The following is a 112,943-nucleotide window of genomic DNA, read 5'->3' as shown; positions in this document are numbered from 1 at the left end:
GCGCCGAGCGGAGAGCCCTCCGCTCTCCTCGGCGGCGTCCCCCTCGACGATGTGCCGCGAGAAGCGGCACGCCGCGCGGTCCTCGTCCAGGACAAGGACCCGTCGCTCCTCTCCGGCACCCTCGCCGCGCTCCTCGACGTACCCTCCTCCGGCGCCGTCGAGCCGCACGACGCGCTGCGCGCCGCCGAATGCGCCGACGTACTCACGGCGTTGGTGCGCTCCAGCCCGGAGTGCGGAGGCGACCCGATGGCCGCCCACCTCACCGAACGCGGACGCTCCCTCTCCGGCGGGCAACGCCAACGGCTCGCCCTCGCCCGCTCCCTCCTCACCGACCCGGACGTCCTCGTCCTCGACGAGCCGACCTCGGCCGTCGACGCGCACACGGAGGCCCGCATCGCCGCCGGCATCGAGGGACTGCGCAAGGGACGCACGACCGTCGTGCTCACCACGAGCCCGCTCCTCCTCGACCGGGCAGAGCACGTGGCGCTCCTCGTCGACGGCCGGGTACGAGCCGTGGGCGACCACGCCCAACTGCTGCGTACGGAGCCCGCGTACCGCTCCGTCGTCGCCCGCGGCACCCCGGGCACCGGCAGCCGCACGCCGATTACGCCCGTGCAGGACGACGAGCGCGGGGACGGTCAGGAACAGGAGGCGACGGTATGAGCGGCCGCATCGGCGTCCCACCGCCCGCCTACGACCCGGCGGCGCCCGAGGACGCCACCACTCTCCCCGTGGGGAGCCCGCGCACCGTGCGCACGTACGTGCGGGAGCTGCTCCGCCGGCACCGGCTCGCGTTCGGGCTGCTGATGGCGTTCAACTGCGCGGCCGTGCTCGCCTCGTTGGTGGGGCCGCACCTCCTCGGCGGGCTCGTGGAGCGGCTCGCCGCAGGCGAGCGCGAGCTGCCGCTGGCGCGCACGGTCGCCTTCTTCCTCTGCGCGCTCGCCTTCCAGGCGTTCTTCACCCGGCAGGTCCGGCTGCACGGCGCCGTACTCGGCGAACGCATGCTTGCCGATCTGCGGGAGGACTTCCTCGTCCGCTCGGTGCGGCTGCCTCCCGGAGTCCTGGAGAAGGCGGGGACGGGCGACCTCCTCTCGCGGATCACCACCGACATCGACCGCCTCTCCGACGCCATGCGCGAAGCCGTACCGCAGCTTGCGATCGGCGTCGCCTGGGCGCTGCTGCTCATCGGCGCACTGGCCTTCACCGCACCGGAGTTGGCCGTCTCGCTACTCGTCGCGCTCCCGGTGCTTCTCCTCGGGTGCCGCTGGTATTTCCGCCGGGCGCCGCGCGCCTACCGCTCGGAGGCCGCCGGGTACGCCGCCGTCGCCGCCGCGCTCGCGGAGACGATCGACGCGGGCCGCACCATCGAGGCCCACCGGCTCTCCGCACGGCGAGTGGCGCTGAGCGACCGCCGTGTCGCGCAGTGGACGGGATGGGAGCGGTACACGATGTGGCTCCGGACGATCATCTTCCCGACGATCAACCTCACCGACATGCTCGTCCTCGGCTCCGTGCTGATGCTCGGCGGCGCGTTCGCGCTGGAGGGGTGGATCACCGTGGGGCAGCTCACCACGGGCGCGCTCCTGGCCCAGATGCTCATCGAACCCGTGGGCATGATCCTGCGCTGGTACGACGAACTCCAGGTCGCGCAGGTGTCGTTGGCTCGCCTCGTCGGGGTGCGGGAGATCGATCCGGAGGCGGGGGAACTCGGCTCGGAGCCCTCGGGGCGCAACCTCAGCGCCGAGGACGTCCGCTTCGGCTACCTCGAAGGCGCCGATGTCCTCCACGGGCTCACCCTGCGGGTCAGCACCGGCTCCCGCGTCGCCCTCGTCGGCCCTTCGGGAGCGGGCAAGTCGACGCTGGGGCGGTTGCTCGCCGGCGTCTACCGGCCCCGCGAGGGGCGACTCACTCTCGGCGACGCCGAGTTGGGGACGATGCCGGCCGAAGACGTGCGGCGGCACGTGGCGCTCGTCAACCAGGAGCACCACGTCTTCGTCGGACCGCTCCGCGACAATCTGCGGCTCGCCAGACCGGAGGCGCGCGACACCGAGCTGTGGGCGGCGCTCCGCGCCGTCGGCGCGTCCGAGTGGGCAGCGGCGCTCGAAGGAGGTCTCGACGCGCAGGTCGGCTCGGGCGGAGCGGTCGTGACACCGGCGCAGGCACAGCAGATCGCCCTCGCGCGACTCGTCCTCGCCGACCCGCACACCCTCGTCCTCGACGAGGCGACGTCCCTCCTCGACCCGCGCGCGGCCCGGCAGTTGGAGCGCTCCCTCGCCACGGTGCTGGACGGCCGCACCGTCGTCGCCATCGCCCACCGGCTGCACACGGCGCACGACGCCGACGCCATCGCCGTCGTCGAGGACGGCCGTATCAGCGAGTTCGGCAGCCACACCGAACTCCTCGCCGCGGACGGCGCGTACGCGGCACTGTGGCGGTCGTGGCACGGGTAGGAGCGCGCCCCGTGCCATGCTGCGGCGGTGCGTGTGCGCGTGATGACGAGACACGTGCCGGCGCTCCAGGAACAGCCGTGAACCGGCGGCGGCGCGAGCAACGACGCGCCGCCGCCGGACCGTACTAGGAGGTGCCGGCCCCCGTCGTCTCCCGCTCCCTGCGCTCGGCGCGCAGGCGGCGCACGCGCGAGACGAGCGGGATGAACGCGGCGATCAGGACCAGCGCGTAGAGCGTCAGCGAGATCCCGCTGTCGACGAGGATCGACAGGTCCCCCGCCGAGGCAGCAAGGGCGCGGCGCAGCTCGCTCTCGGCGATCGGCCCGAGGACGACGCCGATGAGCGCCGGCGCGACGGGCACCCCGAAGTGCCGCATGACGAAGGCGAGGAGCGCCACGCCGATCAGCATCACGAGGTGGACGACCGAGGCGTTGATCGCGTAGACGGCGAGCACCGAGAAGAGGGTGATCCCGGCGTAGAGGTAGGGCTTCGGCAGCTTCAGCAGCCTCGCCCACAGCGGCGCGAACGGCAGGTTGATCACCAGCAGCAGGACGCTTCCGATCAGCAGGCTGGCGAGGAGCGTCCAGACGAGGTCGCCGTTGCGCTCGAAGAGCACGGGCCCCGGCTGGAGACCGTACTGCTGAAACGCCGCGAGCATGATCGCCGCCGTCGCCGAGGTCGGGAGGCCGAGGCCGAGCAGGGGGACGAGGCTGCCGGCCGCGCTCCCGTTGTTGGCGGCCTCGGGGCCCGCGACGCCCTCGATGGCGCCCTTGCCGAACTCGCTCTCGCCGCCGCCGCGTTGCTCGCGCCGCTTGGCGAGCCGCCGTTCCGCGCCGAGCGAGAGGAACGTCGGGATCTCGGCCCCGGAGCCCGGGATCGGCCCGAAGGCCGTGCCCAGCGCCGTACCGCGCAGCCACGCCGGCAGGGAGCGGCGCACGTCGCGCCGCTTGAGCCACGGCTTGCCCGCGCGGATGGAGGCGAGGTCGGGGGCGTTCCTGCCGCGTGCGGCGACGTGGAGCACCTCGCCGAGCGCGAGCAGGCCGACGGTGACGATGACGATGTCGATGCCGTCGAGCAGGACGGGCGAGCCGAAGTCGAAGCGGGGCGCGCCGCTCTGCCCGTCGATGCCGACGAGCCCGATCGCGAGGCCGATGAGGAGCGAGGCGACGCCCCGCAGCACCGACCCCGAGACGACCGCTGCGACCGCGACGAAGGAGAAGACCGTGAGCGCGAAGTACTCGCCGGGACCGAACTTCAGCGCGAAGTCGACCATCGTGGGCGCGAAGAGCGCCACGACGAGCGTGCCGATGATGCTCGCCACGAACGAACCGATCACCGCTGTGCCGAGCGCCTGCGGTGCACGCCCGCCGAGCGCCATCCGGTGGCCCTCGTAGGTCGTGGCGATCGAGGACGCCTGCCCCGGGGTGTTGAGCAGGATCGAGGTCGTCGCGCCGCCGAACATGCCGCCGTAGTAGACGCCGGCGAAGAGGATGAACGCGCTCGTCGGGTCCATCTGGAAGGTGACGGGCAGCAGGAGCGCCACCGCCATCGCCGAGCCCATGCCGGGCAGGACGCCGACGGCGGTGCCGAGGAGGACGCCGCAGAAGGCCCACAGCAGGTTGCCGGGCGTCAGCGCCGCCGCGAGGCCGTCGCGGAGGAGGACTATCGCATCCATGGTTACAGCACCAACTCCAGTACGCCACCGGGCAGGTTGAGCCCGAGGCCGAGCGAGAAGCCGACCTGCACGGCCGCCGACATCGACAGGGAGACCACCGCGTCCCGCACCCAGGTCCGCGCACCGAAGGCGTACGCGACGCCCCAGAAGAGGAGCGCTCCGGAGAGCAGCCAGCCCAGCGGCTCCAGCAGCGCGACGTGGACGGCGAGGGTGAGGACGATGATCCCCACGGGCGGCCAGTCGACCCCGGGGGCGCCCGGCGCCTGTGCACCCTCGCGTATGCGCCGCGCCACGCGCAGGTTGACGAAGACCATGCGGGCGGCGACGAGGAGCAGCAGCGCGCCGACGATGCCGGGAACGACCCCGGGACCCGGCGGCGGACTGTGCGGCGGGGCCTCGATGGTGAGGGCGCCCCAGACGGCGACGGCGCCGAAGAGCGCAACGAGCCCGGGGAAGACCCAGGCGGTACGCCCCGTCCACGGCGCGGTCTCCGGGTCGTGGGCCGCCTCGGCGTCCGGGGTCGGGTCGGCGTCGGGCGCCGGGGCGGCGGCCGGCGGCTCGGTGGCGTCCGCGTCGCCTGCGGTGGGCGGGGGTTCGGCGGTCTCGGCGGTCTCGGCGGAGTCGTCCGGTTGCGCGGGGTTCTGTCGGTTCGTCATCACAGCCCCAGCGCCTTCACGGTCTTCCTCGTCTCCGCCGTCTCCTTCTTCAGGAACTCCTCGAACTCGGCGCGGCCCTGGTAGGTGTCGGTCCACCGGTTGCGCTTGAGGGTGTCGGCCCAACTGGGGCTGTTCCTGAGCTTTTCGACGACGCGCTCCAACTTCGCCGTCTCCGCCCGCGTCAGCCCCGGCGGTGCGATGACGCCGCGCCAGTTCGACATCTCCACGTCGTACCCTTCCTCCGCCATCGTCGGCACGTCGACGCCGTCCAGCCGCTCCTTCGAGGAGACGCCGAGGGCGCGGACGGAGCCGGTCTCCAACTGGTCGCTGAAGTCGCCCAGAGTGCCGAAGCCGACGTCGGCCGTGCCGGAGAGGAGCGAGGTGAGGACCTCGCCTCCGCCCGCGTACGGCAGGTAGTTGATCTCCGCAGGGGGTGTGTCCATGCTCTCCGCGACCCGTGCGGCGAAGATCTGGTCGACGCCGCCCATCGATCCGCCCGCCACCGGCAGGTCCTTCGCCTTGCCGGGCCAGTCCTCGGCGAGGTCGTCGAGGGTCTTGTAGGGGGACTTGGCGGGGACGACGACCGTCAGGTACTCGGAGGCGAGTTGGGCGATCGGCGTCGAATCGGCCATGGTGTGCTGCGAGTCGAGGGACTCGACCGCGCCGACCATGCCGAGGCCCGACATGGTGAGCACGTTGTCCTGGCCGTGCCTGTTGGCGTTCTGCGTGAGGCCGATGGTCCCGCCGGCGCCCTCCGCGTTGGCGACCTCGACGTTGTAGCGCAGGTCCTCCTCGCGCAGGCCGCTCTGCATCTCCCGCGCGAGCATGTCCCAGCCGCCGCCGGGCGCCGCGGGCGCGATCAGCATCAGCTTCTCGCCCGGACCGCTGCCCGACGCGGCCTTCTGCCGTACGTCGACGACGGCGGCCCCGACCAGGAGCACGGCAGCGGATACGGCCGCCGTACGTTTCAGGAGCCTGGCAGACTTCATCCCGTCCGTCCTTTCTCTCCTCGGTGCGGTGCCCGGCGCCTGCCGGGCCTTTCGCCAACCGCGGCGCACCGCCTCCCGCGGGAGGCAGGCGCTGCGGGGTGCACCACAGTGTGAGCGCGGTTACAGGCACGTTCGAGATCTGTTAACACTGACGTCATAGTGGTCGTATTGGTCGCGATCCGGCTGCGCCCGCACCGCCCGGCCGGCCCCTGTACCGCCGCCCGCCCGGGCCCGTACCCCGCTTCTTCCTCTCCCCGATGTCTCCTCATGCACCTTCCGCGCCCCCGCCGTCTCTCCCTCACCGGCTCCCTCTTCGTTGGCTGCGTCCTGCTCCTCACCCTCGCGGTGACGGCGACGGGCGGCCTCTGGATCGCCCACCACGACGACGAGTTGGACCGGCAGTACAGCGCACGTGTGCTCACCATCGCCCGCTCGGTCGCCCTCATGCCCCAGGTCCGGGAGGCGCTGCCGCGCCCGGACGGCGCGCGCGTGCTCGACCCCCTCGCCGACGACGTCCAGCGGGCGACGGGTGCGCTGTACGTGGTCGTGGCGACGCCCGACGGCATGCGGATGTCGCACGTGGACGACGAGTTGATCGGCAAGCGCGTCTCCACGCCGCCGGGTCCGGCGGCCAGCGGGCACGAGTGGAGCGGTGAGCAGACCGGCACCCAAGGCCGCAGCGTGCGTGCGAAGGTGCCGGTGCGCTCGGGGAACGAGGTCGTCGGGTACGTCTCGGTCGGTGTGCTCACCTCGGACATCACGAGCGAGGCCACCGCCGCGCTCCCCTGGGTGCTGGGGACCACCGCGACGGTGCTGGTGCTCGGCGCGGCCGGCGCCTTCGTGCTCTCGCGCCGGGGGCGGGCCAAGACGTACGGGCTCGAACCCGCTGATATCACGGCGTTGTTGGAGAGCAGGGAGGCGCTGCTCTACGGCGTCAGGGAGGGCGTACTCGCCGTCGACACGGAGGGCCGCATCGTCCTCGTCAACCCGCCCGCGCGGGAGATGCTCGACCTGCCCCCGGCGAGCGAGGGCCGCATGCTCGAAGACCTCGGACTCGATGCGCGGCTGCGCGACATCGTCTCCGGCGACGACCCCGGCGCCGACCGCATCGTCCTCGCCGGAGCCCGCATCCTCGTCTGCAACCGGATGCCGGTACGGGTGCGGGGCCGCACGGCAGGAGCGGTGGTGACGCTGCGCGACCGCACCGAACTAGACCGGCTCACCGGCGAACTCGACGGCGCCCGCACGGTCACGAGCGGCTTGCGGGCGCAGTCCCACGAGTTCGCCAACCGCATCCACACCGTCGCCGGGATGCTGGAGCTGGGCGCCACGGAAGAGGCCCGCGCCTACCTCGCCGACCTCTCCGCCGCCCACGCACGGGCCAGCGACGAGGTGAGCGAGCGGATCGCCGACCCGGCGGTCGCCGCGCTCGCCCTCGCGAAGTCCGCCCAAGCGACCGAGCGCGGCGCGGAGTTGCTGCTCTCGCCGATGAGCCGTGTGCCCTCGCCGCTGCCGAGCACGCTGCGGTCGGACGTGCTCCTCGTCCTCGGCAACCTCGTCGACAACGCGCTCGACTCCGTCACGGCGGCCGGCGAGGGCTGGTTGGAAGTGCTCGTCCGCGTCCACCCGGCCGACGGCGAGGAGTTGCTGCGCGACCTCGTCGAAGTCCGGGTCATCGACTCCGGTGGCGGGGTCTCGGCCGAACTCGCCGAGGAGATCTTCGACTACGGTTTCACCACCAAAGCCGCGAGGGACAGCGGCGGTCGCGGGCTGGGGCTGGCGCTGGTGCGCCAGGTCTGCGAGAGTCGCGCGGGCAGTGTCCAGGTGGTGCCAGGGGAGGCCGACAGCGAGGAGGGGGCCGTGTTCACCGCGTACCTGCCCGTCGCCGAGGCCGCGCGGGGTGTCGCCGTGACGCGGGCGGTGCCTTCGTGATCAGGGTCCTCGTCGTCGACGACGACGCGCGGGTGGCCCGCAACCACCGCGAACTCGTCGACTCGCTCCCGGGGTTCACCACAGCAGGCATCGTGCACACCGCCGTCGACGCGCTCGACGCGGTGCGGCGGCTGCGGCCCGACCTCGTCCTCCTCGACCTCTACCTCCCCGACGACACGGGGATCTCGGTGCTGCGCACGCTGCGCGCGCCCGAGACCGCGGTCCGGCATCCCGTCGACTTCCTCGTCATCACCGCGGTGCGCGACATCGACCAGGTGCGCGCCGCGCTGCACGGCGGCGCCGTCCACTACCTGCTGAAGCCCTTCCCGCTGACAGCGTTGCGGGACCGGCTGGAGCGGTACGCCGTCGCGCGCAGCAAGATGACCGACGCGGGCGAGGCCGCCTCGCAGCGGGAGGTCGACCGGCTCTTCGCGCTGATGCGCTCCCCCGTCGCGGCCCCGGCGCTCCCCAAGGGGCTGACGTCGACGACGAGCGAACTCGTCGCGGACGTGCTCCGCGGCGCCGAAGGCGACCTGTCGGCCGTCGACGTCAGCGCACGCACCGGCGTTTCACGCGTCACCGCGCGCCGCTATCTGGAACACCTCTGCGCCGACGGCCGCGTCGAACTGCGCATGCGGTACGGCTCGGCCGGACGCCCCGAACACCGCTACCGCTGGCTGCGCGCCGGCGCCACCGACGCGGGGAACTGAGGGGACGGCCGGGGCTGAGTCGCTGAAGTGACCGGGGCGGCCCAGGAGTCGGCGTTGCGGAGGACGACGGGTGGGCTCGCGGCTTTCGGTGACGGCACGGGGCGGGTTCGGTGCCGGACAGTGAAAGAACGGGCTCGGCCCCGCACCGAGGCGCGAAGCCCCGGCGGCCGTACGCGTCGGCGGGCGCCCCGGACCGTTGCCCCGGACGCCCGCACGCATTCCCTTCTACCAGCGGTACCAGCGACCGCGACCTGCTCCGGTGCCGGGGCGCACGACGAAGCCGAGCAGCCACACGACCAGGACGACCAGCGCGATCCACCACAGCGCCTTCACGGCGAAGCCCGCCCCGAAGAGGAGCAGGACAAGCAACAGGACGAGAAGCAAAGGAATCACTCTTCTCACCTCCGGGCGCCGGGTACCCAACACCTCGACGGTCACGCCGGGTTGAGGCACCGGTTTCGGCGACTCTCCGGCCGCGTCCCCGCTCCTCCGGTAGGAAGCAGCCATGGCGACGGGACCCAGCGGGACGACGGGGCACCCCAGGGTGCGCCTTCCAAGCAGCACCCCGACACGAGCCCGTCAGCCGGAGCGTGACGTATCCCCGCACCTCCGTCGCCGCACGAGAAGGCAACTCCCGCGGTGAGACGGCTCGTTCACGCATGCGGAGACGAACCCGATGTACTCCGCCGGCCGTCCCACGCTTCAGCCCCCCCCGGAGGCCGGCGTCCCTGCACGAACCCCTCACGGAGTGCACCGCCGAACAGGTTCGGGACACCGCGGACGGCGGCAACGAGCGGCTCCGGTTCCGTCGCTCCGCCAGCTCCGAGTACCCGTCGAGGAGGCGTGGCCCGAGAAAGGGATCGGCCGCACGCAGACGCCGGGGGAGCCACTTCCCGACGCCGTGCCACGCGCCGCGCTCAGCCGTCAGCAACCGGGCGCTCTCGGTGGAGAGCCGTGCGCCGACGGCGAGTTGCTCGTGCCAGGCCCCACCGGCTCCGGACGGTCGCCTGCCTCAGCCACGGCGCGCCGCCTCCTCGGACCGGCCAAGGCCAACGTGCCGCTCTCCACGGGCGGTTGCCCGGGCGCGGCTCAGACCACTCCGAGCGCGACGAGACTGCCCGCGCCGCCGAGCACCATGAAGGCCGGCATGAGGACCGCGTTCTCCACCCACGCGCCGGCCCTGAAGCGCATGAAGTGGGGCGTGCCCAGCGGATACCAGCGCTTGCCCGCTATCGGTATCGGCCACAGGACCGGGCACCCCGAGACGGTGAGCGCATCCCCGATGTTGTGGACCAGCGCCCCCACGACGATCGGCACCCCGAGCCACAGGTACTCCCGGCCGTCGGCGCCGAAGAGCCAGTCGGCCCCGTTGCCGGGGCGGTCGAGTATCTCCACCAGCATCCAGGCACTCGTGGCGCCGAGCAGCCAGACGAGGACGTCGCTGGAGACCCGCGCCGCACGCCAGAGCAGCCCTTCCACCGCGAGCACCATGTGGATGAAGAGGATCACCAGCACGGCCCAGCGCCCGCCGAAGTACGCGATCGCGGAGAACCCGCCGCCGATGAAGAGCGCCCACGGCCAGGTGTGGGTCAGTGTGCGGTGCCCTCCCGACCGCTGCCTCTCCCCTTTTCCCCGGGTCGCGTTGTAGACGGCGGTGGAGACGGTGTCGATGATTCCGCACAGGGCTCTGGAGAGCGGCCCGAAAGCACGGGAGATGGTGGCCGACTTCTGGTCGAGGTCGGGGGCGAGTGCGGCGCCCGAGCAGATGAGCATGCCCGCCAGGAGCACCGGCCAGGGCATCGGGTTCTCCAGCCAGGCCGCCGCCGCACCCACTCCGAGCCACGCCGCCGCTCCCGACAGCGAATGCGCCGGTCCCATCATCTCTATCCCCGCCCTGTGGTTGTCTCTCGGTCCGCGTGCGCGCGGCTCGCCACGAGCCGCCGGAGCACCGGTGACTGGTCTTCCGGTGCCGTCGGTTCCGATCTGACACCCGGTCGGCGACACAGGGTAGCGTCCGATGATCACCGCGGGCGCACCGGTTCACCGATCGCCCGGGAGGCAAGGCAGTATGGGGGCCGTGACAGCCACCCTTATCGATCAGTTGCCCGCCGACGCCGATCCGGACGCCCTCTTCGAGTCCTTCTCGGACTGGGCGGAAGAGCGGGGTATCTCGCTCTATCCGGCTCAGGAGGAGGCGCTGATCGAGGTGGTGTCCGGGGCCAACGTCATCCTCTCGACGCCCACCGGCTCGGGTAAGAGCCTCGTCGCCGCGGGAGCCCACTTCGCCGCGCTGGCACAGGACAAGGTCACCTTTTACACGGCGCCGATCAAGGCGCTCGTCTCGGAGAAGTTCTTCGACCTCTGCAAGCTCTTCGGCACCGAGAACGTCGGGATGCTCACGGGGGACGCCTCGGTCAACTCCGATGCCCCGGTGATCTGCTGCACCGCAGAGGTCCTCGCCTCCATCGCCCTGCGCGACGGCGCCGACGCGGACATCGGCCAAGTGGTGATGGACGAGTTCCACTTCTACGCGGAGCCGGACCGCGGGTGGGCCTGGCAGATCCCGCTCCTCGAGCTGCCGCAGGCACAGTTCGTCCTCATGTCCGCGACCCTCGGCGACGTCTCGCGCTTCGAGGAGGACCTCAGCCGACGCACGGGCCGCTCGACCGCCGTCGTCAGCTCGGCGACCCGCCCCGTACCGCTGAGCTACGAGTACCGGACGACGCCGCTCACCGAGACCCTCACCGAACTGCTGGAGACGCACCAAGCTCCCGTCTACATCGTCCACTTCACGCAGGCGCAGGCGGTGGAGAGAGCTCAGGCGCTGATGAGCATCAACATGTGCTCGCGCGCCGAGAAGGACGAGATCGCAAAGATCATCGGCAACTTCCGCTTCACCACCGGCTTCGGCCGCAACCTCTCCCGGTTCGTCCGGCACGGAATCGGCGTGCACCACGCGGGGATGCTGCCGAAGTACCGGCGGCTCGTCGAGCGCCTGGCGCAGGCCGGCCTCCTCAAGGTCATCTGCGGCACGGACACGCTGGGGGTCGGTATGAACGTGCCGATCCGTACCGTGCTCTTCACGGCGCTGGCGAAGTACGACGGGAATCGCGTACGCACGCTGCGGGCGCGGGAGTTCCACCAGATCGCGGGGCGTGCCGGGCGGGCAGGCTTCGACACCTCCGGGTTCGTCGTGGCGCAGGCGCCCGAGCACGTGATCGAGAACGAGAAGGCGCTCGCCAAGGCCGGCGACGACCCGAAGAAGCGCCGCAAGGTGGTGCGGAAGAAGGCGCCCGAAGGCTCGGTCAACTGGAGCCAACAGACCTTCGAGAAGCTGATCGCCTCCGACCCGGAGCCCCTCACCTCGCGCTTCCGCGTCACGCACGCGATGCTCCTCGCCGTCATCGCGCGGCCCGGCGACGCCTTCCAGCAGATGCGGAAGCTGCTGGAGGACAACCACGAGGACCGCCGAAGCCAACTGCGGCACATCAGGCGCGCCATCGCGATCTACCGCTCCCTCCTCGACGGCGGCATCGTCGAGCAGCTCGACGAGCCCGACGCGCAAGGCAGGCGGATCAGGCTCACCGTCGACCTCCAGCAGGACTTCGCGCTCAACCAGCCGCTCTCGACGTTCGCGCTCGCCGCCTTCGAGCTCCTCGACCCCGAATCCCCTTCCTACGCGCTGGACATGGTCTCGGTGGTGGAATCGACGCTCGACGATCCGCGCCAGATCCTCGCCGCGCAGACCAACAAGGCGAAGGGCGAAGCCGTCGCCGAGATGAAGGCAGAGGGCATCGAGTACGAGGAGCGGATGGAGCGGCTGATGGACATCACCCATCCGCAGCCGCTCGAGGAGCTCCTCTTCCACGCCTACGGGCTCTACCGCAGGTCGCACCCCTGGGTCGGGGACCACCCGCTCTCCCCGAAGTCGGTGGTGCGGGACATGTACGAACGCGCCATGACCTTCAGCGAGTTCGTCTCCTTCTACGAGCTGGCGAGGACGGAGGGGATCGTCCTGCGCTACCTCGCCGGGGCCTACAAGGCGCTGGAGCACACCGTCCCCGACGACCTGAAGTCGGAGGATTTCCAGGACATCACGGCCTGGCTGGGCGAGCTGGTGCGCCAGGTCGACTCCAGCCTCCTCGACGAGTGGGAGCAGCTCGCCAACCCGGAGGACGAGACCGCCGAGGAGGCCCAGGACCGCGCCGACGAGGTGAAGCCGGTGACCGGCAACCCGCGGGCCTTCCGGGTGCTCGTGCGCAACGCCCTCTTCCGCCGGGTCGAGCTCGCGGCGCTGGACAAGGTCGCCGAACTCGGCGCGCTCGACGCGGAGTCGGGGTGGGACGAGGACGCGTGGGCCGAGGCGATGGACGGCTACTGGGATGAGTACGACGACCTCGGTACGGGGCCGGACGCACGCGGCCCCAAGCTGCTCCGTATCGAGGAGGTGCCCCAGGACGGCCTCTGGCGCGTCCGGCAGACCTTCGACGACCCGCAGGGCGATCATGACTGGGGCATCTCCGCGGAGGTCGACCTCACCGCCTCCGACGCGGAGGGCCGCGCAGTGCTGAAGATCACCGATGTCGGACGGTTGTGACACCCGTCGCGCCGAGTGGGAAGGAGCCGAGGCCGTGACCGACCAGAGCCCGGCCGAGCACCTCGTCGACCTGCTCGACCTGGAGCGCATCGACCTCGACCTCTTCCGCGGACGCAGCCCGCACGAATCCCTCCAACGGGTCTTCGGCGGACAGGTGGCGGGCCAGGCGCTGGTGGCCGCCGGACGCACGACGGAGCCCGAGCGCCCTGTCCACTCGCTCCACGCGTACTTCCTGCGCCCCGGCCGCCCCGGGGTGCCGATCGTGTACCAGGTGGAGCGCGTCAGGGACGGGCGCTCCTTCACCACGCGCCGGGTGGTAGCCGTGCAGGAGGGGCGGACCATCTTCAACCTCACCGCTTCCTTCCATCGGCCGGAGCCGAGCTTCGAGCACCAGATGCCGATGCCGGACGTCCCGCCCCCGGAGGAGCTGCCGCGGCTCGTCGACGAGATCAAGGGGCGCATCGGCAGCCTCCCCGAGCGGCTGGAGCGCATGGCCCGCAGGCAGGCGTTCGACATCCGCTACGTGGAGCGACTGCGTTGGAGCGAGGACGAGTTGGCGGGCGCGGAGCCGCGCAGCGCGGTGTGGATGCGAGCGATCGGCTCGCTGGGGGACGACCCGCTCGTACACACCTGCGCGGTCACCTACGCCAGCGATATGACGCTGCTGGACGCGGTACGCATCCCCGTCGAACCGCTCTGGGGAGAACGCAAACTCGATCTCGCCTCACTCGACCACGCGATGTGGTTCCACCGGCGGTTCAGGGCGGACGACTGGTTCCTGTACCAGCAGGAGTCACCCATCGCCACCGGCGCGAGGGGCCTGGCGCGCGGCCAGATCTTCACGCGGGAGGGCGGGCTCGCCGTCTCCGTCACCCAGGAGGGGCTCTTCCGCCCGCTCCGGGAGACCGGTGACGGCTCGCAGGGCTGAGTCCGCACGCCTGCGGCGTCTACCTGTTCCACCTTCCGCCGGGCACCCACCGGCCCCTGTTGCCGTGTCCGCTGCCGCGCCATGCCGAACCCCCGTTCCGCGCCGTCCCCTTCGGACGACGGCAGCGCCAAAGGTAGCCCGGAGCGAGGCATCGCGCTCGACCCTGTGGACAACTCTCGTCCGGTCACGGACAACAGGAGGGAACGTCCTGCTCAGCGCCTCCGAGGCGCCCAGCGTGCACACCGGTAGCGCTCGGACGCGGACGCCCGGACACGACCCGCGCGTCACTCCTGGCGCGCGCCCACACCGAGGTGCTCACCCACGCGGTTGACGAGGAGGGTCATCTCGTACGCCACGTGCCCGAGATCGGCACCCGGCCCCGTGAGCACGCAGAGGCAACTGCCCTCGCCGGCCGAGGTGACGAAGAGGACGCCCTCCTCGAACTCGATCATCGTCTGGCGCACCCTGCCGGCCTCGAAGTGCCGGCCCGACCCCTTGGCGAGGCTGTGCAGGCCGGAGGAGACGGCGGCGAGGTGCTCGGCGTCCTGCCGTTCCAAGGTCTGGCTGCTGCCTGTCACCAGCCCGTCGTTGGAGAGCACCAGCACATGGCGTACCGAGGAGACCCGCTGCGTCAGATCGTCGAGCAGCCAGTCGAGTCCCGTGTTCAGCGCCATCCCCGAGGCCCCCTTCTCCGCGGCAACTGACGAGCCACCCTTACCCACGAGCGCACTGTGGGCAACCATCGGAGTGCTAGGAGTTCGCTTACTGTCCGCACGGACTTGGACACGGACATATACCAACCGCCCCTGGCGCACACCGAGTTCGTCCGGGAAGATAACGATCATGACGCAGCGCACACGTCCCGACCGGGAGTCGGTCCGCACGTTCTTCGCCGCACGCGCCGCACGCTGGGAGGCGAGGTTTCCCGACGACGGCCCGGCCTATGCCGCAGCCGTAGCCGAACTCGCCCTCACCACCGGCGACTCGACACTCGACGCCGGCTGCGGAACCGGCAGGGCACTGCCGCTGCTGCGCGCCGCCGTCGGTCCCGAGGGCACCGTCGTCGGCGTCGACCTGACGCCCGAGATGCTCACCGTCGCCTCCGACCGCGCCGCACACGGCGCACTGGTGGAGGCCGACGTCTCCCGACTCCCCTCCGCGACGGGACGTTCGACGCCGTCCTCGCGGCCGGGCTCCTCTCGCACCTGCACGCGCCCGAGGACGATCTGCGCGAACTCGCCCGCGTCGCACGCCCGGGAGCGAGGCTCGCCCTCTTCCACCCGGTGGGCCGCGCCGCACTCGCCGCCCGCAAGGGCCACCGGCTCGACGGCGACGACCTCCGCGCCGAGCACCGCCTGCGCCCCCTGCTCGCGGCCGCCGGCTGGCGCCTGCGCTCGTACACGGACGAGGACGACCGCTACCTCGCGCTCGCCGTCCGGGACGGGTGAGCGCACCGCGTCACGCGGCGTCGGCGGCTCCCGGCCCTGCCGCTCCCTCGGCGAAGACGATCCGGAAGTAGCGCACCGTTTCGTCGGCGCCCACGTCGCTCATCCCGGCGCGGAGCATCACGTGCTGCGACGCCACGTTCGCCAGGTCGGCGTCGCCCTCCACGGCCGTCGCGCCGCACCTTTGCGCGAGCGCGATGAGCGCCCGCAGTGCCTCCGTCGCGTAACCGTTGCCGCGGACGGCGGAGACGAGCCCGTAACCGATGGTGACGCGCCCCTGCGCGTCGGGCGGCCGGTGGAAGCCGGCGCCTCCGACGGCCCGCCCGTCCGCGCGCAGGCGGACTTCGTAGGTGCCGAACGGGGCCCAGCGCTCCGGGGGTTCGACATCGAGCAGAAGGCGGCGGGCGGCGATGACGTCCCCCGTCGTGGGGTACTCGGGGTGCCAGAGGGCGGAGGGGACCCCGGCCAATAGCTGCTCCGCCTCGGTGCGGCTGAGGGGATGGAGCTGCAGGCGGTCGGTGAAGAGGTCTTCCATGGCGCAGGCTTAGCACGTCGAGCCGAGCCCGTCACCTGGTTTCCCGACGCGCTGCCCCCGGCGCCGTTACCGGGAGTTCCCGCACTTGGGGCGGGGTCCTCGTGACGCCGGCAGGCTGTCGGCCCAACCGCCTTGCCGCTAAGGTGCCTTGGCGGACGGGCCGCTGCGTGGGGCACGTTCCGTTGATCGACGGCGTGCGGCGGCAGGACGCCGCGGCGCACCGTCCTGAGCCTCGTGCGGAAAGGGAGTGCGGTGGAAGCGACCGAGGAGGAACCCCTCTACGTACTCACTGCGCTGATGCTCACCCCCGCGCAGTTCCCGAGCGTCCTCGGCGACGACTACCCGGCCGCCTGCGGACGCCTGGGGCTCGAACCGTACGCGGAGGGCTACGGCCTCATCCTCGCCCAGGACGGCGACGGAGCGCGCTGGACGGTGGCGACCGAGGACGTGACGGACGTCGCCTGCGCCGTCGCGGCCTGGGACTGCGGCATGGAGTACGACCTCTCACCGCGCGAGGAGGTCGTCACCGCCGTGCTGCCGGGCTGGCCGCTCGACGTCGCCGTCGCGGCCCCCGGCATGCCGGCTCCGCACGACCCCGAGGACGCCGAGGAAGCGCTCGCTCCGCCGGACACCGACACCTGGGGCGCGCCCCAACGCCGGCTGGGCGCCGACGAGATAGCGCTCCGCTGGGCGGAGTGGCGCGAGGAGGTGGAAGACAGCGTGGAGTTCGCCGCCGAGGGCGACGGCCCCGGGGGGCGGCTCGGGGAAGTGCTGGGCGAGGCGCGCGGCTACCTGGAGGCGCCGCCCCCACCCGGTCGCGTCCGCTCGGCGTTCGCCTCCGGCGAGGCACGCACCCTGCGCGCCGACGGCCCGGGCTGGAGCATGGTCGCACGCACCGACGACATCGCGTTCGTCCTCCTCGACGAGGAGCCGGGCGAGGTCCTACCCGTCGGCCGCGGGACGGCCCTGCCCGAGCTGCTCGCCGGCCTGGACGGCCTGGCGCTGCGTCCCGCCCTCTAGGCCGTGGGCGAGAGCCGCTCCTCCTCCGGTCCGGCCGCAGCCGCGCTCTTGATCTGCCGGTAACCCTGCGCGAGCGCTCCGAACCAGAGAAGAGCGACGACCGTCGCCGCGGCGCCGAGGCCCCGCATCCACCACGCCATCTGCCCCTCGGGGTCGAGGAGCGCGAGCACACCGCCGAGGAGGACGGCGAGCCCGAGCATGAGGCGCCAAGGCGTCCAGTCCGCCCACTTGTTGCGGCCGTTGTCGAGAGCGTCCACGGGGAGCGCGGCGTGCGCCAGGCGCACGACGCGCGGCAGGTTCCTGAGCCGCTTACCGGTTGCTTCGCCCTGCTCGCTCCGCACGCCTACCTGCCGAGTTCCTTACGGCTCACTCGCCGCAGCCGCTTGCGCTGCGAGGGATCGAGCGCGAGGTAGGCGACGGCGGGAACGCCGACGATCACCAGCAGCGCGATCCAGAACGAGGTGAGCCACCACAGCAGGAGCCCGACGGCGACGCCGCCGAGGGCGATCTTGCCTCGGTTGGTCATCTTTCTCCCTCCTCAGGGGGCGCACTTCCCCCTGCTCCATTGAACGCGATCCGCCCCCGAAGCGTTCCCTCGAGAAGCGTTGGGCTTCGACTCGTCGATGGGGTACGGTCAGCCGCCCACGCCAGGCTAGTCAAACTTGAGGAGTGGACTACGACAGTGGACCAGCCACCGGCCGCGCCGCACGCCCCTGCTCCTGCCCCTGCTTCCGGACTCCTCGGCTCCTCGCGCCTGCTCGACGCCGCCGCCGTCGTGGTCCCCGCGCCGGAGGGAGACCCTCCGCGCACTGCGCGCATGGCCTTCTGGCACCCCGGCGGCGATCCGGTGGGCCCCGACGCCGCTCCCCTTGCTGTCGCCCTCCCCGACGAGCACGGCACCGTACGCACCACCGCGGTCCCGGCGCTGCTCCTCCCCCTCGACCGCGCGCTTCCCGTCCTCACCCGCGCCCGCGCCGCCGGCGGCACCGCCGGCGCCGGCTTCTGGGGAGCGGCCGCGCTCGTCGCGCTCGAACTCGCCGCGCAGGGAAGGCTGCTGCCGCACGTCGACGCCGCCGGACGGGACGTCTGGCGCTTCGCGCCGCTCCCCACCGCGCGCCTCGACGAACTCACCGCGCTGATGCCGCCGACCGCGCACGCACTCCCCCTTCCCGGCAGCGACCCGCTGCGCGTCACCTCGCCCGAGGAGGCGCTCCGCACCTTCCTCGGCGCCGTCGCCGACACCCTCCCCCGCACCCCGGCCGCCCGGCTCGCCGCCGGCGACCCCGCGTTCACGGCACCCGAGCCACAGCACGTACCGCACCTGCGCGGCTGGGCCGAGTCGGTCGCCGCCGGGCGGGAAGGCGGCGTCGACGTCGTCCTCCGACTGGAAGCGGAGGGACTCGACGACGCCGCGGCCGCGCCACGCCTCCGGTGCACGGTGCGGCTGTGCAGCAGGACGGAACCCGGCGTGGAGGCGGACGCCCCGTCGGTGTGGAAGGGCGACGCCTCGCCCGGCGCGTTCGGACCGGGGACCCGCGAGACGGTGCTGCTGTCGCTGCGTCGGGCCGCGAGGGCCTGGGACGCACTCGGACCGCTCCTGCGAGAGGCTGTCCCGGACTTCGTCGAGCTCGGCGAGGACGAGCTCGTGCAGCTCCTCGACCCGGCGACCGCGCGCGGGCTCGCGGCGGCCGGAGTGCGCGTGGAGTGGCCACGGGAGCTGCCGCACTCGCTGGAGGTGAGCGCCGTCGTCGGCCGCGCGGAAGCGGAGGGTGCGGGCGGTGGCAGCCCGGGAAGCGGGCTGCTGTCGGCCGAGGCGCTGCTCTCCTTCGGGTGGCGGTTCGCCGTGGGCGGGCGGGAGTTGAGCCGAAGCGAGCTGGATCGGCTCGCCGAGGCCGACCGTCCGCTGGTGCGGCTGCGGGACACCTGGGTGCTCGTCGATCCGCAGCGGGCGGAGGAGGCGAGGCGCCGCACGGAGCGCGGCTCCCGTTCCTTCACCCCACCGCAGGCGCTCGGCGCACTGCTCAGCGGCACGGCGGAGGTCGGAGGCGAGGAGTACGCCGTCGAGGCCGCAGGTCCGCTGGAGCGACTGCGGCGCCTGCTCGCCGACCCGGAGCACGGCGACGGCGAAGGCCCTCCCCCTCCCCCGCCCGCACTCGCCGCCACCTTGCGCGACTACCAACTCCGCGGCTACGGCTGGCTTTCCAGGATGACGGGACTCGGTCTCGGCTGCTGCCTCGCCGACGACATGGGGCTCGGCAAGACGATCCAGCTCGTCGCCCTCCACCTGCACCGGCAGCAGGACCCCGCGACCAGCGGCCCCACCCTCGTGGTCTGCCCGGCCTCGCTCCTGGCCAACTGGCAGCGGGAGATCGCCCGTTTCGCCCCCGGTGCACCGGTCCGCCGCCACCACGGCGCCTCGCGGGCGCTCGAGGACGCCGCAGGCTTCGTCCTCACCACCTACGGCACGCTCCTGCGGGACGCCGAGCAACTCGCGGGCGTCGACTGGGGCCTGGTCGTCGCCGACGAGGCGCAGCACATCAAAAACCCGTCCTCCGCCACCGCGAAGGCGATCCGCACCCTCCCCGCACAGGCGCGGGTGGCGCTGACGGGGACACCGGTGGAGAACAACCTCACCGAGCTGTGGGCCATCCTCGACTGGGCCTGCCCCTCGGTACTGGGCCGCCTGGGGACCTTCAGGCGCCGCTTCGCCGACGCCGTGGAGGCGGGCGGCGATCCGGCCGCGGCCGAGCGGTTGGGCCGCCTCGTCGGCCCGTTCCTCCTGCGCCGGCGCAAGACCGACCCGGGGATCGCGCCCGAGCTTCCACCGAAGACGGAGACCGACCGAACCGTCGCGCTCACCGACGAACAGGCGGGCCTCTACGAGGCGGTGGTCCGCGAAGGGCTGGCGCAGGTGGCGGACTCCGGCGGGCTCGCGCGGCGCGGCCACGTCGTCGGGCTGCTGACGTCGCTCAAGCAGGTCTGCAACCATCCGGCGCAGTACCTCAAGCAGGACGACGCCGAACTCGCAGGCCGCTCGGGGAAGCTGGAGCTCCTCGACGAACTCCTCGACACCCTGATCGCCGAAGGGGCGGGCGTCCTCGTCTTCACGCAGTACGTGCAGATGGCGCGGCTCCTCGAACGCCACCTGCACCGGCGGGGCGTACCCAACCGCCTGCTGCACGGCGGTACTTCGGTGCAGCACAGGGAGGAGATGGTGCGCTCGTTCCAGGACGGCGCCTTCCCCGTCTTCCTCCTCTCGCTGAAGGCGGCGGGCACGGGTCTGAACCTGACGCGGGCCGGCCACGTCGTCCATTACGACCGGTGGTGGAACCCCGCCGTCGAGGAGCAGGCGACCGACCGGGCACACCGCATCGGCCAACACCGCACGGTCCAGGTGCACCGGCTCATCGCCGAGGGCACCGTGGAGGACCGCATCGACCGGCTGCTGCGCCGCAAACGCGCGCTCGCGGAGGCCGTGCTCGGCGGAGGCGCCTCGGCCCTCACCGAACTCACCGACGCGGAACTCGCCGAGCTGGTCGCCTTGAGGCAGGAGGAGCGATGACGCACGCAGCATCCGGACGGGGAGACGAAAGCCCCGCAGCAGGGGACGAGTTCGCCGATGCGCCGGAAGGCACCGAGGAGGAGCGCGAGTCCGTCTTCGCCCCGCTGCCGCCGGCGCGTGGTCGCGGGTTCGCCACCACGTGGTGGGGGCTGCGCTGGCTGAAGGCGCTGGAGCAGACGGCGCTCGACACGGAACAGCTCAAGCGAGGCAAGCGGGTCGCCAGGGCCGGCGCGGTGGGGGCGGTCTCGATCCGCTCGGGACGGATCACCGCGGTGGTGCACGGCACCGATCGCTCGGCCCACCGCGCCGACGTCCTGCTGCGCGAGCTCGACACGGCCGAGTGGGACCGGCTCTGCGACGTCCTCACCGCCGAAGGCGGCCACCTCGCCGCACTCCTCGACGGCGAGATGCCGCCCCGCCTCGTGGAGGACGCGGAGAGCGCCGGCGTCGAACTCCTCCCGGGGGTGGGCGATCTCGAGCCGGAGTGCGCCTGCGGCGCCTGGGACCACTGCGCGCACACGGCTGCGCTCAGCTATCAGACGGCGAGGCTCCTCGACCAGGACCCCTTCGCGCTGCTCCTGCTCCGCGGCCGCAGCAGGCGCACGCTCCTGGAGGAACTCCACCGCCGCGCCGCAGCCGCCCCCTCCCCCGCTGCCGCGCCCCAAGGCGTCCCTGCACAGGAGGTGTTCGCGCTCGGCGCTGTGGTGCCGCCGCTCCCCGCTCCGCCTGCGCTCCCCGACGCTCCCGGTGAGGTGCCGCTCCTGGAGGGGGCGCCGGCGCACGAGCTCGACACGGAGGCGCTCGCGGACGTGCTCAACGCGGCGGCGAGGCGTGCACACCAGGCGCTCGCCGCGGCCCTTGCGCCGGGCCACGCCTCGGAGCCCCTCCCGGCCGACCCCACGGCCGACGTCGATGCGGTACGGCTCGCGGCCGCGTGCACGCGCCCGGAGGTCACCCGGCGCCTCGCGGCCGGCAGCGGTCGCACCGCGCGAGAGCTGGCGGCGGCGGTGGCGGCGTGGCGGTCGGGGGGCGCCGCCGGACTCGCCGTACTGGAGCGGCCCTGGCGACCGGACGCCGAGCAACTCGCCTCCGTGCGAGCCCGGTTGGAAGCGGAGGCGACGCCCGAACCCGAATCGGTCGAGGAGAACCGCTGGACATGGACGTCGGTGCAACTGCGGCTCGCGCCGGACGGGCGCTGGTGGCCCTACCGCCGGGCAGACGGGGGCTGGTGGCCCGCGGGGGGACCGGAGCACGAGTGCGCGTCGGCGTACGCGGTCGCCGCCGCGGAGGCGGAGGACGCGGCACGGCTCGGCTGACAGCGGGCTGTCGAACGCAGGGACGCCGCGGGCGCGTTGTGCAACCCACGGCGTCCCGCGTCCCCGTGACCGGCTCCGGTCGCCCCGTGCGCCGATCGGAACCGGAGCGCGCCCGTCAGGCGTGCGCCTCCAGCGCGGGGAGGTAGCCCCCGGACTGGCCGGCGGCCGTCGGGTGGTACGAGTCACCGATCGGCACGGCGACGCTGTGCAGCCACTCGTCTCCCGAACAGATCTCGTGGCCGGTGAAGTTGGGACGCACGTCGCCGTACTGGAAGCCGTGCGCCCCGGCGCGGCCGGAGACGACGTCGCTGAGGTCGTCCGAGGCGTCGTTGACGGCGGCGCGGGACTTCTCACTGATGCCGACGGCGCAGTCCCCGTCGAGCTGGTACATCCGCGGGTAGCCGAGGACGACGACGTCCGCCGAGGGCGCCTTGCTGCTGATGGCGTCGTAGACGGCGTCGAGCTTTTCGGGCAGCGTGCCGTTGATGTAGTCCCTCGCCTCCTGGAGGCGTTCGATGCAGGCGCTCTCGCCGGAGGTCACGCAGGTGGTCATGGCGTCGGCGAAGCCGGCGTCGTTGCCGCCGATGCTGATCGTGACGAGCCCGGTGGAGTCGTCGAGCGGGCCCAGTTGGTCGTTGATGACGTCCGTCGTCACCGCCCCCGAGCAGGCGGTGAAGTCGAACGAGGAGGGCGAGTTGGCCGCGTTCCACAACTGCGGGTAGGCGTTGGCGCTGCGCTTGCAGTCGCCGCTCCCCGAGTCGTAGTCGCCGGCGCCGACCCCTGAGGAGTAGGAGTCGCCGAGGGCGACGTAGCCGGTCGCCGCGGACTGCGCCTGGGCCGAGGCCGCTCCCGCGAGGGAGAGGCCGAGGAGGGCGGCCACCGTGGAGAGGGTGGCGGCCAGTCTGCAGCACTTCATGGGACCTCCGGTGGGGGGTTGGAGGAGGCGGTCTGGTGCCGTGCAGCGCCGACGAAGCGAAGACATGTTCATGCCAATCCGGGGCCGCACGCCGCCGTTGCTGACCCGGCGAGCGCGACGGACCCGACGAACCCGCAGTGCAGTGCCGCCCGTTGGGACGGCGCCCGCGACGGATCACCTCGGAGCGCCTAGCGGGATCGATCCCACGTTTCCAAGATTTCTACACGTGTAGCGTCGGGAGAAAACACCCATGAATGAGCGTCAAAAAAGCCGCGGCACGGGAGGTTTCCCGTGCCGCGGGTACGAATCCCTCTGTCTCGCCGGGGCATCGACGGCTCGGGCCGTCAACGCCCCTAGCGGAGCGGCTCCTTCAGCTTCTTGCCCTCGGCGGCGGTGAGGCTGCACGTGACGTAGTTGATCCCGGAGTCGACGCCGGCCGCCTTCGGGTAGCTCACGAGGGTGCGGCTCACCTTCCCCGGGTCCTGCTTGTTGCCCTTGTCGCGCAGTGGCTTCTCACAGAGCGAGGACGCCTTCTTGCGCACCTCGGAGTCGGTGTCGTAATTCCCTTCGATCTTCACGCGCTTGACGACCTCGCCGTAGTGCGACTCGTCGCACTCGCGCATCAGGACCTTGCCGCCGGTGTCGTCGTCGGGGAGGTCAAAGCAGTCGCCCTCCTGGAGCAGCCACGACGGCAGCGGGACGTTGCTGGGGTCGCTGCTCGGCTCGTCGGACGGCTCGTCCTCGGGGAACTCGGTCGCGGGATCGTCCAACGGGTCGTCGGCCGGGTCGTCCGAGGGAAGCTCCTCGGGCGGGGTGGAGCTCTCCGACACCGTGGGGCTCGGCTTGTCGTCGGCCTTGTCGTCGTCTCCGCCTCCGGAGAGTACGACGACACCTGCGACCACCAGCGCGACGACCACGACAGCCGCCGCCGCGATCGCCGCGACCACCTTGCCCTTGCCGCCCCCTCCGCCGGGCGGCGGGGGCGGCGGCCAGCCGGAGCCGCTCCCGGGTGGTCCGAACCCGCCGGAGCCCGGCGGGCCGAAGCCTCCGCCGGGCGGTCCGGGCGGCGGTGGCCCCGGAGAGCCGTACGCACCCGGTGGCGGGCCCTGCGGACCGGGAGGTCCGGGAGGTGGAGTGGGCGGTGGAGGCGGCATCGTCATGCCACCACTGTGTCATGCGGCCCTCACCACCTGTACGCACACCCTGGGTCAACCCCGGGCGTACGCAAGGCCGTCGGGAAGCCCCGCGCGACGCGGGCTCGGGAGGCACACACCAACTGGTCGGCGCCGCAGGGGAACTCACGGCGTCGCGCACCCAACCTTCCCTGCATCCGGTGCACTTCGCCGCGTGACGAGGAAGTGGCGATTCTGTGACACCCGACGCACACGGGCTGCAAGAGGGCGTGTGTGGTCAGGCCGGACGGACCTCCCGATCGTTCACCTGTGCGGTGCAACTGGCAACATGGGGCGTATGGCACTGCGTTTCCTCCCCACCCGTCGCTCCCGTCGCACCGCACCCCGGGCGCTCGCCACGCTCCCGCACGGCTGCGGTGCGCTGGACCTCTTCGTGCAGGACCCGGTCGGCCTCCCGCTCCCCGGCGCCCGCACCAAGCTGACCGGGTCCGACGGCAGAGAGGCGATGCGCGGGCGGACCGACCCCAACGGCATCTTCACCGCGACGCTGCCACCGGGCTCGTACCAACTCTCCGTAGCGGCGGAAGGGTTCAGACCGCTCCGCACCTCGGTCCGCGTCGAGCAGGACGAGCGAACCACGCTCCCACCCGCCACCATGGACGTCACGCCCGCTCCGCGACTGCCGCAGCCCGGCGAGTGGCGGATCGACCCTGCGCACACCTCTGTGCGCTTCATCGCCCGCCACATCGGGCTCGCCGAGGTGCACGGGCGGTTCAACGCCTTCGAGGGTCGGGTCCTCGTCGGTCCCGACCCGCAGCAGTCGTTCATGGAGGTCGGCATCGAGGCCGCCAGTATCGACACCAACGTCCCCGCGCGCGACAACCACCTGCGCTCGTCGGACTTCCTCGACGCCGCCAATTACCCGTACCTGCACTTCGCCAGCGAGCGGTTCGTGCACCGCGGCGGCGCGCGGTGGACCGTGCAGGGCGTCCTCAACCTCCACGGCGTCAGCCGCAACGTGCAGCTCGACACGCGCTACCTCGGCGTCGGAACCGGCATGGAGGGGGAGTTGCGCACGGCCTGCGCCGCCTCCACCGAGCTGCATCGGGAGGACTTCACGCTCAACTGGCGCAAGATGCTGGAAGCGGGCATCGCCGTCGTCGGCGCCACGATCCGGATCGAGCTGGACGTGCAGTGCGTCCAGGCGGCGGCCGTGCGGTAAACGCAGGCGGCCGAAAGGCCCCGGCGGAGCGGAGGGTTGGCTTCCGCTCCGCCGGACCCGCCCGTTGTCAGTGGTGGGCACCACACTTGTCTCCGACGGTCCGATCGGAAGGCGAAACGATGGCGGAGACGGTGAAGGCAGCGGCGCACGGGACGGCGGCGCGCGAGGAGCTCCTGGAGCAGGCGAGGCCCTTCCGCGGCGAACTCCTCGCGTACTGCTACCGGATGCTCGGTTCGGTCCACGACGCCGAGGACCTCGTCCAGGACACCTACCTCCGTGCATGGCGCGCAGGCGACCGTTTCGAAGGTCGCTCCTCGCTGCGCACCTGGCTCTACCGCATCGCGACCAACGCCTGCCTCACCGCCATAGAACAGCGCGGCAGGCGCCCGATGCCCACGGGCCTCGGCGCCCCCGTCGAGGACCCGGAGCGCCCCGTCGCCGAGTCGGCAGAGGTGCCCTGGCTCGAACCGGCGCCCGACGCCCTCTTCGGGCAGGCGCCCGCGGGCGATCCCGCCTCCGTGGCCGTGGGGCGCGCCAGCATGCGGCTCGCGCTCGTCGCCGCGCTCCAGCACCTTCCGGCGAGGCAGCGCGCCGTGCTGCTCCTCTGCGACGTCCTCAAATGGCGCGCCGGCGAGGTCGCCGAGCTCCTCGCCACCAGCACCGCCGCGGTCAACAGCGCCCTCCAGCGGGCGAGAGCCCAACTCCAGGATGTCGCCCCGGTGGAGGAGGAGCTCTCCGAGCCCACGGACCCGTGCCTGCGCTCACGTCTGGAGCGGTATGCCGCCGCTTTCGAGAAGGCCGACGTCAGGGCGATCGCCGACCTCTTCCAGGAGGAGGTCGTCTGGGAGATGCCGCCGTTCCCCGAGTGGGTGTGCGGGCGGGAGCAGCTCTTCCGGCTCATCGCCGCCCAATGCCCGCTCGGTCCCGACGAGGGCGCGATGGTGCCGACCTCGGCCAACGGCCAGCCGGCCTTCGGCCTCTACCGGCTCCATGCCGACGGTTTCTACCGCCCCTTCCATCTTCAGGTGCTGACCCTCCGTAAGGGGCGAGTGGTACACGTTGCCGCGTTCTTCGACACCCGGCTCTTCTCCAAGTGCGGTCTTCCGGCCGCCCTCGACTCCGCACGCAGCCCGCTCGGCGACGCGCCCCCGCTGCTGGAGGCGCCGTGAGGACGCGGTCCCGGACGGCGCGGGCCACCTCGTCGGCGCGGCCCGTGCCGCCCGGAGCCGGGCGGTCGCCGTGGTGGGGGTCAGACGCCGAGGAGATGGTCCATGGCGAGCTGGTCGAGGCGTTCGAAGGCCATGCCGCGCGCCGCCGCCCGGTCGACGTCGAACTCCTCGTAGGCCGAGCGGTCGGCGAGGAGCGCGGCCGGCGTCTCGCCCTCCGCCAGGGTGGGTTGGGCCAGCTCTTCCAGGCCCGCGGCGTGCAGCGCCTCCCGGACGCGCGCATCGGCGCGGAAGGCCGCAGCGCGCTCCCGCAGGATGAGGTAGTTGCGCATGCACCCGGCGGCGGAGTCCCAGACGCCGTCGTAGTCCTCGGTGCGCGGGGGCTTGAAGTCGAAGTGCCTCGGCCCCTGGTAGCCGCCTCGTTCCAGCAGGTCGACGAGCCAGAAGGCGGACCGCACGTCCCCCGCGCCGAAGCGCAGGTCCTGGTCGTACTTGACGCCTGTCTGCCCGTTGAGGTCGAGGTGGAAGAGTTTGCCGGACCAGAGCGCCTGGGCGATCCCGTGCGGGAAGTTGAGGCCGGCCATCTGCTCGTGGCCCACCTCCGGGTTGACGCCGAAGAGTTCGGGCCGCTCCAGCCGGTCGATGAAGGCGAGGGCGTGGCCCACGGTCGGCAGCAGGATGTCGCCCCGCGGCTCGTTGGGCTTCGGCTCGATCGCGAACCGGAGGTCGTACCCCTGCTCCACGACGTGGTCGGCGAGGAAGTCGAACGCCTCCTTCATGCGGTCGAGCGCGAGACGCACGTCCTTCGCCCCTCCGGACTCGGCGCCCTCCCTGCCGCCCCAGGCGACGTAGGTCTGCGCGCCGAGCTCGGCCGCCAGGTCGATGTTGCGCATCGTCTTGCGGAGCGCGAAGCGGCGCACACCGCGGTCGTTGGAGGTGAATCCGCCGTCCTTGAAGACGGGGTGCCCGAAGAGGTTGGTGGTCGCCATGGGGACGACCATGCCGGTCGCGTCGAGCGCCTGCCTGAATCTCTTGATGCAGCCGTCGCGTTCGGCCTCCGTCGCGCCAAAGGGGATGAGGTCGTCGTCGTGGAAGGTGACGCCCCAGGCCCCGAGGCCGGAGAGCCGCCGTACCGCCTCGGACGGTTCGAGCGGCGTCCTCGTCGCCTCGCCGAAGGGGTCCCGCCCCTGCCATCCCACGGTCCACAGGCCGAAGCTGAACTTGTCCGCCGGCTCTGGCTGGTAGTTCATCGCGTCCTCTCTTGCCGCGGAGCGGCACGGGCTTCCCACTCCGTCGGTGATGCCGTGTCATGAACCCGGTCCGAGCGAGCAGGAGTCCCTACTGGCGTGGCAGGGACCGTAGGTGAACGCTCGCGCCGATTAGTAATACCTTCTAACAAACTAGTATGCGCTCAGCATCTGCAGCCGGGGAAGAGGGAAGAGACCATGACCGCACCGCAGGGGCCGCTCGTCGTGGGGGTCGACAGCTCCACCCAGTCGACCAAGGTGCTCGTCGTCGACGCCGGTACGGGTGATGTCGTCGCCCGTGGCCAGGCGGCGCACACCGTCACAGGAGACCAGCGCAGGGAGAGCGATCCGCAGGAGTGGTGGCAGGCGCTCCGCGAGGCGCTCGCGCAGTGCGGCCCCGCCGCGGCCGAAGCGGCGGCCGTCTCGGTCGCCGGCCAGCAGCACGGGCTCGTCACCCTCGACGCGCAGGGCGCGCCCGTGCGGCCCGCCCTCCTCTGGAACGACGTGCGCTCCGCGCCCCAACGTGACCGCATCGTGGCCGAGTTGGGCGGCCCCGGCGAGTGGGCCGAGCGGATCGGCAGCGTCCCGCTGCCGGCGTACACGGTCACCAAGTGGGCGTGGCTCCGGGAGAATGAGCCGCGCTCCGCGGCCGCCGCTGCCGCCGTCCGCCTCCCGCACGACTTCCTCACCGAGCGACTCACCGGCCGCGCCGTCACCGACCGCGGCGACGCCTCGGGCACCGGCTGGTGGTCCTCGGCGCAGCAGGCCTACGACGAGAAGGTCCTCGAACTCGTCGACCTCGACCCGCAGTTGCTCCCCGAGGTCCTCGCTCCCGGGGAGGCCGCGGGGACGGTCGGCGAGGTGGCGGGGTGGGAGCCGAGCGGCCTGCCCGAGGGCGCCCTCGTGGCCACGGGCACGGGTGACAACATGGCGGCAGCGCTCGGCCTCGGCCTGCGCCCAGGGCGCCCCGTCGTCTCGCTCGGCACCTCGGGCACCGTCTACGCCGTCTCACCGCACCGGCCCACCGACCCGAGCGGCACCGTCTCCGGCTTCGCCGACGCGCGCGCCGACTGGCTCCCGCTCGCCTGCACCCTCAACTGCACGCTCGCCGTGGACAGAGTCGCCGAACTCCTCGGCAGAGACCGCGAGGCGGTCGACCCCGCGGGCGAGACGGTCCTGCTCCCCTTCCTCGACGGCGAGCGCACCCCCGATTTCCCTTACGCCACCGGCCTGTTGACGGGCCTGCGCCACGCCACCTCGGGCGGCCAGCTCCTCCAGGCCGCGTACGACGGCGCGGTCTTCGCCCTCCTCCAGGCGCTCGACCGCGTCCTCGATGCGGGAGGCGCAGCGGACGAGCCGATCCTGCTCATCGGCGGCGGAGCCCGCGGCACCGCCTGGCGCGAGACGGTGCGCAGGCTCTCGGGACGTCCCGTCGTGGTGCCGCAGGCGCAGGAATTGGTCGCGCTCGGTGCCGCGGCCCAGGCGGCGGGCCTTCTCCTCGGCGAGGACGCAGCGTCCGTCGCCCGCCGCTGGCGCACCGACGAGGGCCCTGCGTACGAGCCCGTCCCGGCGGACGAGGAGGCGCTGGCCCGCATCTCCGGCGTCCTGCGGGGCGCCGGCGGCCTGCTCGCCGGGGAGGGGTGAGCTCCGCGCGGCTGCCGTCCGGCCCGTCCGCCGGACGGCAGGCAGGTGCGCGGCGGTCGGCGGCGCCCAACTCGCAGCGTGAGATGCGTCAGCGGAACTTGTCGCGCGTGCTCTACGCCGTCGCCGAAGCCGGGAGGATCTCCCGCGCCTCGGCAGCGACCCGGATCGGCCTCACGCGCGGCGCCGTCTCCACGCTCGTCGAGGAGCTCCTGCGCAGCGGGCTTCTCGACGAGTTGGGCCCAGGGCACTCGAGCGGCGTCGGCAGGCCCGGCAGCGCACTCACCCTGCCCGACCGGGGACCGTGCGGTCTCGGAGCCGAGATCGGCGTCGACCATCTGACCGTCTGCGCCGTCGACCTCCGCGGCGAGACACGCGCACGCGCGGCCGCCGACCTGACGCATCCGCAGCCGGCGTCCGAAGCGGCGGCACGGCTGCGGGTGCTCGTCAGGGAGGTCGCGGACGCGGTGGCGCCGCAGGGGCTGCGTCCCGCCGGGCTGACGGTGGCGGTCCCCGGCACGGTGGAGCGCGGCGGCACGACGGTCGTCCACGCGCCCAACCTCGATTGGCACGGCGTCGACCTCGCGCACCACCTCGGGGACGACCTGCCGCTGACGGTGGAGAACGAGGCCAACCTCGGCGCGCTTGCGGAGCTGTGGATCGGCGAGGGCCGCGCGGCGCACTCGGCGCTGCGGGACTTCGTGCGCGTCTCCGCCGAGGTCGGCGTCGGGGCAGGGCTCGTGCTCGACGGCGAACTGCTGCGCGGCACACGCGGCTTCGCCGGCGAGTTCGGACACGTACCGGTGCGCCCCGAAGGCGCCGAGTGCGCGTGCGGCGGACGCGGTTGCCTGGAGCAGTACGCGGGCGCCGCCGCGGTGCTGCGTACGGCCGACGTCACCGCGACCGAGGGCGGCGAAGCGCGCCGCCTGCTCACGGTGCGGGCCGAGGCGGGCGACACGGCCGCGCTCCACGCGCTCCACGAGGCGGGCACCGCTCTCGGGACGGCGCTCGCCGGCGCGGTGAACCTCCTCGACCCGCGCGCCGTGGTGCTCGGCGGCGCGCTGGCCGACTTCGGCGAGTGGGTTCTTCCCCCTGTCGAGCGGGAGTTGGGACGCCGCACCGCAGCGCGCGGCGCCTCCGTGGAACTGTGTGTCTCGCCGCTCGGCGCCGACGCGGCGCTCCTGGGTGCGGCTCACGCAGAGGTGCGCCGGGTTTTGGACGCACCGCTCTCGCTGTGAGGGCGGGCCGCCGGTTTCCCATCGCTTCGCCCGCCCGGAGCCCCGCGCTCAGCCCGTCACGACCGCCAGCGCGAACCCGTCGTACCCCTTGCCGCCGACGGTCTGCACCGCCGTCGCCGCCAACCTCGGTTCCGCACCGATGAGTTCCAGCGCCTTGCGGCTCCCCACGACCTTCGGGTCCGTCGCGCCCGGGTCGGCGACCGCACCGTCCCGCACGACGTTGTCGACGACGATCACGCTCCCCGGCCGGGAGAGCCGCAGCGCCCACTCCAGGTACACGGGATTGGAGGGCTTGTCCGCGTCGATGAAGAAGAAGTCGAACGGGCCGACGCTCTCCGCCTCCAGCAGCGGCAGCGTCTCCGACGCGGGCCCCGTGCGCACCTCGACCCGGGGAGCGTCCGCGCGGTCCGCGAGGCCGCGCTCCAGGTTGCGGCGCGCGACGTCCGCGTGGTGCGGCTGTGCCTCCAGAGTGACGAGGAGCCCCTCCGGCGGCAGTGCCCGTGCCATCCACAGTGTGCTGTACCCGCCGAGGGTGCCGATCTCCAGCACCTTCGCGGCCCCGTGGATGCGCACCAGCAGCTCCAACAGCCGTCCCTGGCTGGGCGGGACGTCGATCGGCGGCAGGCCGGCCTCCCGGCTCGCCCGCAGGGCGTCCCGTAGGTCCGGCTCTTCGGGCAGTACCTCCCGCTCGATGTACTCGTCGACAGCCTCCCAGCGCTGCTGCGTCATCCGCTCCCTCTCCTCACCGGCGTACGTGCGCTCCCGAGCCGTCGGGCGGCCCCGACCGATGTTACGGCGGGGACGGTGTCCGAACGGGCCCGTCGCGCAAAGGAGTCGGCGTCAGGAGCCGGGGCGCCACTGCCAGTCGGCGACCTCGGGCATGTCCTCCGCGTGTTCCTCGACCCACTCGTGGTGCCGCTGCCGGAAGGCAACCATCCGCTCCCGCAACTCCCCCGCCGCGGCCGACCCCTGCGGCTCCGCACGGTCGAGCACGTCGAGCACGAGGCGGAAGCGGTCCATGTCGTTCCGCACGACCATGTCGAAGGGCGTCGTCGTGGCGCCCGCCTCCTTGTAGCCCCGCACGTGCAGGTCGTCGTGGTACGCGCGTCGATAGGTGAGGCGGTGGATCAGCCACGGGTAGCCGTGGTACGCGAAGACGACGGGACGGTCCCGGGTGAAGACCCCGTCGAACTCCTCGTCGGTGAGGCCGTGCGGATGCTCACCGTGCGGGAGCAGCCGCGCGAGGTCGACGACGTTGACCACACGCACCGCCAGTTCGGGCAGTTCCGCACGCAGGATCGACGCGGCCGCCAGCGCCTCCCGCGTCGGAACGTCCCCGGCGCACGCGAGGACGGCGTCGGGCGCGGAGCCGGGGCGCTCGCTCCCCGCCCACTCCCAGACGCCGAGCCCGCGTCGGCAGTGCTCGCGTGCGGCGGGGAGGTCGAGCCAGTCGGGGCAGTCGTGCTTGGCCGCGACCACCGCATTGACCGTGTCCCGGCTGCGCAGCACGTGCTCGGTGGTGCAGAGCAGGGTGTTGGTGTCGGGCGGCAGGTATGCGCGGACGATGTCGGGGCTCTTGTTGAGGAGGCTGTCGACGTAGCCGGGGTCCTGGTGCGAGAAGCCGTTGTGGTCCTGGCGCCAGACGTGGGAGGTGAGCAGCGTATTGAGCGAGGCGACCGGTTCCCGCCAGGCGACCTGCTCGGACTGGTCGAGCCACTTGACGTACTGCGCCGTCATGCTCCCTACGATGTTGGCGAACGCCTCGTAGCTCGCGAAGAGCCCGTGCCGTCCCGACTGCACGTACCCCTCGAGCCACCCCTGGCACATGTGCTCCGAGAGGACCTCCAGCACCCGGCCGTGGCGGCCGAGGTTGCGGTCGGTGGGGAGCAGGGCCTCCTGCCAGCCGCGGGTGCGCCCCGGTTCCTCGGTGTCGTAGAGGCTCTGCAGGTGGTTGGAGTCGATCTCGTCGGGGCCGAAGATGCGGAAGTTCCGCTGCTCGGCGGTGCGTGTGAGGAGGGCGCCGAGGTAGGCGCCGAGGACGGCGGTCGGCTGGTGGCCCGTGCTCCCCGGCTCCTCGACCGGTACGGCGTGCGCCTCCACTTCGGGAAGCGGCAGCTCGCTGACGAGCCGGCCGCCGTTGGCGTAGGGGGTGGCACCGAGTCGCAGCTCTCCCTCGGGCACCGGCGCGAGCACTTCGGCGCGGGGTCGGCCCGCCGCGTCGAAGAGGTCGTCGGGCCGGTAGGAACGCAGCCACTCCTCCAACTGCCGCAACTGTCGCGGGTCCTCGTGGACGCCAGGGAGCGGGATCTGGTGGGCACGCCAGGTGCCCTCGACGGGTTCGCCGTCCAGTTCCTTCGGACCCGTCCAGCCCTTGGGCGTGCGGAGGACGAGCACGGGGGTACGCAGCCGGGACGGTCGGGCAGTGCCGCTGCGGTCCGCGCTGCGCCTGCGTACGTCGTCGAGGAGCGCCACCGCGGTGTCGAGCGCGTGGGCCAACTCGACGTGCACGCGCAGGGGATCGCTGTCGGCTTCGGCGGTGACGTGGAGCGGTTCGTGGCCGAGGCCCCTGAGGTAGTCGTCGAGGTCCTGCTTCCCGGTACGCGCGGGGAGCGTGGGGTTGGCGATCTTGTAGCCGTTGAGGTGGAGGACGGGGAGGACGGCGCCGTCGTGGACGGGGTCGAGGAAGGCGTTGCTGCGCCAGGAGGCGGCGAGCGGTCCCGTCTCCGACTCGCCGTCGCCGATCACGGCGCAGGCGAGCACCTGCGGATTGTCGAACGCGACACCGTAGGCGTGGAGCAGGCTGTAACCGAGTTCGCCGCCCTCCTGGATCGACCCGGGGACCTCGGGAGAGGTGTGGCTCGCGACGCCGCCGGGCGTCGAGAACCTGCGGAAGAGGGCGCGCATGCCCTCCTCGTCCCGCCGGTACTGCGGCTCCAACTCACCGTAGGTGCCCTCCAGCCAGGCCCCGGCGCGCACCGCCGGCGCTCCATGCCCGGGGCCCCAGACGCTGACCGTCGGCCGGCCGCTGCGTTGGATCAGGCGGTCGAGGTGGGTGTAGAGGAGGTTCAGGCCGGGACAGGTGCCCCAGTGGCCCAGCAACTGCGGCTTGAGGTGGTCGGTGGTGAGGGGCTCGCGGAGGAGGACGTTGTCGCGGAGGTAGATCTGGCCCGCTGAGAGGTAGTTGGCGGCGCGCCAGTGCGCGTCGAGGGCGGCGGCCTCGACGCCGTCGATCTGCTGCGGTTCTCGGGGAGGTGTCGACTCGGTCTCTGCTCGATGGCCGTGCATGGTGCCCAGGGATACCAGGTCGAGCGGACGTTGACACGCGTGCCGCCCGACCGGTCCTCCGGCGCGGCGCGTCAGAAGCGGAAGAGGTCCCCTGCGCTCCGGTGGAGCAGGCATTCGTTGGAGAAGGTCTTCTCCCACTCGACGGTCCGGCCGCGGAAGGTGCCGTAGGCGCTCGCGGTGACGGGGTCGTGGATCATCGAGCAGGCTCCGGTGGCCGAGGGGACGGCATCCGGGTCGCCGTGCGCCCTCGCGAGGTCGGCGCAGGCCGCGGGGCCGTGCGGGTGGGTGCCGGTGCCGGAGGGGCAGTGAAGGCGGGCGGCGCGGGTCCAGGTCCCTTCGCTGCCGGAGAGGGTGAGTTCGAGGCCGCGTGCGGGGCGGTCGGCTCCGAGTCGCGCCTCGTGGTCGGCGGAGCGGGCTTCGGCGCCCGCGGGGCTCTTCGCTCCGCCTGCCGCCGTGCCGGCGGCGGAGGCCGAGGTGGCGGCGAGGGGCAGCAGGGCGGCGGCGAGCGCGAGTGCGGCGCCGCCGAATCGGTGGGCGGTGCGGGTTGTCTCCATGTCCCGTTCAACGCCCGGCGCGCCCGCGGGTCACCAACTCCCCATGCGCACTTGGTTGCACGGCGGAGGGAGCGTACGCCGCGCGCAGGGGCGCCGGCGTGCGCCGCCGGGCTCCGGATCGACCCGGACGACCCGGCGGCGCGTGTACTGCGGCCGTACGACGGCCGGTTGGCGTGTCAGTAGATCTCGTCGACCCACTCCGGGTGATCCACGAACGGGTTCCGGTTGTGCTGGATCTGCTCGTAGATGACGTCGTTGCGGTTCTCCTCGAACGCGTCCGGCGGGTCCTGCGCGCTCCACTCCTTCAGGACCGAGACGCGGCCGAGGTTGGGCGCCGAGCCGTTGTCCACCTCGTCGTTGGCCTCCAGGTCGGGCCAGGAGTCGTCGCCCTCGTACCGGACGTCCATGTAGAGGATCATCCGCGCGACGTCGCCCTTGACCTCGTCGCGGGGCTCGAAGGAGTCGTCGTCGGTGAAGTTGCCCGGGGCGTCCTCGACTTCCTCGCCTCCCTCGTCGAAGTCCTTGTTCCCGCGCACGCTGTTGACCTGGACGTCGGCGGGCCTCAGATGGTGCACGTCGGTTCCGGGCCCTGTCGAGGTGCCGAAGTCGCCGTGGGACTTGGCCCAGACGTGCTCGCGGTTCCACTGCCCCGAGTCGCCCCCGTTGTCGTCGGCCGACTGGGAGCGGCCGGTGTAGAGGAGGATGACGTTCGAGGAGTTGTCGGGGTCCTTGTCGGTCTCCTTCAGCGCGTCCCAGACCTCGTCGTAGGAGATGGCCTCGGCGTCGGTGGAGATAATGGTGTGGAGCGCGTCCTTGAGTTCCTCGCCGGTCTTGCCTTCGGCGTCCTGGTAGTAGTCGGCGGGCGCTTCGAGCGCCCCGGGCGCCGGTCCGGCCGTGGCCGTGGGGACTGCGACGGCTGCGACGACCACCGCTCCGGCAGCCGCGGCGGCATAGAGGGTTCTGCGTATCACGGTTCATCCCATCGCGTGGGGGGACGGACGCCTCCGGCGCCGGGTACCGGCGCGCGGCGCCCGTGTGACGGGTGTTCGGTCGCACGATGCCTGCCCGGGAATCTACGCGCGTGAACATGTCAGAACCCCGCGGCGAAGTGAAGAATCCGTGTGTCAACTACTGCGGCTTCCGCGGCGGTTGCCCCGAACGCGCAAGCCCCCGATCGCACGGGGGCCCGGAGTGCGCTACTCCCCCGCGCTTCCCTCCGACTCCGACTTGGCCGCGTCCTTCAACGCCTGGCTCGCCTGGAAAGCACCGTGCTCGGCGGGGAGCCCCGACTCCTCGAGCGCCCTGTTCTTCTCAACGACCGCCTCCTGCACCACGCCCCGCAGCCGCTCGGACTCGGCCTTCTCCTCTTCCGTCCACTCGATCCCCGGTTTTCCGACGTCCCTGGCGTGGCCGTCGAGGGCGGCGAAGGCGGCGTTCACGGCGCGCTGGAGGTCGATCAGTTCCCGATGCGTGCTTCTGTCGATGATGTCGGCCATGTGTGCGATCCTACGTCCGCCCCTGAGTTTTCCCAGCGCACAGCGGTGCGCGACGCGCGAGCGGCCGCTCTCCGACGTCGCGTCCGCTTCGTCAACGACCTTGCGCCGCAGGTGCGTTGGACCGCCTCCTTCTCGTCCGCCGGCGGGCCCCGCTCGGGTGAACAGCGGCCCAGGGGAGCGAGCGCGCCGCCGCGGACGGGCACCGGTCGCAGGGAGGCGGCAGCGGACGGAAGAGGGAGCGGCCATGGTGCGGGCACTGTTGGTGATCGACGTGCAGAAGGACTTCTGCGAAGGGGGCAGCGTCCCTGTTCCCGGCGGCGCCGGACGGGCCGCCGCCATCGCCGGGCTCGTGGCGAGGACGGCGGCCGAGGGCGTGTACGCGGAGATCGTCGCCACCCGCGACCACCACATCGACCCTGGCGGCCACTTCTCCGTCCGCCCGGACTTCCGCGCGTCCTTCCCCGCTCACTGCGTCGCCGGCACCGAAGGGGCGGCCTTCCACCCGTACTTCGCGGCAGCCGCCGAGTCCGCAGCCGTCGGCGAGGTCTTTTACAAGGGCGAGCACGCCGCCTCCGAGAGCGGCTTCGACGGCGTGAACGCAGCGGGGACCCGACTCACCGACTGGCTGCGTGCGCGCGGCGTGACCTCGGTCGACGTGGTGGGCATCGCCACCGACCACTGCGTCCGCGCGACGGCGCTCGACGCCGTCCGCGACGGCTTCGCCACGCGCGTCCTCCTCGACTACACGGCCGGCGTCGCCAGGGAGACGACGGACAGGGCGCTGGAGGAGCTCGGCAACGCCGGCGTCTCCCTGGACGGGGAGCCGGTCGTGCAAGTGTGAGGACGTCCAACGGCCCTCCGCAGCAGGGGCGTTGATCCCTTGTGCCTTCGGTCGGGCCTCATTCGTCCGCGCCGAATCCCTCCAGGAAGATCTCCGCGGTGTCCGTGGCGAGTTCCTCGACGCCGTAGCCCTCGGAGGGGCGGAACCACCGCACCGAGAGGAAGACGGCGTCCCGCAGGAAGCGGTGGAAGACGCGTGCTCCGACGTCCCGGCGGAAGGCGCGCTCCGCGACGCCGTCGGCGATCGTCTCCTGCCACGTCCTGAAGATCCGCGCGGCAGCCCCGCGTACGGAGGCGAAGCGGTCGTGCGAGGCGAAGTAGCCGCGGTTGAGCTGGTAGACCTCCGTCGCGTGCGGGCGGGCGTGCGAGACGTGCAGGGAGGCGAGGACCAGAGCACGGAGACGTGTGGCGGCGTCGCCGCCGGTGGCGAGCACCGCGCCGTAGGCGGCGTCGAGTTCACCGAGGTAGGCCCGGAAGCGGCGCACGTTGTGCGCGCCGAGCCAGTCGGTGGCCCAGGAGGCGAGGAGCCCCGCCCGGAACATCCCCACCGAGAACGGGGAGGGGAAGCCGGCGGCCCTGGCGTACTCCTCGTCGTGGTGGACGGGGTTCATGTCGCCCGAGGCGCCCTGGTAGCGGACGAAGTCGGTGCGCGTCACAGGACCGTGCACGGCGGGTCCGGGCGCAGGCGGGAGCGCGGCACGGCCCGTCGTCATGACGCCTCCGGGACGCCGCCGGTCTCGACGCCGGTCATCCTCGCCTCCGCCACGAGACGGCCGTGCGCGTCGCGGAACTCGGTGACCATCACGGCGAAGGTGAGCTCGCCGCCCCGCCTGCCCTGCTTGGTGTACATCTCGGTCACCGTCGACCGGGCGGTCAGCTCGGTGCCCGCGGTGGGCGGAGGTCCGTGGAATACGTACTCCTGCTCGGCGTGGAGACCGCGCTGCTGGTCCAGGGCGACGCGCTGCCAGGCGTCCGCCTCGCCCTCCTGAGCCCTAGCCCTGAGGCCGCGCCTCCACGACGAAGAACAGGAAGCAGGGCTTGGTCGACAGGTCATGGAAACCGTCGGGAAACAGCTCACGGGCGGCCGGGTCGGGCTGCGGCTCGCTGAGGGTGGAGAGACGGAAGCCGGCGGCGGTGAAGGCGTCGGTCATCGCGTGCAACGGTCTGCGCCAGAACCGCATCGGGACGGACCGCCCGCCGAACTCCCAGTCGAAGGAGTAGCCGGTGGTCGCGGAGTAGTCGGGCCGGGGCTCCTGGAGCGTATAGGCCACGAACGGGTGGTCCACCGAGGCGATCAACCGGCCGCCGGGCCTGAGCACGCGCCGCAACTCGGCCAACGTCGGCCCCCAGTCCTCCAGGTAGTGCAGCACGAGCGACGCGACCACGTCGTCGAACGCGCCGTCGTCGAAGGGTAGGCGCTCGCTCAGGTCGCCCACGTGCAGGTCGGCTTCCTCGCCCAGCCGCCGTCTGGCCACGGCCAGCATCCCGGCGCTGGCGTCGATGCCGGCGACGACCGCACCGCGGTCGCGAAGTGCGGCAAACAGGGCGCCCGAGCCGCAGCCGGCGTCCAGGATGCGGTGACCGGCCACGTCCCCGGCGAGGGCCAGCATCGCGGGCCGCTCGTAACCGGCGTTCACGAGGCTGTGCTCGTTCTCCGCCGCGTACGCCTCCGCGAAACCGTCGTAGTCGTTCGTGCGCCCCGGACCTGCGACGGGGGCGGGGTTTTCGGGCACCTCGGCTGCGCGCTCCATCGTCGCAGCCTAGTAGTGAGCCGGCCGCGGGACGTGGCGAACCACCCGCGTCGGGCCCGACTGGACCACCCGTCGCGTCGTGCGACCTGCTCACCGGACGCCTGTGCTGGAACAGCGCAGGCCGCTCCCCCAACCCTTCTCCCGACCGTCCGAGCGTGAGCCGCCCTTCCCGCAGGCCCTAGCAATCGCTTGGTTGACGTGAGTAGAGTGAGCGCATGCGGACCGGCCTTCACCCCGACATGCACAACGCGCCCTTTTGCGCCCGCCGTTGGCTCGACACGCCCACCGCCGAGGCCTACACCACCGAGGCAGCGGACAACCCCCCGCCGCTCCCCCGCAGTACGACAGCAGCGCACCGGCACCGTTGCGAGCAGGCCGCCACCTTCCGAACAGCCCGCGGCACGACTTCGTTGCTCTACACGTCGACTCAACTCGAGCCGCCCGAAGCAGCGTTGAGGCTCTCCGGCCAGAACTCCCGGACGCGCACGGCGCACACGCAGTCCGGCGAGGCATCGCCCTGGCCCCGTCCCTCGCACCCGCACGCCGACACGCTCGGCGACCGACCGCACCGACTCCAGAGAGGAGAGGCATGACGGACAAGACCATGGCCCTCGACGATTTCCCCGCCACCCTCGCGTCGGGCTCGACGATCGGAATCGGCGGCTGGGGCTCGCGCCGCAAACCGATGGCACTCGTGCGCGCCCTGCTCCACAGCGACGTCACGGACCTGACGGTGGTGAGCCTCGGCGGCCCCGACGTCGGCCTGCTCTGCGCGGCGGGCAAGGTGCGCAAGCTCGTCTACGGCTTCGTGTCCCTCGACAGCATCCCGCTCGACCCGCACTTCCGCGCCGCGCGGGAGACCGGCACGATCGAGGTGGCCGAGTACGACGAGGGCATGTTCGTCGCCGGCCTGCGCGCCGCCGCGAGCCGCCTCTCCTTCCTCCCCACCCGGACGGGCCTCCGCTCGGACGTGCTCACCATGAACCCCGGGCTGAAGACCGTCGCCTCGCCCTACTGCGACGAAGAGCACGTCGCGATGCCGGCACTGCGCCTCGACGCGGCGCTCGTCCACGTCAACCGCGCCGACCGCACCGGAAACGGCCAATACCTCGGCCCGGACCCGTACTTCGACGACCTCTACGCGCGTGCGGCCGACCGGTGCTACGTGAGCTGCGAGGAACTCGTGCCCACAACGGCCCTGTTGGACGCGGGACCCCCGCAGTCCCTCCTGCTCAGCCAGATCTTCACAACCGGGGTGGTGGAGGCGCCGCACGGAGCCCACTTCACCACCTGTCCCCCGGAGTACGCCCGCGACGAGCCGTTCCAGACCGAGTACGCGACGGCCGCCAAACGCCCCGATGATTGGCGGGAGTTCGCGCGTACGTACCTCAGCGGCGACGAGGCGCACTACCAGGCGGCCGTGGCCCGCTTCCACGCGGACCGCGCCGGGAAGAGGCAGGAGGCGACGGCATGAGCGCGGGGTTCACCAGGGCCGAGGTCTGCGCGGTGGCCTGCGCCGAGACCTGGCGCGGCGCGGGAGAGGTGCTGGCGCACACGGTCGGCTTCGTACCCACGATCGGCGCCCGCCTCGCCCGGCTCACGCACACACCCGAACTCGTCCTCTCCGACGGCGAGGCGTACCTCATGAGCGAGCCGCCCCCGCTCGGTGCCACCGCCGCGGAGGGCGGCGTCGTCAGCGGGTGGCTGCCCTTCCGCACCGTCTTCGACATCGTCGAGAGCGGGCGGCGGCAAAGCATGATGGGCGCGAGCCGGATCGACAGGTACGGGAACCAGAACATCTCCCTCATCGGCGACTGGCGCAGGCCCGACCGCCAACTCATCGGCGTACGGGGAGCACCGGGCAACACCGTCAACCACCGCACCGACTACTTCGTCGCCCGGCACTCGCCCAAGGTCTTCGTCGAGCAGGTCGATGTCGTCTCCGGCGTGGGCAACGACCGTGCGCACAGGCACACTTCGGCCGGGCGCCACCACCGCCTGGGGGCGGTCGTCACCGATCTCGCCGTGCTCGGGTTCGGGCCCGAAGGGCGCCTCCGTCTGGAGTCGGTGCATCCCGGAGTCACCGCGGACGAGGTCCGCGCGCGCACGGGCTTCGCGCTCGACACCGACGGGGCGGAGGTGACCCGCGCGCCCACCGGCGAGGAACTGCGGCTGATCCGTGAGGTGATCGACCCGGAGGGCCTGCGCGACCGTGAAGTCCGCGGCTGAATACGCGAGTTCGGCGCCGGCGCACGCCGCACCGGATCACTGCTGCGCGAGCAGCCCGCCCTGGAGCATGCGCAGGTACTGCTTCGCGACGGCGTCGACCTTGTACTTGCCGCGCGGCCGGTACCAGCGCACCGACGACCAGACGGTGTCGCGGATGAACCGGTAGGCGAGCTTGACGTCGATGTCGTTGCGGAAGGCGCCGGACTTCTGCCCCGCGCCCAGCACCCGCACCCACACGGCCTCGATCTTCCGGCTGGACTCGCCGACGTACTCGAAGCCGGGCTGCTTGCTGAGCGGGCCGACCTGGTTCTGGTAGAGCGCCACGGCGTGCGGGGCCGTGGCTATCGCGTCGAACGAGGCGTTGACGAGCTCCTCGAGCGCCTCCCTCGGCTCCCCCGCCTGCTTCTCGATCGCGGTGAACCGGTCGAGGAGGTTGACGAGGAAGTCGCGGAGTATCTCGTCGAGCATTGCCTCCTTGGAGCTGAAGTGGTGGTAGAGACTGCCGGAGAGGATGCCCGCCTCGTCGGCGATGTCGCGCACGGTCGTCTCCGCGTAGCCGCGGGTCGCGAACATGCCGGCGGCGATCTCCAGCAGCTCGCCGCGCCGCGCCGAGCCGCTCTTCGCGACGCCCTTGCCGGCCGGCGGCGCTCCTGGGTTCTTCACGGCACCCTGCCGGGGCTTCGCCGCCATCTGTCGTCCCTCCTGATGTGCCACAACAAGCATTTGACCGCCGGCGATTCTGCCACAGCCGACGACCGCCGCGCGGCCGGTACCGACCTGCCACCCCGGCGAGCAGTGGCCGTAGAACCCGTGTGAGCGGCTCTGTTCAGCGCCGCACCGCCTGAGTACGATGCCAAACAAGCAATTGCTCGCTTGGAGGAGAATGTGGTCACCGCGAGTACTCCGAGAACGATCCCCAGCTCGTGCGGGAGATGGCGAAGAGGTACCACGACCGCCCGGCCGTGGTCGAAGGAAGGGTGCGCCTCGGGTACCGCGAACTCGCGGAACGCGTCCACGAGACGGCCGCCGCCTACCTCGCCGCCGGCGCGACGATTCGCTCGCCGGCATGGACGCCAGACGGATGCGGGACGCGGGGCGGGACGCCTCATGAACCTCGATCTCGGCGAGTCCGAACTCGCCTTCCGCGACGAGGCACGCGCCTGGCTCCGCGCCCACGTACCGACGGAGCCACTGCCGCCGACGGACTCTGCGGAGGGGTTCGCAGCGCGCCGCGCGTGGGAGGGCGAAGTCGCCACCGGGCGCTGGTCGGTGGTGAGTTGGCCCGAGCAGTACGGCGGGCGCGGCGCGACGTTGCTGGAGTGGGTTCTCTTCGAGGAGGAGTACTACCGCGCGGGCGCCCCCGTGCGGGTGGCCCAGAACGGCATCTCACTGCTGGCACCGATCCTCTTCGCGCACGGCACTCCGCAGCAACAGCAGCGCTATCTGCCGAGGTTGGCCGACGGGACGGAGGTCTGGGCGCAGTGCTGGTCGGAGCCGGAGGCCGGCAGCGACCTGGCGTCGCTGCGCAGCACCGCCGTCCGCGACGAGGCCCGCGGAGGCTGGCTGCTCAGCGGCGCCAAGACGTGGAGCTCGCGCGCCGCCTTCGCCGACCGCGGCTTCGGCCTCTTCCGCTCGGACCCGCAGGCGAGGCGCCACAGCGGCCTCACCTACTTCCTCTTCCCCCTCGACGCGGAGGGGCTCACCGTCCGCCCGATCCCGCAGCTCGACGGGAACCCGGGGTTCGCCGAGCTCTTCTTCGACGAGGTCTTCGTCCCCGACGAGGACGTCCTCGGCGCCCCCGGTGACGGCTGGCGCGTGGCGATGAGCACGGCCGGCAACGAACGGGGACTCTCGCTGCGCTCACCCGGCCGGTTCTGTGCCGCCGCCGACCGACTGCTCCAACTCTGGTGCGAGCGCGGCGCCTCGCTGCCCGAGGCACGGGACCGTGTCGCGGACGCCTGGATAGCGGCGGAAGCGTACCGGCTCTACACCTTCGGGACGGTGACGAAGGTCGCCGAGGGCGGGGAGGTCGGCGCGGAGGGCAGCGTCAACAAGCTCTTCTGGTCCCAGTTGGACGTCGGGCTCCACGAGACGGCGCTCGAACTCCTCGGCCCGCAGGCCGAGTTGCGCGACGCCGAGGGCGCGTGGGCGGACGGCTACCTCTTCTCGCTCGGCGGGCCCATCTACGCCGGCACCAACGAGATCCAGCGGAACATCGTCGCCGAGCGGCTGCTCGGCCTGCCGAGGGGGGCCCGATGAGGTTCGCGCTCACCGAGGAGCGGCGCGCGTTCGCGGGGTCGCTCAACGACCTGCTCACGGCGGCCGAGGCGCCGGCTGCGTCCCGCGCCTGGGGAGCGGGGGACGCCGGGCCCGGGTTGCGGGTGTGGGGCCGGCTCGCTGACCAAGGTGCGCGCCCTGATGGATGCTTGGGGCACACCGGCGGTGCACCGCTCACGGGTCCTGGCCGCGGTGGCGCCCGACGCAGCCGCCGGCCGCCGGGGTTGAGTCCTCTCACCCCGCGACGGCCTGGAAGAGCACCTGGCCGGGGATACGGCGCAGCTCCGTGCTGCGCGGTTCCACGAACCCGGATTCGGCGAGCCAGTCGAGGAGTTGCCGCCGTCCGTGGAGGGAGGCGCCGGAGCTGAGGTGGAAGAGGAGGCCCAGTCCTGCGGCCGTCGCGTCGGGGCCGCGCTGGTCCGGATCGCGCGCGAAGAGGTCGAGGACGGCGAGGGTGCCGCCCGGGCGCAAGGCCGCGCGGAAGCGGTGCAGCAGCGGGGGGATCTCCTCGGGCCGCAGGTGGTGGAGAAGGTTGAGGCAGAGCAACACGTCATGGCCGGAACCGAGTTGGGCGGTGCGTGCGTCGCCCTCGCGGTGGTCGACGCGGCTTGCCCAGCCGGCGTCCGCGATGATGCGGCGGCCGACGGCGACGCTCCCCGGCAGGTCGAGGACGGTGGCGCGCAACCCCCCGTGCCGTGCACAGAGTTGCGCCGCGTACCACCCGTGACCGCCGCCCACGTCCAGCACGTGGCGGGCCTTCTCCGGCACCCGGACCGCGGCTGCGAACTCCGGGGCGCTGAACCGCGCGAGCTCGTACTGCCCCTCGATGTACTCGCGCCAGTACGGGGAGTCGGCCGGGGCGAGGTGGTGGTCGACGACGGCGGCCCCGCCGGCGTGCTCCGGCAGCCGCGACCACCACGGCCAGTACTCCTCGTGGCTGGCGACGTAACTCCGCACCGAGCGGGGCGAGTCGGCGAGCAGCCAGCGCCGCGCCGCGCGGGTCGGCGCGTAGCGGCCGCGGCGGCCCGCGCGCACGTACCCGAGCGCCCGGAGCGCCTCCAGGAGCAGCCGTGTGGTGTCGGCGCGCAGCGAGAGGTCCTCGGCGAGCTGTTCGGGTGTCGCCTTCCGCGCGGCGAGGCGTTCCAGCAGGCCGAGGCGCACGGTCGCGACGAGGACACCGGGCAGGGCCATGCCGGCGAGCGACTGGAGCGCCGGCAGCGGGACGCGCCCGCTGCGCAGCGCGAGGCGTTCGAGCAGCGTCTCCCCCTGGACGGCGATGCGCACGGGCGTCTCCTTCGGTCGTCGGCCGGTGCTCCCCGGCCCCGGTTCAGCGGGCGAGGCGTCCCACGGCGGCGTCGAAGAGCGCGGGGGCGCCGGTGCAGCACCTCAACAGGTGCCGGCGGAGGAGGGGCTGGGACGTGGCGAGGACGAGCGCGCGGGTGGTGAGGCGGTAGCCGCGGGTGGCACGGCGCCAGCTCCGCTCGTACGCCTCCGGTCCGCCGTCGGCGAGGGCGTCGACGACCGCCCTCGCCTGTGCGAGTGCCAGACTGACGCCCTCGCCCGTGAGCGCGTCCTCGTACCCGGCGGCGTCTCCGACGAGGAGGACGCGGCCGTGCACCCGCAGCCGCGGGTACTGGCGCATCGGTCCTGCACCGCGCACGGGCGAGGCGGGCTCCACGCCGTCGAGCCGCGCCGCCAGCTCGGGAAAGGCGCGCAGCAGCCCCGCGTAGGAGGGCGCTCCCCCGGTACGCGCCCTGTCCCTGGCGAAGAGCACGGCCACGCCGACGAGTTGGGGCCCGACGGGCGTCACGTACGCCTCCGCGTGCGGCGCCCACACCACCTCGACCCGCGTGCTCCACGGGGCCGTACGCCAGTGCCGGCGCAGCCCGAAGCGGCACGGTGCGCCGTACCTGACGCCGACCCCCAGCGTGCGGCGCACCGGCGAGTGCAGTCCGTCGGCCGCGACGAGCCACCGGGCGCGCACCCCGGCCGCACGGACCGAGCGGGCGTCCTGCTCCACTCGGTCGACCCGCCGCCGCACCCACGGCACCCCTGCGGACTCCACCGCCGCCGCCAGCGCCGCGTGCAACTCGGTGCGGCGGACGCCCCGTCCCGTCCCCGAGCGGAACCGTGCGTGTGCGCGGTTGCCCGCGAGGTCGGCGTACTCGATCCCGGTGAGTTCGTACCCCGCGGGCTCGACCCCCAACTCGGCGAGCAGCCGCACCCCTTGGGGCATCAGACCCTCCCCGCACGCCTTGTCGACGGGTGCGCCGCGCGGTTCGCAGACGAGCGCGGAGAGCCCTGCCCGTGAGGCGTGGAGTGCGGTGGCGAGCCCTGCGGGTCCGCCGCCGGCGACGAGCAGGTCGACGTCGTAGGCGGGCCCGGTCACGGTGCGAAGCCCAGCACCGCGTTCTCCACCCGCAGGCGGACGGCGAGGACGAGGGAGTTCGCGGCGAGGAAGAGCAGCGCCGTCAGCCAGGCGGTGTGGACGAGCGGCAGGGCGACACCTTCGGCCACCACGGCAAGGTAGTTGGGGTGGCGCAGCCACCGGTACGGGCCCCGCTCGACGAGCGGCAGCCCCGGCACGACGACCACCCGCGTGTTCCACCGCGAGCCGAGCGACCTCACACACCACCAGCGCAGCGCCTGCGAGGCGACCACGAACGCGAGCGCCGTCCAGCCGAGCAGGGGCAGGAACGGCCGCCCGGCGAGGGCCACTTCGGCGACCATGCCGACGAGCAGGGCCGCGTGCACGGCGACCATCGCGGGGTAGTGCCCACCGCCGTACTCGACGCCGCCCTGCTCCCTGGCCCAGCGCAAGTGCCGTGCGGAGACGAGGAGTTCGACGAGGCGCTCCGCGGCCACGGCGAGCGCGAGCAGCGCGAACCAGAGGAGGCTCACCGCGCGACCGCCTCACGCCCGCCGGCGCAGGACGGCCCGTACGGCGGCTCAGGCGGTGGCGAGGACGAGAGCGGCATTGTGGCCTCCGAAGCCGAACGAAGTGGTGAGGGCCGCCTCCATCGCCACGCCCCGCGGTCCGCGCGTGACGAGGTCGAACTCGGCGCCGGCGTCCTGGAGCCGGAGGCCGGCTGTCGGCGGGACCTGCTGGTGCTGGAGAGCGAGGACGGTGAGGGCCGCCTCGATGGCGCCGGAGGCTCCGAGCGCGTGGCCGAGGACGCCTTTGGTGGCCGTCGCGGGAGGCGGCTCGCCGAAGACGCGCCGCAGCGCATGCGCCTCGGCGGCGTCCCCGAGCTGTGTGGCGGTGCCGTGCGTGTTGACGTGGTGGATCTGGTCGGGTGTGCGGTCCGCGTCGGCGAGGGCGCCGCGGATCGCCTGCTCGGCGCCGCGCGCTTCTGGGTGCGGCGCCGTCGGGTGGTGCGCATCGGCGGAGGCGCCGTACCCGAGGAGCCGGGCGCGCGCCTGGGCGCCGCGCGCTCGCGCGTGCGCCTGCGACTCGACGACGAGCACTGCGGCGCCCTCGCCGAGGACGAAGCCGTCGCGCTCCCGGTCGAACGGTCGGCACGCGCACTGCGGGTCCGGGTTGCGGGAGAGCGCGCCGAGTTGGGCGAAGCCCGTCGCGGTGATCGGCACCCGCGCCGACTCGCTGCCGCCGGCGAGGACGACGTCGCAGCCACCGGAGCGCACCATGTCCCGCGCGACGCCGAGCGCGGTCGCACCGGAGGCGCAGGCGCTGGCGACGACGAAGTTCGGCCCGTGCGCACCGAGTTCGAGCGCCACCTCCGCCGCCGACATGCTCGGCAGGCTGCGCGGCAGCGCCGAGGGCGAGACGCGGCGGGGCGAGCCGTCCGCGAGGCGCCGGAACTCGTCGGCGTACCGGTCGAGGCTGTTGCCGGCCGTCCCCAGCACGACACCGATGCGCTCCGCCGCCCAGTGGGGCGCGGCGAGCTTCGCGTCGTCCACGGCACGTCGGGCCGCCCCGACGGCGAACTGCGTGAAGCGGTCGAGCCGCCGGCTCAGCCGTCCGCCGAGCTCCGCCTCGGCGTCGAACTCCGCGACCTGGCACGAGTACGCGACGGGCAGCCCGGCGAGAAGCGGATCGGGGCGCGCCGTCGACACGCCCTCGCACACCGTCCGCCACACCCCCTCGGGCTCGGCTCCGGCCGGCGTCACCAGGCCGAGTCCGGTGACGAGGACCTCATCCCTCGACACGGGCCTCTCCTCCCGCGGGGCCGGCAGGCGTGCGCCCCGGCACGGCGAGCGCCTCCAGCACGCTGCACGCCTCGCCGAGCGTCGATTCGCGGCTCACACCGTCGAGCTCGGCGGGAAACCCCAGGTCGAGGTCGTTCTCGACGGCGACGACGAGCTCGACGAGCGCCAAGGAGTCGACACCCAACTCGCGGAAGGTCTGCTCGGGGCGCAGCTCTTCGGCGTCGACGCCGAGTTGCTCGGCGAGCAGTCGGATCATGCGGTCCTGGAACTGCGGCATCTGTGCGGACATGGGGTTTTCTCCTCTGCGTGGAACGGGTGTGGGCGGAACCGGAGGGCGCTCACCAGTCGAGGAGGACCAGTTCGCTGGCGAAACCGGGCCCCATCGCCGTCATCAGGCCGGGAGAGCCGGGCGGCGGCGGGGCGTGCATCGTCCGCCGCAGCACGTCGAGGACCGAGGCGGAGGAGAGGTTGCCCAGGCTGGAGAGGGAACGGCGGGTGTGCGCGAGCGACCCGTCCGGCAGTTGGAGGCCGCGCTCGACCGCCTCGATCACCTTCGGGCCGCCCGGGTGGCAGACCCAGGAGGCGATATCGGCGGGGACGAGGCCGCGCTCGGCGAGGAACCCCGTGACGTCCTTGGACAGTTCGCCCTCGGCGATGTCGGCGACGTCGGGCGAGAGGACGATGGTGAAACCGTCGGCGCCGATCTCCCACCCCATGACGGAGAGCGAGTCGGGGTAGAGGCGGCTGCGGGTCGCGAGCATGCGCGGCCCCGGGGCCGGCTCGGTCCTGTCGGCTCCGAGCACGACGGCCGCGGCCGCACCGTCCCCGAAGAGGCTGGAGGCGACGAGGTTGGCCGTCGTCGTGTCGCCGCGCTGCACCGTCAGCGAGCAAAGTTCGACCGAGAGGAGGACCGCGACCTGCTCGGGGAAAGCCCGCAGGTAGTCGTGGAGCCGCGCGAGCCCCGCGGCGCCCGCGGCGCACCCCAGGCCGAAGAGGGGAATCCGCTTGACGTCCTCGCGCAGCCCGATCCGCTCGGCGAGCCGCGCCTCGATCGACGGGACCGTGAGCCCCGTCACGGTGGTGCTGGCGATCAGGTCGACGCGCTCGGCTGCGATCCCCGCACGGTGCAGCGCGGCGCGGAGCGCCTCCTCACCGAGCGCGCAGGCCGTTGTGCACCAGGCGGAGTTGGCGTCGGTGAAGTCGGCGAGCTCCTGGTAGCGGTGGAGCGGCTGGGAGAGGTGGCGGGTGCGGACGCCCGCGTTGGCGGAGATCCGGGCGAGCATGCGGCGTCGGTCGTCGTCGGGCAGGGAGGTGGCGGCGAAGGTCTCCGCGATCTCCTCCTGCGTGTAGCGGTACGGCGGAACCGCCACCTCGACGGCCGCGATCCGCGGTGCCGCCGCCCCGGCTCCGCCGGAGCCCGGGTTCCGCCGCGAGGAACCGTCAGCGCTCTGCATCACGAGACCTGCCCTGTGTCGACGTGTCCCCCGGCGGAACCCTAGAACACCGGCAGGCGATATCCGGATAAATACGCCCGGAGCGCGCCACCTTGCCGCCCCTCCGCGACGTCGGCACGAGTACCGGGGAAGATGGCGCACGGTGACGGGCGAGAAACGTGTGCCCCGAGCGTTGAGACAGCGGAGGCGACGGCAACCGAGCCGCGCCGAGGTGCGGCCCGGAAGGCGCCGCGAGAGGAGGGGCGGTGCGCACGACGAGGCGCCCGGCACGGGTACGTGCCGCGGCCCACCGCACCACCCGCGCCGCCGCGGCACTCCTCACCGCGCTCCTCGTCGTCCTCGTCGGCGACACCGGCTCGCAGGTGCCCGGCGGCAGCGTTCCCGGCGTCGAGCACGTCGAGCACGTGCAGCACGCATGGTCGGACCAGGGGCAGCCCCCACGCCTCCACGAAACGTTCGGACACCCGGTCCACCCGGTGCACGCTCCGGCTCCCCCCGTCGTCCTGCCGGGCGCCGGCGCGGGGCAGGCGCACGCCGTCGCGGCAGCGCTGGCGGAGCCCGGCGAGTCGGCGCTGCGCCTCGCCCGGCTCGCCCCCTATTTGGGGCGCGGACCGCCCTTTCCAGCAGGTAGCTGACAACTTCCCATCCCGCCGCGGTCGGTGATCCGACCGCGGTACGCCTGCTGGAGGCAACCCATGACCCGCGCCAACAAGGTGCGGGCGGTGATCGCGCTCGCCGTACTGGCGTTCTCCGCGCTGCTCACCGCCACCACTCCGCCGAACCTCGGGATCGACCTGAAGGGCGGCACCCGCATCGTCCTGGAGACGCGCGACACCGCGAAGGCCGATGCGACCGCACACACCACCGACCGCACCATGGAGGTACTGCGCCAGCGCATCGACGGGCTCGGCGTCACCGAGCCGGAGCTGGTGCGCTCCGGAGACAACCGCATCCTCGTCGACCTGCCGGGCGTCGACGACCCCACCGAGGCCGCCGAGGTGCTCGGCCGCACCGCCAGCCTCTCGTTCCACCCCGTCGAGGGACCCGCGGACGCGGCGGAGGCCAAGGGCGAGGACGGGTCGGACGAAGGCAAGTCGCCGGGCTCCGCCGCGGACGGGGACGAGACCGACGGCCGCGCCCTGCGCGACGAGTCGGGGCAGGCGCTGCAACTCGACGCCGCGGAGCTCACCGGCGCCGAGGTCGCACGCGCGAAAGCCGCGGTCGACCCCGAGCGCGGCGGCTGGTTCGTCGAACTCGGCCTGCGCGACGGGGGCAAGGACGCCTGGGCCGACGTGACGGGCAAGGCGGCCTGTGCTCCCGAGGGCGACCCGGCGCGGCGGGTGGCCGTCGTCCTGGACGACAAGATCATCTCGTCGCCGCAGATCGACCCGTCCGTCGCCTGCGGGCGGGGGATCACCCAGGGCACCACGCAGATCACCGGGTCCTTCAGCGAGGCGGAGGCGAAGGAGCTCGCCGCGCTGATCGAGGGCGGTGCGCTGCCCGTCCCCGTCGACGTCGTCGAACACCGCACCGTCGGTCCCACGCTCGGTGCGCGTGCCATCACGGCGAGCGCCGAGGCGGCCGTCCTCGGTGCGGCGCTCACCGCGGCGTTCGTGATCATCGTCTACCGGGTGGCGGGGCTGCTGACCGTCATCGGGCTGCTCAGCTACACGCTCATCGCCTACGCGGGGCTCCTCGCCTTCGACGCGACGCTCACCCTGCCGGGGCTCGCCGGCTTCGTGCTGGCGATCGGGATGGCCGTCGACGCCAACGTGCTCGTCCTCGAACGGGCACGCGAGGCGTACGGGGGCGCCGAGGGGCGCAAACGGTCGCTGCGCTCGGCCCTGACGAAGGGGTTCAGGGGTGCCCTCTCGGCCGTCATCGACTCCAACGTCACCACGCTGCTCGCCGCCGGACTCCTCTTCTTCCTCGCGGCGGGCCCGGTACGCGGCTTCGGGGTGACGCTCTCGCTGGGTGTGCTCGCCTCGATGGTGAGCGCGCTCGTGGTCGCCCGGGTCCTCACCGACCTCGCCGCCGGGACCCGCTGGCTCAGGGCGCGTCCCGCGCTCAGCGGTTTCACGGCGCGCGGGCGGCTGCGGGCCATGTGGGAGCGCAGCAACCCCGACTGGATGCGCCACGGGCGGCGGTGGCTGGTCGTCTCCGGTCTCGCGCTCGCCGTCGCCGTCACGGGGCTGGTCGTCCGCGGCCTGGAGTTCGGTGTCGACTTCACCGGCGGGCGGATCGTGGAGTACACGACCGAGCAGTCCGTCGAGCCGGACCGGGCGAGGCAGGCGCTGGAGCGGGCCGGCATCTCGGACGCCGTCGTGCAGAGCTCGGACGACGGGGGCGAGAAGGTCTCCGTGCGCACCGAGAAGCTGACGGCCGAGCAGGAGAAGGCCGTGGACGACACGGTCGACGAACTCGGTGGCGGTGCCGAGCGGGTGCGGGACGAGCTGATCGGCCCGAGCATCGGCGAGGAGCTGCGCCGCAACGCGCTCGTCGCCATCGGGGTCGCGCTCTGCGCCCAGTTCGCCTACCTCGCGGCGCGGTTCCGGTGGAGCTTCGCGGCCGCTTCGATGACGGCGCTCCTCCACGACGTACTCATCGTCGCCGGGGTGTTCGCCTGGCTGGGGATCTCCGTCGACGGAGTGTTCCTCGCCGCGCTGCTGACGGTGGTCGGATACTCGGTCAACGACTCGGTCGTCGTCTTCGACCGCGTACGCACCGAGTGGGCCGCCAACCGGGCGGGGCGGCTGCGGTCGATCGTCAACACGGCGGTCGTGCGCACCATGCCGCGGACGCTGAACACTGGGATGGGGACGCTCTTCATCGCCGGGTCGCTCGCGCTCCTCGGCGGAGACTCGCTCCAGGACTTCGCGGTGGCGCTGCTCGTGGGGATCGTGGCGGGGTCGTACTCGTCGCTCTTCATCGCCGCGCCGCTCGCCGTCGAGCTGGAAATGATGGGAGGAGCGCCGAAGCCGCCCACGCCGAAGATCCCGGCCGAGCGGAAGCGGCGGGTGCGCGGTCCGGCCGACACCGGGGCGCGCGTCTGACGTGGCCGGCGCGGCCCCGCTCCCGCTGCGGGACCGGGGCCGTGCCGCCCGTCAACCGCGGTCGGTCGGGCGGTACTCGGGCTCGCCTTCGGAGAACTCCGCTCGCACGGGCGGGCGCTCCCCGACGCGGGGCTCAACTGCCGTGCCGGGCGCGCCACTCCGGGGCGAGGACCGACCAGACCTCCGTGTCGGCGCGCTTTCCCCGGTGGAGGATGCTCTCCCTGAGGACGCCGTCCCGCTGCATGCCGAGGCGTCGGGCGACGGCGATGCTCGGCTGGTTCTCGGCCGACGCCAGCCACTCCACGCGGTGGATGCCCCGCTTCTCCACGGCCCAGTCGATGAGGACACGTGCCGCTTTCGTCACCAACCCCCGTCCGACGGCGGACGGTTCGAGCCAGCAGCCCGCCTCGGCCGTGCCCTGCGCGACGTCCATCGTCCGGAAGAGCACGCCGCCCCGCAGTTCGCCGTCGGCCCAGATGCCGTAGATCCGGCCGGTGTCGGCGGCGGCCTTGTCCGCGTAGCGCTGGAGGAAGGCACGGCTCGACGCCGTATCCCGCACCGCGTCGGCGAGTCCGATGTGGCGTCCGACGAACTCGCGTCCGCGGTCCATGTGGGCGAGGAACTCTTCGGCCTGCCACGGCTCCAACGGGCGCAACTCGCCCTCGTCCCCCAGCGGTACAGCCAGCATCGACGTCCTTCGATCGACATGAGAACGCCGTGAATCATGACACGACCGCCTGATCCGGGAAAGGCCACCGAAGGGCTGCGGCACACTTGTCCGCATGGTGCGTCTTCGGGTTCTCACGGTCGACGACTGGCCGCTGTGGCGCGAGCTGCGCCTCACCGCGCTGCGCGAGGCACCGCACGCCTTCACCGCGCGGCTCGCGGACTGGGCGCACGGGGGCGAGGAGCGGTGGCGGGCACGGTTGGAGGCGCCGGGCGCCCACAACGTCGCCGCCTTCACGCAGGAGACGGCCGTCGGGATGGCGAGCGGGCTGTCCCGGGACGGCGCGTACGAGCTGCGGTCGGTCTGGGTGAGTCCCCTGGTGCGGGGCCGGGGCGTCGGTGACCTTCTGCTCTCGAACGTCGCATCGTGGGCACGCGAGTCCGGGGCAACGTCCCTGCAGCTCAAGGTCGTTCGTGGCAACCGGCCCGCCGAGGCGCTGTACGTGCGCAACGGCTTCGTCGCCGAGGGCGCCGTCCTGGCGGACGATGCCGGGGAGCGCGTGATGGTCAAGCCTCTCGTTCCCTGACACGGCGGCCGGGTCCCGGACCGGTCGCGGAGTGCCTCGCCGCCTGGTTGCCGGCGGCGGCGCGACCGGACCGGAGCCCGGGGCGCGGTGCGCCCCGAGCCCTGTCCGCTGCGGGCCCCCGCAGAGAGCCAACGGCCCTCCGCGGGTGCCCCGTCGACCACAGGCCCGCGGAGTGTGCGCCCCCGCCGACGGAGCACACAGCGCTTCCGCGTCGGACCCCTGCGGAGCGACTCCCGGTGTCAAAGCCCGTCGGAGCGCGGCTGTTGACGTGGAATGCGCGCCAAGGCCCAGCGGCGCATCTCCGGGCGATCGAGCGAGGCGACCCAGAGGTCGACGAGGTCGAGGACCTTCTCCGCGGGCGCGGGGCCGACGCCGAGCACCCGCATGCCCGCCGAGCGTGCGGCTTCGATCCCGGCGCGCGAGTCCTCGACGGCGAGGGTGTCGGTCGTGTCGGCGCCGCAGTGGCGGGCCGCCGTGAGGTAGGTGTCGGGCTCCGGCTTCGGGCGCACCGCCTCCTCCGGCACGGAGATGTACCGGAAGTAGTGCAGCAGACCCGCGGCGTCCAGCGAGGATTCGACCACGTCGCGCGGACAGTTGCTCGCCACGGCGAGCGGCGCGAACGTGCTGACCGCGCCGACGAGTTCGACGGAGCCCGGCATGGTCACCGGTTCCGCGACGGAGAGCCGCCGGAAGATCTCCAGCAGGCGGCCGGCGACCGCTTCGGCCTCGTCCGGGTGTCCGGCCTCTTCCGCCATCATGCGGCCGCAGTCGGTGTAGTGGAGTCCCGCCGCGCGTTCGGCGAAGCCCTCGGCGACGGTGAATCCGTACTCGGCGAGCGTGAGCGACCTGGCTTCCTGCCAGTGCCGCTCGGAGTCGAGCAACGTCCCGTCGCAGTCGAATACGACGGCCTTGGGGGTCCAGGTGAGAAGGCACGGGTTATCCATGCGATTGCTCCCGTTCGACGAGTGTGCTGAAAGTATTCGAGACGGCAGGGCACGCTGTTGCAGACACCGCCGAATTCTGGTGTCCGCGGTTTTTCGGGCAGCGTTCCTCGCCGCCGGAGGAGAGACGTGCGGATGAGCGGCGCTGCACGGCAGGCTTCTCAACGCTCATCCGGATGGGGACGCAACTCACGCTAGAGACCCGGCACTTGCCGGTCAATCGATCCCGGAAAGTATTCATAACGCGGGGATGCGTGGCACGGGGCAACCATCGGGCCACAAAAGAATGGAATTACGAACGCGATTCGAATCGCCGGGCCACCGAGTGGCCTGTTCGTTTCGCCTTCCGGGGGCAATGCCGCTCAAAAAACCCACAGAAAAACAGGAGTTCGCGGCGCATGGGGCGGGAGGGTAGCCATTCGACCGCCGGCATGTACGCCCCTCGTCCCCCAACCGCGCCCCGTCGCCACCCTCGTCAGGGGAGCCACCCGCGCACCAGGACGAGCGCAGGGCCGCACCCTCGGGCGCACGTCACCTTCCGCGGGCAGCCCGGCGGAGCCCCCGGCGTACGCCACCGTCACCGTCCGTTTCCGAACGGCGGCTCGGGGAAAGCGGGACGGTGTCCCCGAGAGCGAACGGAGGTGCAGGGATGGATCGCACCGAGACGGTCCGCACGTCGGACGGCGCATCAGCGGCGGACGACGTCGTGGAGCTGATCCTCAGCGACCACCGCGCGATGGAGGAGCTCTTCCGCGAGATGCGGAGTGTGGAGGCCGACCGCACCGGCGCGCTGCGCCGCTTCGCGGACCTGTTGATCGCGCACTCCGAGGCCGAGGAGAGCGACGTCTACCCGGTGCTGCGCCGCCTCGACGACGTCGACGACGACGAGGTCGAGCACGGCGTCCACGAGCACGCCGAAGGCAACAAGGCCCTGCTCGCCCTCCTGGACGCAGGCGAGCCGGGAGGAGCGGACTGGGACGCGAAGCTGGAGTCCCTCGTGGAGGCGGTCACCCACCACCTCGACGAGGAGGAGCGCTCGCTCATCAACGACGCGAGGGAGAACGTCGCCCCGGCGAAGCGCCGCGAGCTCGGGCGGGCGTTCGCACGGGCCCGCCGCGACCGGTTGGCGAGCGCGCCGGGACGAGTGGAGAACGTACGCAGAGTCGTGGCAGCGGGGACCGTCTGAGACCGGCCGGCCGGACGCGCGCCGCGTCGGAGCGCCCTGCTCCCGCTACCGCGCCGCGCATCTGATCGACTGGTGCCGAGAGCCTGATCGAACGACCCCGAAACGAGAGTGAGTCACAGTGGGCATCATCGCGTGGATCATCATCGGACTGCTGGCCGGCGCCATCGCCAAGGCCCTGGTCCCTGGCAAGGACCCGGGCGGCTGCCTGATCACCATGCTCATCGGTGTGGTCGGCGGGCTCCTGGGCGGGTGGCTCGGCAAGGTCATCTTCGGAGTGGATTCCATCAACGGCTTCTTCCACCTCTCCACGTGGATCGCCGCCGTCGTCGGCTCCGTCATCGTGCTGCTGGTCTACCGGCTCCTGACGGGGAACCGGGGCCGCTGACGCGGCACCCGCAGCAGACGCACCGGAAGGCTCCGGCGGTGGTCGCCACCGCCGGAGCCTTCCGCGTGTCAGCAAGCAGGCCGGCTACGGGTGTTCGACGCGGGCAACCGGCGGAGGCGTCGTTCCGGGGAGCCCGAGCGCGAGGTTGCCCATGGGCAGCGCCTCCTCCTCGCAGCCCTTGAGGAAGGAGGCGGGGTGACGGGTGTCTCCCTCCTCCCTGTGAGCCATGGGGCGAGGCCGAGCGTCTGGCACCCGGTGCCGCGGCAGACGAGGCGGAGCGCCCTTCCCTCGTACTTCCACGCCGTGCGATCGCCGTAGGACGCGAGGTAGAGGCCGGCGGGCGGCGGAACCGCCAGCGGCCCGGGGAGGGTGACCGTGCGGTGCTGGAGCACGTCGAGCTCCTGGTCCCGCGCGGAGAGGCGGTGCAGGACGACACCGGCGGGGAGTCGGGAGTGCACGCTCGGCAGGTGGCTCACTCTCTTCGGCCGTGCGCCCCACTCAGAGGAACGGCAGCGGATACGGGTTGAGTTGACTGTCGATGCGCGGCTCGGCGCGCACGCCCCTCGCCGCCGGCGCCTCGTGGGCACGGGGGTTGCCGCGCCGGTGGAGGTCGTTGCGATGTGTGGTCGGGCACAGGCCCGGCACGACGGTGCGGACGAGGGAGACGCCGCATTCGGCCACGTCGATCGGGGTGAGGTCGACCGTCACCGTCTCGTATCCGCACGGCGAGCCGGGCGACGGCCTGGGCGACGTCGGCGTCGAGCCCCTCCGACGCTCACGGCTCCGGCGGTGGGCGCAGCGGTCCCTCTTCCCGGAAGGCGAGGCGCCGTAGGCGGTCGGGGTGCCGGTAGCAGAGGGTGAAGTCGCGGAGGGAGTCCAGTGGTTCGTCGTCGTACGGGAGGCGGGCGCCGGTGACGAGGTGCTCCTGCCACTCGACGGCGCCCGCGTGGGCACGCCTCCTCCAGTGCGCCGAGCAGTGCGGCGTGCGGGTCGAGGTCGGCGCGAGCCGAGTGGACGACGACGGGGCGCTCGGGGGTGCCCTCCCGAAGCCGCACGCCGAGAGCGGGGATGCCGAGGTCCGTGGTGGGGTCCTTGCCGGTCGCCGGGATGCCGCGCGCCCCGAGCCGCTCGACGATGGTGCGGGCCCTCCCCTCGGGCAGGCGGTCGAAATCGAGGGAGGGGAGGGTGAGTCGGTTCTCCCGGAAGACGACGGAGGAGTCCCGCTCGACCGCCTCCATCAGCCCGGCGAACACGGCGTGCTGCGGACAGGCCCCGGCCGCGAGCCTCGTGGAGACCGGCTCGAACCAGAAGTGGTGGCCGCGGGGGAAGCGGTACGGGAGGTAGACGGCGCAGGCCGGCAGGTGGGCACGACCGTCGGGACCCCGGTGTGCGAGGCCGCGCTCACGGAGCGCCTCGGCGCGCCGGGACGGGAGGGAGGCGAAGGGCACGGCGTCCATCTCGCCTTCGTTCAAGGGCGGTTGGGCCGGGATGCGGAGCGTGCCCGTAGTCGCGCAGACGTAGAGGTGGCCGTTCCGCTGCACGAGCCGGACGTCCCGTCGGACCGTACCGGCCGGAATCCGGCCGGCGCGCTGTTCAACCACTGCTGTTCACCTTCGGGAGGGGGTTGGGGGGCTCGGGCTCGTCGCCTCCCGGCCGGGCCGGGAGTCCCACGACGGCCGACCCGGCGTTACTCCTCCTCGGACTCGGCTTCGCTCGGCGCGGCCGAGGGGCAGGAACGGCCCGCGAAGGTCTCCTCGGCCTTCCGGATCGTCATCTCCTCGGGGAGAGCGTCGTTTTCGCGCACGCTTCGTCCTTTCCGCGCGTGAGGGTTTCCCGATTCGGCGACCAATGCCCCAGATTTCAGGGGGAGGAAGCCGCAACTTGAATCATCCACGAGTCGAGCCGGGACGGAAGGGAACGGGAACGAAACTCGCACTTACGGGGCAAGCGCACGCAAAGAGATTTCCGCGCAGCGTGAAGCAAGGGCCACGAGAGACCGGCGTTCGACTTTCCTGCGGAGCAGCGGAGTTCGGGGGCGTCCCACATTCTGCGGTACGGGCCTCCCCCATGAATGTCTCCTCGCGAGTCGTGCCCGGCGCGCTCGGCGGTCGTGGATTTGCCCGGAGCCGCCCGGCCGATGAGGGTGGAGCGGGCGGGGCCTCGCTCGGGGCTCTCGACGTCCCTGGCCGCACGCGCCGGACGTCGCCGCGCCGTACGCTGCAGGGAAGGTGGAGGACATGGCAGAGCAGGTGGTCGTCGTCATCGGCGTCGGGGGCATGGGGAGAGCCGTCGCGCGACGCACGGGGGCGGGGAGCCGGCTGCTGCTCGCGGACTTCGACGAGCAGCTTCTGCGGTCGGTCGCCGACGAGTTGGAGGGCGAGGGCCACGCCGTCACCGCGGTGGCCGCCGATGTCTCCTCCGCCGACTCGGTGGCCGCGCTCGCCCGGCAAGCGGCCTCGCTCGGCGAGGTCCGCAGCATCGTGCACACCGCCGGGCTCTCGCCCGTGCAGGCGCCCGTCGCCGCCATCCTCGCCGTCGACCTTCTCGGAGTCGCGCTGGTGCTCGACGAGTTCGCCGGCGTCGTCGCGCCCGGAGGCGCAGGCGTCGTCATCGCCAGCATGGCCGGCCACGGCCACCCGGTCCTCGCCGCCGAGGAGAGCCGCCGGCTGGCCACGGTGCCGCCGGGCGAGCTGCTCTCCCTGCCGTGCACCGCAGCGTCCAACTTCCCGTCCCCGAGCGCCGCTTACGCGTTCGCCAAGCGCGCCAACCTCCTCCGCGTGCAGGCCGCGAGCACGACGTGGGGCGAGCGCGGGGCGCGGATCAACTCGGTGAGCCCGGGCGTCATCGCCACCCCCATGGGGCAGCAGGAACTCAGCGGTGAGCACGGCGACACCATGCGTGCGATGGTCTCCGCCTCCAACGCCAAGCGGGTCGGCACCGCCTCCGACATCGCCGAGGCCGTCGCCTTCCTCCTCGGCTCCGGAGCCGGCTTCGTCTCGGGGACGGACCTGCTCGTCGACGGAGGCGTGACAGCGGTGGCGCGCAGCGGGGGGCTCGGCCAGACACGCCGGAATCCGACCTGAGGACCGGCAGCAGCACTCACAGAGCCGCGAACGTCCGCCCCTGCGCCCTCGGTTCGCCCTCCGCACGGCTCAAGCAGCCTCCGCGGCCCGGCCGGGATTTTTTCCCCGGGAAACCGGCCGGCCTTCCGCCGGGATACGCCGCCGGTCGGCCGTCGCGCCGGGTACACCGGTGCCCGTCCGCCGGGGTGCTGTGTGGACTGCGTGCGTCGGCGCAGACGAAACTTGACGTGCCGCCGCGAGGAGCCGTCACCGTCGGGCGGCCGGGCAGGGGGGCCCGGGCGTTCCATGAGGGCGGCGCAGAGGAAACCGGGCGACGTATGGAGGGACATGTCCGATGGGGAACGAGACACGTGTGCGCTTCCGGATACTCGGGTCCTTCGAATGCTGGGACGGTGAGGAACGCCTGCGCGTGGGCGGGCCCGTGCACGAACGCGTACTCGTCACCCTTCTCCTCGACCCCGGGCGGGTACTGCCGGTTCCGCGCCTCGTCGAGGCCGTCTGGGGGGAGGAGGCGCCCGCGACCGCCGAGCACCAGGTCCGCAAGGCTGTTGCCGATCTGCGCAGGCGCCTGCCCGACGGGCGGAGCGTGATCGTCACCGACGGTCCCGGGTACCGGGCCGTGGTCACGGAGGAGCAGCTCGACCTCAGCCAGTTCAACGAGGGGCTGCGCAGGGCGAGGGAGGCGACGGCCGACGGCCGGACGCGCCGGGCCGCGGAGGCGCTGCGCGCCTCGCTGGCACTGTGGCGCGGCCCCGTGCTCTCGGGAGCCGGCGGAGAGGTGATCGTGGCCGCGTCCGCCGCGGTCGAGGAACGGCGCCTGACCGCCCTGGAGCAGTCCTTCCAACTGCGCCTCGGCTTCGGGGAGAGCGGCGAACTCATCGGCGACCTCCGCGAGTTGATCAGCGCGCATCCGCTCCGGGAGCGGCTCAGGGGCCAGTTGATGCTCGCGCTCTACCGCTCAGGGAGACAGGCGGAGGCGCTGGAGGAGTTCAACAGAGTGCGCGACCTGCTCGTCGAGGAGCTCGGCATCGGTCCGGGCGAGGAGTTGCAGGAGCTCCACCAGGGCGTCCTGCGCAACAGCCCGGAGCTGGCGGCGCCCGCGCCGGCCGAGGAGCCGCCGGGCCCCGCACCGCTCGTCGTCGACGAGACGCGCACCACGCTCCCCTACGACCTGCCCGACTTCGCCGGCCGCAACGAGGAGTTGGGCCGCATCCTGGGGTTCGTCGACGAGCCGACCGGTTCCGGGCCGCTCATCGTGATGGTCGACGGGATGGGTGGGAGCGGGAAAACCTCGCTGGCCGTGCGCGCAGCGCACCAGCTCGCGGGGCGCTACAACGACGCGCAACTCTATTTGGATTTACGCGGGTTCGCTCCCGGCGAGCAACCGCTCTCGGCGTTCGCCGCCACCGAGGCGCTGCTGCGCATGCTCGGGGCGCCGGCCGAACGCATCCCCGAGGACCTCGACGGACGCACCGCTCTCTGGCGGCAGACGGCGGCGAGGCACCGGATGCTGCTGCTCCTCGACAACGCCGTGGACGAGGCGCAGGTCCGTCCGCTGCTGACTCCGTCGAGCGACGTCCTCACGCTGATCACCAGCAGGTCCCTCCTCGTCGGCCTCGACGGGGCACACAGCGTGTCGCTCGGCACCATGTCGCCCCAGGACAGCACGGCGCTCGTCGTCGCGGTGCTCGGAGCGGCGCGAGCCGAGGCCGAGCCGGAGGCCGTCGCCGAACTCACCGAGCTCTGCGGTCACTTGCCGCTCGCTCTGCGCATCGCGGCAGCACGGCTCCGCAAGCGTCCGCGGTGGACGGTGCGCTACCTCGTCGACCGGCTGCGCGACGACACGCACCGGCTCGCCGAGCTCAACGCCGGCGAGCGCAGCGTCGAGGTGACGCTGCGGCTCTCGTACGAGGGACTGGAGGCCGAACACCGCAAAGCCTTCCGCCTGTTGGGGCAGTACCCGGGCCCGGAGCTCGACGTCCACACGGCCGCCGCCCTCCTCGATGCGCCGACGAGGGACGCCGAGGACACCCTCGAGTACCTCCTCGACGTGCACCTCATGCAGCAGCACGAACCGGGCCGCTACGCCTTCCACGACCTGGTGCGGAGCTTCGCACTCGGGCTGCTGCGCCCCGCGGAGAGGGACGACGAGGCCGAAGGCGCCGTCGTCCGGCTGCTCGACTACTGCCAGCTCGCCACCGACGCCGCCTGCGACCTGCTCTTCCCCGGGCGGGTGCGGACCGAGAGCCCGCAGCAGGAGGTGCACCGCGAACTGCCCTACCTGCACAGCGCGGTGAGGGCGAGGGAGTGGCTGGAGCGGGAACAGGACGGCCTGCTCGCCGCCGTCGCCCTCGCCTACCGCAGGGGCCTGGACCGGCGGGTGGCGCGGCTCGCCGCGAACATCGTCTTCCAACTGGACCTGCGCGGACGGTTCGACGACTTCCAGGAGCTCGCCGGCACCGCGGTCGACGCCTCCCGGAGGCTGGGCGACCGGCCGCTGCTGCGGTTGAGCCTCTCCAATCTCGCCGTTGCGCACTGGAAGTTGGGGCGGTTCGAGGAAGGGGTGGCCGAGGCCGAGGAGGCGCTGCAACTCGCCGTCGAACTGCGGGACCAGAGAGGCGAGGCGAAGGACACCGGGCTGCTGGGGCTGCTCTTCGCCGCGCTCGGCAGGTTCGACGAGGCCGCGCCGCGCCTGGAGCAGTCGATCGCGCTCAAGCGGGAGTTGGGCGCCGAGCGCGCCGAGGCGGAGTCCCTCACCAACCTCAGTGCGCTGTACGCGCAGCGCGGACGGTTCGCGGACGCCGCCGAGGCGGCCGAGCGGGCCGTCGCGCTCGACCGGCGCATCGGTGCCACCGACAAGGAGGTCGAGGCGCTCACCGACCTTGCCGTCGCCAAGCTGGGGCTCGGCGAGGAGAGGGAAGCGTACCGGGTGCTGGCGCGCGCCCGCGAGCTGGCGAGCGACGCCGTCTCCCCTGCCGAGGGCGCGCTCCTCCTCGCGGTGTCGGCGGACGCGAGCGAGCGGCTGGGCGAAACGGAGGAGGCGGAGCGACGCGCCGGAGCCGCTCTGCACCAGGCGCGGTTGAGCGGGGCGCCGCTGCGCCAGGCCGCGGTCGCCAACACCCTCGGCCGCCTCCAGCGCCGACGCGGCGGGCACGCACGCGCACTGGAGCTGCACCGACAGGCGCACCGCCATGCCTCCGAGTCCGGCTACCGCGTGGAGGAGGCCCACGCACTCCACGGGATCGCCGCCGCGCTGCGGGGGCTCGGCGACGACCAGGAGGCGGAGAGGTACCGCATGCGCGCCGAGGAGGCGTTCGAGGCGATGGGGGTGCCTCAGGAGTGCCGCGGGTGAGCGGGGCCTGGGGCGCTCGTCGGTAACTCACGGTCGCGGCCGTGGGATCGGGGGCACGGTGACGGCGTGCGGGCGCTGCTCGAGGGGACGCTCCTGCCGTGCGGGAACTTCTCGGGCGCGGACGCTTCGGCACGGGTGTCCCTCGGGCGGGGCTCCTCGGCGCGGACGCTCCGGTCGGCGCCTCCGTACGGTGCGGCTCGCACCGGTTCGCCGGCGGTGGACCGATGCCCGAGGACGGACAGGAATCGGCGGGCGACCGGCACTTGAAGGCTGACGCGACGAGGCGGCGCCACCGGTGTCCTACCGATGGCGCCGCCTGTGCCTGTTGGGCGTGTGCCTTGCGCTCCCGACTGCCTCACACCGCGGCCACGTTCGGGCCTTCCCCCTCGGCAGATGCGAAGTTGGGGCCCTCACCCGCGGCCGGGACGGGAGCGACGTTCGGGCCTTCCCCCGACGCCGCATCGGGACCCTCGTCTTCCACCGCGGCGGCGTTGGGGCCCTCGCCCACCAGCGCTGCCGAGTTCGGGCCCTCACCCTCCAACACGGCGACGTTCGGTCCTTCGCCACCCGACACGGCGAGGTTGGGGCCCTCACCGCCCACAGCGGCGACGTTGGGCCCCTCACCGTCGAACACGGCCATGTTCGGCCCCTCACCCGACGCCGAGTTCGGACCCTCCCCTCCCGACACGGCGTAGTTCGGCCCTTCACCGTCCAGCACCGTCACGTTCGGCCCCTCACCCGACGCCGAGTTCGGACCCTCCCCTCCCAACACGGCGTAGTTCGGCCCTTCACCGTCCAGCACCGTCACGTTCGGCCCCTCACCCGCGAGCGAGTCGAGCCCCGCGCCGAGCACCGTCGCGTGCGACGGAGTGCCGGGCCAGGTCGGCTGCGCCGCGGCGAGCGGGGTGGCGAGGCCGAGGGTGAGGACGCCGGTCGCGAGAAACCCAGCCAGTGTGGCCGACTTGCTGCTCATAGTCCCTGCCTTAGGTGAGGTGGCGCGGTGCTGACGAGAAAAAGGTCGCGCGCCGCGCTCCCCTGCCGTTCCGCTTCCGCTACCCCTCGCCGCCACCGAAACGGGAACCAGGCGGGAAGGTACGGTGCGGGCCGCGCACCACGGCGCGCCCACCGCCTGCCGGTGGGCGCCCGGACTCCGCCACGCGCGCCCGGAAGAGCCTCCGTACCGCCGTCACCAGGTGCGCCGCCTCGCCGGGCGAGTCCGCCGCGACGACGACGTAGCCGGGCCACCGGTCGGTGCCGTCCTCCCCCTCCGGCACCCGGTCGCCGGGAAGGTACGGGAACGAGAGCTCGCACACGCCCGGCAGCGCGGCGATCTCCTCGATCCCCTCCACGGACAGCAGCCACCCGGCCGGCGGCCGCAGCGGCGCCGCCAACGCATGGCGCCCCGCGACGGGTTGACGGAGGGAGCCGCCCGCGAGCAGCCCGAAGAACTCGGCGTCGCGGTCGAGCCCCGTCGCCGGTGCGAGGAGCCCGGCCACGGGGCCCGACGCCCGGCGTGCGCTCGCGCCGACGACGCGCGGCCCGTCCGCGGTGAGGGCGACGACGGTGTACGCGGGGCCGCACTCGTACCCGGCGAGGTCGAGCAGCCCCGTGACGGCCGCCCGGGTCTGCGCCTCCTCCTCCCGCCCGAGCGGGGCCGGCAGCAGGTGGCCGCTGACCGAGGCGCAGGCGTGGTGGAGCGAGGCGACGCCCAGCACATGGTGCATCCCGTCGACGGTCACCGTCTCGACGCCCAAGCGCGGCCCGTCGAGGGCCTCTTCGACGAAGTAGACGCCCCCGCCCTCCGGTCCGGCCCGCGGGCTCCGCTCGACGTGGCGCACGGTGGCGCGTGGGCCCATCTCCCTGACGGCCGCGCCCAGTTCGTCGTCGGTGTCCGCCAGCGCGTAGGCGACGTACCCGCCGCTCCCGCGGTTCAGGAGCCGGCGCCGCTCGATCGGGTCGCCGAGGAGGCGGGCCGACGCGGCGGGGTTCGCCGACAGCGACAACGCCTCCGCCGTCTCCAGCACGGCCGGGAGTTCGCCGGCCGACCCGAACGCCACGAGACCGGCGATCCGCTGTGTGCGCGTCGTCGCGGAGACGAGCGCGCGCACCGCTTCCGGGTCGCGGAGGTCGGCGCGGAGGAGGGGGCCGCCGGGGCCCGACTCCGGTCCGTACGGCGGCTCTTCCCGCTCCGGGCCGACGAGCACCAGGACTTCGAAGCCGGCCGCGGCGGCGGCCCTGACCGCCGCCCACTCGGGCTCGACAAGGAGCAGCGCACCCAGGTGCCGACGGTCACGGCCCCGGGCACCGCAGTCAGCGGTTGGTGAGTTCACGGCCGTGCTCCGGCTCGCCCGCGGGCGTCCCCGCTGCCGTCCGCTCGGCCTCCACCTCCCCGGAGGCTGCCGCGTCGGCAAGCTCTCCTCCCTTCCCCCAGTACCCGGGTTCCACATCCCTGACGATGACGGTCACCGCCTCGCCCGGACAGCCGGCGACGCGCGCGACGGTGCTCGTGACCTCCGAGACGAGCCGGGCACGCCGGCTGCGGTCGTTCCCCTTCCACCAGTCCACGGTGACGACAGGCATGACGATCTCCTTCCACGTGGCCCCACGCGCCGCGAGCGCCGCGCGTGAGGCTGCCGGCCGGAGGCGGACTGCTCCGACCCGTCGAGCGTGCACAGCGGCGTTCCCTTCCGCCTCCCGTTCTCTTCCCGTCCCCGTGGTTCCGCTCGGCACCGCGGTGCACGGCACGGGGGAACGGGGCGGGAAGCGATCGGGAAGCGGTGGCGGGAGTGTCTGCGGTGTCGGGAGCCGGTGCAGCAGCGCCGGCCGCGGTAGACGACAGCCCCGGAGTGCCCATGAATGCCTCGCTCACCTCACGGCGGAAGACCCTTCCGCCGCCAAGGCGCCGCGGCGCCGCCCCCGTACACGCCTCCCGCACGGGTCCCGAACACCCGGGCATGCTGCGGACGATGGGCGAGGACCTGCACGTGGTGGTCGAACGCGACCCCTCCGTACGGGGGCGCCTGGAGGCGTCGCTGCACCCCGCACTCACCGCGTTATGGAGCCACCGGGTCGCCCACCGGCTCCACACGCGGGGGATGCGGCTGACCGCGAAGCTGCTCGCGCGGTGGGCGCGGAAGGTCACAGCGGTGGAGATCCACCCGGGGGCCGAGCTGGGCCGCCGCGTCTTCATCGACCACGGGGCCGCCGTGGTGATCGGCGAGACCTGCCGCGTCGGCGACGACGTGACCCTCTACCACCAGGTGACGCTCGGCGCCGTCGGTTGGTGGAGCGACAACGCCCGTCCGCCGGGCGCCCGCCGCCACCCCGTGGTGGGTCGCGGCGTCGTGCTCGGCGCCAACGCGACGGTGCTCGGGCCCGTGACCGTGGGCGACGGCGCGGTCATCGGCGCGCAGGCCCTCGTCAACAAGGACGTCCCCGCCGGCTCGCGCGTGCTGGCGCCAACCGCCGTCGTCAAGGAGCCGGGCAGGCGGCCCGAGTTGCTCACCGACGTCTACGCCGACATCGCCTCGGCCGGCTCCTGGTAGCCCGCGCCGCCCATCTCCGCCCCACCAACGTGAGGACCCCTCCCATGGAGACCATCAGCCCCCCGCAGGAGACCCGCCGCCTTCCCGCCGTCGCCGAGAGCGTCGAGGAACTGGTCGGCTCGACGCCGCTGCTGCGGCTCCGCCTTCCGGCGACCGCACCCGGCGCCGAGGTGCTCGCGAAGCTGGAGTCGGCCAACCCCATGTCGAGCAGCAAGGACCGGGCGGCGCTGCGGATGATCCGCGGCGCCGAGGACCGGGGCCAACTCCTGCCCGGCAGCGGCACGATCGTGGAGGCGACGTCCGGCAACACCGGTATCTCGCTCGCGGCGTTCGCGGCCTCGCGCGGCTACCGGTGCGTCATCGTGCTGCCCGACAACGCCACCACCGAGCGCGTACGGCTCCTGCGGGCTTTCGGCGCCGAGGTGGTGCAGACCCCGAGCGAGCAGGGCTACCCGGGCGCGATCGAGAAGGCGGAGGAGATCCACGCCGCCACCCCGGGGTCCTGGTTCCCCTGCCAGCACGAGAACCAGGACAACGTCCGCGCGCACTACGAGACGACGGGTCCCGAGATCGACGCGGCGCTGCGCACCACCGGGCGCCGGCTCGCCACGCTCGTCTGCGGCGTCGGCACCGGCGGGACGCTCACCGGCATCGCACGGTACTTCAAGGAGACCGACCCGGACGTGCACGTGGTCGCCGTCGAGCCGGAGAACTCCCCCGTCCTCTCCCGCGGTTACGCGGGACGGCACCGTATCCCCGGTCTCACCGGCGGGTTCGTCGCGGAGACCACCGACGTCTCGCTCATCGACGAGGTGCGCACCGTCTCCGACGCGGACGCGCTCGCAGCCGCCCGCGAACTCGCCCGCGGGCAGGGCCTGTTCGCCGGGGTCTCCTCGGGTGCCGCGGCGCACGTCAGCGCGGCGCTCGCCGCGGAGGACCGGCACGCGGGGCGGACCGTCGTCACGGTCCTGCCCGACACCGGCGAGCGCTACCTGAGCATGTGGGACGAGTGAGCCGTCCGAAGGCCGCAGCGCCCCACCGAGAGAGGACGTGAGAGACCATGACCCTGGCCGCGCTCCACGCGTTCGACGACGCGCGCACGGTCCGTATCGGGGAGACGACGACCACGCGGTTCATCGCCCCCGCCGGAGCGACCGACGGCCGCCTCGGCATCTTCCACCACAGCATGCTCCCCGGCGCCTCCGGAGCGGCGCCCCACTACCACACGCGCATCGCCGAGTCGTTCTACGTGCTGCGCGGCGAGGTGGCGCTCCACGACGGGAGCGGCTGGCGGACGGCGCACGCAGGCGACTTCCTCCACGTGCCCGAGCGGGCCGTGCACGGATTCCGCAACGACAGCGGCGCACTCGCGGAGATGCTCATCATCTTCACCCCCGCCGAGCACCGCGAGGGCTTCTTCGAGGGGCTCTCCCGCCTGCTCGCCGACGGCAACAGGCCGAGCAGGGAGGAGATGGTCGCGCTGATGGAGGAGTTCGACCAGTACGAGGTCGATCCCGACGCAGCACCGCACCACCACACCCACGCGCACCACCACGACCACACATCACCGGGAGAGTGACCATGAACACCGCTAGCTGGGGACGGTTCCTGCTGCTCGCCGCCTTGTGGGGATGCAGTTTCGCCTTCATCAAGGTCTCGCTCGACGCGTTCGAGCCGCTCCAACTCGCCACGGGGCGGCTCCTCGTGGGCGCCCTCGTCGTCGCCGCGATCGTCGCGCTCAAGCGCATCCCGCTGCCGGCGCGGCCGGTGTGGGGACACATCGTCGTCGCCTCCGTCTTCGGCAACGCCGTCCCCTTCACCCTCTTCGCCGTCGGCGAGCAGCACACGACCGCCAGCGTCGCCGGGGTGATCCAGGGCGCAACCCCCTTGGTGACGCTGGGGATCGCGGCCCTCGCCATCCCGGAGGAGAAGCCGACGTCGCGGAAGGTCATCGGGCTCGCCGCCGGGTTCGTCGGCCTCGTCGTCATCGTCGGGCCGTGGGCCGCCGGCGGGCTGGGCTCCGTCGGCGGGCAGTTGGCGTGCATCGGGGCCGCCGCGAGCTACGCGGTGAGCTTCGTCTACGTCCGGCGCTTCATCGCGCCGCACAAGATCCCCGCGCTCGCCGTCACCGCGGGGCAGCTCACCTCGGGAACCGTGATCACCGCGGTCGTCACGACGTTCGTCTCCGGCTGGACCCTCGCCGGCGACCTCGCGGTCAAGCCCGTGCTCGCCCTGGTGCTGCTCGGCGCCGCGTCGACCGGCCTCGCCTTCGTACTGCTCAACCGGCTCATCGCGGACGCCGGTCCGACCACGGCCTCCGGGGTCAACTACCTGGTCCCCGTCTTCTCGGTGATCGTCGGGGCCGTGGCGCTGGGCGAGTCCGTGGGGTGGAACGTCCCCGTGGGAGGCGCCGTGGTGATCCTGGCGCTCGGCTTCGCCGAAGGCCGGCTGCGGCCGCGCGCCGACCGGCCGCAGCGCACGCCCGCCGCGGCACCCGTCGAGCGCGTCCCCCAGGACGCCGGGCGCTGAGGCGACCTCGCACCGACCGGGCCGGGGCCCGGTCCGACACCCCCAGGGTGCTCGGACCGGGCCCCGGCCCGTCGCGTGAGCCCCGCGGAGGCGTTCCCGTCCCTCCTCCCCCGCGTTCCTCCGCGCAGGGACCGGTGAGGGAGGGCACCGGGAAGGCGCCCGCCGATGCTGGCGGAGCCAGAGCGCATCCAGGTCCAAGGAGTGAGTAGCCCCCATGCAGACCTCCACGTACCTCGGCGGCGGCAGGATCATCCCGTCCTCCGAGCTGCTTTTCGAACCCGTCGAGTCGGGACGCACCCTCGTCGCCACCCCCGTCAGCCCCGCCGCCGGCGCGACGCACGTGACGCTGCACGTCGTACGCGTCGCCGCCGGCGAGACGTTCACCCCCGACGCGAGCACCGAGGAGGAGAACACCGCGGTCGTCTTCGACGGTTCGGGCACGGCCCGCGTGGGCGGCGAGACCCGCGCCGTGCAGCGCGCCGACTCCGTGCACGCACCGACCGGGCTCCCCCTCAGCCTCTCCGCCGGCGCCGGCGGGCTCGTCGCCTACGTGTGGCGCGCCCCGCTGGAACCGACCCGCGCCGCGGGGACGCGGCCGCTGCTCTTCTCCTCGCTGTGGGACGAGACGACGCGCCTCCAGGGGTTCGGCGGCACCGGGCAGGTCAGCGCGGCCGAGGACCGCGCCACCATGAACTTCGTCTTCTGGCCCGGCACCGGGAGCGCCCAACTCTGCCTGCACTGCGGCATCCAGCAGCCGGGCCAGACCTTCAACGTCCACCTCCACCCCGAGAGCGACGAGGCGTTCCTCGCTTTCGAGGGGCACGGCCAGATGTACCTGCGCGACCGCTGGATCGACGTCTCCGCCGGCGACGTCCTCTACGCGGCCCCCGGCGTGCTCCACGGCGCCCGCAACCCGCACACGGGACCCGCCGCCGCGCGCTTCGTCACCTGCGGCGGTCCCAGCCCCTTCGACCCGGCGCTGTACTCCGCCGCCGGCGTCTCCTCCGAGCTCAGGTGAGAGTGATGTGCCGCATCTACGGAACCTTCAACACCCGCACCGGCGACCGCGAACTGCGCACCGCCGCAGCGCTGCTGCACCACGGCGGCCCGGACGCCCGCTCGTTCGTCCGCGGAGCCGACTGGGCACTCGGCAACAACCGTCTGTCGATCATGGACCCGCAGGGCGGTGCCCAGCCCTATCACCACGACGGGGTCGTCGTCGTGTTCAACGGTGAGCTCTACAACCACGACGAGCTCCGCGCACGCCTGCGCGGACGCGGCTTCCGCTTCGAGGACCGCTGCGACGGGTCCATCCTCCCGGCGCTCTACCTCACCTACGGCGACTCCTTCGCCGAGCACCTCGACGGCATGTTCGCGGTCGCCGTGATCGACCTGCGCGCCGAGCCGCGGCTCGTCCTCGCCACCGACCCGGCCGGCATGAAGTCCCTCTACTACTCCTGGGATTCGCGTACCGGGGTCCTCCACTTCGCCTCCGAGATACCTGCGCTGCTGAGCTTCCCCGACGTCCGCGCCCGCGAGGACGAGCTCGGGCTCGACGCCTACCTGACGTCGAAGACCCCGTTCGGCGAACGCACCATGTTCGAGGGGATCGACGTGCTGCCGCCCGCGGCCACCGCCACCGCCTCGCGCACGGACGGGCTGCGCATCAGCGAGCGCCCCCTCGGATACGAGAGTGCCGAAGGCGCGGCCCCCGGGCGTTCGCTGGAGGAGGCGGGCGGAGAGCTGCGCGCCGCGCTGGAGACGGAGGTCTCCCGGCTCCTCACCGCGGACGTGCCCGTGGCGGCCATCACCTCGGGCGGGCTCGACTCCAGCCTCGTCACCGCCCTCGCCGCACGCGCGGCACGCGGCGCCCTCCACACCTTCAACATCGCCTACACCGGCCGCTGGCCCGGCGACGAACGCGCCTACGCAGCCCGCGTCGCCGAGTCCGTCGGCACCACGCACCACCAGGTGGAGATCGACCCGGCCTCCTTCCCCGAGCTCCTCTCCGACGTCGTCTGGCACCTCGGCCAGCCCAACGCCGACCCGATCACGCTCAGCACCTTCTCGCTCTTCCGCGCCGTCCGCGACGCCGGCTTCAAGGTGGCGCTCACGGGCGACGCCGCCGACGAACTCTTCGCCGGCTACGCGCGCATGAGCCAGGCGCTCGCGGCCCCCGAGGGCGCCGACTGGTCGGGCGCCTACCTCGACCACCTCGCCGCCGTACCCCGCGCGCTCCGCGCCCGCCTCTACACCGACGACTACGCGGCGACCGTCCGCGCGCGCCCCGCCCTGCCGCCGGAACTGCACGCCGCCCTGGAGCACGGCAACGGGAGCCGCCTCACCCGCATCTGCGAAGCCGAGCAGCGGTACCGGCTGCCCGCCTACCATCTGCGCCGCGTCGACCACCTCTCGATGGCGTCCTCGGTCGAGGCCCGCATCCCCTTCTGCCAGCCCGCGATCGTCCGCTTCGCCGCGGGGCTGCCCGACGCGCACCGCCTCACCTCGGCAGGCGTCAAACGCGCGCTCTACGCGGCGGCCGGCGGCCTCGTCCCCGACGCCGTCCTCGACCGCCCCAAGCAGCCGTTCACGCTCCCCGTCACCGCCATGCTCGCGCCGGGGCAGCGCCTCTGGGAAATGGCGCGGGACGTGCTCTCGCCCGTATCGCTCCGCGCCGACGGGCGGTTGCGCGGCGACACCGTGGAGGCGCTCTTCACCGAGCAGGCCGAACGCCCCTCGGACACCGCCTCGCTCGCACTGTGGTCCCTCATGGGCCACCAGCTCTGGCGACGTCAGTTCTTCGACGCCGCCACCCGGTTCGACACCGCGGTACAGGCACCGCACGCGCTGGAAGGAGCAGCGGCATGAACGCACCGACGGCACCGGCCGTCCCCCTCTCGACCGCGCTGGCGAGGGCGCACGGCGCCCCCTGCCCCACGGCGGTCCTCGACGCCCGGGAGCTCCCCGAGTCGCAGACGGGCCAGCTCGGCGCACTCACCGCGCTGCGGGGCGAGTTGGCGGCGCGCGGCACCGACGGCGTTCTGAAGAACGCGCTCGTGCGCCCGTCCCGCCATCCGCTCTTCGATCTCGACTACCGCTTCGTGCAGTCCCTCCCCGGGAGCGACGACGCCTTCGACGTCCGCGGCTCCTGCGGCCACTCGATCCTCGCCGCCGTGGAGGCGGCCGCGCGCACCGGGATGATCCAGCCGCTCGTGCCGGGGTGCCGTGTGCGGGTGAACGTCCTCAACAACGGCGACAACGTCGTCTGCGAGGTCGAGGAAACCTCGACGGGCGGCACCCGCTTCACCGCGCACTTCCTCTGCTCCCCGCCGCGCCCGCTCGGCGACCTGCTGCTCGCGGGCGAGCCGCGGACCCGAATCCCTTTCGGCGGGGGCTCGTTGGAGGTCTCGCTCGTCTCCATGGGCAACCCCTACGTCCTGGTCTCCGCCGCCGACCTGGGAGCGGGAAGCGTCGACGGTCTCTTCGCCGACGACCCGGCGCTCTTCGCGCGGATGCTCCAGGTACGCCGCACCGTCTGCGAGGCGCAGGGCTGGGACCCGCACGGGGCGTTCCCCAAGATCGCGGCGCTCCTGCCGGACGGGCCGCAGCGCCTCGCCGTGCGGGCGGTCTCCGTGCCCTCCTGGCACCCGACCGTCGCCCTGACCGGTGCGGTCTGCCTCGGCTCGGCGGCGGAGATCACCGACAGCGTCCCGTGGCGGCTGCTCGCCGAGGCGGGCAGGGGCGAGGGGCTGCTGACGCTCCGTACGACCGACGGCGAGGTACGCGTCGCCGCCTCCACCTCGGGCGCGCCCGCGGACCGGCACCTCGCCTGGGTCTCCGTCGCGCGGAAGCAGGTCGACTACGCCGGACTGCTCCGCGAGCGCACCCCCGACTCCCCCGCGTCCCCGCACACTTCGGCCTCCGAGGAGACACCATGGCTGCCCTTGACGGTCTGACCGCCGCCCGCCCTTCCACCCGACCCGCCCTCGCCCCCTCCGACCGCGAGCGGCTCGCCGACTGCGCCGAGGCGGCGTACCGCAGCGGCCTCCCCGACGTCGAGGCCCTCGCCGTACTCCGCGAGACCGGGCTCCTCGGCGCCGCCGTGCCCGCCGAGTACGGCGGCGCGGGCGCCGACGCCGCGGAGCTCAACTCCCTTGTCGCAGACGTCGCGTACGCCAACGCCTCGGCGGCGATCATGCTCTTCCAGCACTACGCCGTGAGCGCCCGCGTCGTCGAGCACGGCAGCGCGGAACAACGCGGCGAGCTGCTCCCCCGGCTCGCCTCCGGCACCTGGCTCGCCGCCTCCGCCTGGAGCGAGACCGGCGCGGGGGCCGACAAGAAGAAGCTCTCCACCACGGCGAGCCGCACCCGCGACGGCTGGCTGCTCGACGGCGCGAAGTCCTTCACGACCAGCGCGGGCCTCGCCGACGTCTACCTCGTCCTCGCGCAGAGCACCTCGCCGGACGGCGCCTCCTCCGACTCCTCCGACGCCTCCTACGGCGCCGCAGGGCAGACGTTCTTCCTCGTCCCCGGCGACAACCCCGGCCTGCTGCCCGACACTTCGATGCGACTGAGCGGCATGCGCGGCTCCGCGACCGGCTTCGTCTCGGTGCGCGACTGCCACGTCCCGGACTCGGCACGGCTCGGCGCCGAGGGCGTCGCCGCCCGGATCATCGCCGGCGTCCGGGAGAGCGGCGCCTCCCTCGGCGCGGTCGCCGTCGGCGTGGCCCAGGCCGCGCTCGACGCGGCGCACCGGCACGCCGAGCGCCGCGGCCTCCTCGGGCACCAGGCGGTCAGGCACCGCCTGGTCGACCTCGCCACCCGCGTCGAGGCGGCGCGCGCGAGCGTCGAACGTGCGGGCCGGCGCAGCGCCGCGGACCCGGGGACGGCGACTCTCCACAGCAAGCTCTTCGCCTCGACGACGGGCGAATCGGTCGTCGCCGACGTGGAGCGCATGCTCGGCTCGGCCGGCTACGTCGAGACGCACCCGATCAACCGCTACGCCCACGACGTGCGCGCCGTGGCTCTGATGGGACCGACCAACGACCTCTGCAAGGAACTGGTGAGTCTGCCATGGATGCGCTGACACCGGACGGCACCCGCAGCGGAGCCGACGCCGACCTGGTCGTCGAGGGCGGACGACTCGTCACCCCCGACGGGGTGCGCGACGGCGCCGTCGTCGTGCGCAACGGCCGCGTGGACGCGCTGCCCGACGCCGGGGCCCCGCTCCCGGCCGGGCCGCGCCTCGACGCGGCGGGGCGGTACGTCCTCCCCGGGCTCATCGACTCGCACGTCCACTTCCGCACCCCGGGCCTGGAGTACAAGGAGACCTGGGAGCACGGCAGCGCGGCCGCCCTCGCCGGGGGCGTGACCACCGTCGTCGACATGCCCAACACCCGCCCGCCGTCGCTCGATCCGCGCTCGGTGCGCGCCAAGGCGGCGCTGATCGCCGGCCGTTCACGGGTCGACCACCGGTTCCACATCGGCGCCGACCCCGACCGCCCGCACCTCCTCGCCGACCTCGCCCCCGACATCGCCACCTCGGCGAAGATCTTCATGGCGGGGCACCACACGGCGCCTGTGGTCTTCCGCGACGAGGAGCAGCTCGACGCGGCCTTCGCGGCGGCCGCACGCGGCGGGGTACGGCTCGTGCTGCACGCCGAGGACCAGCACGTCTTCGACCTGCTCGACACCCGGCAGCCGGACCCGGCGTCCTACCGCGAGTACGAGGCCCACCGTCCGCGCTCCGGCGGGATCGTGGCCGTGGCGCGGGTGGTGCAGCTCGTGCGCACCCACGGCACCCGCACCCACGTCCTGCACGTCTCCTCGGCCGAGGAAGCCGACCTGCTCACCGCGGCCGCCGGCGAGGGACTCCCCGTCACCTTCGAAGTCACGGGCCACCACCTGTCGTTCACGGACGCCGACACCGCACGCCGCGGCCCCCGCACCCGCCTTTCACCCGCGATCCGCAGCTCGCGCGACCAGGAGCGGCTCTGGCAGGCCGTGTTGGAAGGAGAGGCCGCGACGCTCGGCAGCGACCACGCGCCGCACACCGTCGAGGAGAAGAACCGCCCCCCGGCGCAGGCGCCGCCCGGCCTCCCCGGGGTGCAGGAACTGGCGACGGCCGTGTGGACCGGGATGCTCTCGCGCGGCACCCCGCCCGACGCCGCGGCGGCGCACCTCGCACGCCTGATGGGCGAAGGCCCCGCCCGCCTCTTCGACCTGCCGGGCAAGGGGCGCCTCGTCCCGGGGGCCGACGCCGACCTGGCGCTCCTCGACCCGGACACGCGCTGGCAGTTCTCCGCGGCGCACGTCGCCTCCCGCTGCGGCTGGTCCGCGTACGAGGGGTGGCTCTTCACCGGCCGGTTCACCACCGTGCTCGCCTCGGGGCGCGTGGTGTGGGACGTGCGGACGGGGGTCTCGGGGCACCCCGCCGGACGCTGGCTCGCCTCGGCCGCGACGGCTCCCGACGAGCAGACGGAGGTAGCACGATGAGTACGGCCCTGCTGAGCACCCGCCCCGCGGCTGCGCCCGAGATTCGCCAACCGTCCGTACCCGCCGAGGAGTTCCGAGCGGCTATGGCCGCCGTCGCCTCCCCCGTCACCGTGGTCACCTGCTACGACGAGGCCGGTATGCCGCGGGGCCTGACCGCGAGCGCCGTCTCCTCGCTCTCGCTCGACCCGCCGCTCTTCCTCGTCTGCCTCGACCGGCGCTCCGGCACCCACGCAGCGCTGACGGCGGCGCCGTCGTTCTGCGTCAACCTGACGGGGCCGCGGAACGAGGCGCTGGCAGGCCGGTTCGCCGGCCCCGCGGAGAAGCGGTTCCTCGGGGTGCCCCTCGTCCCCTCGCCGGACGCGGACCGCCCGACGGCGCCGGCGCTCGCCGAGGCCGAACTGCGGCTGCACTGCGTGCGTTACGACACGGTGGAGGGCGGCGACCACACCATTCTCATCGGCCGCATCACCGAGATCACCGGCACGCCCCACACGGCGGGCGGCCTCCTGTGGCACCGCCGCGGCTTCGCCCACGCCGCGCCGGCTCCGCGCTGACGGCGGCTGCACCGGGCGGCTCCCCTCGCGGGGGCCCGCCCGGAGCAGCCCGCCGCCGCGGCTACGCGCCTCCGGAGCCGACGGCCGACTCCCGCTCCGCGCCCGTCGGTCGGGCGTCGCCTTCGTCGGACGGGAGCCGGGCGGCGAGCCGCGCGTACAGCCGGTCGGTGGAGAAGGCCACGGCGGGGACGACGAGGAAGAACGCGACCAGCATCCCGAGCAGCAGCGCCGTGGAGAGCTGCGCCAGGTACCCCACGTAGAGGTTGCCGGTGACGGCCTCGGCCGCGTGCCACAGCGGTACGGTCGCCAGGTCCGTCGGCCTGTCCGTGACACTCAGAACGAGGACCGCGACGGTGACGGCGAGCGCCATGTTGAGCGTGGCCCGCACGGGACCGCGCCGGACGAGCCGGAACGAGCGGCGCACGGCTTCGCGTGCGGTGCGCGCGTCGCCCCGGGCCACGGCGACGGGCGCGAACGAGAGGCAGACCAACGACACGGCGAAGACGACGGCGATCAGACCGAGGGTGAAGTCCTGCAGATGCTCCGGGCGTTGCCCGCCCCAGGACGTCGCAAGCGGGAGAAGGACGGCGCCGAGCCCCGCAGGGGCGCACCAGACGAGGAGCTGCACCCGGAAGGCCGCGCCGACGGGCCGGACCGCCTCCCGCCACGTCGGCCGCGCGGAGAGCGACCGCACGCAGCAGTTCCACATCACCCCCAGCAGCGCGCAGGCGAGGACCACCGAGATCGGCAGCGTGACGTTCCCCACGACCTCCATGCGGTTCGCGGGCTCGTCGATGTAGCCGACCGCCGGATCTTCGTAGGCGCGCACTCTCCGGTGCGTCGCCATCACCTCGACGAGGGCGGGCCAGCCGGCGACGAAGACGCCCACGACGACGGCGAGCCCGGTGACGGCGGCCCCTCCCGTCGGCACCAGCGCCGCCGCGTACAACCGGCGCACCGTGCGCGCCCTTTCGCCGACCGTCACGTAACTCTCCTCGTCGCACACGTCGTCGGAGCCGCGGTTCGGCTCCTCCCACAGGTCACGGACGCCACACGGGCACCGCGCGGTTCACCCGGGATGCCTGCGTCCGCCCTCGCACGGGTCGGAGTCGGTCCTGCGGGCGGTCGAGTTGCGGTCGAGTTGCCCCGGCGGGGCGCAGACGGCGGGGCGCACCGGCTCCGCCGCGTAAGGTGCGGTGGTCGCGCAAGCCTCTTCCGACGGAGCCCCGCCATGAGCACGTTCACGCCTCCCGCGCCGCCCGCCTACGCGGGAGCGGGCCCGAGGGTGAAGGCGGCGAAGGTCGCCACCGAGCTCCTCGCACCTGCGCACCTCGTCGTCGCGTTGCTCCTCCTCGTCGGCTGGCACAGCACCCGCAGCTTCGCGGGGGTCGGGTGGGGCCTTCTCGCCGGGGCCTTCTGCGGCGCCGTCCCGCTCGCCCTCGTGCAACTCGGCGTGCGGCGGGGCCGGTTGAGCGACAGGCATGTCCGTGTCCGGCGGCAGCGCCTGGTGCCGTTCGGCGCGAGCCTGCTCTCCGTCGCGGGCGGCGTCGTCCTGCTCCTTGCGCTGGATGCGCCCCGTGACGTGTCGGCGCTCGTCGTCGCGATGCTCGGCGGGCTCGCGTCCGTCCTCGTGGTGACCGTGTGGTGGCAGATCTCGGCGCACAACGCCGTCGCCGGCGGCACCGTGACGATCCTCCTGCTCGTCTTCGGCCTCCCCGCCCTGCCGAGCGTGCTGCTCGTGCTGGTGAGCGGCTGGTCCCGGCGCGTCCTCAAGGCGCACACCTGGGCTCAACTCGTCTACGGCACCGCCCTCGGCGCCGTCGCGGCCGCGCTGTTCGCCGTGGCGCGCTGAGGTGTTCAGGCGGACTCGAGGTGGCGGGCGTCGCCGAGTCCTACGACCTGCCGGTTGTGGAAGTAGCCGTCCTCGTGGAGCGTGGTGATGCTGCCGGAGGGCGCGCGGAAGGCGGCGCGGCCCACCGTCTCCAGCGGCATCCCGATCCAGTGCGCCACGACGAACGTCAGCGAACCGCCGTGCGTGACGACGACCTGCTGCGCGCACGGGAGTCGCACGATCGCGTCCATCGCCGCGTAGACGCGCCGTGCCCACGCCGCCTTGGTCTCCGAGCCCTCGACTCCCTCGTCGTGGTCGAGCCGCTCCCCCGCCTCGGGCGGCGGGACGAACCGCCGGTCGAGCCACTCCTGCGGCCTGCCTTCCGCCTCCCCGTAGGACTTCTCCCGCAGCCTGCGGTCGAGGACGGGCGGCACGCCGAGCGCCGCGGCGATCTCCTCGGCCGTCTGCCGGGTGCGCCGCAAGTCCGAGGAGAAGAGTTGCACTTCGGCGCCGTCCGGTATGCGTGCTCGCAGCGCCTTCGCGGCGGAGGCCGCCGCGCGGAGGCCGGCGTCGGTCAACTCCGAGTCGTGCCAGCCGCCGACGACGCGCTCGACGTGGTGCGTCGCCTCGGGGTGCGTGACGACGTGGACGGTGCGCATGGACGGCTCTCCTCTACTGTGTCGCGCCCTCTCGCGGAAGGGTACGCGGCGGACGGGCGCGGTCGCGCCGCCCACCGCGCGGGGTACTCGTCTGTGCCGTCGTCGCAGGTCGGACAGGCATGACCCACGAGTTCCCGGGCAGGTCCCCTCTCGCACATTGACAACTGGGAGACCGAGAAATGAAGAAGGCACCGACAGCAGCAGTGGCGTTCACCCTCTCCGTGGCCGCGGTCGCGGGGGCGGTCGGATTCACCGCCGGAGCATCGAGCGCGGAGGCCGACAAGCGCCCCAAGCCCGTCGTGCAGGACGAGTTCGACCCGTTGGGCCCGGCGATGCACCAGATGGAGAACGCGGGCCGCACCGTGCACTACAGCGACACGGGCGACAACGGCCGCACGTACGGCGACCCGGTGGTCTTCATGGGCGGTACGGGAACGACGGCGCGCGCGTCGGGCATGACCGAGTTCCTCCGCACCACCCGCGAGGACCTCGGCCAGCGCATCGTCTCCATCGAGCGCAACGGCTTCGGCGACACGGAGTTCGACGCGGGGCTCGACTTCGACGACTACACCTCCGACGTCGAGGCCGTCCTCGACGAACTGGGCATCCGCAGGGCGTCCGTCGTCGCCATCTCCGGCGGCGGCCCGTACGCGGCGCACTTCGCCGAGGCCGCGCCGCAGCGGATCTCGTCACTCCACCTGGCGGCCGCGGCGCCGCCGTACGGCGAGAAGCCGTCGTACTGCGGCAAGAGCGACGCGGAGCTGAAGGAGTACTTCGGCGAGCAGATCCGCGATCCCCGCTCGTGGTGGGGTTTCGACGACGACAGCCCCATGCACCGCATCCCCGGCTTCACCGACACGGCCGAGGAGGACGGCGGACGCTCCTACTACCTGCAGGGGCAGAAGGGCGACCCGTCGGCGCAGGTGCACGAGCAGAAGCTGTACTGCGAGCGCCCCGGCCCCGACATGTCGCGGCTGAAGGCGCCGGCCTACGTCTACACCGGGCTCAAGGACACCACCGTCACGCCCGAAGCACAGGCACGCTGGAGCAAGGCGCTGCCGAAGAAGCCTGTCGTGCGCGAGTACGACGACAGCGGGCACGACGTGCAGTACCGCCACTGGGACCAGATCCTCCTGGACCTGGCCGGCTACGCCGACCGCACCCCGGTGTGCACGGGCGGCAAGACCCGGGTGCTGAAGGAGGCGGCCGCCGAGCGCGCCCTCGACAGGGGCGCCACAGCGGGCAGTTGCGCCTGGCGCGGGGAGGACTCCGCGAAGTAGGCCGAGCTACGGCGCCGGGGTGCAGACCCCGGCGCCGGGCCGCGGCGTCCCGCTGCACGCCGCGGCCCGGACGCCTGCGGCTGGGCCGTCCGCCCTGACTCCCGGGCGGGGCAGGTCGCTTGGGCTTCCTGCCCTCCTCCTCTTGGGGGACGGTCTCGCCCGCGGCGGCCGCTCCTCGTCGGCGAGATCCACCGGTTCGGGCACGCTCCGGGTACGCGGGAGAAGGCGTCCGGCCTCCTTCTTCCCGCAACCGACCGAGGTGAGGCGGACAGCGAGCCCCTCCACCGTGCCGAGCAGCATGCGAGCCTCCACGTCGGAAGCCTGCGCGACCAAGCCGCCGGAGAGCTGCTACAGCACTCGCGAAACCCTCACCGTGCCGACGAGGGGAGTCCAACTGGCCGTTCTTCCAGCGGCGTCGGCGCCTGCGGCCCACCCTCCGAACGCCGACCGACGGCACCGCGTACCCGGCCCGTTCACTCCATGACCATGTGCACCACCGCAGCGACCCCGATCACCACGATCACGATCCGCAGCGCCAGCGGCGGCAGCTTGCGACCGATTTTGGCCCCGAGGAGACCGCCGCAGGTGGAGCTGACCGCGAGCAGGCCGACGACCGGCCAACTCACCGGCGCCACCACGGCGTAGACGGCGCCTGCGACGAGGTTCACCACGGCGCTCAACCCGTTCTTCACCGCGTTGAGCCGCTGCACCGTGTCAGGCATCAGCAGGCCCATGACGCCGACGAGCATGATCCCCTGGGCCGCGGTGAAGTAGCCGCCGTAGATGCCGATCAGGAAGATGAGGAAGAACAGCAGCGGTCCCGGCTTCGCGTCGGCGTTCCGGGTGCCGAGCCACTTCGTCAGCAGCGGCTGCACCGCGACGAGCGCGACGGAGAGGCCGACGAGCCAGGGCACCACGGTCTCGAAGGCGTCGTGCGGGAGCGTCAGCAGCAGTGCGGAGCCGCCGAGGGCGCCGAAGAACGAGGCGACCGCGAGGCTGCGCAGACTGCCGCTGCGCTCCCCGAGTTCGTGGCGGTAGCCCCACGCGCCGGCGATGGTGCCGGGGACGAGGCCGATCGCGTTGGAGGTCGTCGCCGTCACCGGTGGGTAGCCGAGGGCGACGAGCACGGGGAAGGTCACCAATGTCCCCGAGCCGACGACCGTGTTGATGGTCCCGGCCCACAGACCGGCGAACGAGATCACGAGAACTTCCCACCACTCCATGGGGGGAACCCTAAGCAGCCTGCTCCGCGCGCCGTTGACCGGAGGTGCCTCCGACGATCACGACGGGCGGCGCAGGCCGCCGCGTCTCACTGCGCGGACGCCGCCCCGGGCGCCAGCCGCTCCAGCAACCCCGCCTGGATCGCGGGCCGCGAGCTGAACACCAGCATCAACCCGGCCTCGCGCAGCAGCCGTTGGGGCGCCGCGTCCGCCAGCACGCCGCGCCCCGCGCCCTCGACGACGGCCGCCGTCGCCGCGCGGACCGCGAACTCGCCCGCCCTGGCGCGTGCGGCGTCGATGTCGGCCATGGCGTCCAGTTCGGCCCGGCACTCGTCGAGCTCCGTACGCCACGCACCGCCGCCGAGCAACTCCACGGCGCGGCGGGCGACTCCGAGCACCAGAGAACCGTTGAGGCGCTTGGTGAACGGCTCACCGGCTGCGTGCTCGGCCTGCGTCGTCACGGTGACAAGGCGGTCGGCGGGGACGGGGTGGCCGTCGAACTCGACGGTGACGGTGCGGGTCGCGTTGGCCGCAAGCATCCGCTGCGGATGCACCCGCAGCGTGGCAGCCTCCTCGGCATCGACGAGGAGCCAGGCGATGCGGTCGTCCTCGTCCCTGGCAGCCGTGCCGAGGACGTGGACCATGCCCCAGCCGCTCACCCAGGGCGCCGCCCCGTCGAGCCGGTATCCGCCGGGTGCCGCGGTGGCCCGCAGGCGGGGCGGCCCGGGGATGGCGCCGGTGAACGCGGCCCCGCTGCGGACCCGGCCGGAGGCGAGCCCGGGCAGCCACCGTTCGCGGAAGTCCGGCATCCCCTGCCCGGCGACGAGCCCGGTGATGCCCTGGTGCTGCCCGAGCGTGAGGGTGGTGCTCAGGCATCCGCCGGCGAGGATCTCGGCGGCGAGGGCGGCCGTCGACGGGTCGGCGCCCAGACCGCCGGCCTCGGGCGGCAACATCGCGCCGTAGAAGCGGTGTTCGGCGAGGACGTCGAGGTTGCGGGCGAGGTCCCGCTCCCCCGCGTCCACGGCCGACGCGTGCGGAAACAGCACTTCCTCTGCGAGGCGGGTGGCGAGGGTGACAATGTCTTCCATACGCCTCAGCCTAGGTCGGCCCGGCTGCCTCACGCCGCGGACCGCACGGATCGGCCCGCACGGATCGGCCGGAACCGCGAGCGCGACGTCGTCCGACTCGTCTCCCGCGGCCGCGGCACGGACGAGGTCCCCGCCGATCTCCGCACCACCCCCTCCGCAACGTCCAACGAAGGCTTGCCGCCCGCAACCGCGCCCAGATCACGGCGCACGCCCGGGAGTCGGGACTCCGCATCGGCCGGGTGCGCCCCACCGGGAGAGGGCGCACGCCGGCCGGGCGGACACGCCTGCTCAGGCGGAGTCGGCCGCGACGGGCTGCTGAGCCGCTTCCTTCTCGCGTGTGCGTTCTTCGCGCGGCACCCGGAGGAAGAGCAGCATGAGCGCACAGACGACGAGGCAGCCGATCGGGAAGTACAGCCCCACCGTGACGTTGTCAGCAGTGGCGTTGGCCCCGATGACGTACGGACCGAGGAAGCCGCCCAGCGCCGCGACGGAGTTGATGCCGGCGAGCCCGACGGCGGTGTGCTCGCGCGGCAGCAGCCGCGCGGCCATCGCCCAGTACGGCGCCATGTACCCGAGGACGCCGACCGCGACGAGCGAGAGGCAGACGAGCGCCGCAACGGGCGTGTGCCGGAAGGTGATGGTGCCGGCGAGGCCGACCGCCGCCAGCACCATCAGTCCGACGACATGGTTCCGCCGCTCCCCGCTGCGGTCTGAGTTCCGGGCGACCAGCACCATGCCGAGGGCCCCGATGGCGAACGGGATCGCCCCCAGCAGGCCGATGTTGGTGGCGGAGTAGGACGGGTCCATCTGCTGGACGATCTGCGGCAGGAAGAACGTGAACCCGTACAGGCCGCAGGCGGCGAAGAGGTTCGCCACCGCCAGGTGCAGCACGGTGCGGTTCTTCAGGGCGCGCAACTGCCCGAGGAAGGTCTCCTTCTCCTCCGGCTGGTACTCGCTGCTGATCTCCCGCTCCAGCCAGGCGCTCTCCTCGGAGCTGAGGAACCGGGCCTTCGCGGGGGTGTTGGGCAGGTAGAGGAGGGTGACGATGCCGATGAGGATGGCCGGCGCGCCCTGGAGCATGAAGACCCAGCGCCACCCGCTCATCCCGAACCAGTCGACGTGGTCGAGAATCCACCCGCCGGTCAGGCTGCCGAGCACCATCGCCACCGGTTGCGCGAGCGCCATCGCCGCGATCGCCCGGCCGCGCTCCTCGGCCCGGTACCAGAGCGTCAGGTAGAGGAGCAGCCCGGGGAAGAGGCCGGCCTCGGCGACGCCGAGCACCAGCCGCGCGGCGTAGAGCTGGGTGACGTTGGCGACGAAGCCCGTGATCACCGTGACGATGCCCCAACTGACGGCGATCCGCGCCAGCCACAGCCGCGCGCCCACCTTCTTCATCAGCATGTTGCTCGGGACTTCGAAGACGACGTACGCGAGGAAGAAGACGGCAGCAGCGGTGCCGAACGTCGCCGCTGTGATGCCGAGTTCGTGCGCCATGCCCAACTGGGCGTAGCTGATGTTCGACCTGTCCATGTAGTTGAAGACGTAGAGCAGGCCGACGATCGGGAGGATGCGCCAGGAGACCTTCTTGACGGTCCGCTTTCCCAGCTCGCTTTCCTCGACGTTGAGGGGAGCTCCCATGACAACTCCTTGGGGAGGCAGGGGTTTCCTGCGGCGGGACGCGCACGTCCCGCGTCGGTGGTTCAGTGGGTCGCCGCGCGGGCGGCGTTGCGGCCGGCGAGCCGGCCCATCGTCACGGCGTTGGCGACGGCGTTGCCGCCGCCGATGTACCGCTCGCCGAGGACACCGGCGCCTGCTTCGCCCGCGGCGAAGAGCCCCGGCACGGGGGCGCCTTCGCGGTCCAGCGCGGCGGCGTCGCCGTCGATCTCCAACCCCGCGTGCGTGCAGACGAGTTCGGCCGGCAGCAGGCGGACGGCGTAGTACGGCGGCTCGCCGATCGGGTCCGGCTCGGTGGGGCCGCCCTTGTTGGCGAGCGTGCGGTGGCGGAGGAACTCCGAGTCCCTGCCGTACGGCAGCTCGGCGTTCCAGCGGGCGACGGTCGCGCGCAGCGCCTCCGCCGGCACGTGCATCGAGGAGGCGAGCGCGTCGAGCGACTCGGCACACGCCGTGCGTCCGGCCGCCGCCTCCGCCGCGACACCCTCGGGGGTCCAGTCCGCGTACCCGACGGGGAGGCCGCGGCGGGCCCGCTCGTCGAAGACGGCCCAGACGGGCCCCGGTTGGGCATCGATGATCCCGGAGGAGACGGCGTACGAGGCGTCCTCGTCCATGAACCGGCGCCCTGCCGCGTTGACGTGGACGCGGGAGGCGGGCGGGAAGCCCGACTGCCAGTGGTGGTACCGCTGGAAGTACGCCGTCGGCAGCATCAGGCCCCAGCCCTCGCCCGTGACGGCGCCTTCCACCTGGGAGGCGAACCGGAGGTGGTCGCCGCGGCTGCCGGGGGCCGCCACGACGAAGAGCGACCCCCCTGCCCGGTGCGCCCGCGGGTAGTACCGCTCGACGAGCGCCGGGTCCTGCGCGAAGCCGCCGGTCGTCACGGCGACCGCGGGCGCGCGCACCTCGATGCCGTCGGCGACCACGCCGCGGACCCGTCCGTCCTCGTACAGCAGCGCCTCGACCCGGGTGTCGAGGACCGTCTCCACCTTGTGCCTGCGGCACGCCCGCTCCAGCACCTCGACGAGCCCGTACCCCTGGTCGCGCGGCACGTGGCCGCGCCAGACGTCCTCCACGCCCGCCTGGCAGAGGCCGGGCGTGTGGGCGTTGGCCGAGACCGCGGCGGGCACCTCGAGGCCGAGCGAGACGAGCCACTCCAGCGCCGGCCCTGCGTGTGTGCAGAACGCGCGGACCAGCCCCGGCTTCAACTGCCAGTGGTTGAGGTCCATGTAGTGCTGGAAGAACCGCTCGACGGTGTCCTCGACGCCGAGCGCCCGCTGCACCGCGGTACCGCCCGCGGTGAACATGCCGGCCGACAGCCGCGTCGAGCCGCCCAGTTCGCGCTCGGACTCGAAGAGCAGCACCCGCGCGCCCTCCTCGGAAGCGGAGGCGGCCGCGGCGAGGCCCGCGCCGCCGCCACCCACGACGACGACGTCCCACTCGTCGTGTGCGTCGGTCATCGGGCGACCTCCTCGGCGTCGGCGAGTATGCGGTGGTAGAGCCCGTTGGAGACGAGCCCGCCGTCGACGGTGATCTCGGCGCCCGTCACGTAGGAGGAGCGGTCGGAGAGCAGGTGCAGCACGATGTCGGTGACCTCCTCGGGTCGCGCCGTCCGCCCCGCGGGGATGCTGCGCACCGCCGCGTCCACGAACGCGTCGGCGCCGTCGAGCAGTCCGGTGGCGACGAGCCCGGGGTGGACGGAGTTGACGCGGATGTTCCAGGCCGCCAACTCGCCGGCGGCCGACTTCGAGAGCCCCGTGAGCCCCCACTTGCTGGCGGAGTACGACGGCGAGAAGTACCCGATCTGACCGGAGATCGACGAGATGTTGACGACGGAGCCGCCCCCGCCCTCCCGCATCAGCGGGGCGGCGGCCTGCATACCGTGGAAGGCGCCGTCGAGATTGACGCGCAGCACCTGGTCCCAGACCTCCTCCGAGGTCTCCAGGAACCCCAAGCGGCGGGAGATCCCCGCGTTGTTGACGAGCCCGTCCAGCCGCCCCCGCTCCGCGCGCACCTGCGCCACCAGCCGCCGCCACTGCGCCGAGTCGGTGACGTCGAGCGCGTGCACGGACGCGGTGCCGCCGGCGGCGGCGATCTCCTCGGCGACGGGGCCCGCGTCCGCCGTGTCGGCGAGGCAGACGTGGCTGCCGCGGTGCGCGAGGGCCCGCGCGTGCGCGGCACCCATCCCGCCGGCGGCCCCGGTGACGAGGACGACCTCCGGGTAGCGCACCGGCTCCCTGAACTCAGACATGGCGGGAGCCCCCGTCGACGGCGAGGCTGTGCCCCGTCACGTACCGCGCGCTGTCGGAGAGCAGGAACAGCAGGGCGCCGAAGACCTCCTCCGGCGCACCGAGTCGGTGGAGCGGCACCGAGTCCAAGGCGTGCTCCAGCGCCGCCGGGTCCTCGCGCACCCACCGGGTCATCTCGGTGTCGATGTAGCCGGGGGCGATGGCGTTGACGCGCAGGCCCTTGTCCCCCAACTCCACGGCGAGGGACTCCGTCAGGTGCGCGACGGCCGCCTTGGAGGCGCAGTACGCGCCGCGTCCCCTGCGCACCCGTACCGCCGAGACGGAGGACATGTTGACGATCGCACCCCCGGGCTCCATGTGCCGCGCCGCGGTCTGGGCCCCGTGGAGCACGCCCTGCACGTTGACCCGGAGGGTCGAGTCGATCTGCTCGGGGGTGATCTCCTCGGCGAGCCCGTAGGGGAAGACGCCTGCGTTGTTCACCCAGAAGTCCAGCCGGCCGAACTCGGCGAGCGCGGCCTGCGCCAACTCCTCGTGCCCGTCGGCGTCCCCGACGTCGAGGGCGACGGGGTGCACCCGGCCGCGGACGCCGTCTGCGGGGACGGTGCGGGTGCCCGCGTTCACGGCGTCGGCCGTCGCCTTCATGGCGTCGAGGTCGAGGTCCCCGCCGACGACGTCGACCCCGCGGGCGACGAGCCCCTCGGTGTACGCGGCGCCCATTCCGCGGGCGGCGCCGGTGATCACGGCGGCCTTGCCGGGGAGTTCGGGGTAGTAGGCGGCGATCGCCCGGTCGATCACGCGTCCAGGACCCTGCTGCTCGTCGTTGCTGAGTGTGCTCATTGCGGCTCCATGCTCGTGCCGTCGTAGTCGACGGCGGGGCGGTTCAGGCGTCGTCGCGGCGGACGGTGCGGTGTGCGACGCGCCAGGCGTGCCCCTCGCGCACCAGGCGGTCCGAGACGGTCGTGAACCGCACGAGGCGCGGGGCGCCCCCGTGCGGCGTCGCGACGATCTGGAGGTACGCCTCGACGGCGAGGCTGCCGTCCGCGTGCTCCTCGGGATGGACGACGAGGTTGGTCAGCACGTGGCGGCGCACCTCGCCCGCGCTCCGCGCGTCGGCGGCGAACTGCTCGGCGAACGCGGTGAGTTGCCCGGTGCCGACCGAGGGTTCCGGGTAGCTGGGCGAGTGGAAGGCGCCGTCGTCGGTGAAGGTGGCCGCCCACTCGGCGGCGCGCCCCGAATCGATCAAGTGACTCTGGAGCGCGTATAGCTGGTGGATCTCGGCGAGACGGGCACCCGCGGGCTCCGCTCCAACGCTCTGTGCCATAGGGGTCCTTGAAGTGACGTTGTGCCGCCCCGGACGGCGTGCGATAATCGCACCCGCCGTGCGAATTTCGGCGAGCTTAAGTAAGCGCCTCGGAGCCGTCAAGGGAGGGCCATGACCTCGATCGGGGAGGAACGGGCGGGGAGCACGGTCGCGTGGGAGCCGTCGATGTCCAAGACGCTCCATCACGGGTTGCTCGTCCTGGAGTTGCTCTCGGAGAACCCGAAGGGTCTGTCGACAACGGAGATAGCCGAAGGCATCGGCCTCCACCGCACCGTCGCGCACCGCCTCGTGCGCACACTGGAGGCCCATCACCTCTGCAGGCGCGACGAGTTCAAGCGCATCCTGCCCGCCACCGGCCTGGTGAGCCTCGCCGAACCGGTGGAGCGGGACCTGCGCGCACTCGCCCGCCCCGTGCTGGAGCACCTTGCGGACGCCACCCGTGCCACCACCCACCTCGTGGTGCGCGAGGACGAGTCGGAGGTGCGCGCACTGCTTGTCGTCGAGCCGCGCGAGGCGAAGGTGCACGTCTCCTTCCGCCCCGGCCAGACGCACCCCGTCGACGCCGGGTCGGCCGGTCTCGCGCTGCTCGCCTCGGCGCCTCCCCTCGACGGGGAGCGGCCCGAGGTCGCCGAGGCGCGGCGGCAGGGGTACGCCGTCACCCACGGCGAAGTGATCCCCGCCGTCATCGGCGTCTCAGCGGCCGTGCCGTCCCGCCGCGGCAGGTCCACGACGAGCGTCGGCGTCTCCGTCTTCGAGCTCCCCGACGCGGCGCACCTCGGCCGCACCGTCACCGAGGCCGCAGCGGAGCTCGCCGACCGGCTGCGCTGAGCGGCCGACTTCGGTGGCGGGGGCGGCACTCGGCGGCGTTCAGCAGGTTCGGGGACTGCTGTCGCTCACGGGGCTGAGCTCTGTTGCGGTCGCCACCGGGTTTCCGCGGGCAGGGCCGCAGCGGGGCGATTCCCGCCGTACAGCGCGCAGTTGACGCTGCGGGCCGTACGGCGAGCGGGTGGAGGGCCCGCGGGGTCCTCCACCCGGTGACGCCTCAGACGCGGTCGGCTGCGATCAAAACGTACTGGAAGGAGCCGTCCCCGTACGAGTTGAGGTGCCCCTCCGTCCGCCTGGAGCGGGCCGACGGACGCGGCTGGGCCGGCGGTTGCACGGGCCAGGGTGTCACCGCCTCGCATCTCGCCGCGCGACCCCTCACCGACCTCGTCCCCCGGCGAGGAGACCGAACGCACGCGGCTGCCCTGGACCGAGCACACCTCCCGCCGCCGGGAGCCGGCACCGGCCAGGTGGCTCGGCGTCCGCGGAATGTACGCCGTCCACCGTGCCGCCGAGCGCCAGGAGTCAGCGGGGCGCGGCAGCGCCTCCCCCGCTGGCCCACGTCGCCGACGCGATCTCGGGTAAGCGAGCAGCCGCGACGCGAACTCCAGTCGCAGCGGCGGGGGTTGCTGCCGGACCGGGGGTCGGCAGCAACCCCGGAGCGCCTAGACGCCCGCCACCATCTCGTCCACCCTGTCGAGCACGCGGTCGAGGATTTCCAGACCCTCGCGCGCCTCCGTCTCGCTGACCGTGCACGGTGGGACGGCGTGGAGGCGGTGGGAGTTGGCGAACGGCAGCAGGCCGAGCGACTTCGCCGTCGCCACCGCCTCCGCCATGAGCGGACTGCTTCCGCCGGTCGGCGCCACCTGCTCCCGCGTCCCGCGGTCCCGCACCAGCTCCATCGCCCAGAAGACGCCGAGGCCGCGGACCTCCCCGACGCTCGGATGCCGTTCGGCGAGACGTGCGAGGCCGGGCCCGAGCACGTCTTCGCCGATCCGGCGCGCGTGGTCGATGATGCCGTCCCTCTCCATCACGGTCATCGACGTCACCGCCGCCGCGCAGGCGAGCGGGTGGCCCGAGTACGTCAGGCCGCCGGGGTAGGGACGGTGGGCGAAGTACTCGCCCGTGCGCGGCCCGAGGACGACGCCGCCCAGCGGGACGTAGCCCGAGTTGACGCCCTTGGCGAAGGTGAGCAGGTCGGGGACGACGCCCTCGGTTGCACTGTGGAACCACGCTCCCGTGCGCCCGAACCCGGTCATCACCTCGTCCACGATGAGCATGATCCCGTGCTGGTCGCAGAGTTCGCGGACGCCGCTCAGGTAGCCGGGGGGCGGCACCATGATGCCGGCCGTGCCGGGGATGGCCTCCAGCAGTACGGCGGCGATCGTCTGCGGGCCCTCCAACTCGATGACCTGCTCGAGGTGGGCGAGGGCCGCCGCGCACTCCTCCTCTTCCGTGGTGGCCCGGAAGGCACTGCGGTAGAGGTACGGACCGAGGAAGTGCACGGTGCCGGCACGGCCGTCGTCGTTGGCCCAACGCCGCGGGTCGCCGGTGAGGTTGATCGCCTGCTCGGTGCCGCCGTGGTAGGAGCGGTACCGGCTGAGCACCTTCGGGCGCCCCGTGACGAGGCGGGCCATGCGTACGGCGTGCTCGTTGGCGTCGGCGCCTCCGTTGGTGAAGAACACCTGGTCCAGGTCGCCCGGAGCGTGCTCGGCGACGAGCCTCGCCGCCTCCGAGCGCTGGTCGTTGGCGTGCTGCGGCGCGACGGTGGCGAGTCGGTGCGCCTGCGCAGCGATGACCTCGACGACCTCCGGGTGCTGGTGGCCGATGTTGGTGTTGACCAACTGCGAGGAGAAGTCGAGGAGCCGGTTGCCCTCTCCGTCCCACACGTACGAGCCCTCGGCGCGCGTGATCACCATGGGGGCGATCTCGGCCTGGGCCGACCAGGAGTGGAAGACGTGGCGTCGGTCGAGTTCGTAGGTGCGCGCCGCGGAAGTGGTGGCCTCTCGGGTGGAGTCGGCGATCGTCATGGACGTCTCCTTACGGGAGTTCAGGCGTTCTGCGGAAAGCCGAGGTTGATGCCGCCGTGGCTCGGGTCGGGCCAGCGGCTCGTGACGGCCTTGGCGCGGGTGAAGAAGTGCACCCCTTCCACTCCGTGCGCGTGGGTGTCGCCGAAGAGGGAGCTCTTCCAACCGCCGAAGCTGTAGTAGGCCATCGGCACGGGGATGGGCACGTTGATGCCGACCATGCCGACCTCCACCTCGTTGCGGAACCGCCGCGCCGCGCCGCCGTCGTTGGTGAAGATCGCCGTTCCGTTGCCGTAGGGGCTGGCGTTGATCAGCTCCAGGGCCTCGTCGTAGGTGTCGACTCGCAGCACCGAGAGGACGGGGCCGAAGATCTCGTCCGTGTAGCAGCTCATGTCGACGCCGACGCCGTCGAGGAGCGTGGGGCCGAGCCAGAAGCCGCCGTCCCCGCCGTCCGGGCTGACGGTCCTGCCGTCGACGACGACCTCTGCGCCGTCCTTCTCCGCCTGCTCGACGTAGGAGGCGACCCGGTCGCGGTGGGCCGCCGTCACCAGGGGGCCCATGTCGCAGCCGCGGGTGCCGTCTCCGGTGCGCAGGGCCGTTGCGCGTTCCGCGATCTTCGCGACGAGTTCGTCCCCGACGCCTCCCACCGCGACCACGGCGGATATCGCCATGCACCGCTCGCCGGCCGAGCCGAAGCCGGCGTTCACCATCGCGTCGGCCGCCACGTCGAGATCGGCGTCGGGCAGGACGAGCGCGTGGTTCTTCGCGCCGCCGAGCGCCTGGACACGCTTGCCGTTCGCGGTGCCGCGGGCGTAGACGTGCTGGGCGACGGGGGTGGAGCCGACGAAGCTGACCGCCTTGACCGAGGGGTCGTCGAGGAGCGCGTCCACCGCGGTCGCGTCGCCCTGGAGCACGTTGAAGACGCCGTCGGGCAGGCCCGCCTCGGCCCACAGCCGAGCGAGCCACAGCGCGGCCGAGGGGTCCTTCTCGCTGGGTTTGAGCACCACCGTGTTTCCGGCGGCGATGGCGAGCGGGAAGAACCACATCGGCACCATCGCCGGGAAGTTGAACGGCGAGATGACGCCGACGACGCCGAGCGGCTGGCGCACCGAGAAGGTGTCGACGCCGGTGGAAGCGTTCTCGGTGAAACCGCCCTTCAGCAGGTGCGGCATACCGCAGGCGAACTCCACGACCTCCTGTCCCCGCGTCACCTCCCCCAGCGCGTCCGACAGCACCTTGCCGTGTTCGCTGGTGATGATTTCGGCGAGCTCCTGCTTCCGCTCGTTCAGCAGCTCACGGAAGCGGAAGAGGACGGCGGTCCGCCGCGCGAGGGAAGCGTCGCGCCAGGCCGGGAAGGCGGCCCTGGCCGAGCGGATCACCGCGTGCGCGTCCTGGGAAGTGGCCAGCAGGACCTGGCCCGTGACCTTTCCGGTGGCCGGATCGGTCACCGGCGCCGTACGGTCGCCCGAGCCGGTGTACGGCGCGTTGTCGGCCCAGTGCGCGAGGCGAGGCTGTCCTGTCTCTGTCACGAATGCTCCTGGTTCGTACGAGGGTCGAGGGTGCGGCGGCGGCCGCCCCGGACGAGGCTTCCAGAACTCCGAGCAACGGGGTGTAAAAGAAGACACTGCGTTCTTTACACTACGTCGGTGATCCCTTCTGTCCGCGAAGTACTGGGCCTGCCCGTCGTGGCCGCCGGAGCGCCCCGTGTCGTCAGCGGTTCTACCCATCTCGACCGGCGCGTGCGATGGGTGCACATCAGCGAATCCGCCGACCTGACGGACCTGCTGGAGGGCGGCGAGCTCGTCCTGACGACGGGGCTGCCGCTCGCCGGCGGCCCGCAAGAGGCCGCCCGGTACCTGCGGATGCTCGCTGAGCAGCAGGTGGCGGGGCTCGTCGTCGAGCTGGGGACGCGGTTGCAGGAGCTGCCGGGACAACTCGGCCCGCTCGCCGACTCCTTGGAACTGCCGGTGGTCGTGCTGGCGGACGAGATCCGCTTCGTCGAGGTCACCCAGCAGGTCCACCGGCTCATCGTCGCCGACCGTTACGAGGAGTTGGAGTTCGCGCGCACCGCGCACGAGGTCTTCACCTCGCTCAACATCGCCCGCGCTTCGACCGCGGACATCGTCGCCCGCGCCTCCCAGATCCTCGGCGCCCCCCTCGTCCTGGAAGACCTCAACCATCGCGTCCTCGCGTCCTGTTCCGCCGGGCACTCCACGGCATGCCTCCTGGACCAGTGGCCCGAGCGCTCCCGGCTCGACCAGGGGCGCACCTCGGAAGAGCGGTGGACGACGGTCCCGGTCGGCTTCGGCGACGAGCGCTGGGGCCGCCTCGTCCTGCCCGAACCCGGTACGGCGTCCGCACGCGGAGCGGCGAGGGCGCGCATGGTGCTGGAGCGCGCCGCCCAGTCGCTCCAACTCCACCGCATGCTCCAACGCGAGCAGGACGCCCTCGTCCTCCAGGCGCTCGGTGGCCTGCTCGACGACCTCGTGGGCGGACGCGTCACCGACGGCTCGGAGGCGTTGGCCCGCGCCGGTGCGCTCGGCCTCGCGCCCGGAGCGCGCTACGTGCCGCTGGTCGCGCGGATGCCCGAGCGGACGGACACGGACGCGCTCGGCCAGGGCGAGGCGGACCGGCGGCTGCTCACCTCGGTACGCCAGGCCGTCGCCGGCGGGGAGCACACCGCGCTCGTCTCCCTGCGGCGGGCCGGCACCGTGGCGCTCGTCCTCTCCTGCCCCGCTGCCGACGCGGTGGAAGCCGCGCTGGAGGGCGTGTGCACGGGTGTGGAGGAGCAGTTGGCCGGGCGCGCGTACGGCAGGACCCGGTGGGTCGCCGGGACGGCAGCCGCCTCGGCGGACCTGGTGGCCGCGGCGCGCGGGCTCCGGGAGGCGGAGCACGTCGCCGAGGTCGCTCTCTCCCTACCGGGCAGCGGCAAGCGGCTGCACCGCTCGACGGACGTACGCCTTCGCGGCCTGATGGCGCTGCTCCGCGGCGACCACCGCGTCCAGGCGTTCGCCGAGGCCGAGATCGGGACGCTCCTCGACCACGACGCACGCACCGGCCACCGCACCCTGGAGCTGCTCCGCACCTATCTGGAGTGCTCGGGCTCCAAGACGCTCACCGCCCAGCGGACCGGTCTCAGCAGGCCGACGCTCTACAGCAGGCTGCGCACCGTGGAGCGGATTCTGGGGGTCTCGCTGGAGTCGGCCGAATCCCGGGCCTCGCTCCACGCGGCGCTCATGGTGGTGGACGCGGCGGCGGACTGACGCACCCGTGCGTCACCCCGCGCCGAGGTCGAACCGCCGCCAGGGCGTCAAGTCCGGACGCTCGCGGTCGCTTTGGCGACCGGACGGAGCCGGCGGCGGGGGCGTCGCACGACCGCTGCATTTCGACAGCGGGCGGAGACGGGCGGAGCCCCAGCGCGCGGACGCCCCAGCCGGCCGATGGAGTCGCGCCGGTCTGCCCGGTCCCCGACCGCCGGACCGCGAGTACGACTTCACCCGACCGCGTCAGCCGAGCTGCGTCGCTCACCGCTCGCCTGAGCTGTTCGTCAACCGAGGCGGCGGCCCGAGCTCGCGCGCGGGGTCGTCCGCGGCCCGGCGCGCCCAGGCGACGAGGGCGGCGGTGTCGATGTCGTGCGGCGGGGTGCCGAACGCGGCGAGGCCGTCGGCGGCCCGCTGGAGGAGGGAGGCGGCGCCTGAGGTGTTGCCCCGGGCGGCGTGGGTGAGGCCGACGGCGAACTGGGCGAGCGCCCGCCACAGGCCGCGCTCGCTCTCGGGCCCCGTCTTCCAGGCGTCCTCGAGGACTTCATGCGCGTGGAAGGGCATACCGGAGTCGATGAGGTGCTGCGCCTCGACGAGCGTCTCGCCCGGGGCGCGGACGACGCCTTCCGGGGCGCGGGCCACGCCGGGAGAGCCGTAGGGCAAGGGACGGCCCAGACCGTCGCGGGGGCGGGCGTTCCGTGCCCGGCCCGTCGCCGGGTCGCGATCCCGCCGGCGGGCACGGGGTGCGGCCGAGGGCGGCCCGGCTCCGTCCGCGGTCTCCTCCACCGGCTGGGCAGCAGGCCGGAGTTCGGGTCCAGGTGCGGTGGAGCAGCGGGGGCAGGGCCCGTCGGGCGCGTCGCGGACGGCGCCGCACTCCGGGCAGACCAGACCGGCCCAGCAGGCCGATTCCCCGCCCTCGGGACGGTACTCGCTCACTGGCTCCTCCCACCGTGTCGCGCCACTCCCCGAGAGCTTACGGGCAGGGTGCGACACAGGGCACGGCGGAGAGCCCACGGGCCGTTGGACAGGAGCCCGGACGCCCGCCTCGGGCGGATTTCCGAGCGCCAACGCCCGTGTAGAGGTGGCTAGTTGGCCGAAGGTCCCGGGCCGCTGCCGTCGGGGTGGGGCCGGGGGCACTACACAGGCACGGCGATCTATGTCTACGCTGGACGCGCAACAGGTTCGCCCCCGTCAGCCGGACGGGAGGCGTCGAAAGAGGGAACCCGGTGCGATTCCGGGACTGCCCCGCAGCGGTGAGTGGGAACGACCGCCGTCATACGCACTGGGCCTCGAGGCCCGGGAAGCGACGGCCAGTAGGAGCCCGCCGGGAAACCGGCAGGCGTGCCCACGAGTCCGAAGACCTGCCCGTTGCCCGCATGCGCGGATGCGTGTGCGGTACATCCCGGTGACCTCGAGGGCGGGTCGGCGCACACAGCGGAGACGGGCAGGCGCATGCCGCGCGTCAGGAGCCCCTCCGCCGTCCGTCACCTTCGCGCTCTCGTCCCGACCCGGGGTTCGACGAGACATCTCGCGAAGGAGATCTCCGTGACAGCGAAGTCCGCAGCCGCGGCAGCACGGGCCACCGTGTACGGCTACCCCCGCCAAGGCCCCGACCGGGAGCTGAAGAAGGCGATCGAGGGCTACTGGAAGGGCCGCATCACCGCAGACGTCCTCCGGCAGACCGCCGCCGACCTCCGCAGGCACAACTGGCAGCAGCTCGTGGAGACCGGCGTCGACGAGGTGCCGACCGGCGACTTCTCGTACTACGACCACGTGCTGGACACCAGCATCATGGTCGGCGCCGTGCCCACGCGTCACCGGGCAGCCGTCGAGGCGGACGCCCTCGACGGGTACTTCGCCATGGCACGCGGTACGCAGCAGGTGGCGCCGCTGGAGATGACGAAGTGGTTCGACACCAACTACCACTATCTCGTCCCCGAGTTGGGGCCCGACACCGTCTTCTCCGCCGACTCGACGAAGCAGGTCGCCGAGTTGCGGGAAGCGCTCTCGCTCGGCGTCGCCGCGCGACCGGTGCTCGTCGGCCCCGTCACCTACCTGCTTCTGGCGAAGCCGGCGCCCGGTGTCGACCCCGCGTTCCAGCCGCTCTCGCTGCTGGAACGGCTGCTGCCCGTCTACGCAGAAATCCTGGGCGACCTGCGCGCGGCGGGCGCCGAGTGGGTACAGCTCGACGAGCCCGCGCTCGTCCAGGACCGTACGCAGGAGGAGCTCGACGCCGTCGCCGGCGCCTACCGCGCACTCGGCGACCTCGCCGACCGTCCGAAGCTCCTCGTGGCGTCGTACTTCGACCGGCTCGGCGACGCGCTGCCCGTCCTGGCGAAGAGCCCCGTCGACGGGCTCGCGGTGGACTTCACCGAATCGGCCGCGGCCAACCTCGACGCCCTGGCGTCCGTCGGGGGGCTGCCGGGCAAGCGGCTCGTGGCCGGTGTCGTCAACGGCCGCAACGTCTGGATCAACGACCTGGAGAGGTCGCTCTCCACCCTCGGCACCCTGCTCGGCCTCGCCGACCGGGTCGACGTCGCCGCCTCCTGCTCCCTGCTGCACGTCCCGCTCGACGTCCGGGCCGAGCGGCACATCGACGCCGAGGTGCTGCGCTGGCTGGCCTTCGCACGGCAGAAGTGCTCGGAGATCGTCACGCTCGCCAGGGGGCTCTCCCGGGGGACCGACGCGATCACCTCCGAACTCGTCGCGAACCGTGCGGCGTTGGCCTCCCGCGCCGCCTCCTCGCTCACCCACGACCCGAAGGTGCGCTCCCGCGCCGCCGCGGTCACCGACTCCGACACGCACCGCGCGGAGACGTACGCCGAGCGCACCGAGGCGCAGCGGAAGCACCTGGGGCTGCCGCTGCTGCCGACCACCACCATCGGCTCCTTCCCGCAGACCGCCAAGCTGCGCACCGCCCGCGCCGACCTGCGCAAGAAGCGGATCGACGAGGCGACGTACGAGGAGACGATCCAGGCAGAGATCCGCGACGTCCTCGCCTTCCAGGAGGAGGCGGGGATCGACGTCCTCGTGCACGGCGAGCCCGAACGCAACGACATGGTGCAGTACTTCGCCGAGCAGCTCGCCGGCTACCTGGCGACCCAGCACGGCTGGGTCCAGTCCTACGGCACCCGCTACGTGCGCCCGCCGATCCTCGCCGGCGACCTCACCCGCCCCGAGCCGATGACGGTGCACTGGACGAGGTACGCGCAGTCGCTCACCGAACGCCCGGTCAAGGGCATGCTCACCGGGCCCGTCACCATGCTCGCGTGGTCGTTCGTCCGCGACGACCAGCCGCTCGGCGACACAGCCCGGCAGGTGGCCCTCGCCCTGCGCGACGAGGTGAACGACCTGGAGGCCGCCGGGACTTCGGTGATCCAGGTGGACGAGCCCGCGCTGCGCGAGACCCTCCCCCTGCGCGCCGACGACCGCGAGGCGTACCTCGCCTGGGCCACCGAGGCGTTCCGCCTCAGCACGGGCGGGGTCCGCGCGGCCACCCAGATCCACACCCACATGTGCTACGCCGAGTTCGGCGACATCGTCCAGGCGATCGACGACATCGACGCCGACGTCATCAGCCTGGAAGCCGCCCGCTCCCACATGCAGGTGGCGCACGAACTCGCCGACCACGGCTACCCGCGCGAGGCCGGTCCCGGTGTGTACGACATCCACTCACCCCGCGTCCCCAGCGCGGAGGAGGCAACCGCCCTGCTGCGCAAGGGGCTCGAGGCGATTCCCGCCGAACGCCTGTGGGTCAATCCCGACTGCGGCCTGAAGACCCGCGGTTGGCCGGAGACCCGTGCGTCGCTGGAGAACCTCGTCACCGCAGCCCGCACGGTACGGAAGGAACTCCCCGACCGCACCGTGTGATCCGGCCCGTGCCCGGGGGCGGCCGGCAGGTGGCCTTGCCGACGTCCCCCGGGCACGTCCCGCGTGCGTGAGGGCAACTCGCGCCGGTGGAAGGGCAGTTGCGCCCCCGTCTCCATGGACGGCTGCCCGCCGCCTCTACGCGTCGCCGTCTCTCCCGCCGCCCGGAGGGGGTGCGGTGCTCTCCCGCACCACCAGCCGGGGCACCGGGACGCCGGCCGTGCGCGCGGGGGCGCCGTCGAGCAGCCTGGTGAGCTCCTCGGCGGCGACGCGGCCGAGCGCGAGCGGGTCGCGGGCGAGGGCGGTGAGCCACGGGTGGACCATCCGGCACAGCACGGAGTCCTCCCAGGAGACGAGGGAGAGCCGTGCGGGGACAGGGAGTCGGCGCTCGGCGGCAGCGGCGACTCCGGCGGCGGCGAGCACGTCGTTGTCGTACACGACGGCCGTGGGCGGGTCGGGCTCGTCGAGCAGGCGGCGCGTCACGGCGGCGCCCTCGGCGTCCGAGTAGTCGGTGGTGAGCGAGCGGACGTGCGGCAGGCCCAGCCGCTCGGTCTCGCTCCGCAGGGAGGCCATCCGGCGCTGGGTGTGGGCGAGTTCGGACAACCCGGCGACGTGCGTGATCCGCTGGTGCCCGAGGGCGTGCAGGTACTCCACCACCGAGGCCATCGCACCGGCATCGTCGACCCACACCGAGGAGAGGCCCCGGCGCGCTTCGGTGCCTCCGACGACGACGCCCGGCAGCCCGAGCGAGGCGAGCACGTCCGGGCGCGGGTCCTCCGCACGCGGGTCCACGAGGAGCACCCCGTCGACCCGGTGCTCCGCCCACCAGTGCTCGTACATCGCGCACTCGGCCGCGACGTCCTCCACCACCTGGAAGAGCAGGCCGAGTTGGCGTTCCGCCAGGACCTGCTGGACGCCCGAGACGAGTTGCAGGAAGAAGGGTTCGACACCCAGGGTGCGCGCGGGCCTCGCCAAAACGAGGCCGACTGTCGCGGCCCCCTCGCCGGAGAGCGCCCTCGCCGCGGTACTCGGGCGCCATCCCAACTCCTCGGCCACCGACCGGACTCGCTCGCGGGTCGCCTCGGAGACGCCGGGGCGCCCGTTGAGCGCGAAGGACACCGCGCTCTCCGAGACGCCTGCACGCTCGGCGACGTCCTTCATGGTCGCCCTGCGCCGCGACACCGAGCGCCGTGGAGCGGGCCGGCCGCCCTGGGGCGGCCTCCCGCCCCCGGAAGGCTTCGACGGCATGCAGAACCACTCTCCGCTACAACTGGCTAATGCGCTAAAGCTGTTGGAGACTAAAGCGCATTAGACGCCGGACGCAACCCTTCGGAGCAAGTTCTCAAAAACGGCCGAGCAGCGGCGACTTCGCCTTCCCTCGATCTCTTGACTTTCCCCTGCGACGCCGTGCAGGTTGTTTTCGGCGCCGCGGCTGACATCGATGTCAACCGGTGACGGCTTTCCGGGCGCCCTTCCCCACTCCTGCCCGAAGGAGCCGTTCGCCTTGCGCGTTTCCCGTCCCGCCTTCACCACCCTCGCCTGCGCGCTCTTCCTCTCCGCCTGCTCCACAGGCACGCAGGACGTCGACACCGGGAGCGCCGAGGGGCGCGTACACGGCTCGATCACGTTCCAGACCTGGAATCTCCGGGCGGCCTTCCCCGACTACTTCGAGGACCTGATCGCAGAGTTCGAGAAGAAGCACGAGGGCACGCACGTCAAGTGGGTGGACCAGCCGGCGGAGGCGTACCCGGACAAGATCAGCGCGGACGCCGCGGGCGGCACCCTGCCGGACGTGGTGAACGTCTCCCCCGACCTCGTCGCGCCCCTCGCCAAGGCGCGGTTGGCCCTCGACCTCGACCAGGCGGCCCCGCAGTACCGCGAGCGCTACCTGCCCGCCGCGTGGAAGAGCCAGCAGATACCGGGCATGAAGGGCACCTACGCCTTCCCCTGGTACCTCAACACGGGGCCGATGTTCTACAACAAGCGCCTCTTCCGCGAGGCCGGACTCGACCCGGCGAAGCCGCCCCGCACCTACGACGAACTCTTCGACGCCGCCCTGACCATGGCGAAGCGCAGCGACGGACGCATCGCCACGCTCGCCGCCACTCCGACGATCGAGGACTTCGGCCGCTACGGCGCACGCCTGATGAACCGGAAGGGCACCGCCTTCACCTTCAACGAGCCGAAGGGTGTCGAACTCCTGGAACGCTACAAGGAGTTGTACGACGCGGGAGCCCTCGACTCCCAGGTGCTCACCGCCACCCCTGAGCAGGCGGGCAGGAAGTTCATGCAGCAGTCGGTGGCGATGAACCCGGGAAGCGCCCTGGACCTCGCAAAGTTCAAGAAGGACGCCCCGAGCCTGTACAAGAACATCGGCGTCGCCGACGCGCCCAACAACACGGGCCGTCCCAACATGTACGTCCAGGGGCTGATGGTGAACGCGGCCGGCGAGAACAAGGCGACCGCCGTCGCCTTCGCCCGCTTCGTCACCAACGCGGCGAACCAGATGGACTTCGCCCACGAGACGACCGTCTTCCCCAGCACGAAGGGGACGTTGGACGACCCGTACTTCACCGAGGACAAGGACGGCGACGACGAGACGCGCATCCGGGTCTCCTCGGCGAAGTCCCTCGACAAGGCGGTGAACTACACCCCGGTGCTGCTGAGCGACGACATGAAGACCGTTCTGCAGAACGCCGTCGCCAGGGTCATGCGGGGTGACACCTCTCCGAAGGCGGCGCTCGACAGCGCCGTCGAGGAGTGCAACCGACTGCTGAAGCTGAACTGAGGGGCGCGCCGATGACCACCGCAACCGACAGCCGCCCCGGCGCCGTACGGCGGCAACGCCCCGTCAGCCCATGGCTGTTCCTCGCTCCCGGGCTGCTGATCGTCTCCGCCTTCAGCCTCTACCCGTTCCTGAGCACCCTCGGCAACGCCTTCACGGACAACCGGACTCTGGTGCCCGGCGGCTTCGTCGGACTCGCCAACTTCCGCGAGCTGCTCCACGACGACATGTTCTGGACGGGGCTGCGCAACAGCGTCCTGTACGTCGCCGTGACGGTGCCGCTGCTGGTGCTGCTCCCCCTGCTGCTGGCGATGCTGGTACGTCGGCACGTCCCCGGCATCACCTTCTTCCGCTCCGCCTTCTACACGCCCGTGGTCGCCTCGGTCGTCGTCGTCGGGCTGATCTGGGTCTGGTTGCTCGACGACCGGGGCCTGGTCAACGGCATCCTGGAGGCGCTCGGTGCGAGTCCCGTCTCCTTCCTCAGCGACCCGTGGCTGCTGCTGCTCAGCGCGATGCTGCTGACGGTCTGGAAGGGCCTCGGCTACTACATGATCATTTACCTCGCCGCGCTGACCAACGTGCCGCGCGAGCTCCACGAAGCCGCGGCCGTGGACGGCGCGGGCGCGTTCCGCCGCTTCGTCACCGTCACCGTCCCCGCGCTCCGCAACACCATGGTGCTCGTCGGGGCGCTCTCCTCCGTCAGCGCCTTCAAGGTGTTCTCCGAGGTCTACCTGCTGGCCGGGGAGAACGGGGGTCCCGCAGGCGAGGACACCACCCTCGTCCTGCTCGTCCAGCAGGTCGGCACCGGACTCAACGGACGCGTGGGGTACGCCTCCGCGATCTCGGTCGTCGTCTTCGCCCTCACCCTCGGCCTGATGCTGCTGGTGCTGCGGGCCAACCGCAAGGAGGACTCGTGAGGCCCACCGCCACAGCACCCGCGCCGCGCGCCGCAGACGGCCACCGGGACGAGGAGGCCGCACACCCGCCCCGACCCCGCGAACGCCGCAGGCGCGGCGCCGGCTTCAGCGACGGCAGGAAGCTCCCCCTGTGGCAACTGCTGCTGCGCTACGCCCTGTTGCTCGCCGTGCTCGCCCTGATGATCGGCCCCTTCCTGTGGCAGCTCTCCACCTCGCTCAAGGGGCCTGGCGAGGACATCTACAGCTATCCGCCCCAACTCCTGCCCCAGGACTGGACGTGGGACGCCTACAGCGGCGTCGCCAGGATCATCCCGGTGTGGGACTACGCGCTGAACTCCCTGACGGTCGCCGTCGCCAGCGTCCTCACCAACCTCCTCGGCGCCTCGCTCGCCGGATACGCGCTTGCCAGGCTGCGGTTCAGGGGGCGCAAGGCCGCGCTGGTCGTCTTCGTGATGGCGATGCTGGTCCCGCTGGAGAGCATCATCATCGCCCAGTTCACGCTCATGCGGGAGCTGGGGCTCAACAACACCCTCACCGGTGTGGTGCTCCCCGGCGCCGTCGGCGCGATGAACGTCCTTCTGATGCGCAACGCCTTCTCCCACCTGCCGTACGAAATGGAGGAGGCCGCCCTGGTGGACGGCGCCAACGTCTGGCAGCGTTTCTGGCGCATCGCGCTGCCGTCCGTGAAGGGAACGCTCGCCGTCGTCGCGATCTTCGCCTTCATGGCGGCCTGGGACGACTTCCTGTGGCCGCTCATCGTCCTCAGCGATCCGGACAACTTCACCCTCACCGTCGGACTCAACTACCTGCACGGCACGTTCGCCGACAATCAGCGCCTGGTGGCGGCCGGCACCATCATCGCCGTTGTGCCGCTGATCGTGATGTTCGCCTGCCTCCAGCGCTACTTCTTCCGCGGTGTGAGCGAGGGCGCCGTCAAGGGCTGACCCCGCCGCCCGCACCGACCCGTGAACCTACCCCGAACCACAGGACCTGCATGAGCCCCGCACCGCGCTTCGGCGTCAACTACACACCCGCACAGGGCTGGTTCCACCACTGGCTCGACTTCGACCTCGACGCCGTCCGCACCGATCTGGACGCCATCGCCTCGCTCGGCCTCGACCACGTCCGCGTCTTCCCGCTCTGGCCCGTCTTCCAGCCCAACCGCTCGCTGATCAGGCCGCGCGCGGTGGAGCAGCTCCTCCAACTCGCCGACGCGGCAGGGGAACGCGGCCTCGAGGTGAATGTCGACGGGCTCCAGGGCCACCTCTCCAGCTTCGACTTCCTGCCCTCCTGGACCGCGACGTGGCACCGCAGGAACCTCTTCACGGACCCCGAAGTCGTCGCGGCCCAGGCGGAGTACCTGCGCACCCTCGCGCAGGCCCTCGCCGACCGCCCGCACTTCCTCGGCATGACCGTGGGCAACGAGGTCAACCAGTTCTCCCACGCGCCCCACCCCGACCCCGACCCGGTCGGCCAGGACGGCGCAGGCGCCTGGCTGGAGCGGATGGTCGCAGCCTGCGAGGAAGGCGCCCCCGGCAGGCTCCACCTGCACGCGGCGTACGACGCGGCCTGGTACCAGGACGGCCACCCGTTCACACCCGCGCACGCGGCCCGCGTCGGCGCGGCGACCGCCGTCCACTCGTGGGTGTTCAACGGCACCGCGCAGCGCCACGGCCCCGGAGGTGCCGCAACGGAAGGGCACGCCGCCTACCTGATGGAGCTCTCCAAGGCATGGGCGCGTGACCCGCACCGCCCGGTGTGGCTCCAGGAGGTGGGGGCGCCCGCACCGCACGTGCCGCCGGAACGGGCCGCTGCCTTCACCGCGGCGACCGTCGCGCAGGCGCTCGACACCGAGGACGTCTGGGGCGTCACCTGGTGGTGCTCCCACGACGTCTCCCGCAGCCTCGCCGACTTCCCCGAACTCGAATACGACCTGGGCCTGTTCACCGTCGACCAGCACCCCAAACCCGCCGCACGCGCCCTCGCCGACGCGGCCGCGCAGGCCCGCGCGGAGTGGCGCCCCGCGCCGCCCCGTACGACGGCGCTGATCCTCGACGCGGTTCCCGAGGCGACCGCCGACGCACGCCCCGGCCGGTCCGTCTGCGCCCCCGGCGGCGCCTTCTTCGAGGCGTTCGCGCGCCTGGCGGCCGACGGCGCACGCCCCGCGGTGGTCCTGCGCGAGCACGCCGACGACCCGGCCCACCTGGCAGCCCGCGGCATCACGGAGACCGTCTCCGTCGAGCACGCCTCGTGACGTCCGACACCCTGCACACGTAAGCGGTTCGCACCGCCTTCGTCCGCACACCCGCACACCCTCACCCCCGCAGGAGCCCGCACCATGCACGACGACCGCGACCTGACCGAAGCCCGCCTCAAGCGGGTCCTCGACGAGCGCATCCGCCCCGCCGTCTACCCCGCCAGCGTGCCGCTCGAGGTGTCGGTCTGGCACGCCCCCGGCGAGCCGGTGCCCGTCGACGAGGGACTGGCAGCCCCGTACCGCCCCGTCTCGGTCGGCGAGAAGTGGGGCGCGCCCTGGGGGACGAGCTGGTTCCGGGTGACCGGGTCCGTCCCCGCCGAGTGGGCGGGCCGTACCGTGGAGGCGCTCCTCGACCTGGGCTTCGACGAGAACATGCCGGGGTTCCAGTGCGAGGGCCTCGTGTACCGCCCCGACGGCACCCCCGTGAAGGGCCTCAATCCGCGCAACCAGTGGGTGCGCATCGCCGATGAGGCCCTCGGCGGCGAGGAGTTGGACCTGCGCGTGGAGGCCGCCTCCAACCCCGTCATCCTCGACTACCACCCCTTCCTGCCCACCGCGCTGGGCGACAAGGAGACGGCGGGCGACGCACCGCAGTACCGCCTCGCCCGGATGGACCTCGCCGTCTTCGACGAGACCGTGTGGAACCTCGTACAGGACCTCGACGTACTCGGCGAGCTGGTGCCGGAGCTGCCCACCGACTCGGCACGGCGCTCGGAGATCCTCCGCGCCGTGGGCGAGGCGCTCGACGCCGTCGACCTCCAGGACGTGGGCGGCACGGCGGAGGCCGCACGCCGCTGTCTGCGCCAGGTACTCGCCGCCCCGGCGCAGGCGTCGGCGCACCGCATCAGCGCGGTGGGCCACGCGCACATCGACTCGGCGTGGCTGTGGCCGCTGCGAGAGACGGTGCGCAAGGTCGCCCGTACCGCCTCCAACATGACCGCGCTCCTCGACGACGAGCCGGATTTCGTCTTCGCCATGTCCCAGGCGCAGCAGTTCGCCTGGCTGCAGGAGCACAGGCCCGAGGTGTACGCGAAGGTGAAGCAGGCGGTGGCGGAGGGGCGGTTCGTCCCGTCGGGGGGCATGTGGGTCGAGTCCGACACCAACATGCCGGGCTCGGAGGCGATGGCCCGCCAGTTCGTGCACGGAAAGCGCTTCTTCCTCGAGGAGTTCGGGATAGAGAACGACGAGGCGTGGCTCCCCGACACGTTCGGCTTCGCGGCCGGTCTGCCTCAGATCATCAAGGCCGCCGGCGCCAAGTGGCTGCTCACCCAGAAGATCTCGTGGAGCCAGATCAACTCCTTCCCGCACCACACCTTCCAGTGGGAGGGCATCGACGGGACCAGGATCTTCACCCACTTCCCGCCCGTCGACACGTACAACTGCTCGATGAAGGGCGAGGAGATCGCCCACGCCGCACGCAACTTCAAGGACAAGGGCGCCGCCAGGCACTCGCTCGCGCCCACCGGCTGGGGCGACGGCGGCGGCGGTACGACCCGCGAGATGGTGGCCAGGGCCGCCCGGATGCGCGACCTGGAGGGCTCGGCAACCGTCGAGTGGGAGACACCGGCCGCCTTCTTCGCCAAGGCCGAGGCCGAATACCCGCAGGCACCCGTGTGGGTCGGCGAGCTCTACCTGGAGCTGCACCGCGCCACCCTCACCAGCCAGGCCAAGACCAAGCAGGGCAACAGGCGCAGCGAACACCTGCTGTACGAGGCGGAGTTGTGGGCCGCGACGGCACACGTCCGCGCCGGACACCCTTACCCGTACGAGCAGCTCGACCGGATCTGGAAGACGGTGCTCCTGCACCAGTTCCACGACATCCTGCCCGGCTCGTCCATCGCGTGGGTGCACAGGGAGGCGGAGCGCACGTACGCCGCCGTCGCGGACGAGCTGACGGGCGTCATCGAGGAGGCCCAGCGCGCACTCGCCGGCGAACCCGGCGAGGACGAAGGGAAGTTGGTCTTCAACTCCGCACCGCACGCCCGCCACGGCGTGCTCCCCGGCGGCGCCGCCCCCGCAGCACGCGCCGAGGGCGCCGTCACCGTGACCGAGCGCGAGGCAGGCGGCCTCGTCCTCGACAACGGCAGGCTGCGGGTCGCGCTGGACGCGCGGGGACTCGTCGTCTCCGCCTACGACATCCCCTCCGGACGGGAGGCGGTCGCCCCGGGGCAGGCCGCCAACCTCCTCCAGATCCACCCGGACTTCCCCAACATGTGGGACGCCTGGGACGTGGACGAGTTCTACCGCAACAGCGTCACCGACCTCACCGCCACCGACGAACTCACCGTCGTCACCGAGGGCCCGGAGTCCGCCTCCGTCCGCGTCACCCGGTCGTTCGGCGGCTCGCGGGCGATCCAGACGCTCACCCTCGACGCCGGCTCGGGGCGGCTCGACGTCGACACCGAGGTCGACTGGCACGAGACCGAGAAGTTCCTCAAGGTCGCCTTCCCCCTCGACGTTCACACCGACCGCTACGCCTCCGAGACCCAGTACGGGCACTACTTCCGGCCGACCCACACCAACACCAGTTGGGACGCGGCCAAGTTCGAGGCGTGCAACCACCGCTTCGTCCACCTGGAGGAGCCGGGCTGGGGCGTCGGACTCGTCACCGCCTCCACCTACGGCCACGACGTGACCCGCACCGTCCGCGCCCACGACCACGGCACCACGACCACGGTCCGGCTCTCCCTGCTGCGCGCCCCGCGCTTCCCCGACCCGCACACCGACCAGGGCGTGCACCGGTTCCGCTACGCGCTCGTCCCCGGCGCCTCCGTCGGTGACGCGGTGCGCGAAGGCTGGAGCCTCAACTTGCCCTCGCGCACCGTCCGGGGCGGCGGCGAGGTGGCCCCGCTGGTGACGGTGGACGACGACGCCGTCGTCCTCACCGCCGTCAAGCTCGCCGACGACGGCAGCGGCGACGTGGTGGCCCGCTTCCACGAGTCCCACGGCGGCCGCACCGCGGTGCGGCTGCGGCCGGGGTTCGAGGTGGCGCAGGTCGACGCCTGCGACCTGCTGGAGCGTCCGCTCGCCGCACCGCGCGAGCACACGGTGGGCGAGGACGGGACCGTCGCACTGACGTTGCGCCCCTTCGAGCTCGTCACGCTGCGTCTGACGCGCACGGGTGCGTGAGGTCGTGGGCGGGTCCAACCCGCCCCGCCTGGGCGGAGGTTGGTCGGCCGATCCCGGCCGTCGGGTCCCGAGCGCCAGCGTTCTCCGACGGAGACCGCGCTCGCTCCGCTCGGGTGTTCTTCGATCATTTCAGCCCGTGACGGCCGGGAGCGCCCTGACCGCGAGTGTCCGGCGGTGCACGACCAAGTAGCGGCCCCGACCAGCGCGTGGTGGCCGGCGGTTGTCCGCCGGCCACCACAGCATCCGGACGTGCCCCCTGGGGCCGGACGTCGGGCTACCGCTTCGACGCCTGGGATACTCCTCCGCCCGCCCCGAGGCCACCTGGTCGACTGGAGTCCCGGCTTCCCATGCCGACTCGGTACGGGCAACGCACTTCTTTGCTGCTCGCTTCTTTCCGCGCGCTCGTGGACGAACTCCGCGTCCGACTCGTCACGCAGGGGCATCCCTAGCCGAAGCCGGCACACGGGTTCGCCATGCAGGCCATCGGCCACAGCGGAAGCATCGCGGACGTCGGTCACCGGCTGGGCGTCAGCAAGCAGGCCGCGCACAGGACGGTCGAGAAACCGGAGGAACCGCGGTACGCACGGCGCCAACCCAGTCCCGTGGACCGCAGACGCACCGTGGTCGTACTCATCGAGCGGGGCCGGGAAGCTCTTGTCCTCTCGGGGCAGGCCCTCGACCGGATCGGGGACGAGTGGGCCGCCGAGGTGGGCGAGCAGGAGACGGCCGCACTGGGCAGCGCCCTGGAGGCTGTGGTGCGCCGGACGAAGTGGGCGGTGTCCCCGGGTGGTTGAGCCTCCTGGGCCTGTACGGGACCGTGGTCGCAGGGCCGGGTGAAGTCCGCAGGAACGGGAACATTCCGGCGGGCCGTTGCGTTGCCTCCGAGCCCGTCCGTCTCTCTTCCCCTGGGAGTACAGTGCCCGAGAACACGTACGCCACCTCCACCGTTCCCCCCGCACTTCCGGCCCTGAGCGCACAGGCCGAGCGACTCATCGAGCTGGGGGTGCACGAGCTGGCAGGGCTTTCTGCCGTCGAGCTTCGTACCTTCGCCGCAGCGGCCCCTGCGGGCGGTGAAGGCGCCCTGCTCGCTGTGCACCCGGAGCGTGCGCCCGCCTCCGGCTTGGCGCCGCTGCTCCGCCATGACGGCAAACCGGGTTTCGTCGTCACCGACATGCCCGATGTCGACCTCTTCGCCCCTCTCGACACGGTCGCGGTGCCCGACGCTCCGCTCTACCTCCTCACCGACCCCGACCGCGGCGACCACATGGCCAACTGGAGCCCTAACGAGGCGCTGCCTGCCCTCACTGCGAAGGCCCGAGCCCCGTTGCTGCTCACCGAGGGCATCCACTGGGTGCTGCAGCAGCCCGCAGTCCTGGAGCGCAACCACTGCTTCATGACCATCGGCTCTCGGCTGCGCAAAGCCGACGGCGTCCTGGACGCCCGCACGCCGGCACTCTGGATCAGCAACGGAACCGGGCGCGACGGCCGCGAGCGCCGCAACGCCCCCAAGGTCGGTTGGTGCTGGGCCGGTAACCGCCACACCTGGCTGGGCTTCGCCTCCACGACCGGCCGCCGGGTTCAGGACTTGCAGGGAGCCTGATCAGGCGGGGCGGAGGCTGCGCACACGGACAGCCACCGACTCCTCGGTGGCGTGCAGCGCGGCGTCCGGTGAGCAGCCGGGCCGAGTGCCACGGACGTGACGTCGGCCCCGAACTCGTGGGTTCCGGGGCCGACTTCCCCACCGGTGCGCCGTCCAGCCGGCGGCCTATGCCGAAGGCGCGGGCTGAAGCGCTGCCGGTGCACGCGCGTCGTCGGCCGAAGCGTCCGCTTCCGTGCCGTGCGGAGAAGCCTTGCCTCCACTTACGGCAGACGACATGGCAGACGTACGCAAAGCTGCGCTCCCCGCGTCTCCCGCACCGGTCCCCGTGCGCACCCCTGGCCACACTGACGCGTGCACCGAGGCGCTTCCTGGACGGCCAACAGGACGCCTCGCCACGGGTCTTCACCAGCTCCGGCGCTCGTGATCATCTCGCGCGCCTCAACTAAGCGGCCGATTCGCCGTCACCCCGTCCCGCGCCAGGGGTCCACGGAGTCCGGCAACCACTGCGCCGCCGGGTGGACCGTGCGCCAATGGCGGGCGATGTCCACGCGGCGTGCGACCCAGACGTCGGAGCGTTCCGCGACGAAGTCGAGGAACCTGCGGAGGTCCGCCGCACGGCCGGGGCGTCCACTGATCCGAAGGTGCAGCCCGACGCTCATCATCTTGGGGAACTCCGCCCCCTCTTCGAGCAAGAGCTCCAACGCCCGCGTGAGATAGGAGGAGAAGGACTCGGACTGGAACCCGTAGGTGTTGACGTAGCGACCGTCGTTGTTGTCGAGGGTGTAGGGAACGACGAGGTGGGCGGTGCCCTCGACGTCGGTCCAGTACGGCAGGTCGTCGCTGAAGGAGTCCGAGTCGTAGAGGAAACCGCCGTGCTCGACGACGAGGCGGCGGGTGTTCTCGCTGTTGCGACCGGTGTACCAACCGAGCGGCGGCTCGCCGCACACATCGGCGTGGATCTGCACCGCCCGCTCGACGTGTGCCCGCTCGGTCTCCGCGTCGAGTGCCGCGTAGTTGATCCACCGGAGCGAGTGCGAGGCCAGCTCCCAGCCGGACTCCCCTGCCGCCGCCACGAGTTCGGGATTGCGCCGGAGCGACTCGGCGATCCCGAAGACCGTCACCGGGAGACCGCGCTCCGCGAACATGCGTCGCAGCCGCCAGAAGCCCGCGCGGGTGCCGTACTCGTACTGCGACTCGACGTTGAGGTTGCGGCGCCCGGGCAGTGCGGCGGTCGGTTCCTCGGTGAGAAACGCCTCCGAGGCGTCGTCACCGTGGAGAATGTTGTTCTCGCCGCCCTCCTCCACGTTGACGACGAACTGCACGGCCACCTTCGCTCCGCCGGGCCACTGTGCGTGCGGGAGTTGCCTGCCGTAGCCGGCCAGGTCTCGGGGGTAGTCGCTGGAGGGGAAGGGGGGCATCAGCAGTCCCTGCCTTGATCGCGAAAGGCCGTGCTGCCACGGGCACACGCACGGTACCCTGTGACCGGCAGGCGTTGGTCAGTTTTGACTAACCATGGTCGCCGAGGTGCTCCGCGTCAAGTGCACGCTCTTCGGCGGCCTGCCCCTCGCCCCGGGCGAGGGCCGGTGGCGAACGAGGCGTCCGAAGGGACGAGCGAGGGGACGATCATGAACGACCGCGAAGGGGCCATGCTGGCGCTGCTGCAGTTGATGTCGGCGTCCAGCACCCCGCTGGGCACCCGCAACGCGCAGCGCGAGCTGGCACAGCGGGGCAGGGAGCTCAGCGAGTCCTCCGTCTCGCGCCTGCTGCGGGAGATGGATGCGCGGGGTTGGACGACGCCCGTCGGCGCCAAGGGGCGCACGCTCGCCGCCGAGGGGCGACGCCGAGCGGCCGAAGCCGTTCTGACCCACCGCACCTCGGACTCGCTGCAGCACGCGGTGCGCGACACCAAGGACCTCCTCGACCTGCTCAGGGCGCGCCGGGCGGTGGAGAGCGCGGTCGCGGGCGATGCGGCTCGCGAGCCGGAGGAGGGCCGGCTGGTGGAGCTGCGGGAGCTGTGCGACCAGCACGCCCACACCGTCGGCAGCGCCCCCCTGATCGAGCAGCCGGGGCTGCGGTTCCACCGGGCGCTGGTCGAGATGTCGACGAACAGGATGCTCAAAGTGGCCGCCGAGATGATGCTCGCGTCCCATTTGGACCGAGTGGAAGCGGTGCTCGACACCATCCTCGCCACCCGGCGCGACGAGGAGAAGGTGATCGCCGAGCACCGGGCGGTGCTGGACCGGATCGGCCACCGCGATGCCGCAGGTGCCGAAGAGGCCATGAGGGCGCACTTCGAGGAGATGATCGCGGCCGTGGAGACGTCGATCGTCGGGGGGAACGAGGTCCTCGTCCAGCGGCTGCTGGACTGGATGCCCGCGGGCGAGTAGCTCACGAGCAGCGTTCGTCACTATTGACAGACGCTAGGCGCTCCTCAACACTGTCGTGCACCGCCGCACGCTCGACGATGCGGCACCACCGACGACAGGAGCAGGCATGCCCCAAGCAGGCACCATGGCCCCCGCCCGTATCCTTCCGCGCCCCGCCGGTGCCCGGTACCAGGACGAGCACCGCAAGTGGCAGGGCATCCCCTCGGTGGAGCGCACCCGGGGCGGTCGGCTCTACGTCAACTGGTACACCGGGCAGGAGACGGAGACCTCGGGCAACTTCGTCGTCGTCACGACCAGCGACGACGACGGCAGCACCTGGACCGGCCCCCGGTTCGTCGTCGAGCACGACGACCCGGCGGTGCGCGTGTACGACCCGACGCTGTGGCGGGACCCCGCCGACAGGCTCTGGCTCACCTGGAACCAGAGCAGCGGCTTCTTCGACGGCCGGATCGGCGTCTGGGCCGCGACCAGCGACAACCCCGACGACGACGAGCCCGTCTGGTCCGCCCCGCGCCGGATAGCCAACGGCATCATGATGAACAAGCCCACCGTGCTCTCCGACGGGACCTGGCTCTTCCCCGCAGCGATCTGGGCCTGCCACGCCGCCACCGAGGAACACCCGCTGGAGCAGGAGCGGTTCTCCAACGTCTACGCCTCGACCGACGCGGGCGAGACGGTCTCCTACCTCGGCGGGGCCGACATACCCAACCGCAGCTTCGACGAACACATGGTCGTCGAAAAGCGCGACGGCACACTGTGGATGCTCGTCCGACGGTTCGACGGCGTCGGCGAAAGCTTCTCGGAGGACGGCGGCCGGACGTGGACGCCGGGTCGCCTCAGCCACGTCGACGGCCCCTGCTCCCGCTTCCACATCCGCCGACTGCCTTCGGGCCGCCTCCTGATGATCAACCACGCGGATTTCGGGGATCGTCGCCCTCGCGCGGAGATCGAGCAGCAGGGCGACGTCAAGGAGTGGAAGGGCCGCACCAACCTCACGGCCTTCCTCAGCGACGACGACGGCGTGAGCTGGCCGCACCGCCTCCTCCTCGACGACCGTGACGACGTCTCCTACCCCGACGCCGCCATCACCGACGACGGTCGGCTCTTCGTCGTCTACGACCATGACCGCTTCGGCGACCGGGCCGTCTACCTCGCCAGGTTCACCGAGGACGACATCCTGGCCGGCCGGATGGACAGCGACGGCTCCGCCTCCCGCGTGCTCGTCAACCGCGCCCTCGCGCAGCCCGAGCCCGGGACGACCGCCACCCGGTGAACTGGCGCCCGCGGTGATCACGCCGACCACCTCTGGGGGCGCCGCACCGATCCGCATTGGCTCGCATCAGCAGAGGAAAGATCCATGGCAACGACACAAGCGGCGTCGGCGAAGTGGTGGGCGAGACTCCCCAATTGGAAGTTCCGACTGCTCCCCCGAGACACCCGCACCATCATCACGTGCGTCTTCCTGGGGCTCACCATGGCGGTGATCAACCAGATCACCGAGCGCCTCGACCTCGCCCTGACCGGCGGCAGCATTCCGATCGTGTCGGCGATCGTCGTCTGCGCGATATGGGTGCCCTCCGCGGCGTTCTACGGCCTCACCGGAGCCCTGATCACCGCGTGGATCAACCCGATCATCTCCAACCTCACGGCCTCCCAACCGATGGCGCCCTTCCTCTTCCTCACCAACGCCGCGCACACGGTCCCCGTGGCGCTGCTGGTGTGGCTGGTGAAGTCGCGGGACAAGGGCCTGAAGTTGTGGCAGGTCCTTCTCATCGGACAGCTCGGCGGCGTGTGCGACGCCCTCATGTTCGGCCTCGGCAACCGCGTCATCCTGCACCTGCCCTGGGACTTCATCACAGGTCAGGTCCTCGTCGTGCAGCCGTGCTACCTCCTCGGCTCGTTCATCACCTACGGGATCATGCGTCGGCTGGTCAACACCGGACTCGTCCAGAAGCAACGCGACCTCAAGGCGGCCGCCGATGCCGTCTGACCGGTCCACACGAACCAAGGGGAGCTCCCGATGAGCGGAACGATGCTCTACCAGCCGGGAGGGACGTTCCTCCACCGCGCGGACGCCCGCGCGAAGATCGCCGCCATCCTCGTCGTGCTCGTCCTGGCACTGATGACGACGCGCATCGACGTGCTCGTCGTGCTCACCGCCGTGGTCGTCGTCGGCCTCGCCGCCTCCGCACGCATCACGCCGGCGTCCTATGCCAAGGCGCTGCTCCTGATCATCCCGCTGATCCTGCTGCTCACCCTGTTGCAGGCGCTCGTCCAAGGAGGACCGGCGCTGGCCACCGTCGCCGGGGTCTCCCTCTCGCGGGAGGGCGTGCTGCTCGGGTTGGGCATCGGCATGCGCCTGTTCGCCATGGGGATCTGCTTCTACGGATTCTCGGTGACGACGAGCCCCTCGGACATCGCGCTCGCGCTCAACAAGGCAGGTCTGCCCTACAAGTTCGCCTACCTGACGAGCTTCGCCTTCCGCTTCCTGCCGCTGCTGCAGGACGAGGCACGCACTCTGCTCACCGCCATGGCGGTGCGCGGGTCGGCCGAGACCAGCTCGCGGCACCCGATCCGGCGCGGTCGCGCGATCGTCCGGATGCTCTTTCCGATGCTCGCCGGCTCCATGAAGCGCAGCAGCGACATCGCCCTGTCGATGGAGCTGCGCGGCTACAGCCTGCCCGGGCGGCGGACCTTCTACCGGACGACTTCCTTCCGGGCGGCTGACGCCTGGCTGATCGCCGGCGTGGTCCTGGTGGCCGCCGCGCTCCTGGTCATGCAGTGGCAGCTTCCCGCACCATTCACCGAAGGGGCGTGAACATGACTGCACCAGCACTGGCGGTCTCCGGCCTGTCCGTCCGCTACGAGGGGGCCGAGCAACGCGCGCTAGACGAGGTCGACTTCGAGGTCGCCCCCGGGGAGATCCTGGGCATCCTCGGTCCGACAGGCGCAGGGAAGTCGACCCTGATGCAGTGCCTGTCGGGCGTCATCCCCCGTCACGAGGACAACGCCGGCATGCGCGGCGAAGTATTCGTCTTCGGGCGTCCGCTCTCGGAGTTCGCCGGTCTCTCCGAGATCACCGAGACCGTCGGCCTCGTCATGCAGGACCCGGAGGTGCAGCTCGTCAACACCGTGGTGCGCGAAGAGCTCGTCTGGGGCATGGAGAACCGGGGGACGCCGGTACCGGAGATCGAACGCCGCCTGGAGCGGGCCTGCCAACTCTTCGACATCGGCGGCCTTCTCGACCGGTTCACGCACGCCCTCTCGGGCGGGGAGAAGCAGCGCGTCGTCGTCGCGTCGATCTTCTGCCTCAACCCGCGGATCATGCTCCTCGACGAGCCGACGTCCGAACTCGACCCGGCAGGCACCGAGAGCGTCATGGACGCCATCCGTGTACTCGCGGGCGAGGGCGTCACCGTCCTCCTCGTCGAGCACAAGGTCGAGGAGCTGGCCGTCTACGCCGACCGTCTTCTCGTCCTGAGGCACGGACGCGTCGAGGCGGCCGGCAGCCCCCGCGACGTGCTCACGGGCCCGACGGCGCCGGACCGGCCCCAAGTCCTCGACATCGCCCTGCGGTTGAAGGAGCGGGGGCACTGGGACGCCGAGGTGCCGCTCTCCGTTCCCAAGGCGGTGGCCGCCTGGCAGGCGATGACGAACGACCCGCACAGTGACAGGAACCGCTCATGAACCACTCGGAGAACGTCATCGAGATGGTCGACGTCGAGCACACCTACGGTCGAGGCGCGGCGGCTCTGGCCGGGGTCGATCT

Annotated in this window: 102 protein-coding genes, 1 pseudogene and 1 riboswitch (2 of these 104 running past the window's edge); of the genes and pseudogenes, 53 read left to right on the top strand and 50 right to left on the bottom strand. The window is 72.5% G+C overall.

Going from position 1 to position 112,943, the window contains the following annotated elements:
* On the top strand, nucleotides 1-663 hold the 3' portion of the coding sequence (locus F603_RS0102895; protein ID WP_019544511.1) for an ABC transporter transmembrane domain-containing protein. The gene continues 1,158 nt to the left of window position 1, outside the view; only the last 663 of its 1,821 coding nucleotides appear in the window; its start codon lies off the left edge, out of view; its stop codon occupies nucleotides 661-663.
* Nucleotides 660-2,450: an ABC transporter ATP-binding protein gene (locus F603_RS0102890; protein WP_019544510.1), complete on the top strand. Its 1,791-nt coding sequence runs from the start codon at nucleotides 660-662 to the stop codon at nucleotides 2,448-2,450. The genes F603_RS0102895 and F603_RS0102890 overlap by 4 nt, the downstream gene beginning before the upstream one ends.
* A gap of 124 nt (nucleotides 2,451-2,574) precedes the next feature.
* Here F603_RS0102890 and F603_RS31470 read toward each other — a convergent pair whose 3' ends face one another.
* Genes F603_RS31470 through F603_RS0102875 form a run of 3 tightly spaced genes read right to left on the bottom strand, consistent with a single transcriptional unit; the run spans nucleotide 2,575 to nucleotide 5,767 of the window.
* Entirely contained in the window at nucleotides 2,575-4,122 is a 1,548-nt protein-coding gene (locus F603_RS31470) for a tripartite tricarboxylate transporter permease (protein WP_019544509.1), read from the bottom strand.
* A 2-nt stretch (nucleotides 4,123-4,124) separates the two neighbouring features.
* Nucleotides 4,125-4,778, bottom strand: coding sequence for a tripartite tricarboxylate transporter TctB family protein (locus F603_RS0102880; RefSeq protein ID WP_019544508.1), 654 nt, complete (start codon nucleotides 4,776-4,778; stop codon nucleotides 4,125-4,127).
* Nucleotides 4,778-5,767: a Bug family tripartite tricarboxylate transporter substrate binding protein gene (locus F603_RS0102875; protein ID WP_019544507.1), complete on the bottom strand. Its 990-nt coding sequence runs from the start codon at nucleotides 5,765-5,767 to the stop codon at nucleotides 4,778-4,780. Before F603_RS0102875 ends, F603_RS0102880 begins: the two co-directional genes overlap by 1 nt.
* A 267-nt stretch (nucleotides 5,768-6,034) precedes the next feature.
* On the opposite strand from F603_RS0102875, the gene F603_RS0102870 reads away from it, so the two are divergent.
* On the top strand, nucleotides 6,035-7,699 hold the full coding sequence (locus tag F603_RS0102870; protein ID WP_019544506.1) for an ATP-binding protein: 1,665 nt from the start codon (nucleotides 6,035-6,037) through the stop codon (nucleotides 7,697-7,699).
* Nucleotides 7,696-8,409: a response regulator gene (locus tag F603_RS0102865; RefSeq protein WP_019544505.1), complete on the top strand. Its 714-nt coding sequence runs from the start codon at nucleotides 7,696-7,698 to the stop codon at nucleotides 8,407-8,409. Before F603_RS0102870 ends, F603_RS0102865 begins: the two co-directional genes overlap by 4 nt.
* Before the next feature lie 225 nt (nucleotides 8,410-8,634).
* On the opposite strand, the gene F603_RS0102860 is transcribed toward F603_RS0102865, so the two are convergent.
* Both F603_RS0102860 and F603_RS0102855 read right to left on the bottom strand, forming a co-directional pair.
* A complete protein-coding gene (locus F603_RS0102860; RefSeq protein ID WP_037955126.1) occupies nucleotides 8,635-8,802 on the bottom strand; it encodes a hypothetical protein in 168 nt (55 codons plus the stop codon).
* Between the two features lie 696 nt (nucleotides 8,803-9,498).
* A complete protein-coding gene (locus tag F603_RS0102855) occupies nucleotides 9,499-10,290 on the bottom strand; it encodes a metal-dependent hydrolase (protein ID WP_026328080.1) in 792 nt (263 codons plus the stop codon).
* A 187-nt stretch (nucleotides 10,291-10,477) separates the two neighbouring features.
* Between F603_RS0102855 and F603_RS0102850 the strand changes: the two genes are divergently transcribed.
* Entirely contained in the window at nucleotides 10,478-13,006 is a 2,529-nt protein-coding gene (locus tag F603_RS0102850) for a DEAD/DEAH box helicase (RefSeq protein ID WP_019544502.1), read from the top strand.
* A gap of 34 nt (nucleotides 13,007-13,040) precedes the next feature.
* Nucleotides 13,041-13,934 carry an acyl-CoA thioesterase gene (locus F603_RS0102845; protein WP_019544501.1) on the top strand — a complete coding sequence of 298 codons (894 nt, stop codon included), beginning with the start codon at nucleotides 13,041-13,043 and terminating at the stop codon, nucleotides 13,932-13,934.
* A 284-nt stretch (nucleotides 13,935-14,218) separates the two neighbouring features.
* On the opposite strand, the gene F603_RS0102840 is transcribed toward F603_RS0102845, so the two are convergent.
* A complete protein-coding gene (locus F603_RS0102840; RefSeq protein WP_016905718.1) occupies nucleotides 14,219-14,608 on the bottom strand; it encodes a roadblock/LC7 domain-containing protein in 390 nt (129 codons plus the stop codon).
* A 169-nt stretch (nucleotides 14,609-14,777) separates the two neighbouring features.
* Here F603_RS0102840 and F603_RS31465 point away from each other — a divergent pair.
* A pseudogene (locus F603_RS31465) lies at nucleotides 14,778-15,382 on the top strand (class I SAM-dependent methyltransferase).
* Between the two features lie 10 nt (nucleotides 15,383-15,392).
* Here F603_RS31465 and F603_RS0102825 read toward each other — a convergent pair.
* The gene (locus F603_RS0102825) at nucleotides 15,393-15,914 is read right to left on the bottom strand and encodes a GNAT family N-acetyltransferase (protein WP_019544498.1); all 522 of its coding nucleotides are present in this window, start codon (nucleotides 15,912-15,914) and stop codon (nucleotides 15,393-15,395) included.
* 252 nt (nucleotides 15,915-16,166) lie between these two features.
* On the opposite strand from F603_RS0102825, the gene F603_RS0102820 reads away from it, so the two are divergent.
* On the top strand, nucleotides 16,167-16,934 hold the full coding sequence (locus F603_RS0102820; protein WP_019544497.1) for a hypothetical protein: 768 nt from the start codon (nucleotides 16,167-16,169) through the stop codon (nucleotides 16,932-16,934).
* Here F603_RS0102820 and F603_RS0102815 read toward each other — a convergent pair.
* Nucleotides 16,931-17,275, bottom strand: coding sequence for a hypothetical protein (locus tag F603_RS0102815; protein WP_019544496.1), 345 nt, complete (start codon nucleotides 17,273-17,275; stop codon nucleotides 16,931-16,933). The genes F603_RS0102820 and F603_RS0102815 overlap by 4 nt on opposite strands.
* 2 nt (nucleotides 17,276-17,277) lie before the next feature.
* On the bottom strand, nucleotides 17,278-17,460 hold the full coding sequence (locus F603_RS0102810) for a hypothetical protein (RefSeq protein ID WP_016905713.1): 183 nt from the start codon (nucleotides 17,458-17,460) through the stop codon (nucleotides 17,278-17,280).
* 156 nt (nucleotides 17,461-17,616) lie between these two features.
* On the opposite strand from F603_RS0102810, the gene F603_RS0102805 reads away from it, so the two are divergent.
* Nucleotides 17,617-20,496 (top strand): DEAD/DEAH box helicase, encoded by a 2,880-nt coding sequence (locus tag F603_RS0102805; protein WP_019544495.1) that lies wholly within the window; start codon nucleotides 17,617-17,619, stop codon nucleotides 20,494-20,496.
* A complete protein-coding gene (locus tag F603_RS0102800) occupies nucleotides 20,493-21,812 on the top strand; it encodes an SWIM zinc finger family protein (RefSeq protein ID WP_019544494.1) in 1,320 nt (439 codons plus the stop codon). Before F603_RS0102805 ends, F603_RS0102800 begins: the two co-directional genes overlap by 4 nt.
* A gap of 115 nt (nucleotides 21,813-21,927) precedes the next feature.
* On the opposite strand, the gene F603_RS0102795 is transcribed toward F603_RS0102800, so the two are convergent.
* Complete coding sequence (locus F603_RS0102795; protein ID WP_019544493.1) at nucleotides 21,928-22,728, bottom strand: SGNH/GDSL hydrolase family protein; 801 nt, start codon at nucleotides 22,726-22,728, stop codon at nucleotides 21,928-21,930.
* 353 nt (nucleotides 22,729-23,081) lie between these two features.
* Nucleotides 23,082-23,675 carry a hypothetical protein gene (locus F603_RS0102790; RefSeq protein WP_016905709.1) on the bottom strand — a complete coding sequence of 198 codons (594 nt, stop codon included), beginning with the start codon at nucleotides 23,673-23,675 and terminating at the stop codon, nucleotides 23,082-23,084.
* 523 nt (nucleotides 23,676-24,198) lie between these two features.
* Here F603_RS0102790 and F603_RS0102785 point away from each other — a divergent pair.
* The gene (locus tag F603_RS0102785; protein WP_019544492.1) at nucleotides 24,199-25,083 is read left to right on the top strand and encodes a YceI family protein; all 885 of its coding nucleotides are present in this window, start codon (nucleotides 24,199-24,201) and stop codon (nucleotides 25,081-25,083) included.
* Between the two features lie 119 nt (nucleotides 25,084-25,202).
* Nucleotides 25,203-26,252, top strand: coding sequence for a sigma-70 family RNA polymerase sigma factor (locus tag F603_RS0102780; protein ID WP_019544491.1), 1,050 nt, complete (start codon nucleotides 25,203-25,205; stop codon nucleotides 26,250-26,252).
* An 80-nt stretch (nucleotides 26,253-26,332) separates the two neighbouring features.
* On the opposite strand, the gene xylA is transcribed toward F603_RS0102780, so the two are convergent.
* Entirely contained in the window at nucleotides 26,333-27,499 is a 1,167-nt protein-coding gene (xylA, locus tag F603_RS0102775; RefSeq protein ID WP_019544490.1) for a xylose isomerase, read from the bottom strand.
* Between the two features lie 195 nt (nucleotides 27,500-27,694).
* Between xylA and xylB the strand changes: the two genes are divergently transcribed.
* Together xylB and F603_RS0102765 are read left to right on the top strand one after the other, a co-directional pair.
* Nucleotides 27,695-29,140 carry a xylulokinase gene (gene xylB, locus F603_RS0102770; protein WP_019544489.1) on the top strand — a complete coding sequence of 482 codons (1,446 nt, stop codon included), beginning with the start codon at nucleotides 27,695-27,697 and terminating at the stop codon, nucleotides 29,138-29,140.
* On the top strand, nucleotides 29,137-30,375 hold the full coding sequence (locus F603_RS0102765) for an ROK family transcriptional regulator (protein WP_019544488.1): 1,239 nt from the start codon (nucleotides 29,137-29,139) through the stop codon (nucleotides 30,373-30,375). The genes xylB and F603_RS0102765 overlap by 4 nt, the downstream gene beginning before the upstream one ends.
* Before the next feature lie 48 nt (nucleotides 30,376-30,423).
* Here F603_RS0102765 and F603_RS0102760 read toward each other — a convergent pair whose 3' ends face one another.
* The 5 genes from F603_RS0102760 to F603_RS0102740 form a co-directional block, all read right to left on the bottom strand.
* The gene (locus F603_RS0102760; protein WP_019544487.1) at nucleotides 30,424-31,104 is read right to left on the bottom strand and encodes an O-methyltransferase; all 681 of its coding nucleotides are present in this window, start codon (nucleotides 31,102-31,104) and stop codon (nucleotides 30,424-30,426) included.
* A 111-nt stretch (nucleotides 31,105-31,215) separates the two neighbouring features.
* A complete protein-coding gene (locus F603_RS0102755; protein WP_019544486.1) occupies nucleotides 31,216-33,660 on the bottom strand; it encodes a phosphoketolase family protein in 2,445 nt (814 codons plus the stop codon).
* Nucleotides 33,661-33,731: 71 nt separating this feature from the next.
* Nucleotides 33,732-34,214, bottom strand: coding sequence for an SSI family serine proteinase inhibitor (locus F603_RS36190; protein WP_019544485.1), 483 nt, complete (start codon nucleotides 34,212-34,214; stop codon nucleotides 33,732-33,734).
* A gap of 176 nt (nucleotides 34,215-34,390) precedes the next feature.
* Nucleotides 34,391-35,185, bottom strand: a complete 795-nt coding sequence (locus F603_RS0102745) for an endonuclease I family protein (protein WP_026328079.1) — start codon at nucleotides 35,183-35,185, stop codon at nucleotides 34,391-34,393.
* Nucleotides 35,186-35,410: 225 nt separating this feature from the next.
* A complete protein-coding gene (locus F603_RS0102740; protein WP_019544483.1) occupies nucleotides 35,411-35,710 on the bottom strand; it encodes a hypothetical protein in 300 nt (99 codons plus the stop codon).
* A 244-nt stretch (nucleotides 35,711-35,954) separates the two neighbouring features.
* Here F603_RS0102740 and F603_RS0102735 point away from each other — a divergent pair, with 244 nt between their 5' ends.
* A complete protein-coding gene (locus F603_RS0102735; RefSeq protein WP_019544482.1) occupies nucleotides 35,955-36,551 on the top strand; it encodes an isochorismatase family protein in 597 nt (198 codons plus the stop codon).
* A gap of 58 nt (nucleotides 36,552-36,609) precedes the next feature.
* Here the strand turns inward: F603_RS0102735 and F603_RS34950 are convergent, their stop codons facing one another.
* The 3 genes from F603_RS34950 to F603_RS0102715 are packed head-to-tail and all read right to left on the bottom strand — an operon-like array spanning nucleotide 36,610 to nucleotide 38,301.
* Entirely contained in the window at nucleotides 36,610-37,263 is a 654-nt protein-coding gene (locus F603_RS34950; RefSeq protein ID WP_019544481.1) for a MaoC/PaaZ C-terminal domain-containing protein, read from the bottom strand.
* Nucleotides 37,260-37,604, bottom strand: coding sequence for an FAS1-like dehydratase domain-containing protein (locus F603_RS31450; protein WP_245600661.1), 345 nt, complete (start codon nucleotides 37,602-37,604; stop codon nucleotides 37,260-37,262). Before F603_RS31450 ends, F603_RS34950 begins: the two co-directional genes overlap by 4 nt.
* Nucleotides 37,543-38,301, bottom strand: coding sequence for a class I SAM-dependent methyltransferase (locus tag F603_RS0102715; protein ID WP_026328078.1), 759 nt, complete (start codon nucleotides 38,299-38,301; stop codon nucleotides 37,543-37,545). Before F603_RS0102715 ends, F603_RS31450 begins: the two co-directional genes overlap by 62 nt.
* A 589-nt stretch (nucleotides 38,302-38,890) precedes the next feature.
* Between F603_RS0102715 and F603_RS0102705 the strand changes: the two genes are divergently transcribed.
* A complete protein-coding gene (locus F603_RS0102705; protein WP_019544477.1) occupies nucleotides 38,891-39,775 on the top strand; it encodes a CoA transferase subunit A in 885 nt (294 codons plus the stop codon).
* Nucleotides 39,772-40,530: a CoA-transferase subunit beta gene (locus F603_RS0102700; RefSeq protein ID WP_019544476.1), complete on the top strand. Its 759-nt coding sequence runs from the start codon at nucleotides 39,772-39,774 to the stop codon at nucleotides 40,528-40,530. The genes F603_RS0102705 and F603_RS0102700 overlap by 4 nt, the downstream gene beginning before the upstream one ends.
* A 36-nt stretch (nucleotides 40,531-40,566) precedes the next feature.
* Here F603_RS0102700 and F603_RS0102695 read toward each other — a convergent pair whose 3' ends face one another.
* Nucleotides 40,567-41,220, bottom strand: coding sequence for a TetR/AcrR family transcriptional regulator (locus F603_RS0102695; RefSeq protein ID WP_019544475.1), 654 nt, complete (start codon nucleotides 41,218-41,220; stop codon nucleotides 40,567-40,569).
* 417 nt (nucleotides 41,221-41,637) lie between these two features.
* Here F603_RS0102695 and F603_RS0102690 point away from each other — a divergent pair, with 417 nt between their 5' ends.
* Nucleotides 41,638-42,789, top strand: a complete 1,152-nt coding sequence (locus tag F603_RS0102690; RefSeq protein WP_019544474.1) for an acyl-CoA dehydrogenase family protein — start codon at nucleotides 41,638-41,640, stop codon at nucleotides 42,787-42,789.
* A gap of 252 nt (nucleotides 42,790-43,041) precedes the next feature.
* Here F603_RS0102690 and F603_RS0102685 read toward each other — a convergent pair whose 3' ends face one another.
* The 6 genes from F603_RS0102685 to F603_RS0102660 are packed head-to-tail and all read right to left on the bottom strand — an operon-like array spanning nucleotide 43,042 to nucleotide 48,431.
* Nucleotides 43,042-44,091 (bottom strand): class I SAM-dependent methyltransferase, encoded by a 1,050-nt coding sequence (locus F603_RS0102685; RefSeq protein WP_019544473.1) that lies wholly within the window; start codon nucleotides 44,089-44,091, stop codon nucleotides 43,042-43,044.
* A gap of 43 nt (nucleotides 44,092-44,134) precedes the next feature.
* Nucleotides 44,135-45,196 carry an NAD(P)/FAD-dependent oxidoreductase gene (locus F603_RS0102680; RefSeq protein ID WP_019544472.1) on the bottom strand — a complete coding sequence of 354 codons (1,062 nt, stop codon included), beginning with the start codon at nucleotides 45,194-45,196 and terminating at the stop codon, nucleotides 44,135-44,137.
* Nucleotides 45,193-45,708 (bottom strand): isoprenylcysteine carboxyl methyltransferase family protein, encoded by a 516-nt coding sequence (locus F603_RS0102675; RefSeq protein ID WP_019544471.1) that lies wholly within the window; start codon nucleotides 45,706-45,708, stop codon nucleotides 45,193-45,195. The genes F603_RS0102680 and F603_RS0102675 overlap by 4 nt, the downstream gene beginning before the upstream one ends.
* Nucleotides 45,709-45,756: 48 nt before the next feature.
* Nucleotides 45,757-46,977, bottom strand: coding sequence for a beta-ketoacyl-[acyl-carrier-protein] synthase family protein (locus F603_RS0102670; protein ID WP_019544470.1), 1,221 nt, complete (start codon nucleotides 46,975-46,977; stop codon nucleotides 45,757-45,759).
* Nucleotides 46,964-47,266, bottom strand: coding sequence for an acyl carrier protein (locus F603_RS31445; RefSeq protein WP_019544469.1), 303 nt, complete (start codon nucleotides 47,264-47,266; stop codon nucleotides 46,964-46,966). The genes F603_RS0102670 and F603_RS31445 overlap by 14 nt, the downstream gene beginning before the upstream one ends.
* Nucleotides 47,267-47,315: 49 nt before the next feature.
* Nucleotides 47,316-48,431: a type III polyketide synthase gene (locus F603_RS0102660; RefSeq protein ID WP_019544468.1), complete on the bottom strand. Its 1,116-nt coding sequence runs from the start codon at nucleotides 48,429-48,431 to the stop codon at nucleotides 47,316-47,318.
* Between the two features lie 245 nt (nucleotides 48,432-48,676).
* Here F603_RS0102660 and F603_RS0102655 point away from each other — a divergent pair, with 245 nt between their 5' ends.
* Together F603_RS0102655 and secD are read left to right on the top strand one after the other, a co-directional pair.
* Entirely contained in the window at nucleotides 48,677-49,066 is a 390-nt protein-coding gene (locus tag F603_RS0102655; protein WP_019544467.1) for a hypothetical protein, read from the top strand.
* 60 nt (nucleotides 49,067-49,126) lie between these two features.
* The gene (gene secD / locus F603_RS0102650) at nucleotides 49,127-51,484 is read left to right on the top strand and encodes a protein translocase subunit SecD (protein ID WP_019544466.1); all 2,358 of its coding nucleotides are present in this window, start codon (nucleotides 49,127-49,129) and stop codon (nucleotides 51,482-51,484) included.
* 133 nt (nucleotides 51,485-51,617) lie between these two features.
* Here the strand turns inward: secD and F603_RS0102645 are convergent, their stop codons facing one another.
* Nucleotides 51,618-52,172, bottom strand: a complete 555-nt coding sequence (locus tag F603_RS0102645) for a GNAT family N-acetyltransferase (protein ID WP_019544465.1) — start codon at nucleotides 52,170-52,172, stop codon at nucleotides 51,618-51,620.
* A 94-nt stretch (nucleotides 52,173-52,266) separates the two neighbouring features.
* Here F603_RS0102645 and F603_RS0102640 point away from each other — a divergent pair, with 94 nt between their 5' ends.
* Nucleotides 52,267-52,737: a GNAT family N-acetyltransferase gene (locus tag F603_RS0102640; RefSeq protein WP_019544464.1), complete on the top strand. Its 471-nt coding sequence runs from the start codon at nucleotides 52,267-52,269 to the stop codon at nucleotides 52,735-52,737.
* Nucleotides 52,738-52,976: 239 nt separating this feature from the next.
* Here the strand turns inward: F603_RS0102640 and F603_RS0102635 are convergent, their stop codons facing one another.
* On the bottom strand, nucleotides 52,977-53,681 hold the full coding sequence (locus F603_RS0102635) for an HAD family hydrolase (RefSeq protein ID WP_019544463.1): 705 nt from the start codon (nucleotides 53,679-53,681) through the stop codon (nucleotides 52,977-52,979).
* A gap of 646 nt (nucleotides 53,682-54,327) precedes the next feature.
* On the opposite strand from F603_RS0102635, the gene F603_RS0102630 reads away from it, so the two are divergent.
* Both F603_RS0102630 and F603_RS0102625 read left to right on the top strand, forming a co-directional pair.
* Nucleotides 54,328-54,864: a hemerythrin domain-containing protein gene (locus F603_RS0102630; protein WP_019544462.1), complete on the top strand. Its 537-nt coding sequence runs from the start codon at nucleotides 54,328-54,330 to the stop codon at nucleotides 54,862-54,864.
* A 118-nt stretch (nucleotides 54,865-54,982) separates the two neighbouring features.
* Nucleotides 54,983-55,249, top strand: coding sequence for a GlsB/YeaQ/YmgE family stress response membrane protein (locus F603_RS0102625; protein WP_016905654.1), 267 nt, complete (start codon nucleotides 54,983-54,985; stop codon nucleotides 55,247-55,249).
* 84 nt (nucleotides 55,250-55,333) lie between these two features.
* On the opposite strand, the gene F603_RS34945 is transcribed toward F603_RS0102625, so the two are convergent.
* The 4 genes from F603_RS34945 to F603_RS34555 form a co-directional block, all read right to left on the bottom strand.
* A complete protein-coding gene (locus F603_RS34945) occupies nucleotides 55,334-55,477 on the bottom strand; it encodes a hypothetical protein (protein ID WP_019544461.1) in 144 nt (47 codons plus the stop codon).
* 270 nt (nucleotides 55,478-55,747) lie between these two features.
* Nucleotides 55,748-55,957 (bottom strand): hypothetical protein, encoded by a 210-nt coding sequence (locus F603_RS35670; RefSeq protein ID WP_019544460.1) that lies wholly within the window; start codon nucleotides 55,955-55,957, stop codon nucleotides 55,748-55,750.
* Nucleotides 55,954-56,850 carry a YcaO-like family protein gene (locus F603_RS33745; protein ID WP_245600660.1) on the bottom strand — a complete coding sequence of 299 codons (897 nt, stop codon included), beginning with the start codon at nucleotides 56,848-56,850 and terminating at the stop codon, nucleotides 55,954-55,956. The genes F603_RS35670 and F603_RS33745 overlap by 4 nt, the downstream gene beginning before the upstream one ends.
* Before the next feature lie 86 nt (nucleotides 56,851-56,936).
* Nucleotides 56,937-57,053: an azolemycin family RiPP peptide gene (locus F603_RS34555; protein ID WP_019544457.1), complete on the bottom strand. Its 117-nt coding sequence runs from the start codon at nucleotides 57,051-57,053 to the stop codon at nucleotides 56,937-56,939.
* Nucleotides 57,054-57,486: 433 nt separating this feature from the next.
* Between F603_RS34555 and F603_RS0102595 the strand changes: the two genes are divergently transcribed.
* Together F603_RS0102595 and F603_RS0102590 are read left to right on the top strand one after the other, a co-directional pair.
* Entirely contained in the window at nucleotides 57,487-58,332 is an 846-nt protein-coding gene (locus F603_RS0102595) for an SDR family oxidoreductase (RefSeq protein ID WP_019544456.1), read from the top strand.
* A gap of 334 nt (nucleotides 58,333-58,666) precedes the next feature.
* Entirely contained in the window at nucleotides 58,667-61,684 is a 3,018-nt protein-coding gene (locus F603_RS0102590) for an AfsR/SARP family transcriptional regulator (RefSeq protein ID WP_019544455.1), read from the top strand.
* 355 nt (nucleotides 61,685-62,039) lie between these two features.
* Here the strand turns inward: F603_RS0102590 and F603_RS35490 are convergent, their stop codons facing one another.
* From F603_RS35490 to F603_RS0102575, 3 genes are all read right to left on the bottom strand, one after another.
* Nucleotides 62,040-62,657: a hypothetical protein gene (locus tag F603_RS35490; protein ID WP_019544454.1), complete on the bottom strand. Its 618-nt coding sequence runs from the start codon at nucleotides 62,655-62,657 to the stop codon at nucleotides 62,040-62,042.
* A 79-nt stretch (nucleotides 62,658-62,736) separates the two neighbouring features.
* Entirely contained in the window at nucleotides 62,737-64,014 is a 1,278-nt protein-coding gene (locus F603_RS0102580) for an ATP-grasp domain-containing protein (protein WP_019544453.1), read from the bottom strand.
* Entirely contained in the window at nucleotides 63,995-64,264 is a 270-nt protein-coding gene (locus F603_RS0102575; protein ID WP_019544452.1) for a tautomerase family protein, read from the bottom strand. Before F603_RS0102575 ends, F603_RS0102580 begins: the two co-directional genes overlap by 20 nt.
* 374 nt (nucleotides 64,265-64,638) lie before the next feature.
* Here F603_RS0102575 and epsC point away from each other — a divergent pair, with 374 nt between their 5' ends.
* From epsC to F603_RS0102525, 10 genes are all read left to right on the top strand, one after another.
* Nucleotides 64,639-65,229: a serine O-acetyltransferase EpsC gene (gene epsC / locus F603_RS36185; RefSeq protein WP_019544451.1), complete on the top strand. Its 591-nt coding sequence runs from the start codon at nucleotides 64,639-64,641 to the stop codon at nucleotides 65,227-65,229.
* A 44-nt stretch (nucleotides 65,230-65,273) separates the two neighbouring features.
* Entirely contained in the window at nucleotides 65,274-66,242 is a 969-nt protein-coding gene (locus F603_RS0102565) for a PLP-dependent cysteine synthase family protein (protein ID WP_019544450.1), read from the top strand.
* A gap of 47 nt (nucleotides 66,243-66,289) precedes the next feature.
* A complete protein-coding gene (locus tag F603_RS0102560) occupies nucleotides 66,290-66,808 on the top strand; it encodes a cupin domain-containing protein (protein WP_019544449.1) in 519 nt (172 codons plus the stop codon).
* A gap of 2 nt (nucleotides 66,809-66,810) precedes the next feature.
* Complete coding sequence (locus tag F603_RS0102555; RefSeq protein ID WP_019544448.1) at nucleotides 66,811-67,758, top strand: DMT family transporter; 948 nt, start codon at nucleotides 66,811-66,813, stop codon at nucleotides 67,756-67,758.
* A 214-nt stretch (nucleotides 67,759-67,972) separates the two neighbouring features.
* Nucleotides 67,973-68,776, top strand: a complete 804-nt coding sequence (locus F603_RS0102550; RefSeq protein WP_019544447.1) for a cupin domain-containing protein — start codon at nucleotides 67,973-67,975, stop codon at nucleotides 68,774-68,776.
* Nucleotides 68,777-68,781: 5 nt separating this feature from the next.
* Nucleotides 68,782-70,626: an asparagine synthase (glutamine-hydrolyzing) gene (gene asnB, locus F603_RS0102545; RefSeq protein ID WP_019544446.1), complete on the top strand. Its 1,845-nt coding sequence runs from the start codon at nucleotides 68,782-68,784 to the stop codon at nucleotides 70,624-70,626.
* Complete coding sequence (locus F603_RS0102540) at nucleotides 70,623-71,714, top strand: PrpF domain-containing protein (protein ID WP_019544445.1); 1,092 nt, start codon at nucleotides 70,623-70,625, stop codon at nucleotides 71,712-71,714. The genes asnB and F603_RS0102540 overlap by 4 nt, the downstream gene beginning before the upstream one ends.
* On the top strand, nucleotides 71,693-72,844 hold the full coding sequence (locus tag F603_RS0102535; RefSeq protein ID WP_019544444.1) for an acyl-CoA dehydrogenase family protein: 1,152 nt from the start codon (nucleotides 71,693-71,695) through the stop codon (nucleotides 72,842-72,844). Before F603_RS0102540 ends, F603_RS0102535 begins: the two co-directional genes overlap by 22 nt.
* Nucleotides 72,832-74,253, top strand: a complete 1,422-nt coding sequence (locus F603_RS0102530) for a dihydroorotase (RefSeq protein ID WP_019544443.1) — start codon at nucleotides 72,832-72,834, stop codon at nucleotides 74,251-74,253. The genes F603_RS0102535 and F603_RS0102530 overlap by 13 nt, the downstream gene beginning before the upstream one ends.
* A complete protein-coding gene (locus tag F603_RS0102525) occupies nucleotides 74,250-74,807 on the top strand; it encodes a flavin reductase family protein (RefSeq protein ID WP_026328076.1) in 558 nt (185 codons plus the stop codon). The genes F603_RS0102530 and F603_RS0102525 overlap by 4 nt, the downstream gene beginning before the upstream one ends.
* 61 nt (nucleotides 74,808-74,868) lie before the next feature.
* Here F603_RS0102525 and F603_RS0102520 read toward each other — a convergent pair whose 3' ends face one another.
* Nucleotides 74,869-75,792 carry a hypothetical protein gene (locus tag F603_RS0102520; protein WP_106431227.1) on the bottom strand — a complete coding sequence of 308 codons (924 nt, stop codon included), beginning with the start codon at nucleotides 75,790-75,792 and terminating at the stop codon, nucleotides 74,869-74,871.
* Nucleotides 75,793-76,038: 246 nt separating this feature from the next.
* Between F603_RS0102520 and F603_RS0102515 the strand changes: the two genes are divergently transcribed.
* A complete protein-coding gene (locus F603_RS0102515) occupies nucleotides 76,039-76,659 on the top strand; it encodes a hypothetical protein (protein ID WP_019544440.1) in 621 nt (206 codons plus the stop codon).
* Nucleotides 76,660-76,664: 5 nt separating this feature from the next.
* On the opposite strand, the gene F603_RS0102510 is transcribed toward F603_RS0102515, so the two are convergent.
* Nucleotides 76,665-77,297 carry a histidine phosphatase family protein gene (locus F603_RS0102510; RefSeq protein WP_019544439.1) on the bottom strand — a complete coding sequence of 211 codons (633 nt, stop codon included), beginning with the start codon at nucleotides 77,295-77,297 and terminating at the stop codon, nucleotides 76,665-76,667.
* A 179-nt stretch (nucleotides 77,298-77,476) separates the two neighbouring features.
* Between F603_RS0102510 and F603_RS0102505 the strand changes: the two genes are divergently transcribed.
* Nucleotides 77,477-78,577: an alpha/beta fold hydrolase gene (locus tag F603_RS0102505; RefSeq protein WP_019544438.1), complete on the top strand. Its 1,101-nt coding sequence runs from the start codon at nucleotides 77,477-77,479 to the stop codon at nucleotides 78,575-78,577.
* A 473-nt stretch (nucleotides 78,578-79,050) separates the two neighbouring features.
* Here F603_RS0102505 and F603_RS0102500 read toward each other — a convergent pair whose 3' ends face one another.
* From F603_RS0102500 to F603_RS0102470, 7 genes are all read right to left on the bottom strand, one after another.
* On the bottom strand, nucleotides 79,051-79,800 hold the full coding sequence (locus F603_RS0102500; RefSeq protein WP_019544437.1) for a sulfite exporter TauE/SafE family protein: 750 nt from the start codon (nucleotides 79,798-79,800) through the stop codon (nucleotides 79,051-79,053).
* Between the two features lie 86 nt (nucleotides 79,801-79,886).
* A complete protein-coding gene (locus tag F603_RS0102495) occupies nucleotides 79,887-80,885 on the bottom strand; it encodes an acyl-CoA dehydrogenase family protein (protein WP_019544436.1) in 999 nt (332 codons plus the stop codon).
* Between the two features lie 288 nt (nucleotides 80,886-81,173).
* The gene (locus F603_RS0102490) at nucleotides 81,174-82,523 is read right to left on the bottom strand and encodes an MFS transporter (protein WP_019544435.1); all 1,350 of its coding nucleotides are present in this window, start codon (nucleotides 82,521-82,523) and stop codon (nucleotides 81,174-81,176) included.
* A 62-nt stretch (nucleotides 82,524-82,585) separates the two neighbouring features.
* Nucleotides 82,586-84,013, bottom strand: a complete 1,428-nt coding sequence (locus tag F603_RS0102485) for an FAD-dependent oxidoreductase (RefSeq protein WP_019544434.1) — start codon at nucleotides 84,011-84,013, stop codon at nucleotides 82,586-82,588.
* On the bottom strand, nucleotides 84,010-84,804 hold the full coding sequence (locus F603_RS0102480) for an SDR family NAD(P)-dependent oxidoreductase (protein WP_026328075.1): 795 nt from the start codon (nucleotides 84,802-84,804) through the stop codon (nucleotides 84,010-84,012). Before F603_RS0102480 ends, F603_RS0102485 begins: the two co-directional genes overlap by 4 nt.
* The gene (locus F603_RS0102475) at nucleotides 84,797-85,639 is read right to left on the bottom strand and encodes an SDR family NAD(P)-dependent oxidoreductase (RefSeq protein ID WP_019544432.1); all 843 of its coding nucleotides are present in this window, start codon (nucleotides 85,637-85,639) and stop codon (nucleotides 84,797-84,799) included. The genes F603_RS0102480 and F603_RS0102475 overlap by 8 nt, the downstream gene beginning before the upstream one ends.
* 43 nt (nucleotides 85,640-85,682) lie before the next feature.
* A complete protein-coding gene (locus tag F603_RS0102470) occupies nucleotides 85,683-86,123 on the bottom strand; it encodes a nuclear transport factor 2 family protein (RefSeq protein ID WP_019544431.1) in 441 nt (146 codons plus the stop codon).
* 165 nt (nucleotides 86,124-86,288) lie between these two features.
* Here F603_RS0102470 and F603_RS0102465 point away from each other — a divergent pair, with 165 nt between their 5' ends.
* Nucleotides 86,289-86,951: an IclR family transcriptional regulator gene (locus tag F603_RS0102465; RefSeq protein WP_026328074.1), complete on the top strand. Its 663-nt coding sequence runs from the start codon at nucleotides 86,289-86,291 to the stop codon at nucleotides 86,949-86,951.
* 659 nt (nucleotides 86,952-87,610) lie between these two features.
* On the opposite strand, the gene F603_RS0102460 is transcribed toward F603_RS0102465, so the two are convergent.
* On the bottom strand, nucleotides 87,611-88,975 hold the full coding sequence (locus tag F603_RS0102460) for an aspartate aminotransferase family protein (protein ID WP_019544429.1): 1,365 nt from the start codon (nucleotides 88,973-88,975) through the stop codon (nucleotides 87,611-87,613).
* 20 nt (nucleotides 88,976-88,995) lie between these two features.
* Nucleotides 88,996-90,501, bottom strand: a complete 1,506-nt coding sequence (locus tag F603_RS0102455; RefSeq protein ID WP_019544428.1) for a CoA-acylating methylmalonate-semialdehyde dehydrogenase — start codon at nucleotides 90,499-90,501, stop codon at nucleotides 88,996-88,998.
* A gap of 117 nt (nucleotides 90,502-90,618) precedes the next feature.
* On the opposite strand from F603_RS0102455, the gene F603_RS0102450 reads away from it, so the two are divergent.
* A complete protein-coding gene (locus F603_RS0102450; RefSeq protein WP_026328073.1) occupies nucleotides 90,619-92,235 on the top strand; it encodes a PucR family transcriptional regulator in 1,617 nt (538 codons plus the stop codon).
* 261 nt (nucleotides 92,236-92,496) lie between these two features.
* Here F603_RS0102450 and F603_RS0102445 read toward each other — a convergent pair whose 3' ends face one another.
* Nucleotides 92,497-93,168 (bottom strand): DUF309 domain-containing protein, encoded by a 672-nt coding sequence (locus F603_RS0102445; RefSeq protein WP_019544426.1) that lies wholly within the window; start codon nucleotides 93,166-93,168, stop codon nucleotides 92,497-92,499.
* A gap of 225 nt (nucleotides 93,169-93,393) precedes the next feature.
* A riboswitch (cobalamin riboswitch) is annotated at nucleotides 93,394-93,615 on the top strand.
* A 162-nt stretch (nucleotides 93,616-93,777) separates the two neighbouring features.
* Here F603_RS0102445 and metE point away from each other — a divergent pair.
* The gene (metE, locus tag F603_RS0102440; RefSeq protein ID WP_019544425.1) at nucleotides 93,778-96,102 is read left to right on the top strand and encodes a 5-methyltetrahydropteroyltriglutamate--homocysteine S-methyltransferase; all 2,325 of its coding nucleotides are present in this window, start codon (nucleotides 93,778-93,780) and stop codon (nucleotides 96,100-96,102) included.
* A 135-nt stretch (nucleotides 96,103-96,237) separates the two neighbouring features.
* On the opposite strand, the gene F603_RS0102435 is transcribed toward metE, so the two are convergent.
* Nucleotides 96,238-97,260 carry a LacI family DNA-binding transcriptional regulator gene (locus F603_RS0102435; protein ID WP_019544424.1) on the bottom strand — a complete coding sequence of 341 codons (1,023 nt, stop codon included), beginning with the start codon at nucleotides 97,258-97,260 and terminating at the stop codon, nucleotides 96,238-96,240.
* A 343-nt stretch (nucleotides 97,261-97,603) separates the two neighbouring features.
* On the opposite strand from F603_RS0102435, the gene F603_RS0102430 reads away from it, so the two are divergent.
* From F603_RS0102430 to F603_RS0102400, 7 genes are all read left to right on the top strand, one after another.
* Nucleotides 97,604-98,887 carry an ABC transporter substrate-binding protein gene (locus F603_RS0102430; RefSeq protein ID WP_019544423.1) on the top strand — a complete coding sequence of 428 codons (1,284 nt, stop codon included), beginning with the start codon at nucleotides 97,604-97,606 and terminating at the stop codon, nucleotides 98,885-98,887.
* 11 nt (nucleotides 98,888-98,898) lie between these two features.
* Nucleotides 98,899-99,801, top strand: a complete 903-nt coding sequence (locus F603_RS0102425; RefSeq protein WP_019544422.1) for a carbohydrate ABC transporter permease — start codon at nucleotides 98,899-98,901, stop codon at nucleotides 99,799-99,801.
* The gene (locus tag F603_RS0102420) at nucleotides 99,798-100,745 is read left to right on the top strand and encodes a carbohydrate ABC transporter permease (RefSeq protein WP_019544421.1); all 948 of its coding nucleotides are present in this window, start codon (nucleotides 99,798-99,800) and stop codon (nucleotides 100,743-100,745) included. Before F603_RS0102425 ends, F603_RS0102420 begins: the two co-directional genes overlap by 4 nt.
* 50 nt (nucleotides 100,746-100,795) lie before the next feature.
* Nucleotides 100,796-102,055: a glycoside hydrolase 5 family protein gene (locus tag F603_RS0102415; protein WP_019544420.1), complete on the top strand. Its 1,260-nt coding sequence runs from the start codon at nucleotides 100,796-100,798 to the stop codon at nucleotides 102,053-102,055.
* Nucleotides 102,056-102,139: 84 nt separating this feature from the next.
* Complete coding sequence (locus F603_RS0102410) at nucleotides 102,140-105,187, top strand: alpha-mannosidase (protein ID WP_019544419.1); 3,048 nt, start codon at nucleotides 102,140-102,142, stop codon at nucleotides 105,185-105,187.
* A gap of 473 nt (nucleotides 105,188-105,660) precedes the next feature.
* Nucleotides 105,661-105,981: a MarR family transcriptional regulator gene (locus tag F603_RS31430; RefSeq protein WP_019544418.1), complete on the top strand. Its 321-nt coding sequence runs from the start codon at nucleotides 105,661-105,663 to the stop codon at nucleotides 105,979-105,981.
* 122 nt (nucleotides 105,982-106,103) lie between these two features.
* The gene (locus F603_RS0102400) at nucleotides 106,104-106,787 is read left to right on the top strand and encodes a DUF5701 family protein (protein ID WP_019544417.1); all 684 of its coding nucleotides are present in this window, start codon (nucleotides 106,104-106,106) and stop codon (nucleotides 106,785-106,787) included.
* Nucleotides 106,788-107,248: 461 nt separating this feature from the next.
* Here F603_RS0102400 and puuE read toward each other — a convergent pair whose 3' ends face one another.
* A complete protein-coding gene (gene puuE / locus F603_RS0102395) occupies nucleotides 107,249-108,205 on the bottom strand; it encodes an allantoinase PuuE (protein WP_019544416.1) in 957 nt (318 codons plus the stop codon).
* Between the two features lie 207 nt (nucleotides 108,206-108,412).
* Here puuE and F603_RS0102390 point away from each other — a divergent pair, with 207 nt between their 5' ends.
* From F603_RS0102390 to F603_RS0102365, 6 genes are all read left to right on the top strand, one after another.
* Entirely contained in the window at nucleotides 108,413-109,174 is a 762-nt protein-coding gene (locus F603_RS0102390) for an FCD domain-containing protein (protein ID WP_106431226.1), read from the top strand.
* A gap of 106 nt (nucleotides 109,175-109,280) precedes the next feature.
* Nucleotides 109,281-110,447, top strand: coding sequence for a sialidase family protein (locus tag F603_RS0102385; protein ID WP_026328071.1), 1,167 nt, complete (start codon nucleotides 109,281-109,283; stop codon nucleotides 110,445-110,447).
* 84 nt (nucleotides 110,448-110,531) lie between these two features.
* A complete protein-coding gene (locus F603_RS0102380) occupies nucleotides 110,532-111,164 on the top strand; it encodes a hypothetical protein (RefSeq protein ID WP_019544413.1) in 633 nt (210 codons plus the stop codon).
* A 30-nt stretch (nucleotides 111,165-111,194) separates the two neighbouring features.
* Entirely contained in the window at nucleotides 111,195-111,992 is a 798-nt protein-coding gene (locus tag F603_RS0102375) for an energy-coupling factor transporter transmembrane component T family protein (protein ID WP_019544412.1), read from the top strand.
* 2 nt (nucleotides 111,993-111,994) lie between these two features.
* Nucleotides 111,995-112,861: an energy-coupling factor ABC transporter ATP-binding protein gene (locus F603_RS0102370; protein WP_026328070.1), complete on the top strand. Its 867-nt coding sequence runs from the start codon at nucleotides 111,995-111,997 to the stop codon at nucleotides 112,859-112,861.
* Nucleotides 112,858-112,943: the start of an energy-coupling factor ABC transporter ATP-binding protein gene (locus F603_RS0102365; protein ID WP_019544410.1), read on the top strand. Its footprint extends 802 nt past the window's final position; 86 of the gene's 888 nt are visible here — the first part of the coding sequence; its start codon is at nucleotides 112,858-112,860; its stop codon lies off the right edge, out of view. Before F603_RS0102370 ends, F603_RS0102365 begins: the two co-directional genes overlap by 4 nt.

Origin of the sequence: Streptomyces sulphureus DSM 40104 (assembly GCF_000381025.1) — a bacterium.
GTDB classification, from domain to species: domain Bacteria; phylum Actinomycetota; class Actinomycetes; order Streptomycetales; family Streptomycetaceae; genus Streptomyces; species Streptomyces sulphureus.
This window is presented reverse-complemented; position numbering and strand designations above follow the sequence as displayed.

Bases quoted from the DNA above. Each gene is read 5' to 3' on its own strand.
- F603_RS0102425 (WP_019544422.1), top strand. From the start codon at position 98,899: ATGACCACCGCAACCGACAGCCGCCCCGGCGCCGTACGGCGGCAACGC.
- F603_RS0102595 (WP_019544456.1), top strand. From the start codon at position 57,487: ATGGCAGAGCAGGTGGTCGTCGTCATCGGCGTCGGGGGCATGGGGAGA.
- F603_RS0102695 (WP_019544475.1), bottom strand. From the start codon at position 41,220: ATGGCGGCGAAGCCCCGGCAGGGTGCCGTGAAGAACCCAGGAGCGCCG.
- puuE (WP_019544416.1), bottom strand. From the start codon at position 108,205: ATGCCCCCCTTCCCCTCCAGCGACTACCCCCGAGACCTGGCCGGCTAC.
- F603_RS0102525 (WP_026328076.1), top strand. From the start codon at position 74,250: ATGAGTACGGCCCTGCTGAGCACCCGCCCCGCGGCTGCGCCCGAGATT.
- F603_RS0102630 (WP_019544462.1), top strand. From the start codon at position 54,328: ATGGATCGCACCGAGACGGTCCGCACGTCGGACGGCGCATCAGCGGCG.
- F603_RS0102740 (WP_019544483.1), bottom strand. From the start codon at position 35,710: ATGGCCGACATCATCGACAGAAGCACGCATCGGGAACTGATCGACCTC.
- F603_RS0102760 (WP_019544487.1), bottom strand. From the start codon at position 31,104: ATGACGCAGCAGCGCTGGGAGGCTGTCGACGAGTACATCGAGCGGGAG.
- F603_RS0102840 (WP_016905718.1), bottom strand. From the start codon at position 14,608: ATGGCGCTGAACACGGGACTCGACTGGCTGCTCGACGATCTGACGCAG.
- epsC (WP_019544451.1), top strand. From the start codon at position 64,639: ATGCTGCGGACGATGGGCGAGGACCTGCACGTGGTGGTCGAACGCGAC.
- F603_RS0102375 (WP_019544412.1), top strand. From the start codon at position 111,195: ATGAGCGGAACGATGCTCTACCAGCCGGGAGGGACGTTCCTCCACCGC.
- F603_RS0102410 (WP_019544419.1), top strand. From the start codon at position 102,140: ATGCACGACGACCGCGACCTGACCGAAGCCCGCCTCAAGCGGGTCCTC.
- xylB (WP_019544489.1), top strand. From the start codon at position 27,695: ATGACCGCACCGCAGGGGCCGCTCGTCGTGGGGGTCGACAGCTCCACC.
- F603_RS0102700 (WP_019544476.1), top strand. From the start codon at position 39,772: ATGAGCGCGGGGTTCACCAGGGCCGAGGTCTGCGCGGTGGCCTGCGCC.
- F603_RS31470 (WP_019544509.1), bottom strand. From the start codon at position 4,122: ATGGATGCGATAGTCCTCCTCCGCGACGGCCTCGCGGCGGCGCTGACG.
- F603_RS0102755 (WP_019544486.1), bottom strand. From the start codon at position 33,660: ATGCACGGCCATCGAGCAGAGACCGAGTCGACACCTCCCCGAGAACCG.
- F603_RS0102705 (WP_019544477.1), top strand. From the start codon at position 38,891: ATGACGGACAAGACCATGGCCCTCGACGATTTCCCCGCCACCCTCGCG.
- F603_RS0102490 (WP_019544435.1), bottom strand. From the start codon at position 82,523: ATGGGAGCTCCCCTCAACGTCGAGGAAAGCGAGCTGGGAAAGCGGACC.
- F603_RS0102530 (WP_019544443.1), top strand. From the start codon at position 72,832: ATGGATGCGCTGACACCGGACGGCACCCGCAGCGGAGCCGACGCCGAC.
- F603_RS0102590 (WP_019544455.1), top strand. From the start codon at position 58,667: ATGGGGAACGAGACACGTGTGCGCTTCCGGATACTCGGGTCCTTCGAA.
- F603_RS34945 (WP_019544461.1), bottom strand. From the start codon at position 55,477: ATGGCTCACAGGGAGGAGGGAGACACCCGTCACCCCGCCTCCTTCCTC.
- F603_RS0102390 (WP_106431226.1), top strand. From the start codon at position 108,413: ATGAACGACCGCGAAGGGGCCATGCTGGCGCTGCTGCAGTTGATGTCG.
- F603_RS0102575 (WP_019544452.1), bottom strand. From the start codon at position 64,264: ATGCCTGTCGTCACCGTGGACTGGTGGAAGGGGAACGACCGCAGCCGG.
- F603_RS0102780 (WP_019544491.1), top strand. From the start codon at position 25,203: ATGGCGGAGACGGTGAAGGCAGCGGCGCACGGGACGGCGGCGCGCGAG.
- F603_RS0102500 (WP_019544437.1), bottom strand. From the start codon at position 79,800: ATGGAGTGGTGGGAAGTTCTCGTGATCTCGTTCGCCGGTCTGTGGGCC.
- F603_RS31450 (WP_245600661.1), bottom strand. From the start codon at position 37,604: ATGACCTGTCGACCAAGCCCTGCTTCCTGTTCTTCGTCGTGGAGGCGC.
- F603_RS0102785 (WP_019544492.1), top strand. From the start codon at position 24,199: ATGGCACTGCGTTTCCTCCCCACCCGTCGCTCCCGTCGCACCGCACCC.
- F603_RS0102475 (WP_019544432.1), bottom strand. From the start codon at position 85,639: ATGAGCACACTCAGCAACGACGAGCAGCAGGGTCCTGGACGCGTGATC.
- F603_RS0102550 (WP_019544447.1), top strand. From the start codon at position 67,973: ATGCAGACCTCCACGTACCTCGGCGGCGGCAGGATCATCCCGTCCTCC.
- F603_RS0102810 (WP_016905713.1), bottom strand. From the start codon at position 17,460: ATGACCAACCGAGGCAAGATCGCCCTCGGCGGCGTCGCCGTCGGGCTC.
- F603_RS0102690 (WP_019544474.1), top strand. From the start codon at position 41,638: ATGAACCTCGATCTCGGCGAGTCCGAACTCGCCTTCCGCGACGAGGCA.
- xylA (WP_019544490.1), bottom strand. From the start codon at position 27,499: ATGAACTACCAGCCAGAGCCGGCGGACAAGTTCAGCTTCGGCCTGTGG.
- F603_RS0102535 (WP_019544444.1), top strand. From the start codon at position 71,693: ATGGCTGCCCTTGACGGTCTGACCGCCGCCCGCCCTTCCACCCGACCC.
- F603_RS31445 (WP_019544469.1), bottom strand. From the start codon at position 47,266: ATGTCCGCACAGATGCCGCAGTTCCAGGACCGCATGATCCGACTGCTC.
- F603_RS0102880 (WP_019544508.1), bottom strand. From the start codon at position 4,778: ATGACGAACCGACAGAACCCCGCGCAACCGGACGACTCCGCCGAGACC.
- F603_RS0102875 (WP_019544507.1), bottom strand. From the start codon at position 5,767: ATGAAGTCTGCCAGGCTCCTGAAACGTACGGCGGCCGTATCCGCTGCC.
- F603_RS0102565 (WP_019544450.1), top strand. From the start codon at position 65,274: ATGGAGACCATCAGCCCCCCGCAGGAGACCCGCCGCCTTCCCGCCGTC.
- F603_RS0102800 (WP_019544494.1), top strand. From the start codon at position 20,493: ATGACGCACGCAGCATCCGGACGGGGAGACGAAAGCCCCGCAGCAGGG.
- F603_RS0102635 (WP_019544463.1), bottom strand. From the start codon at position 53,681: ATGGATAACCCGTGCCTTCTCACCTGGACCCCCAAGGCCGTCGTATTC.
- F603_RS0102485 (WP_019544434.1), bottom strand. From the start codon at position 84,013: ATGACCGACGCACACGACGAGTGGGACGTCGTCGTCGTGGGTGGCGGC.
- F603_RS0102555 (WP_019544448.1), top strand. From the start codon at position 66,811: ATGAACACCGCTAGCTGGGGACGGTTCCTGCTGCTCGCCGCCTTGTGG.
- asnB (WP_019544446.1), top strand. From the start codon at position 68,782: ATGTGCCGCATCTACGGAACCTTCAACACCCGCACCGGCGACCGCGAA.
- F603_RS0102540 (WP_019544445.1), top strand. From the start codon at position 70,623: ATGAACGCACCGACGGCACCGGCCGTCCCCCTCTCGACCGCGCTGGCG.
- F603_RS0102480 (WP_026328075.1), bottom strand. From the start codon at position 84,804: ATGTCTGAGTTCAGGGAGCCGGTGCGCTACCCGGAGGTCGTCCTCGTC.
- F603_RS36190 (WP_019544485.1), bottom strand. From the start codon at position 34,214: ATGGAGACAACCCGCACCGCCCACCGATTCGGCGGCGCCGCACTCGCG.
- F603_RS0102795 (WP_019544493.1), bottom strand. From the start codon at position 22,728: ATGAAGTGCTGCAGACTGGCCGCCACCCTCTCCACGGTGGCCGCCCTC.
- F603_RS34950 (WP_019544481.1), bottom strand. From the start codon at position 37,263: ATGACGACGGGCCGTGCCGCGCTCCCGCCTGCGCCCGGACCCGCCGTG.
- F603_RS0102465 (WP_026328074.1), top strand. From the start codon at position 86,289: ATGTCCAAGACGCTCCATCACGGGTTGCTCGTCCTGGAGTTGCTCTCG.
- F603_RS0102370 (WP_026328070.1), top strand. From the start codon at position 111,995: ATGACTGCACCAGCACTGGCGGTCTCCGGCCTGTCCGTCCGCTACGAG.
- F603_RS0102890 (WP_019544510.1), top strand. From the start codon at position 660: ATGAGCGGCCGCATCGGCGTCCCACCGCCCGCCTACGACCCGGCGGCG.
- F603_RS0102380 (WP_019544413.1), top strand. From the start codon at position 110,532: ATGGCAACGACACAAGCGGCGTCGGCGAAGTGGTGGGCGAGACTCCCC.
- F603_RS0102645 (WP_019544465.1), bottom strand. From the start codon at position 52,172: ATGCTGGCTGTACCGCTGGGGGACGAGGGCGAGTTGCGCCCGTTGGAG.
- F603_RS0102435 (WP_019544424.1), bottom strand. From the start codon at position 97,260: ATGAAGGACGTCGCCGAGCGTGCAGGCGTCTCGGAGAGCGCGGTGTCC.
- F603_RS0102715 (WP_026328078.1), bottom strand. From the start codon at position 38,301: ATGGAGCGCGCAGCCGAGGTGCCCGAAAACCCCGCCCCCGTCGCAGGT.
- F603_RS31430 (WP_019544418.1), top strand. From the start codon at position 105,661: ATGCAGGCCATCGGCCACAGCGGAAGCATCGCGGACGTCGGTCACCGG.
- F603_RS0102855 (WP_026328080.1), bottom strand. From the start codon at position 10,290: ATGATGGGACCGGCGCATTCGCTGTCGGGAGCGGCGGCGTGGCTCGGA.
- F603_RS0102825 (WP_019544498.1), bottom strand. From the start codon at position 15,914: ATGGAAGACCTCTTCACCGACCGCCTGCAGCTCCATCCCCTCAGCCGC.
- F603_RS0102560 (WP_019544449.1), top strand. From the start codon at position 66,290: ATGACCCTGGCCGCGCTCCACGCGTTCGACGACGCGCGCACGGTCCGT.
- secD (WP_019544466.1), top strand. From the start codon at position 49,127: ATGACCCGCGCCAACAAGGTGCGGGCGGTGATCGCGCTCGCCGTACTG.
- F603_RS0102510 (WP_019544439.1), bottom strand. From the start codon at position 77,297: ATGCGCACCGTCCACGTCGTCACGCACCCCGAGGCGACGCACCACGTC.
- F603_RS0102505 (WP_019544438.1), top strand. From the start codon at position 77,477: ATGAAGAAGGCACCGACAGCAGCAGTGGCGTTCACCCTCTCCGTGGCC.
- F603_RS0102735 (WP_019544482.1), top strand. From the start codon at position 35,955: ATGGTGCGGGCACTGTTGGTGATCGACGTGCAGAAGGACTTCTGCGAA.
- F603_RS0102470 (WP_019544431.1), bottom strand. From the start codon at position 86,123: ATGGCACAGAGCGTTGGAGCGGAGCCCGCGGGTGCCCGTCTCGCCGAG.
- F603_RS35490 (WP_019544454.1), bottom strand. From the start codon at position 62,657: ATGAGCAGCAAGTCGGCCACACTGGCTGGGTTTCTCGCGACCGGCGTC.
- F603_RS0102415 (WP_019544420.1), top strand. From the start codon at position 100,796: ATGAGCCCCGCACCGCGCTTCGGCGTCAACTACACACCCGCACAGGGC.
- F603_RS0102515 (WP_019544440.1), top strand. From the start codon at position 76,039: ATGAGCACGTTCACGCCTCCCGCGCCGCCCGCCTACGCGGGAGCGGGC.
- F603_RS0102385 (WP_026328071.1), top strand. From the start codon at position 109,281: ATGCCCCAAGCAGGCACCATGGCCCCCGCCCGTATCCTTCCGCGCCCC.
- F603_RS0102660 (WP_019544468.1), bottom strand. From the start codon at position 48,431: ATGCAGAGCGCTGACGGTTCCTCGCGGCGGAACCCGGGCTCCGGCGGA.
- F603_RS0102460 (WP_019544429.1), bottom strand. From the start codon at position 88,975: ATGACGATCGCCGACTCCACCCGAGAGGCCACCACTTCCGCGGCGCGC.
- F603_RS0102850 (WP_019544502.1), top strand. From the start codon at position 10,478: ATGGGGGCCGTGACAGCCACCCTTATCGATCAGTTGCCCGCCGACGCC.
- F603_RS0102870 (WP_019544506.1), top strand. From the start codon at position 6,035: ATGCACCTTCCGCGCCCCCGCCGTCTCTCCCTCACCGGCTCCCTCTTC.
- F603_RS0102640 (WP_019544464.1), top strand. From the start codon at position 52,267: ATGGTGCGTCTTCGGGTTCTCACGGTCGACGACTGGCCGCTGTGGCGC.
- F603_RS0102495 (WP_019544436.1), bottom strand. From the start codon at position 80,885: ATGGAAGACATTGTCACCCTCGCCACCCGCCTCGCAGAGGAAGTGCTG.